We start from the raw sequence: 115,343 nt of genomic DNA, 5'->3' as shown, positions 1-115,343 counted from the left end.
CAGGTTCCAGCCGAACAGGTCGTCGTGGCCAAAGCGCACCTGGGCATAGACGGCGTTGGTCCATTCGGACTGGTCATTGGTGCCCAGGCCCGAAGTGGAGGTCGGGGCGTAGTTGTAGTTGCCGTTGAAGGGCTGCCAGAAGGTGATGTTGCTGCCCACCGGCTGGGTGGTGCTGAGCAGCTTGTTGTTGGCGTCCACCGGCGCACCGGCCCAGATGGGCAGATAACCGGCCAGGCTGCCGTTGGGGAACGGGCTGTACTTGCCACCATTGGCCGCCCAGGACGGAATGGTGCCATGGCCGCAGGTGGCGCAGTAATACCCGTAGGTCCCGTCGGTGTAGGCCGCCAGGTTGCTGCCCAGGTTCGGCGTGTACAGCAGCTTCTGCATGTAGCTGGCCAGCAGGGTCTTGTTCTTGGCCAGATCCACGCTGGGCATCCACAGCGACGGCATGCTGCCGCCCAGGAAGCTGTTGAAGTTGACGATTTCCTGATGCTCGGGGAACTGCCCCACCGTCGCCGTCTGGCCGGTGAAGGCCCAAGGCGCTGAAATCAATGCCCAGTTGTAGCCGCCGTCGCGTTGGATGGAATGGCGGTCGGTGCTGCGGAAGCCGAACTTCAGCGATTTCAGGAAATCGCCGTCGACGTCGTAGACGGTATCAAACTTGCCCGCGGTCTCATCGGCCTTGTCGATCTCATTATGATCCATGGCCGCATAGAGGTTGAACACGTTGGGCGTGGCCGTCAGGTTCTGCATCTTGATGACGGGCAGGTCGCCCCGCAGGTCCAGGCCCACGCCGCCCGTGGCCGTGACCGTGTTGTAGACGGTCATGTCATAGTCGTCGCGGCGGGAGAAGATGCGCTGGAAGTCCGCGTTGACGTGCCAGCGGTCGTGGTTCCACTTCACGCCACCCGAGGCGTCCCACGTCTCGTCATTCTCCTCGCCATACCGGGTACCCAGGTTCAGCAGGAAGCTGTTGGCGACGCCGTTGCCACCGCCACCGCCGTCGACGATGGTGCCGGTCAGGAAGTTGCCGTCACCATCGAAGGTGAAGCCGCTGCCGGCCGCCGGCTGGTTCAGGAAGCTCTGGTTGTTGGTCGCGGAGCAGCAGGCCGACGTCTGGGCGAAATGGTCGGTGCTCACCAGCTTGGAGGTGGAGCGGAAGTAGGTGCCGTAGATCTCCAGCTCGTCCGTCGGCTTCCACTGCAGGGCGCCGTACTGGCCATCACGGGTGCGGTCGCGGTCTTCCAGACGGTATTCGACGCCGCTGGGAACCATGACCACCGACTTCGGCTGGCCACTGATGGAATTGTCGCCGTTGAAGTTGAAGGTCGTGCCGCCGTCGTAGGACGACTGGGTCTTGGTGGAATGGGCGTTGTAGGGGTCGACCTCCAGCGCGTTCAGGCGGCTGCTGAGTTCGGAATGGGCGACGTCCACCAGGATGCCGATCTCACCGATCTTGGTATCCCAGCGGTTGGAGTAGAGCCCTGACGCCGAGGGCGTCCACTTATGCCGCAGGTCGCCATTGGTGGCGTCCGCCGACAGGCCGATCACCTGGCCGTCGCTGTCGAACGGCATACGGGTGCGCAGATTGATGGTGCCGCCCAGGCCGCCCTCGACGATGTCCGCCGAGGGGTTCTTGTAGACATCGACGCCAGCCGCCAATTCAGGCGTGACATCTTCCCACCCCAGCGCGCGGCCGTTCTTGGCGCCGAAGCTGTCGCGCCCGTTGATCTCGGAACGCACCCAGGTCAGGCCGCGAATCTGCACGCCCGACCCTTCGACGTTCAGCCGGTCGATGTCGCGCGGCTCATCCGTGCGGCCGATGCTGATGCCGGGGACGCGCTGCAGCGCTTCGGTCACCGAGCGGTCCGGCAAGGCGCCGATGTCGACGGCGGAGATCGAGTCCACGATCTCTTCAGAGTTGCGTTTGAATTCCTGCGCGTTGTTCAGGGCCTTGCGCATACCCACGACGACGATTTCATCCAGGGAATCGTCCTTCGCGGTATCGGACGCGGTCTGCCCGTGGGCCAAGCCGGCCCAGGTGAATGCCAGTGCCGAGACGGATAGCAATGCGATGGCCTTAGAGGTCGGGCGCATCATCTCTCTCCCAATTTGATTTATTTATTTGTGGACACGCAAAAACGCCTCGCGGCCTTAAAGGCCGGGCGCAGGAGTCGGTCTTGTGATGTTTGGAATGCTCATTTTCCCCCCGCTTTTTTGTTGCCGCGACCGATTGCTGGGTCAACTGGCGGGGGCATCTTTGTGAAGCTGTGGCAACGTTGTCAAGGCCGCGTTCACCATCTTGCAACGGAGACGGACGGCATAGGCCGGATCATTGGCAAAAATATATGACTAATCAGGGTCTTGCCGCTAAGTCACAGTGCCAAATAAAAAATTTCGGGATGTCGTTGGCGCCGGCGCAAACATTGTTACGGTCCGAGAGGCCGCACCCCCTATGCCTTTAGCCCTAGCGCCCCTTGAAAGCGTTTTCACGCTGATGAAAAAAGCCGGCGGGAGCACCGCCGGCTTTTTCGATATCAATCATCGAAACGACGTCGGGCTCAGTCTTGGAATTCCTCGACCAGCACACGGTGGCCACAGAGGAAGGCGTCGGCCACGTGGCTGAGGGGGGCCAGGTCCACATCGACCTGCCGCTCCCGCACCAGGCGGCTGAACAGGGCGTAGAGGTTGGCGTACTCGGCCTCCGGCTCTTCCAGATGCGGCGCGCCATCAATGCTCATGGCGGCCCCCCCCCGGTTCAGGGTCAGGATACCATCGGTTGTTTCCACCACGATGTCCCAGCTTTGCGGGCCCGTCTGGCGCCAATCGAATTCCGCCCGCACCGGCACGCCGGCCAGGTCCTGGAAATCCAGCTGGGCGGCGATGGGGGCCTGGCGGTTGGCCGGGAACTCCAGCGTCGCGGCCTTCAGCACCAGGGCGCGCGGCAGGATGTGGGTGATGATGGACAGGGCGTTGATGCCGGGATCGAACACGCCCAGGCCACCGGGCTGCCAGATCCATTCCTGGCCCGGGTGCCAATGGCGCACGTCTTCCTTCCACGACACCGACACCGATTTCAGGGTGCGGCCCGCCAACCAGGCGCGGGCCGGTTCCACCGCCGGGGCGTAGCGGGAATGCCAGGTCGCCAGCAATGCCAGGCCCTTTTCCTTCGCGAGAGCGATCAGGTCATGCACCTCCGCCAGGGTGGCGCCCGGCGGCTTTTCCAGCAGGACATGGACACCCCGTTCCAGCGCATGGCGGGCCAGGGCGTGGCGACCCTGGGGCGGGGTGCAGAGGGCGACGGCCTGGATCTCCGGCCGGGCGTCCAGCAGGGCGTCCAGGCTGCCATAGCTGTCCACACCCTCCAGCGTCGCGTTGCGGCTGGCCACGGCCACCAGTTCATAGTCCGGATTGGCGGCGATAACGGGCAGGTGCTGGTCGCGGGCGATCTTGCCCACCCCCACCAGGCCGATCTTGATCGGTGACATGCGCTCTGGTGACATCCGCTCTCTGGGCTCCCCTGTTTTTTATGAAAAAGGGGCGGGCCGTATTTCCGGCCCGCCCCGCGGCGACTTACTTGCCGGGCTGCACCACGCCGTCGACACGGCGGTTCAGTCCCAGCGGGTTGGCGTGTTTCACCGCCGCCGGCAGCAACGCGTCCGGCAGGTCCTGGTAGCAGACCGGGCGCAGGAAGCGCTCGATGGCCAGCGTGCCGACCGAGGTGGTGCGCCCGTCGGAGGTGGACGGGTACGGACCGCCATGCACCATGGCGTGGCAAACCTCCACGCCCGTGGGCCAGGCGTTGGCCAGGATGCGGCCCACCCGGCGCTCCAGCGTCGGCACCAGGGCGGCAGCGGCGTCATAGTCCGCCTCGTCCAGGTGCAGGGTGGCGGTCAGCTGGCCTTCCAGGCCTTCCAGCACCGCCTTCACCGCTTCCAAATCCGGGCAGCGGACGATGACGGAGGAGGAGCCGAAGACCTCGTGCGCCAGGGCCGGGTCGGCCAGGAAATCGGCCGCCGTCACGCTGAACAGCACGCCGGAGCAGGTGTTGCCCTCGCCCTCGGCCGCCTGGGCCAGGATGGTGGTGCTGGGGCTGTCGGCCAGGGCCTTCACGCCCTGCTTGTAGGCCTTGGCGATGCCGGGGGTCAGCATGACCAGCGGCGTGGTCCGGCCGATAGCCTCGGTGGCGGCGGCGATGAAGCGCTCCAGATCCGGGCCGTCCTGGGCGATGACCAGGCCCGGGTTGGTGCAGAACTGGCCGGCGCCCATGGTGAGCGAGCCGACGAAGGCCTGGCCCAGGGCCTCGGCCCGCGCCGACAGGGCGGCAGGCATCAGCACCACGGGGTTGATGCTGCTCATCTCGGCATAGACGGGAATCGGTTCCGGACGGCTCTGGGCGATGCGCACCAGGGCCAGGCCGCCGGCACGGGAACCGGTGAAGCCCACCGCCTTGATGCGCGGGTCGGCAACCAGGGCGCCGCCCAGTTCGTTGGTGGTGCCGCTGAGCAGGCTGAACACGCCCTCGGGCAGGCCCAGTTCCTTGACGGCGGCGGCGATGGCCTCACCCACCATCTCGCTGGCGCCGGGGTGGGCGGGATGGCCCTTCACCACCACCGGGCAGCCGGCGGCCAGGGCCGAGGCGGTGTCGCCACCAGCGACGGAGAAGGCCAGTGGGAAGTTGCTGGCGCCGAACACGGCGACAGGGCCCACGGCGATGTGGCGCAGGCGCAGGTCGGCCCGCGGCAGGGGCTTGCGCTCCGGCAGGGCCGGATCGACGCGCACGCCCAGCCAGTCACCCTGGCGGACGACGCTGGCGAACAGGCGCAGCTGGCCCATGGTGCGGCCGCGCTCCCCCTCAAGCCGGGCGCGCGGCAGGCCGCTTTCCTGGCCGACCCGGTCCAGCAGGGCGTCACCCAGGGCCAGGATGTTGTCGGCGATCTTTTCCAGCAGGCTGGCGCGCAGCTCCAGGCTGGTCTCGCGGAAGGTGTCGAAGGCGGCGGCGGCCAGGGCGCAGGCCTGGGCCACATGATCGGCGCCACCCTGGGCGAAGGCGGTGTCCAGAGCCGCGTTGGTGGCGGGATCAATGGCGGTGAAGGTGGCGTCGGTGGCGACGCGGGCGCTGCCGATCAGCAGCTTACCGTGCAAAGACATCTGGTGTTCCTATCCCTTCGGGTGGCCCCTGACCGGGCGGCCTGGTGTCGGGGCGCCGTCCCTTGTTAGCCAAATTTGTACGATAAATCCACACTTCCCCCGGCCGCCGGCCGTGGAAGGGGAGCGGGATCGACGGTCGCGTCCGGAATGTAGGCCTGATACCGGTAACATGCAATGGCGGGGCAGCCATCGCCAGGGCCATTGCCATACCTTTCACGGCAAGGTATGATGCCTAGCATCACAAGGTATGCGAGGGACCATGTTCACCCGTTTACGTGAACGCCTGTTGGCGGCCGGCATAGCGCCGCGCCATGCACGCCGCTATATCGCGGAATTGCGCGAGCACGCCGCCGACCTGGCGGAGGAAGAGATGGCCAGCGGCCAGTCCCGGGTCGAGGCGGAGACGCGCGCCCTGGCCCGCCTGGGCACACAGGAGGATTTGGCCCAGGCGCTGCTGCGGCGCGGCGATTTCCGTTCCTGGGGCGCCAGGGCGCCGTGGGCGGTCTATGGCATCGGCGCCGTTCTGAGTGTGCTGGCCACCACCACCCTGGCGCTGGGCACCCTTTTCGCCATCATCGAGATATACACCCCCGCGCCCGACACGCCCGCGATGCTGCCAAGCTGGTTCGGCAGCGCGGTCACCGTCATCAGTTATGGCCAAAGCCTGGCCCTGCCCCTTCTGATCGGCGCCGGCTTCGCCATCCTGGCCGCGCGCCAGCGGATGCCTGTCCTATGGCCCAGCCTGGCCTTGCTGGCGGTGGCCGTCCTGGGCGCCGGCAGCATGTGGCACATTCAGCCCCCCACCACACCGGATAGCCAATGGTCCATTGGCGTCGGCACCATGCTGCTACCCCCTTACGGGCATCTCGGTACCGCCATGGGGCACATCGCCATGAACCTGTCGCTGACCCTGGTTCCCTATCTATGCTGGCAAAGCTGGCGTGGGACGGGCCGGCAGGGCACTGCCCATGCCTGACATTTTCACTCCCTTGCAGGAACGCCTGCTGGTGGCGGGAATCGCCCCCCGCCACGTCCAGCGTTATGTCGCCGAGCTGCGGGAACACGCGGCGGACCTGACCGCCGATGGCGTGGCGGCCGGCCTGACGCGGCCGGAAGCGGCTGCCTGGGCCGCCAGCCGGCTGGGCACGACGGACGATCTGGCCCAGGCCATGATCCGGCGGGGCGACTTTCGATCCTGGGGTGCCAAGGCCCCGTGGGCGGTTTACGGCTTCGCCCCCTTGGCGGGCGTCGCGGCCTGCTATGGGCTGGCGCTGGCCGCCCTGATCGGCATCCTGGTGTCGCACCGCCCCTACCCCGGCGCGCATCCCATCCTGCCCTCCTGGTTCGGGACGGCGACGGCCACCCTGGGCTATCTGCACAGCCTGGTCCTGCCGCTGCTGATCGGTGGCGGCGTCGCCTGGATGGCGGCCCGGCAACGCATGCCTGTCCTATGGCCCAGCGTGGCCCTGCTGATCATCGGCATCGTGGGCGGTGCCGGCGTGTCGGAGGTGCGGATGCCCACGGAACCGGACGGCTTCATCGAGCTGGTGGTCGGCTGGTCCTTCATCTGCCCGTACGTCAACCTGGACATGGCGCTGCGCCACACCGTGGTGATCCTGCTGTTGACCCTGGTGCCCTACCTTACCCACCACATCTGGACCCACCACATCTGCCGCGCGGCCGTGCCAACCGCCGGGGACGTGACCGCTGGAGACCAGGGCACCGACCTGGACTCCATCCCCCTGATCAAAACCTGAAACAGTCCGCTTGAGGCCTTCCATGGCAGAGAACAATTCCAACTTCATGAGCGGCGTGCCCGAGCTGCTGGTCCTGCGCCTGGTGCGGGAAAAGGAGATGTACGGCTATGAGCTGGTACAGGCCATCCGCGAGCGCAGCAACGACGCCATCGCGCTGGGCGAGGGCGTCATCTATCCGGTGCTGCACGCACTGGAACGGGACGGCGCCCTGTCCTCCAACCGCAAGACGGTCAATGGCCGCAGCCGGGTCTATTATTCCCTCACCGCGACGGGGGTCCGCCGCCTGGACGATCTGGCCGGCAACTGGTCGCGTTTGACCGAGGCCATCCAGTCGGTGCTGGGTGGCCCTGCCATCGGAGGGGTCAGCCATGCCTGATGTTTTCACCCCCTTGCGTGAGCAACTGCTGGCCGCCGGCGTCGCCCCCCGCCACGCCCGCCGCTACGTCGCGGAACTGCGGGACCATGCCGCCGACCTGGCGGAGGAAGAGCAGGCCGCCGGACTGGCGGAAGCGCAGGCCAGGGCGCGCGCCCTGCAGCGCCTGGGCACGCCGGATACCCTGGTGCGCGCCATGGTGGCGCGGGGGGACTTCCGCTCCTGGGGCGCCCGGGCGCCGTGGGCGGTTTACGGCCTGGGGTCGATGCTGGGCCTGGTCATGACCTACGGGCTGGCCATTGCCGCCGTCGCCGCCATTGTGGAGACGCATCGGGCATCCCCCACGGCGCGGCCCATCCTGCCCGACTGGTTCGACAGCGCCTTCGCCACCATCACCTACATTCACGGCCTGGCCCTGCCCCTGGTTTTGGCGGCGGCATTCGCCATCATGGCCACGCGTCAGCGCATGGCGGTGCTATGGCCCAGCATCGCCCTGCTGATCATCGGCATCCTCGGCGGCGCTGGAGTCTTGGACTTCATTCGTCCCGCCGATCCCAACGCCCCGATGGAATTGGAGATCCGGTTGGCCCTCAGTTCCCCCTGGCCGGGGATGCATAACTGTTTGCGGCACATCGCCATCAACCTGCTGCTGACCCTGGCGCCCTACATCGCCTGGCACGTCTGGCGCAAGGCCTTGAACGAGTGTTCCGGCCCAGAGGACGACGTCCCCCTGGGCAGCGGTTCCCAACTGACCTGACAGGGGACGAACAAGATGGGGCGATCGACGACGGGGGCCAGGCTTCTCGTGATTGGCCTGGCGGGCTTGGTCCCAATGACAGCGCTGGCGCAAAGCGGGGCGCCTGCCCCGGCCGCGCCCGTGGCCTCGCCGGCCACCACCTCGTCGCCGGCGGAGGAAGGACCGATACTGGGCCAGGACATCATCATCACCCCCAGCTTCCTGCCCACGCCGGAAGAGGTGAAGGCCTTCCATGATGAAGAGTACGCACGGCTGAAGGGCTTGTTCGCGCCGGAGGTCCGGCCCGTAAGCCGGGGCGATGGCCTGACCCGCAACAACACCCAGAACACGGGCACCATCGCCGGCGCCAGGTCCGTCAACTGCGCCAGTGTGGGCGAATGCCGGTCGGTCTACACCGCCGACAAGTGAGAAGCTGTCAGTCCCACCAGAAGAACCAATAGGGTGTTTGCAGAAGGCCGCCGGCCAGCGCACCGACAGTCCCGACACCCTGGTCGACGATGTCCCGGCAATAGCGATATTGGTTTCGCGCCAGGTCCCAAGCCTCGGCCTTATCCGCCGGTCGGCGGTCAACACGTAATTCCATGGTGTCGTTGCAGAGAACGATCAGTTCCGCCCCGTATTTCTCATGCCAAACGCGGAGTGCGGCGACATGGGACTCCGGCGGCGGGCATTCATTCCAACCACCCCAGCGCAGATAGGCCGGTACCTGCCAGCCTTGGTCCGTTGGGATCAGCAGGATATGCACGCGCGCATAGGGCTTTTGATTGTGGTCATGCACCACACTCAGCCTGGGTGGCCCATCCGGCATCGGCGGGAAATCCTCCCAATCGTCTTCCATCACGCCGGTCTGGTCTTCATCTGGGCCGTCGGGCCACCTATCCATGATCTCGGGAAAGCGCAGTCCCTCCGCCTCTCTCAGAATTTCAGAAGGCGCCAGCGTCGGTACCATGTCGGGAAGCGCGCCGGGAAATACTGCGGGATCGCTCAGGCTATAATGCTCGGCCAGCCTTTCCATCGCATCATCGTCGCCGACAATGATGGGCCAGCCACGCCCGGCCGCGCGCAGGCGCAGCCAATGGTCCCATGCCTGGGCTCCTGGTACGGTGATACGCTCATAAGGCAAGGCCGCCATCATCCGAGCATGCGTGGCGACCACCTCCGCCCTGCGGCTGGCGGGCACCCTGCTCAAGTCAGGTCTAATTACGGCCGCGGTTGGTGAGGTGGCTCTGGAACCCAGCGCCGTGAGAAGGCGGCGCAACCAGTGAACGATCATCGCGGAATCCCTTCTCGCTGGGCACATCCTTGGTTCAATACCGTCACCGCTTAGATGGAATACCACAACCCATCAAAGGACGCCCCAGGCCAGGGCATAGAAAGCGAGGGCGATGGCGGGACCGAAGGGCATTTCGGTCCACTCCTGCCCCTGATGCCGCCGGGCCAGCCACCACAGGGGATAGGCGACCAGCCCCAGGCAGGCGGCGGCCAGCACCAGCCAGGGCATGCCGCCCGGCCCGATCCACCAGCCGGCGGCCGCGAACAGCTTCACATCGCCCAACCCCAGGGCGACACGGCGCAGGCGGCGGCTGAGGGCCCAGCGCACAGCCCAGAGCAAACCACCGACGGCCAGGGCCGCCGCCAAACCCTGGGCCGGCGGCACCGTCCACCCCGCCAGGCTGCTTCCCAAGCCCAGCAGCGCCACCGCCAGGGTCAAGCCATCCGGCAGATAGCGGTGGCGCAGGTCGATGACGGCGCTGGCCAGGAGCAGAATGGCCAGCAGGCATAGCGCCGCCGTCTCCGGCGCCCAGTCCAGCCGCGCCACCGCCGCCATGAACGCCAGCGCGGCCAACGCCTCCCCCACCGGATAGGCCGCCGGTATGGGCGCGCCACAGCAGCGCGCCCGCCCGCCCAGGGCCAGCCAGGAGAAGACCGGCACCAGGGTCATGGGCGCCAGGGGCGTGCCGCAGTTGGGACAACGCGAACGGCCGGCCACCCAGGGCTCGCCACGCGGCAAGCGCCAGGCCAGCGCCATGGCGAAGCTGCCGCCCACCAGGCCCAGCAGGACGGCGAGCATGAGGGAGGCGGCCGTCCACAGGCTGTCGTCCGGTGCGTCCATCATGGAACCCCGCCACGGTCGGTCATGACGCACGCGTCGCGGCCCGCCAGGACCGGCCGCTGCCATTCCAGCGCCAGCCATGGGGATTCGGCACCGGTCCCCGCGCCCGCCGCCTGGCGTCCGACGCCCCGGTACAACAACACGCTACGCCGGACCTGGGACCGCCCCTCCTCCGCCACCATCACCCGCAACATACCACCGGCCACCAGGCCCAGCGGCCCCTCCCCCCTGTCATCCGGCACCGCCCTCCGCCGGGGCGTCAAGGGCGCCAGTCCATGGAAGGGTCCCCGCGCATAAACGGTGCCCCAGCGGCGTAGGCAGGCGGCGACGTCGGCGTCCAGGCCCGGGATGCTGTCCAGATCCTCCAGCGACCAAAGGGCGCGCAGGGGGTCGATGGCCAGCTCCAGGCCACCGGCCCCGGGTGGATCCATGCCCCGCCAGGCGGCGATGGCATCCGCCGCCTGGCGCGCCCGGCCTTCGGCGAAGCCAAGTCCGTGGATGGCTTGTCCTAAGGCTTTGCGTGACAGGCCGTTCAGGTCGATGCGTCCGGTTTCCGGCGCCACGGTGACGATCAGGGACTGGCCGTCGAGCACCAGACGCCGAGGGGGCGGGATATCCGTGCCGCCGCGCGCCAGCACATCATCCAGGGCGATCCAGGTGGCCGCCGCCGCGCGCTGGTCCTGCCCCACCGTGAGGGAGGCGGCGCGTGCCAGCTTGCGCGCCGAAAGGCCGTTGCCCATGACCACCAGGCCCACCGCCGTGGCCATGGCCAGCAGGAACAGGACCAGCAACAGGGCATAGCCCTGCTGGCGCGTCAGTTCCTGGCCGTCCCCCGCCCTCATTTGTCCGTGGGTGTGGCTGGCAGGGGCACGCTCTGGACGGGGGGCGGCACCGTGGCCGAAGGCGGCGTGGGCATACCAGCGGGCATGCCGCCGGCGCCGGCGAAGATTTCCAGGCGGCTCATGCTGGCGCGCAGCGCGTCCGTCACCTCGCGCGCCCGGGTCGCGTCGCGCACGATGACGGGGCGCAGGAACACCAGCAATTCCGTCCGGCCCTTGGTATGCCCATCGGTGCCGAACAGCCTGCCCAGCACCGGGATGTCGCGCAAGTAAGGGATGCCGGCACCGGTGCGGCTGGACGTGTCGCTGATCAGGCCGCCCAGGGCCACCGTCTCCCCATCCTGCACATTCACCACGCTGGTGATCTTGCGCTGCTGGATGGTGGGGCTGTCGATGCCGGACGTGGTGGTGTTGGTCACGGTGCTGACCTCCTGGTTCACGTCCAGCACCACGGCGCCGCTGCGGTTGATGCGGGGCGTCACCTCCAGGATCACGCCGGTGTCGTGATATTCGACGGAATTGACCACGGCGCTGTCGCTGGTCAGGGTGCTGGTGGCCGACTGCACCACCACCGGCACCTCGTCGCCCACCTGCAACCGCGCCGTTTCATTGTTCAGCACCATCAGGCGCGGAGCGGACAGCACCTGGACATCGGTGACGCTGGACAGCGCGTTCAGCACCACGCGGGTGTTGGGCGTCAGGAAGGTGTAGTTGAAGTTGGGATAGCTGGCGCCAACGGTGGACCCGGTGGTGTTGGAAAAGCCCACCGTGCTGCTGCCCCGGTCCAGGAACCATTGGACCCCGAAATTCAATTGGTCGTTCAGCGTGACCTCGGCGATGGTCGCCTCGATCAACACCTGCTCACGCGGGGCGTCCAGGCGGGTCAGCACCTGTTCCAGCAGGGCGTACTGCGCGCCGGAGCCGAAGATCAGCAGGGCGTTGCGCCGCTCATCCGCCACCACACGCACCCCCTTCAGTTCCGAAAGCCCGTCTTCCTCCCCCCCGCCCTCGCCGCCGCCAGCGGCCGGGAGAGTGGCCCCGCTGTCCACCGGGCTGGGCGGGGCGCTGGCGGCGGAGCCGGAGGCGCCGGTCGCGGTACTGCCGCTAGGGGGGCCGCTGGCGGAGCTGCCGCCCATGGCGGTGGACGGGCCGCTGCGGCCCGACGATGAGGTGCTGGCGCCCATGGCGCGGGCGCCAGCGCGGCCCCGCCCCTGCTCCACCGCCGGCTGCTGTTGCGTGCCGGCACGGCCGACCAGGCGATTGAGGGCGTTGGCCAGTTCCACGGCGGACCCGTTCTGCACCTCATAGAAATGCACGACCTTGCCGCCATCGGGACCCGGCCGATCCAGGCGCTCCACCCAGGCGCTGACGGTAGGCAGCAGGTCGGGCCGCTTGGCCACCACCAGCAGGGCGTTTAGGCGGTTGATGGGCACGAAATCGACCATGCCCTGCAGGGGGCCGTTGTCCAGCTGCAGCACGCGGCGCAGCTCCGCCTCCAGCCGGGCGGGTTCCACCGCCTGCAGGGTGTGGAGGGAAAAGGACAGCCCGGCCAGCCAATCGACATCGAAGCTGGCGATCAGCTGGGTGAAGGACTCGATCTCATGCGCCGTGCCGTTGACGATGAAGATGTTGCGCCCGGCATCGGCCAGCAGGATGAAGCCCTGGCGGGTCAGGGGGTGGACGATCCTGTCCAGCTCCGCGACCGAGACATGGCGGATGGGCACGATGGCGGTGCTGAAGCCGGCCGCGCGCTCCGCCGCAGACGGCGCCTGCACCGGGGCCTGGCCAGCCGCGTCCGCTGCCGGCACCACTTGGTAGAAGCCATCGCCGCCCACGATGGCGAAGCCCTGGGTGCGTAAGGCCGCGTCCACCGCCGCCAGCGCCTGCCCCCGCGCCAGCGGCCGGGTGGTGCGGATGGTCACCTGACCCTGCACCTTGGGATCGATGGTGTAGTTCAGGCCCAGCATGCCGCCCAGAACGGCATCGAGGACGGAGCGGACGTCGGCGTTGACGAAGTTCATCTCCACCGGTTCCCCCTCGCCCGCCGCAGCCGGGGCCACGCCCGACATCGGCCGGGTCTGGCGCACCAACTGCCCCGTGCCCGCCACGGTCTGCGGCGGAATGCGAGCGGGGGGCGCGCCGGGGCCGATCACGCTGCCGGCCGGTGCGGTGGAGGCTGGCGGCGACGCGGGCAACGGTGTGCCCGGCCCCCGCGTCACCGCGCTGTCCGCGCAGCCGGCCAGGATCAGGCACACAAGCAGCAGGCGGGGCGAAGGGCGGGGGTGCGTCATGGCTGCCGTCTGTGGGGCTGGTCGGGGGGCGGTCGCGAGGGCGGATGGCTGGGCTGGACCTCCATCTGCGAGGGATCAGGCTGCCCCGGCGGCGGCACGCCCGACGGCGGGATATCCGCCGGCGCCACGCCCCTTGACGACGGAACCGTCGGGGGCGGGGGCGGGGACGGCACCAGGGGGGCGCCCATCGCCGGGGGGGGCGGCACGGCCAGGGGATAATCGCGAACGGCCACCCCCCGGCGCAGGCGCAGGTTGGACCGCCCGATGGCGTCCACCGTCCAGCCTTGCAGATCGTCGCCCAGGCGCACGCTGAACGGCTTTTGCGCCTTGCGGTCCACGCCGGTGGCGGCCCCGCCGCCGGGGCCGGTGACCACGCCGGTCACCTGCAGATCCGGCCCGTCGGAGGCCACCGGCGCGCCCCCCTTCAGCGGTGGCCGGCGGTCGGGCGTGAACAGCGGGCGTCGCGCCGCCTCACCCGGCTCCGCGGACAGGCCCATGGGCGTGGGCCCGGCCAACGGCGGCAGTACCGGAAGCGGAGCCTGCGCCCGCACCGACGGGTCCGACGCGTCGACCGCCACGGCCAACGCCAGTCCGGCGCCGACCACCAGGCCGACACCCGCCAATAGCAGGGCGGTCCGGTCAAGGGGCCCCCTAGGGGCCGGCCAAGTCGGCATAGGCGTCGATCTCAATGTCTAGGGTCACGGAATTGGCCTCCCCAGCGGCGGAGCCGCGTGCGGCCCTGCCGAAACCGGGACCCGGCACCACCGGTTCCGGCGCGTCCGTGCGCAGACGCGCGGAGCGCACCAGCAGGCGGGGGCGTACGCCGTCCAGGGCCGCCAGTGCATTGGCCACCGTCACGGCGTCGCCCTGCGCGGATACCGCCAGGTGGATGCGTCGGTAGGTCCCCTGGCCCGCATCCGGCCGGGCCGTCAGGGTGTTGATGGTGACACCGGCCTGTCGCAAGGCGCCGCGCACGTCGCCCTCCGCATCGGCCTGCACCGCCGCCGCGTCCACCCCAGTGCGTAACAGGGTGTGGACGCCCAGCGCCTGGTCGACCTGGGCGGCGCGGCGGGCAAGGTCGTCCTGCTGGGCCAGCAGCGCGCGCGTAGCGGCCAACTGCGCCAGGCGCGCGGCGCGGCGGGCGGCGGCGGCCTCCACCCCATCCACCAGGGGGGCAAGGTAGAAGTAGGGCGGCAGCGCCAGCAGGCACAGGGCGATGGCCAGCACGAAACCGGGACGCAAACCGCGCGGCGGGGAGGAACGGCGGGGGGAAAGCGGGGCTGTCATCTCAGGGCCGCCCCACCGCAAGCGATGTCGTCAAGGTGAAGTCCCGCGGGGCGCCACCCGCCTGGCCCGCGACGGGGGCGGCCGGCGGAGAGGCCACCGCGTCCGGCGGATCGGTGAAGCGGGGATCGACGAAGGGGCCCGCCGCGCGCACCCGGGCCAGCACATCCGCCAGATCCAAGGCCCGGCCCTGGATGGTCACCGCCTCCGGCGTCAGCGCGACATCCTTCAGCCAGACGCTGTCGGGCAGGGCGAGCGCCAATTCATCCAGCACCTGGCCCCTTCCCGGCTGCGCCAGCAGCAGGGCGGTGCCGGCGGCATCGGGGCTGAGGAACAGAATGCGGTCGCGCATGTCCCGCACCACACGCGCGTCCTTGGCCACCACCGCCAATTTCTGTTCCACCATGGCCGTCTGCCGGTCCAGGATCCAAAGGGCAACGGCGAAGGGGATGGGCAGGGACAGCCAGAACAGGCCGGCGGCGGTGGCCAAACGCAGGAACCGCCGGCGCACCCGGGCGGGATCGAAGCGCAGGAATTCCGGCGCCGGCCCTGCCGCCGCCGCCGTGATCCCAGCCGGCGTCAGGCCCACCGCCGCGGCCCAGGCCAGCGCCGCCGACAGCACGCTTCGCCGCACCATGTGGACCCGGGCGGTACCCGCCCCACCGGCGGGCGGCCCAGCGGGTGACCCAGCGGGTGGCAGGGTCACCACGTCCCAAGCCAGCAGGTCCGGCCGCAGGGGCATGAAACGGTGGGCCTGGATCTCGACGAACCCCCGGGCATCGACAATGCCGCCCAGCAGCCGCCCCTTGGGCAAGGGCACGTCCACCGCATGCACGTCCGTCGGGTGCAGCACCAGGCGGATGGGCATCCGGATCGAGGGCGCCGTCAGGCCGGCGCCGCCCGGCGACAGGAACAGGACGGGCACCTCCAGCCCCAGGATACGGCGTCCCCACGGGGGCAAGGCGGCGGCGGCGCCGTCCGCCAGCGCATCCATGGCCAGCACGGCCAGGCGTCTCAGGCGGTGGGCCAGCGTGGGCATCAGCCACCCTCAGGCCGGCACGCGCCCCGCACCGGGTCATAGGCGCAGAGCACCCCGCCACGCACCACCGGGGCGGCGATCATAGGCGGCCACGCTTCCCCGCCGGCGGGGGCGACATCCAGGCGCACCAGGGCCGGAGACGTCGCGGGGTCCGCCCAATGGTCGGTCCAGGCGTGGGCCTGGCCATCGAAATAGGACCAGGCGATGCGGGCGGCGCCGTCGATCAGCAAGCCATCGCCCGGCGGTGGACCGTCGGGGCGCAGGGGCGCCACCCGCAGACGCAGGGCCTCATGGCCGGGCGCCCCCTCCACCGTCAGGGCCATGCGGTAAAGCCCACCGCGGCCCAGCCCAACGGGCAACGGCGCCAACACATCGAAATGCCGGGCATCGCGGCGCAGCGGCGGCAGGTCCGCACCCGCGCGCGCCAGGTCACCCGGGGTCAAGGCGTTGATCACGAGGAAGCGGGTGAAGTCGTGCACGCGGCCAAGGTCGGCGGCGGCCCGCTGCAGGGCACCGCTGCGGTCGGCCATGCGGTTCATCAGGGGCAGCAGGCCGACGGCCGCGACCGCCAGCATACCCAGCAGCGCCAGGGCCACCAGGGCCTCCACCAGGGTCATGCCGCGACGGCCCCCGGCGGCGGCGGGCGCGGCATCGGGGGTGGCGAGAGCGGGTGTCATCATGGCGGCCCGTCCACCAGCACGCGGCTGGTGACGGTCGCCAGAACAGGGCCATCGGCCCGCCGGCCCGCTCCCGGCATGGCGGCCTCTGTTCCCCCTTCTCGCGTCACGTCTGGTTTCATTTCGCGGACTTCTACCCGATAGTCGCGGTCCCCCGTCGGCGAAAGGCGCCCTGGCACAATTTTGACACGGTAGGGCAAGCCCGCGCCCGCCCCGTCCAGCCCCACATCCCTGGGCTGGTCGTCCAGCGGCAGGGCGACACCGACCTCCGCCGCGACGGATTGGGCCAAGCGCAGGGCCGCCGTCTCCCCCCAGGCCTGGCGGGCGGACCATGTCCCGGACCAGGCCGATTGCATCAGCAGGACCGTGCCGAGGCCGAAGATGGCCAGGGCGATCAACATTTCCAGCAAGGTGAAACCATCCGCCCGGCGCATGCGGCCCTTCCTTATTCCCGGTGCACGGTGCCCAAAGGCCAATCCACGCGCACTGTGGCGGCGCGGTCGCCCTCGCGCAGGCGGATTTGGGCACCGGGAGACCAGCCGCCGGGCAGGAAGACGACAGCACCCGGGCGCGCGCCATCACCGCCTTCTATGGCCAAATCCACCGCCGCGATGCGCCGCAAGCGGCGGCCGGCCGCCCCGCCGGCGGAGCGCTTGACGTCATCCAGGGTGAAGAGGACGGGGTGTCCCGTCTCCATGGCCTCGACCTGCCGGTTGCGCAGCTCATCCTCCAGCGCGGAAACGGCGGCGGTGAAGCGCAGGCCAGGCAGGCGGTCCTGGATGCCGAGGGCCAGCGCCGCCCCCAGGATGCCGATGATGACCAGCACCACCAGCACCTCTACCAGGGTGAAGCCGGCCTGTCGGGAGGGCGTACCCCGCCCTGGGAAGCACCCGGCCATCGCCCGGCCCTACCAACTGGTGACGTCGCGGGCGTCGCCCTCGCCGCCCGGGGCGTTGTCGCTGCCAAGGGAGAAGATGTCATAGGCGCCGTGGTCGCCCGGCGCCTTGTAGCGATAGGCGTTGCCCCAGGGATCGACCAGGGCCTGGCGCTTGCGCAGGTAAGGGCCGCGCCAGTTGGCGTCGCCGGCCGGCGCGGTCACCAGCGCCTCCAGCCCCTCCTGCATGGTCGGATAGCGCCCGACGTCGACGTAGAACAGGTCGACGGCCGCCACCAGGGTGTTGATCTGGGCCTGCGCCGCCTCCCCCTTCGCCTTGCCCAGGCGGGCCACCAGGTTGGGGGCGACCAGCAGGCCCAGCAGGCCGATGATCACCAGGACCACCAGAACCTCGACCAGGGTGAACCCCTGCTGCCCGCCCCATCGATCACGAAGGGGGCGATCACGAAGGGGGCGATCACGAAGGGAGGGATGTTGTTCCAGGATGTCAGAGGGCGATGTCATTCAGGCTGAGGATCCCCGCGATGAGGGCGGCGAAGATGCCGCCGACCATGCTGCCGAGAACGAGGGTTAGGATGGGCGTCACCAAAGACAAGGCCCTATCCAGGGCTACGCCCCTTTCGCGCTCCAACACTTTCGATAGATCCAGCAGCCCCTGTGGCAGGCTGGCGGTCTGTTCCGCCAGGGCCAGCATGCGCGACAGGCGGCGGGGGAACAGCGGTTCGGCCTGCACGGCCCGGCTGAGATCCGACCCACCGCGCACGGCGACCCGCACCCGGTCGGCCGCACTGGCCAGCGCGCGGTTGGCGAGGCAGCCGCCGGCGGTGGCCAGGGCGGCAGCGAGAGGCACCCCACCGCTGAGCAGGCTGGCCAGCGTGCGGGTGTACAGCGCCAGCTGGGCATCGCCGACCAACCGGCCCAGGGGCCCCGTGGCCACCAGCAGCGCGCGATCCAGGCGCAGCCGCAAATCGGGCTGGCGGTAGGCGCGGACCAGGGCCAGTACGGCCAGCGCCCCGCCGGCCAGGATGCCGGGACCGAAGCGCCCCAGGAAATCACCGATGGCCAGCACGGCGGACGTGGCGGCGGGCAGCTTGGCCTTGCTGCCGGCGAACAGGTCCTGGAACTGCGGCAGGACGTAGCCGGCCATCAAGGCCAGGGCGGCCAGGGTCAGCAAAGCGATCAGCGCCGGATAGACCATGGCGCTGACCAGACGCTGGCGGAACTGGGCGCGGTCCTCTTCCAGGGCCGCCAGATGGCCGAGGGCGGCCGCCAGGGCCCCGCCCTGCTCACCCGCCGCGATCAGGCCGACGAATTCCGCCGGAAACGCCGGCCCTTGCGCGGCCACGGCGGTCGCCAGGCTGTCACCGGCGCGCACCCGGGCGCGGATTTGACCTACGAGCGCCGCGGCCGCCGGGCGCTGCATCTGGTCGCCCACTAGGCCCAGGGCGGGCTCCAGCGCGAAACCGGCGGCGACCAGGTTGGCCAGGTCGCGCACGAAGGACAGGCGCTCCGCCCGCTTGAGATCGCCCGCGCGGCCGGCGCCCCCGGCATGCTTGGCGCCCTCCTCCTTCACCGACAGCGGCGTCAGGCCCCGCTGCATCAACTGATCGACGGCGGCGCGGCGGTCCGCGGCCTGGATGGTGCCGCGGCTGGCGCGCCCGCTGGCATCGACGGAGCGGTAGGAAAAGCGGGTCATGGCCATTGTCGTCATCGTCTTAATCCGTCCTAATCCGCCTTGGTCACGCGCAAAATTTCTTCAGGCGTGGTGACGCCGTCCAACACCCGCTGCAGGCCGTCCTGGTACAGGGGCACCATGCCGCCCGTCTGAACCGCCGCCGCTTCGATCTCCGCCGACGACGCCCCCTGGCGGATCAGCGTCCGCACCGCGTCGGTGATGGGCAGCCATTCGGCGATGGCCGACCGCCCGCGATAGCCGGTGCCGTTGCAGGCGGGGCAGCCCACGGCGCGATGGACGATGGTCTCCCGCGCCGGCAGTCCCAAGGCCGCCGCCGCGTCGGCGGACAGGGTGTGGGGCTGGCGGCAGGTGGGGCACAGGGTGCGCACCAGGCGCTGGGCCAGCACCCCGTTCAAGGTGGAGGCCAGCAGGTAGGGATCCACGCCCATGTCCATCAGGCGTGGCACGGCACCGGCGGCGTCGTTGGTGTGCAGGGTGGACAGCACCAGATGCCCGGTCAGGGCCGCCTGCACCGCCACCTTGGTGGTCTCGCCGTCGCGCATCTCACCCACCAGGATCACGTCCGGGTCCTGGCGCAGGAAGCTGCGCAGGGCATGGGCGAAGGTCAGGCCGATGCCGGGCTTCACCTGGGTCTGGTTGATGCCATCCAGCAAATATTCCACCGGGTCCTCGACCGTGAGGATCTTGCGGCGCGCGGCATCCATGCCGCGCAGGCCGGCATAGAGGGTGGTGGTCTTGCCGCTGCCGGTGGGGCCCGTCACCAGCACGATGCCGTGCGGCCGGTCCAACTGGGCGGTCAGCGGCTCCGCCACCCAGGCGGGCAGGCCCAGGCTGTCCAAGCGCCCGCCCGCCGTCTGCTGGTCCAGGATGCGCATCACCACGTCCTCGCCATGCACGGTGGGGGTGGTGGAGACGCGGAAATCGATCTCACGGCCCTGCAGGGTTTGACGGATGCGCCCATCCTGGGGCAGGCGGCGTTCCCCGATGTCCAGGCCGGCCATGACCTTGATACGGGTGATGACGCCTGCGGCCGTGCGGCGGGGCAACACCTCCGCCTCGCGCAGGATGCCGTCGATGCGATGGCGGATGACCAGGCGGTCGGCCATGGGTTCGACATGGATGTCGGTGGCGCCGGCGGCCAGCGCCGCCTGGATGGCGTTGCCCACCAGGCGCACCACCGGCCCCTCGCTGGCGAGATCGCGCAGGCGCTCGGCATCGCCCTCCAGCAGGTCGGGCATCGCGTCCTGGTTGGCGGCTGGCTGTGCCGGCTCATACAACCGGTCCAGGGCGGCGGCGATGGCCGTGCCGGTCATGACCACCGGCCGCACCGGCCGGCCGGCCAGGAAGGCGGCCGCGCCGAGCGCTTGGCCATCCAGCGGATCGGCCATGGCGAACACCACCTCGGCGCCCTCATCGGTCAGCGGCAGCATCAGCTTGGCCTTGAGGAAGGCCAGGTTGGCCACGTCCATCATCGCCGGCGCCTGGGGCAGGTGATCGGCGGGCCACAGCGCCAGGCCCAGGGCCTGGGCATACGCCGCCGCCATATGCTCCTCCGACACCAGGCCCAAATCCAACAGCCGCCGATCCACCCGGCCGCCGGCCGCCTGCGCCCGGCCCAGCGCGCCCGGGGACAGCTGCCCCTGCGCCGCCAGTGCGGACAGGACGCGATCCAGCGCGCCATCATCCGGGCCGCTGATATCGCTAACAGCGTGGGCGGCTGAATGTTGATGGGGTATCACGTAATAAACCCTTTAAATCGGATATTGGATGTACCGGGTGCGTCGCCTGGGAATAGTTTTAGGTCGTAAAGGTTAATATATCGCCAAGGACCTATGGCGCACTATCTAGCTCTTAAGAGGTAGGTGATTATACTTAATTGAAATACACTTCATAATGCACTGATAGAATTACATTATTCCAAAGATAACCGTACGTGAATTGGGCCTGGGTGTTAACATCTCGTTGCTGGTGGCCCACCCTCTCACACCACTGGCCTATATCCAGGAAGGAGAATCACCGAAAATCAGAAAGAATATTCGTAAAATTTTATACTCCAGGACGATGGCATAAATACCTTCGATTCTGGACAAATACCTGAATCGACTAATATTTTAATGGCGAAAATGTCGGGCGAGGAACAGCGCCAGCCGCGCTTTACGCAGCCTCTATTACACGAGACCGATGCCGCCATCCCCTCGAGGAAGCCCCCCCTTGAAATCGGCGCATGGCTGGACGTATTTGGTAAAATCGTACCCTAAATGCGATCCAGGCTATCCAGCAGCTTGCGCGACCGGGCCAGCAAATCGATGAAGGCCGCATCCTGGATCTTGGCCAGCCGCACGGCGAAGGCCACGGCCTCCGGGTCGCGTTGGCCGGACAGTTCATGCAGGGCGCGCGCCCGCTCCAGCCCCGCCGCCAGGCTGGTGTACCAGTAGACCAGGTCGCGCGGCAGCGGCGTGGGCAGGTAGCCCACCGTGCTGCCCAGGGCACGGAACACGGGCATGTAGTCACGGTCGCCCCGGAAGGCGTGATGCACGACCGAGGGCGCCTCGCCGCAGGCCTGCAGGTCGGCGCGCAGCATGGACAGGTAATTCTCCTCGATATGCTGCGACAGGGCGCCGATCTCGCCGATCAAGGCGCAGGCGATGTTCCGCTTGGCCCGCAGGCGCACACGGCGCTCATGGAAGGTATTGGCGATGAAGCCCGAGAAACCGCCGACGACACCGCCGGCGACGGCGCCCGATATCTGCAACCATGGCAATTCCATCCCACCCCCCATTTGCCCGTCCCCCACTTGGCGCCTGCCCCAACCGACAATACCGGTTCACAGGGGCCACGCAGCGTTAGCCCGCGCACGCTAACCGTTATGCCAACCTGTGAATCGGCCACCCACCTTGACCAGGGCCGGTTGGCACCCGCATAAATTGCGCTAAATCCGAGTTCGCATCTGAATTTTTTAAAAGGACAGGGCCCCCGTGGATTCCAGCAAGACGCCATCGCCCTGGGCCGTGCGCGAACAGGTCGACCGACTGCGGTCCAGCCCCCCGTTCGCGGGGTCGGACCGGCTGCTGGCCTTCCTGCATTTCATCGTCGAGGAAACACTGGAAGGACGCGGCGCCACCTTGAAGGAGGCGGTGATCGGCAATGCCGTCTATGGCCGCGAACCGCCCTATGATCCCCGCATCGACAGCACCGTGCGGGTGGAGGCGCGGCGCCTGCGCCGCAAACTGCAGGATCATTACGCCGGCCCGGGCCAGGGCGATCCGGTGGTCATCACCCTGCCCACGGGCGGCTATGTCCCGCTGTTCGCCCTGAACCAAGCGCCAGCGGTCGCCTTGAACGCAGCCGCCCCCTTGGCGGAGGGGCCGACATACACCCCCGGGTTTGGCGCCGCCGTGGCGGTCATGCCGTTGCGCGCGCTGAGCCGCACGGCGGAGGATGACCGTTTCGCCGACGGCCTGACGGATGAACTGATCTACGCCCTGGGGCGTGCGCAGGGCCTGCGCGTCGCCTCGCGCGCGGTCGTCTTCCAGGCGCACGATCAGGGCTGGACCGTGCCGGCACTGGCGCGGGAGCTGGGCGTGGACGCCGTGTTGCAGGGCACAGTCCGCCGGCAGGACGGCATGCTGCGGGTGACGGTGGAGGTGTCGAACCCCAAGGGCTTCGTCATCTGGTCCGACCGTTTTGACGCCCCCGACCATGAGCATATGCAGCTGCAGGAACGCATCGCCGCCACGGTGCTGAGCCGGGTGCGCCTGGACAACAGCGCCATGCGCGCCTCCCGCATCAGCCCGGGCCCGGTGGCGCTGGAGGGGCACGCCCGCATCTATCGCGCCCGGCAGCTGCTGGACCAACAGACGCCCGCTGCCCTCTATGAGGCGCTGGAGATATTCCAGCGGGTGGCGGAGGGGGCGGCCGACTTCGCCCGGGGCCATTCCGGCATCGCCGACTGCCAGTGCGACCTGTTCCGCCTGGGCCTCATCGACCATGCCGAGGCCAAGGCGGAGGCGGAGGCCGCCGTGCGGCGGGCGCTGGAGATCGACCCCCAGTCCGTGGAGGCGCTGACCGCACGGGCCACCGTCGCCGCCTGGCTGGACCGCGACGCCCCGGCGGCGGAGGCGGACTTCATCCGCGCCTTGCGCCTGGGCGACCATGCCCGCGCCGCCCGCCTCTACGGCGTCCTCCTCACCATCCTCGACCGGCAGGAGGAGGCCGAGCACCTGTTCCGTGATGCCCGCGCCATCGAGCCCTTTTCCGTGCAGCAGGACATCGCCGAGGCCACCAGCCACTATCAGGCCCGGCGCCATGCCCAACTGATTGCCCGGTCCCAAGCGGACGCACAGGCGGCGGGCGGACAGGCGGGGGGATCGGCGGAGGTCCTGGTCTACCGCGCCTTGGCCCATATCTTCGGCGGCGAGCCCGATGGCGCCCGCGCCCTGGTCGGCGCTGTCGAACGGGTGGCGACGAGGCATCCCGATCTGGCCTATGCCCGGGCGGAGATCGAGGCCTGGCTGGGCGAGCCGGAGCGCGGCTGGCGCCTGCTGGCCACCGCCGACACGGTGCCAGCCACCGCCTTCGCCCGCGCCACCCTGGCCGCCGCCCTGAACGACGAGGCGCGGGGGCTGGCGGCCCTGAACCGCGCCATCGACCGGCGGGAGCTGTCGACCGTGTGGTTGCGCACAGACACCCGCTTCGACGCCTGGCGCGACCGGCCCGCCTTCCAGGCGGTGATGGACCGGCTGCGGCCGCCCAAGGCGACGGCCCAGACGGGCTAACCGTAAGTGCTGGCGCGCTCACTCCATCCCCGCCCGCCCCCGCGCCTAGGATCGGCCATCGAGAGGACAAGCCGACGGACGGGGGACTGGAAATGGGGCCGGACAGTGGGACATCACAGTGGCAGTCGCGGCCCTGACATGGCGTTACGCCGCACGCTGGACCGGATGCGCGCCCTGGACCGCGCCTGGAATGACCGGCGCTGGGGCGACTATGCGGAATTCCTGGAGGAGAACGTCGTGGTCCATGGCGACGGTGCCGCGCCCGCGCTGGACAAGCAGGCCCACATCGACCAGGCCATCCGCTTCTGCGCCGCCTTCCCCGACGCCCATATCCACGTCAACCCCTACATGGCGCTGTTCAGCAGCCATGACGGCCGCCACAGCTGCGCCGTCACCCGCCTGACCGGCACCGCGACGGGCGGCCTGACCCTGCCGGCCGATCTGCCCGGCGGCCCCGATGCCGCCCCGCTCAAGCGCGCTTTCGATGTGCCCCGGCTGGCCATCTGCCGCTGGTCGCATGGTTGGGTCGTCGATTATCGCGTTCATCTCGACACGGCGCTGATGCTGCTTCAACTCCGGGATCCGGGGGCGGTGCCATGACCGGCGACGCCTACACCTTCAAGGCGGAGGAGCGGCCGACCTTCGTCGGCTCTCCCGCCGTGCCCGCGCATCCCCTGGGCCGCCGCCTGGGCTATGCCGCCGTGGCGGTCCTGGTGGGGGTGGCGTCCACCCTGGGCAATGCGTTGGTGAACGTGAACTTGGCCAGCCTGTCGGGCGCCTTGGGCGTCTATATCGACCAGGCGAGCTGGCTGCCCGCCCTCTATGTCGCCTTCAACGCCGGCGCCAACCTGATGCTGGTGAAGGCGCGGGCACAGTTCGGCATTCCGGCGGTGACCGGCACCCTGCTGATAGCCTACGCGCTGGCGGGGTTGCTGCAATTCGCCGCCCCCGGCTTCACCGCCGCCGTCATCATCCGGGCTGTCAGCGGCATGACGGCGGCGGGCCTGGTCACCATGACCGTCTACAACCTGCTGCAGGTCTTTCCCGGCCGACTGCGCCCCTTGGCCCTGGTCATCGGCATCGGCCTGACCCAGCTGGGCACCCCACTGGCCCGCCTGGTGCCGGTGGAGATGCTGGCCTTGCACCAGTGGCAGGGCCTGCACCTGATGGAAATCGGCATCGCGTTGGCCGTGCTGGCCGCCATCACCGCCCTGCCGCTGCCGCCCAGTGACCGCGCCCCGGTCTTCCAGCCATTGGATTTCGCCGTCATCGGCCTGATGCTGCCCTGCCTGGTGCTGGTGTGCGGCGTGCTGGGCCAGGGGCGGCTGTTGTGGTGGGTGGACACACCCTGGCTGGGCTGGGCGCTGGCGGCCGCCGTGCCCCTGTTCACCCTCGCCTGGCTGATCGAGCGGCGGCGGCAACAGCCGCTGATCCAGGTCCGCTGGCTGACCACGCTGGACATGGCGCGCTTCGCCGCCGCCGCCCTGATGGTGCGGGTATCGCTGGCGGAACAGACCTATGGCGCCGTCGGCCTGCTGACGGCGGGCGGTCTGATCAACGACCAACTGCGACACCTGTTCATCATCGTGGTCCTGGCCATGCTGGGGGGAACCCTGACCGCCGCCTTGACACTGTCGGAACGGCGCCTGCCGTACCAGGTGATCGCGGCGTCGCTGCTCATCGCCGCCGGCGCCTGGCTCGACAGCGACGCCACCAGCCTGGTGCGCCCGCCGCAGCTGTACCTCAGCCAGGCGCTGATCGCCTTCGGCACCACGCTGTTCATCGGGCCGGCGCTGGTGCTGGGCTTCCTGCGCATGGTGTCCAAGGGGCCGGACCACCTGGTCACCTTCATGGTGCTGTTCAGCATCACCCAGAACGTGGGTGGGCTGGCCGGGTCCGCCCTGCTGGGCAGCCTGCAGGTCGCCTCGACCCACTGGCATTCCCAGACCCTGTCGGAACACCTGGTGGCATCCGACCCGCAGGTGGTGGCCCGCCTGGCGGCGGGCGGCGCCGGCCAACTGGGCCAGGCCATGGGGCGTGAGGCCGCCGTGCTGGCCTTCAACGATGTCTTCCTGTTCGTGGCCGGCCTGGCGCTGCTGAACGCGCTCTATGTCGGCTACCTCATCCTGTTCAACACCCTGCGCCGGAGACGCGGATCATGAGCGCCCCCGATACCCCCTCTCACTGGCACCCGCCCCGGCGCGGCTGGCCGGCCGCCCTGGCCATCCTGGTGGTGGCCACGGGCGCCATCCTGGCCTTGCTGGCCGCCTGGCGCCTGCCCCCCTTCGCCGGCACGGTGGAGGCGACGGAAAACGCCTACATCCGCGGCCGCACCACGGTCATCGCCCCCCAGGTCAGCGGCTATGTCGTGGATGTCGCCGTGGGCGACTACGCCCACGTCAAGGCCGGCCAGGTACTGGCCCGCATCGACGACCGCATCTACCGCGCCCGGGTGGACCAGGCCCGGGCGACGCTGGCCGCCCAGCGCGCCGCCCTGGCCAACAGCGAACAGGCCCACGCCGCCCGCACCGCCGCCCTGGCGGGGCAGGTGGCCAACCTGGCCAACGCCCGCGCCCAGCTGGCCCGCGCGCACGCCGACATGGCCCGCGTGACCGACCTGGTGCGCGACGGCTCCGTCTCCATCCGGGAGCGGGACCAGACCCAGGCCGCCCTGGCCCAGGCCGAGGCCCAGGTGCGCCAAGCCGAGGCGGGCGGGGAGATCGCCCGCCAGGACGTGCGGACGGTGGACGTGGGCCGCGACGGGCTGCAGGCCCAGGTGGAGGCGGCCCTGGCCCAGCTGACCCTGGCCGAGATCGACTTGGAGCATACGGTCATCTACGCCCCCGAAGACGGCCAGGTGGGCGAGGTGGGCGTGCGCCTGGGCCAATACGTCACCAATGGCACCCAGTTCCTGTCCCTGGTGCCGGATGACCGCTGGATCATCGCCAATTACAAGGAGGCGCAGACCGCCCATATGGCCGTGGGCCAGCCCGCGCGCTTCACCGTCGACGCCCTGGACGGGGCGGAACTGACGGGCACGGTGGAAACGCTGTCGCCGGCCGCCGGCTCCGAATTCGCGGTGCTGAAGCCCGACAACGCCACCGGCAACTTCATCAAGGTGCCGCAACGCATCGGCGTGCGCATCGCCATCACCCCCGGCCAGCCCCTGGCCGACCGCCTGCGCCCCGGCATGTCGGTGGAAACGCGGGTGGATACGGCCACCACGGGGACGCCCAGGGGGGCCAAGCCATGAGGCACCTGGCCTATCCACTCGCCCTGCTGCTGACCGCCTGCGCCGGCCCTCGGCCGGAAGCGCCCCTGACCGCCGCCGTGGAACCGCCGCCGGCATGGCGGGGCGCCCCCGTCGGCGACGACGCGGTCGAGGCCGCCTGGTGGCGGGCCTTTGGCGATCCGGTGCTGACCCGTACCGTCGACCGGGCCCTGGCCAGCAACACCGACGTCATGGTGGCGGCGGCCCGCGTCGCCGAGGCCCGCGCCCAGTACCGCCTGGCGGAAGACCAGCGCCTGCCCAATGTCATCCTTGCCGCCGGCGGGGGCCGACAGCGCGACGTCAGCCCCTTCGGCCAGCCGCGCCAGCAGACGGCCGGGCAGTGGCAGGCCAGCGCGTCCTATGACCTGGACCTGTTCGGCCGGTTGGCGGACGCCAGCGAGGCCGCCCGCGCCACCCTGCTGGCGACCGAGGCGGCCCGCGACGCCGTGCGCCTGGCGGTCGCGGCCTCGGCCGCCGCCGGCTACGTCGGCCTGCGGGCGCTGGACGCCCGGCGGGATGTCGTGCAACGCACCCTGGCGGCGCGCGCGGCCTCGCTGCACCTGGCCCGCCGTCGGGCTGAGGCGGGATACGCCGCCCAGCTGGACCTGGCCCAGGCCGAGGCCGAATACGAGGCCACGGCGCAACTGATCCCGGCCCTCGACCTGGCCATCACCCGGCAGGAGGATGGCCTGAGCCTGCTGCTGGGCGAAAGCCCCAGTGCCATCGACCGGGGGGCCGGCCTGGACGACCTGACCACGCCGGCGGTGCCGGCGGGCCTGCCGTCGGACCTGCTGCGCCGCCGGCCGGACATCGCGCAGGCGGAACAGCAGTTGGTCGCCGCCGACCATGGCCTGGACGCCGCGCGCGCGGCGTTCCTGCCCGACGTGCAGTTGAGCGCCGCGGGCGGCACCGTGGTCAGCAGCCTGATCGACCCGGTCAACATCTTCGCCCTGGGCGGCAGCGTCCTGACACCCCTGTTCGACAGCGGCCGGCTGAAGGCCCAGGCCGACAGCGCGGCCGCCCGGCGGGACGCGGCGGCCTTCGGCTACCGCAAGGCCGCCCTGACCGCCTTCCGCGAGGTCGAGGACGGGCTGGCCATGGTGCAGCGCAGTGCCGAGCAGGAGACGGCGCTGCTGCGCCAGCGCGACGCCCTGGCCCGCACCCTGGCCATCGCCACCAGCCGCTACCGCGCCGGCTATTCCCCCTATCTGGAGCAGCTGGATGCCGAGCGCGGCCTTTTGTCGGCAGAGCTGGCCCTGGTGCAGTCGCGCGCCGACCGGCTGTCGGCGGCCATCACCCTGGCCCAGGCCCTGGGCGGCGGCTGGCGGCCAGCGGCAACCGCGCCCTGACGATACCGGCGGGGCGGATGGTGCGGCGCTATGCCCACCCATCCCGTCCATTTTCCCGACAGAGCGTTGACATGGATCATAAATATAAACCAACCGAAAGCTTTATCCTGGAGCATGACGGCATGCGAGAGGGCTTTGAGTATTATTGGTGAATAATCCAGCTAACACTCATTACTAAATGAAACAGAATCAATAGAATCATGGAGCTAACAGGGCCCTATTAGTTCAGATTCCGAACTAACATAAATCTCCGGGATAGTTTCTCCCATCCTTCATATTTCTCGCTTACAATTGCCGCGATGCAGCATTCCCCCCGAACGAGGAACTTCATGGACACGGCACGGATGGCGAGCACGACGACCCCCATGCGAACGGAACCGTCCCCTTTTGCGGCGCCCTGGGCCAGCCTTGCCCAGCAGGCCGTGGATTATTGGGTGGACGCGGGCCAACGCTCCCTGCTGTTCCTGGATGTGCTGCGCCAGCGCGGCAACGACCATTTCCAGCATATGGACGATGCCTGGCCCAACGTCCTGAGCTTCCCCTACGAACTGGTCCTGGATGGGCGGACACTGGACCGGCCCGTAAACTATTGCCTGATGCGCATCCTGCCGCCGGCTGACCGACCCACCAACCCCCGCCTGCGGCCCTTCGTCGTCTTCGACCCCCGGGCCGGTCACGGCCCCGGCATCGGCGGCATGAAGCATGACAGCGAGATCGGCGTGGCCCTCGCCGAGCGCCACCCCTGCTACTTCGTCGGCTTCCTGCCCAAGCCGGTCCCGGGCCAGACGGTGGAGGATGTCTGTCGGGCGGAGGCCGCTTTCGTGGAAAAGGTGGCCGCCCTGCATCCGGAGGCGGAGGGCAAGCCCTGCCTGATCGGCAATTGCCAGGCTGGCTGGCAGGTCATGATGATGGCCGCGACCCGGCCGGATCTGACGGGGCCCATCGTGCTGGCGGGCTCCCCCCTCTCCTACTGGGCGGGGGTGCATGAGAAGAACCCCCTGCGCTATCTGGGCGGCCTGCTGGGCGGCACCTGGCTGACGACGCTGAGCGGCGACCTGGGGCGCGGCATCTTCGACGGTGCCGCGCTGATCGCGAACTTCGAAAATATGAACCCGGCCAACACCCTGTGGAAAAAGAACTACGCCGTCTATTCCAAGGTCGACACCGAAGGGCCGCGCTTCCTGGAGTTTGAGCGCTGGTGGGGCAGCCCCATCCTGCTGAGTGCCGGGGAAATGCAGTACATCACCGATGAGCTGTTCCTGGGCAACCACCTCACCCGCGGCGGGATCACCCTGTCGGACGGCAGCAAAGTCGACCTGCGGGCCATCAAGTCGCCCATCATCGTCTTCTGTTCCTGGGGCGATGACATCACCCCGCCGCAGCAGGCGCTGGACTGGATCCTGGACCTGTACGCCAGCGACGCGGAGCTGGAGGCCGGCGGCCAGACCATCGTCTACTCCCTGCACCCCAGCATCGGCCACCTGGGCATTTTCGTCTCCGCCACCGTGGCGACCAAGGAACATGACGAGTTCGCCCGGACCATGGACCTGATCGACATGCTGCCGCCCGGCCTATACCAGGCCGTGTTCACGGAAAAGACCGGCGTGGCGCACGCCGAACTGGTGTCGGGGCGGTATCTGACACGGTTCGAGCGGCGGGGCCTGGACGATATCCGGGCGCTGGGCGGCAACGACGCGCGCGATGACCGCCGGTTCGCCACCGTGGCCCGGATCTCCGCCCTCAACGGCGACCTGTACGCCCATACCTTGCGCCCGGTGGTGCGGCAACTGGCGACGGATGAAAGCGCGGAGCTGATGCGCCGCCTGCATCCCAATCGCCTGCGGTTCGAGGTGTTTTCCGACAAGAACCCGCTGATGCGCCCCGTCGCCGCCCTGGCGGAAACCGCGCGCGCCCACCGCCGGCCCGTGGCCCCCGACAACCCCTTCCTGAAGGTGCAGGAGGCCGTGTCGGACAGCGTCGTCCAGGCGCTGGACACCTGGCGTGAGTTGCGCGACCGGGCCACGGAAACCTTTTTCCTGACGGTCTACGGTTCCGCCCTGCTGCAGGCGGCCATCGGCGTGGAGACACCCGCGCGGCTGCCGGCGGACACCCCGCCGCCGGCCAATGAGGACAAGGCGGTGGATGCCGGCCACGACGGGCTGACGACCGCCGTCACCCGCGCCCTGCTGTATGTCATGCAGGCGGATGCCCACCCCGGCGCCGATGAGCGGCGCTTCACCGTGCTGCGGGCCCTGCGGCGTCAAACCCCGGCAGACCAGCGGCTGAGCCTGACCCAGTTCAAGGCCCTGGTGCGGGAGCAATCGGCCCTGTTGCATCGGGACGAGGCGGCGGCCCTGGCCGCCCTGCCCGCCCTGCTGCCGCCGGATGCGGAAGTCCGGGCCACCGCCGCCACGGCCCTGCGCCGCCTGGTGGAGGCCGGCGATCCGCCTGGCCCCGCCGTAGCGGCGCGGCTGGACCAGATGATGGCCCTGTTCCAATCCGCCGACACACCTGCGCCCAGCGCAGCTCCCGCCAAACCGAGGCGCGGGAACGCCAGCACCGCCGCCTGACCGCTTTCGACCCGCCCGTATTGGAGACCGCCATGGACAGCCCCACCGCCGCGACCACCCCCCGGGTGCAGGCCGACATCGCCCGCCACAAGAAGTACCAGCGCCTGATCGCCGCCGCGCACCAGGCCGGCCCGCCGCCCACGGCGGTGGCGCATCCCTGCGACCAGAGCGCGTTGGAGGGCGCGGTGGATGGTGCCCGCCTGGGCCTGATCGCCCCCATCCTGGTGGGGCCGGAGGCGCGCATCCGGGCCGTGGCGGAGCAGGCGGGCCTGGACATCGCGTCCCTGCCCATCATCGACACGCCGCACAGCGTGGCCTCCGCCCAGCGGGCCGTGGAGCTGGTGCGCGAGGGCAAGGCCGAGGCGCTGATGAAGGGCAGCCTGCACACCGATGAGCTGATGGGCGCCGTGGTCAGGACGGAGACCGGCCTGCGCACCGCCCGGCGGCTCAGCCACTGCTTCGTCATGGACATCCCCGGCCATGACGATCCGCTGATCATCACCGACGCCGCCGTCAACATCGCCCCCACCCTGGCGGAGAAGGTGGACATCGTGCAGAACGCCATCGACCTGGCCCTGATCCTGGGCTTCGGCGAGGTGCGCGTGGCCATCCTGTCGGCGGTGGAGACGGTGAACCCCAAGATCCCCTCCACCATCGAAGCGGCCGCCCTGTGCAAGATGGCGGAGCGTGGGCAGATCACCGGCGCCATCCTGGACGGCCCCCTGGCCCTGGACAACGCCATCAGCCCCGAAGCCGCCACCATCAAGCACCTGACCTCCCCCGTCGCCGGGCACGCCAACGTCATCCTGGTGCCGGACCTGGAGGCCGGCAACATGCTGGCCAAGAGCCTGACCTTCCTGGCGGGGGCGGACGCCGCCGGCATCGTGCTGGGCGCCCGCGTGCCCATCATCCTGACCAGCCGGGCCGACAGCGTGCCGGCCCGCCTCGCCTCCTGCGCCGTGGCGGCCCTGATCGCCCGGCACCGCCGCACCGTCTCGGCCATGGCGGTGGGGTGAGCCCATGCGCCGCAGGAAGATCAGCAACGCCATCATCGTCATCAACGCCGGCTCCTCCAGCATCAAGTTCTCGCTGTTCGCGGATGAGACGCGGCACCTGGAACTGTTCCTGAAGGGACAGATCGAGGGGCTGCACACCGACAACGCCCACTTCATCGCCCGGCATCCCGCCGGCGACGTGGTGGGGGAGCAGCGCTGGACCGGCGCCGAAGCCGGCGCCTTCGACCATGACGCCGCCACCCGCTTTCTGATGGGGTTCATCGACACCCATCTGGAAGGCCACAAGGTGGAGGCGGTGGGCCATCGCATCGTCCACGGCGGCGGCGACTTCACCGCTCCGGCGGCGCTGAACGCCGCCGTGCTGGACCGGCTGGCGACCCTGGTGCCCCTGGCCCCCCTGCACCAGCGGCACAACCTGGCGCCGGCGCGCAGCATCCTGGCCAGCACGCCCGGCCTGTTCCAGGTGGGCTGCTTCGACACCGCCTTCCACGCCACCCAGCCGCCCCTGGCCCAAGCCTTCGCCCTGCCGGCGGAGATCACCGACCGGGGCGTGCGCCGCTATGGCTTCCACGGTCTGTCCTACGAATACATCGCCTCCCAGCTGGGCGAATTGGGCCTGGACGGCGCCAAGGTCATCGTGGCCCATCTGGGCAACGGCGCCAGCCTGTGCGCCATGGACGGCGGCCGCAGTGTCGCCAGCACCATGGGCTTCACGGCGGTGGAGGGTCTGCCCATGGGCACCCGCTGCGGCACGCTGGACCCCGGTGTCCTGCTGTACCTGATGGACGAGATGCATATGGGGCCGCGCGACCTAGAAAAGCTGCTGTACCAGCGGTCCGGCCTGCTGGGGGTGTCCGGCCTCTCCAGCGACATGCGGACGCTGGAGATGTCGGCCGAGCCCCGGGCCAAGCTGGCGGTGGACCTGTTCACCTACCGCATCGGGCGGGAGATCGGGTCGCTGGCGGCGGCGCTGGGTGGCCTGGACGCCCTGGTGTTCACCGCCGGCATCGGGGAGCACAGCGCCGGGGTGCGGGCCGCCGTCTGCCAACACGCCGCCTGGCTGGGCGTGACGCTGGATGCTGAGGCCAACGCCCGGCCCCAGGTCGGCACCCCCCAGGCCGGCACCACCCGTATCAGCGCGCCCGGCAGCCGCGTGGCCGCCTGGATCGTGCCGACGGATGAGGAACAGATGATCGCCCGCCACACGCGGCGCCTGCTGACGGACGGGACCCCATGACCACGGACATCCACCTGCCCACGCCCCACCGCATCCTGGCCGGCAAGCGCGCCCTGGTGGTGGGCATCGCCAACGACCAGTCCATCGCCTATGGCTGCGCCAAGGCCTTCCACGAGGTGGGGGCGGAACTGGCGCTGACCTACCTGAACGACAAGGCCAAGCCGCATGTGGAGCCGCTGGCGCAGGAGCTGGGCGCCCGCCTGTTCCTGCCGCTGGACGTGACGGCGCCGGGACAGCTGGAGGCGGTGTTTGACGCGGTGCGCGACACCTGGGGCGGGCTGGACATCCTGGTCCATTCCATCGCCTACGCCCCCAAGGAGGATCTGAAGGGCGGCCTGCTGGAGTGCTCGGCCGAAGGCTTCGCCCGCGCCATGGACATCTCCTGCCACTCCTTCATCCGCATGGCCAAACTGGCGGCGCCGTTGATGACGCACGGCGGCGCCATGTTCGCCATGAGCTATCTGGGTGCCGATCGCGTGGTGCCTAATTACAACGTCATGGGCCCGGTCAAGGCCGCGCTGGAGGCGTCGTGCCGCTATCTGGCGCATGAGCTGGGGCCGCAGCACATCCGGGTCCACGCCCTGTCGCCCGGCCCACTGATGACCCGGGCGGCCTCCGGCCTGAAGGACTTCGATCGCCTGCTGAACGACGCCATAAGCCGCGCGCCTGTTGGGGAATTGGTCGACATCATGGATGTGGGCTACACCTGCGCCTACCTGGCCAGTCCCTTCGCGCGGCGGCTGACGGGCAGCACCCTTTATATCGACGGCGGCGCGAACATCGTGATCTGATACGCGCCCGCCGGGGCGCATCATGTAGTAAAATTACCGCCTTTAACCGGAATTTCGCATATCCCCATGTTGTTGTCGGCGGGCGAAGCGGGTACCATCGCCGCCGACCGGACCGGGCAACCGTTGGCCATGCCGATGGTGCGCCCGGAAACCGTTTCCAACCGGCATTCACTTCTGGGGCGGCCCGCCAGGGCCGAAAACAACAATGCGTCGCCACCGCCGTGCCAAGATCGTCGCCACCGTCGGACCCGCCAGCAACTCGCCCGAGATGCTGAAGGCACTGTTCATGGCGGGCGTCGACACCTTCCGCCTGAACTTCAGCCACGGCACCCATGAGGACCACGCCAAGGTCCACGCCCACATCCGAGCGCTGGAGAAGGAAGTGGGCCGGCCCATCGGCATCCTGCAGGACCTGCAGGGCCCCAAGATCCGCGTCGGCACCATCAAGGACGGCAAGATCACGGTGGCCAAGGGCGACACCATCCGCTTCGTGCTGAAGGGCCAGGACGGCGACCGTGACGCCATACCCCTGCCGCACCCCGAGATTTTTGCCGCCGTCCTGCCGGGCCATCACCTGCTGATCGACGACGGCCGCGTGCGGGTTAAGGTGACCAGCCTGGGCGACGACACCATGACCGCCGAGGTCGTGGTGGGCGGCGTCATCTCCAACCGCAAGGGCGTCAACCTGCCCGGCACCCTGCTGAACCTGTCACCCCTGACCGCCAAGGACCGCGCCGACCTGGAATTCGGCCTGAACCTGGGCGTGGACTGGGTGGCCCTGTCCTTCGTGCAGAAGCCCAGCGACATGATCGAGGCGCGCGGCCTGATCGGCGACCGCGCCGGCCTGATGGCCAAGATCGAGAAGCCGCAGGCCCTGGAGCAGATCGACGACATCATCCGCCTGTCGGACGCCATCATGGTGGCCCGCGGCGACCTGGGCGTGGAAATCCCGCAAGAAGAGGTGCCCGGCCGCCAGAAGGAACTGGTGCGCGCCTGCCGTCTGGCGGTGAAGCCGGTGATCGTCGCCACCCAGATGCTGGACAGCATGGTGGCCGCCCCCACCCCCACCCGCGCCGAGGCGTCGGATGTGGCCACCGCCATCTATGACGGCGCCGACGCCGTCATGCTGTCGGCGGAGTCGGCCAGCGGCTCCTATCCGCTGGAAGCCGTGTCCATGATGGACCGCATCATCGCCACGACCGAGCGGCACAAGCTGTACCATTCCCTCATCCGCGCGTCGGACCCGGCGGAGGAACAGACCCCGCCGCACGCCGTGGCCGCCGCCGCCGCCGACCTGGCGGAGGCCGTGCGCGCGCCAGTGATCGTCGCCTTCACCTCCAGCGGCACCACCGCCGCCCGTATCGCCCGCAAGCGTCCGGAAGTGGCGATCCTGGCCATCACCGCCGACCAGGCCGTGTCGCGCCGCCTGTGCCTGCTGTGGGGCACGCACAGCGCCCTGTCGGAGGACATCCACTCCTACGAGCAGATGGTGGATGTCGCCACCGCGGTGTCGCAGAGCGCGGAGTTCGCCAAGCTGCACGACCAGATCATCGTCGTGGCCGGCATCCCCTTCGCCCAGGCCGGCACCACCAACAACCTGCGCATGCTGCAGATCGGGGGGTAAGCTTGTCCCTCGCAGGGCGGGCGCATGTCGCATATCGCGGATTATGCGCCCGCTCGTGGACGGGCTTATCGAACGGCAAGTGAGAGATCGCGATCAAATGCCGTTCGTTTCATAACCGCCCAGCCTTGAAACCGGCCGACCGTCACTCTGCCTGCCCGGAGGAGGGGATCAGCGCCCCCTTGGCGAAAGCGGGGCTGTGGATCGGCGAGGAATGAGGGTGGGGGCGGAAACCCTGATTTTATCAATCACCGCCGCCGGCTCTTCCGTCAGCAAATCAAGAGCCACCGACGCGATCTGATCGAACGGGACCCTCAATGTGGTCAACGGCGTCGGCAGGTGGCCGACAATGGGAATGTCATTGTACCCGACAAGGGAAACGTCTCCGGGGACAGTGCACCCTAGCCTAGTAAGCGCGGACAGCGCACCGATGGCCGTGTTGTCGTTAACCGCGAAAATGGCGGTGGGCCTGGGGTTCAAGCGCATCAAAGCCAAGGCCGCCTCCGCGCCGGACTCAATGCCGAAAGTTGACTCGACGACGTAGGCGGGATCCTGCGCCACTCCGGCCTCGACCAGCGCCTGCCGATATCCCTGAACACGCCCCCGGGCACTGGACGCATAAGAGGGCCCCGCAATCAGGCCGATATGGCGATGCCCCAGGTCCAGGAGATGCCGGGTCGCCAGATATCCGCCCAACATATCATCGCCTACCGAGGACAGGCTGCGGCCGTCCGTACGCAAAGCCAGGACATGAGGCACACCGCGTTGTGTCAGGTCATTGGGAAAGTCATCATCCTGCCGGGCCGTGGACAGGACCAGGCCGTCAACACCCCGCCGCAACAAGGTTTCCGCCGCCATCCGGTCAGCCTTGGGTCTATCGTCCGTCGTCGCGACAATGGCGAACCGTCCAGAACGGGCACATGCCTTGGTGAGCGCCTCATAGAGCATCGCCATGGCGGTGTCCGTCAGGCGCGGCACGATCACGCCAATGGTCATCGTCTTCCCGCGCCGCAGGCTGGCGGCTGAGACATCGCGGATATAGCCGAGGTCGGCCGCCACCCGGCGGACCCTCCGGGCCGTTTCGCTATCCGATTGCGGCAACCGCTCATCCAAGATACGCGACACGGTGGACTTGGACACCCCTGCCGCCGCCGCCACGTCGTGCAACGTCACCCGCCCCGGGGTGACCCGCCCTGGATGGCCAGCCATGTCTTCCTCTTCCGCCAAAAGAATCTCCCCGCCATCGACCTGACGCCACGGCGCGCAGGCCCCACCCTCCCTTCTGTATGCCCCAAGATCGGGCTTGACTCCAGTAGGCTTTGGATCGATCGTGGGAACGTTCCCGCGAACGATCCCTCTCTGAATGATGGAACGTCGCCTGAAACCGATAACTGTGAGGAAACCCATGAACGCGCCCATCTCCCGACAGGAGAAGTCTGCCTTCCGTACCCCCGTCATGGATTTGCGCGGCCTGAGCCCGGCTCCGGTGACGGCCTTCACCAAGGACGGCAAGGTGGACTACGAAGCCAACGCCGCGCTGGCGAAATGGCTGGTCTCCATCAATGGGGTGAAGAGTCTGGTTTGCCTGGGCCACGCCGGCGAAGGGACCTTCCTGACCCAGGATGAGCAGGTGAAACTCATCGAAACGCTGGTGGAGGCGGTGGGCGGACAGGTTCCCATCATCGCCGGCATTACCGGCGAGGGCACGGAAGTGGCGGCCAAGGAAGCGCGCCGCGCCGCTGACGCCGGCGCCATCGGCGCCCTGGTCTATCCGTCCCACGGCTGGCTGCGTTTCGGCTTCCAGGACGGGGCGCCGCAGGATCGCTACAAGGCCATTCATGAAGCATCTGGCCTGCAGTGCATTCTGTTCCAGTACCCGGACGTCACCAAGGCCAGCTACAACCTGAAAACCCAGTTGGAGATCGCCGCCCAGCCGGGCGTGGTGGCCACCAAGAACGGCGTGCGCAACATGCGTCGTTGGGACACGGAAATCCCGGTGCTGCGCAACGAGTTCCCGGATCTGCAGATCCTGACCTGCCACGATGAGTACCTGCTGCACACCATGTTCGACGTGGACGGCGCGCTGGTCGGATACGGCAACGTGGCGCCCGAGCTGCTGGTGGAATTCATCGCCGCGGGGAAAGCCAAGGACTATCCGAAAGCCCGGAAGATTCATGATCAGTTGCTGCCGGTGACCAAGGCCATTTACCATCGTGGATCACATATGGAGGGCACGGTGGCCCTGAAGATCGCGCTGGTCGCGCGTGGCATCCTGGAAAACGCGACGATCCGTTCCCCTCTTCGGGACCTGTCGCCGGAAGCGGAGGCTGAGATCAAGGCGGCGCTGAAGGCCGCCGCCATCATCTAATTCCGACCGCAAGGCACCCCGGGGGGGCATTTGGCCAGTGGATTTGGCCAGCACACCTGGGGTGCCTTGACCACCCGTATAAGACAATAAGACATGCCGCGCACCGGTCCGCCGGGCGGGAAGGTGTGCGTCCAGTGGGAGGGTCAAATGGATATGATCGTGATGGACGACGCGAAGCGACGGAACGCCGCGTCCACGACCGAAGGCGCGCGCCTCATCGCCCGGCTGGAACGCCTGCCGGTGACCAAGCCCGTCATATGGGCGCGCGGGTGTGTCGGCATGGCGACTTTCTTCGATGGCTACACGACGATCGCCATCGCCTACGCCATGCCCATCCTGTCGAAGGAATGGGCGCTGACGCCGGCGGCCACCGCCGCCATCATCTCATCCGGATATTTCGGCCAGTTGATCGGCGCGGTCATCTTTGGCTGGTTGGCCGAGCGCCTGGGGCGGTTGCCTGTTCTGGCCATCGCGATCGCCATCTTCGCCGCCATGAGCTGTGCCTGCATCTTCGCCTGGGACGCGCACTCCCTCATGCTGTTCCGCTTCCTGCAAGGGATAGGAACAGGCGGCGAGGTCCCCGTGGCCAGCGCGTATGTCAACGAGTTGTCGGGTGCCAAGAAGCGGGGGCGTTTCTTCCTGCTGTACGAACTCCTGTTCCTGGTTGGCCTTACATCCGCCGGCGCCGTCGGGCTGGTGCTGGTTCCCGAAGCCGGCTGGAAGGCCATGTTCATCGTCGGGATGGTGCCCGTGGCCCTGGTCATACCCTTGCGCTTTTTCCTCTCGGAAAGCCCACGCTGGTTGATCGGCAAGGGGCGGCTGGCGCAAGCGGAAGCCGTCGTGGCCCGCCTTGAGGCGAGCGCGATCCGCAGCGGCAAGGTTCTGCCGGAACCGGCCGTTCCCACGACGGTGATCGCTCCCAAAGCCCAGGGCTCGGTGAAGGAGCTGTTCGGTCCGCTTTATGGCCCGCGGACGCTGCTGCTGTGGGTCATGTGGTTCGGCGCCTACATGATCAACAACGGCTTGGTCACCTGGTTGCCGACCCTGTACAAGACGGTCTTCAACATGCCGGTTAGTCAGGCCATCGGCTATGGCTTCATCACCACCGGCGCCGCCTTGGTGGCCTCTTTCATCTGCGCCCTGGTCATCGATCGGGTCGGCCGCCGCCGCTGGTATGTCGGCGCCTTGGTCTTCGCCGTCTTCCCGCTGGCGGCCCTTTATCTGGAGGGGGCAAGCAGTGCGCTGACCGTGCTGTTGCTCGCCACGCCCGCCTTTGCCGCCATCCAGACCGTCACCTATTCCCTCTATCTCTACTCGGGCGAACTGTACCCGACGCGCCTGCGCTCTTTGGGGGCTGGTCTGGGCAGCGCCTGGCTGCGCGCCGGATCCATGGCGGGGCCCTGGATGATCGGCATGGTCGTCGCGCAAGGCTCCGTGGCGCCCGTCTTCCTGGTTTTCGCGGGGGTATCGGCCCTCACCGGCTTGGCCGTCTGGCTGCGCGCGCCGGAGACGACGGGCAAGGCACTGGAGACCCTCTCGCCCTAAACCTGGGGCAAAGGCGTCCTGACACAGTCCGAAATTTCAACGGAACTTCGCGCGAGACGAAGTCCGAAAGGGGAGGCTTTATCCATGAGAACGCTGGCGGCGCTGGCGGGGTGCATCGTCTTGAGCACGACCCCCGGCCTGGCTGAAACCGTGCCCGAGACCATACCGGGAAAACCGGCTGCCACCGCGGAGAGGCAGGCGGCGCCAACCACTGAAGCCGATCGCGCCCGGGTCATTCCCCAACTCCACATCCTCCCCCCGCCCGGGAGCGGGTTCACGCCCCCACCCCCTGACGGACCCTTCAGCGACATCGGTCAAGCCTTGGCTGACCGGGGCATTTACCTGCGCGCCCTGGCCGTGGACGAGTTCGCCGCCAACACCACGGGCGGCCAGGGACAGGGCAAGGCCAACTCACTGGCCACCCCCTTCGGCACCGACCTGGACCTCGATAAAATGGTCGGCTGGTCGGGTGCGACATTCCATATGTCGATCAATGACTCCATCGGCACATCCTTGGCCGCTGAGCACACCCTGAATGCCGTCAGCTTTCAGACGCGCTTCAAGACCTACCACAATATGCGCCTTTCCGCCCTGTCGCTGGATCAGGACTTGTTTGACGGCAAGATCAACGTCACCGGCGGACGCGTCTCGGCGCTGACCTTCTTTAACGCCTCAACCATTTACTGCAACTTCCAGAATAATTCGGTTTGCTTTAACCCTGCCGTTCTACCGATCCAAAACAAGACCCTGTCTTTCTTTCCCTATGGCACCTGGGGCGGGCGGGTGAAGGCCAACCTGTCCAAGACCTTCTACGTTCAGGCGGGAGCGTTCGAAGCCAACACCTCCCTTATCCCCACCAACGGATTTGACTGGTCCACCAAGGGTGGGACGGGCGTGCAAACCGCAGGGGAGATGGGCTTCCAATCCGCATCCCCCCTGGAAGACCACGCCTATCATGTGCGTCTGGGTGGTTTCCGTAACACGTCCCCTGTCTCCGACCCGTTTCTCAACAGCCGGGGCTTGTCACGCATCGCTTACAAGGGCACGGCGTTGGTCCATGACGAAGGCCAAACGGGCTGGTATGCCATGGGGGACGTGGTCGTGGTCCGCTTCAGCGGCGACCGGCAGCGCAATTTGACGCTGTTCGGCGGCATGATCGGGTCGACCGCGGACTATACCCAATTCAAGAAGCAGACGTTGTTGGGGTTCGTGTTGACGGGGCCATTCGAAAGCCGGCCGGAGGACACCTTCGGCATCGTCGGCAGCTATATCCAATTGGGCCCGCGCGAGGTGGATTTCCTGCGCGCCTCGCGCGCCGCGGCCGGCGGCACGGACCCTGTGCATAACGCCGAAGGGATCTTTGAAATCAACTACGGCTACAAGGTCGCCCGCGGCATCAAGGTCAGCCCCAACATCCAGTACGTCCTGGACCCGGACAACATCCTGCGCCCCGGCGCCGTCCACCAGTCCAAGGATATCCTAGCGTTCGGCGTGCGCCTTTCGGTCGAGCTGGGCGCCGTCTTGGGCTTCCCCGTCTGGAGATAAAAGAAATCCCGACAGCGAACCAAATCTCTCGGACAGGCTAAAAAGGGGCTTCTGGCGGTCACGCTCAAATGCCGCGCATAGGATGCCACAGACAAACGGCGCCGCATCGCTGCGGCGCCGTTTTCATGTGCGCAGGAAGACGGTTATTCGGGCTTGAAGCAATAGGCGGCCAGCTTGTTGCCGTCCAGGTCGCGGGCATAGGACGCGTAGGCGTTGGGGGCCCAGCCGCGCGGGCCCGGCTTGCCTTCGCACACGCCGCCCTGGGCCAGGGCTTCGGCATGGAAGGCGTCGACGGCGGCGCGGTTCGGCGCCTCAAAGCTCACGGTCACGCCGTTGCCGACGGTGGCGGGCTGACCGTTGGCCGGCTTCAGAACGAAGAAGGACGGCTTGTCCTCACCCCAGATGGAGCCGTTGTCGCCGAGGTCGGCAACGCGCTTCAGGCCCAGCTTGGCCAGGACGGAGTCATAAAAGCCGCGGGCCTTGGCCAAGTCATTGGTCCCGACGGAAACGTGGGTGTAGATCGCCATAGTCTTCCTCCCCTTAATTCTTTGCGGAATGGGTACGACGACTATAGACAGGCGGCCAGCCCCAACAATGATGCCATATGAGGATTGACTTTTCTCCTTGTAAATCAATTCAATGGCTTACGGCGTATTGTCCTTAAGGACGAGATGCACGCGGTTGCGGCCCGTTGGACCACCCCCCCACCCTCCGCGCGCCGGGCCTGGGGGCGAGTGACGATATTGCAAGACCGTCATTTGTCACTTACATAGAAACGGCGTGTGCCCGCGCACCATGGCTTCCCACCGGACGCCCCATGAGGTGCCGGTCGACATCTCTCCATAAAGGCAGCCTCTCATGACCTCCCCGTCCGCTCGCGCCACCCCCGCCGCCGCAGGACAACGCGGTCCCGCCGATCATGAACGGCGCGCCCAGATCGTCGAGGCCGCCGATCAGCATTTCCGCCATTACGGCTATCACAAGACCACGGTGGCGGACCTGGCGAAGGCCATCGGCCTGTCGACGGCTTACATCTACAAATTCTTCAACAGCAAGCAGGCCATCGGCGAGGCCATTTGCGCCCGCTGCCTCAGCGAAATCACCGCGCAGCTGCGCGCCATCGTGACGGAGCCGGTGTCCGCCGCCGACCGGCTGCGCCGTTTCCACCCCACCCTGGCGCGCGCCGGCGCCGCCCTGTTCTTTGAGGAGCGCCGGCTGCACGACATCGTCGTCACCGCCGTGACCGAGAACTGGCACGCGGGCACGACGTATGAGGAGGAACTGCGCGAGATGGTGCGCACCCTGGTGGTCGAGGGGCGCGAGGCCGGGGAGTTTGAGCGTGAAACCCCGCTGGACGAGGTGTGCCTGGCGATTGGGGAGACGTTGTGGCCCTTCGCCCATCCGCTGATGCTGGAAGACAAATTGGACAGGATGGAGGCCGCCACGGCGGCGTTGGCCGGACTGGTGCTGCGCGCGCTGCGCCCCTGACATGTGACAGGAAACGGATGATGCGATACGAGTGACGGATTGACTAAATCGTCACTCGTAAGTATGGTCGAGGCTCTCTCAGGGTTGGAGCTTCGCCATGCGCTTGTCCTTGTCTGCCCGTCTGCTGCCCCTCGCCGCCTTGGCCCTGGCCGGCACCTCGCTTTCCGCCTGTGACAAGCCTGCCCCCGACCCGCGCACGGCCGACCGCCTGGTGCGCGTGGCCACAGCCCAGCCGGCCGCCCGTGACGAGCGGGCCTTCGTCGGCGTCATCACCGCCAAGGTGCAGAGCGGCCTGGGCTTCCGCGTGGCCGGCAAGGTCACGCAGCGCCTGGTGGACCCCGGTCAGACGGTGAAGGCCGGCCAGCCGCTGATGCGGATGGACAACACCGATTACCTGCACGCCATCACCACCCAGCAGGGCCAGGTGGCCATGGCCAAAGCCACGCTGACCCAGGCCCGGGCGGATGAGGTGCGCTATCGCGCCCTGGTGGGCAACGGCGCCGTCTCCCCCTCCGCCTACGACCAGAAGAAGGCCGCCGCCGACAGCGCCCAGGCCCAGCTGGATGCCGCCCAGGCGCAGTTGCGGGTGGCGCAGGACGACAGCGCCTACACCACGCTGGTGGCAGATGCCGATGGCACCGTCATGGACACGGCGGCCGAGCCGGGCCAGGTGGTCACCGCCGGCCAGATCGTGGTGCGGCTGGCCCATGCCGGCCCGCGTGAGGCGTCGGTGAACCTGCCGGAAACCATGCGCCCGGCCGTGGGCTCCACCGCCAGCGCCACGCTGTACGGCGGCACCACCCGGGTCACGGCGACCCTGCGCCAGCTGTCGGACGCGGCCGACGTCCAGACCCGGACCTATGAGGCCCGCTACGTCCTGGACGGTTCCGCCGCGCAGGCCCCGCTGGGGGCCACGGTCACGGTGCGCCTGGCGCAGGGGCGCGATGACACGCCGCCCGTTTCCATTCCGCTGGGCGCCCTGGTTGACGAGGGCAAGGGCCCCGGTGTCTGGGTACTGACGCCGGCGGCCGGCGGCGACCCCGTCAGCGGTGCCCCCCTCAGCGGTGGCCCCATCAGCGATAACCGGGCCACCATCGCCTTCCGCCCGGTCACGGTGGGCCAACTGGGGGCCGAGGACGCCATCCTGCTGGGCGGGGTGGCGGCGGGTGAGCGAGTTGTGGCCCTGGGCGGACATTTCCTGCATGAGGGCGAGCGGGTGCGCATCGCCCAGGCGGTCGCCGTGGCGAAGGAGAGCGGCAAATGAGCGGCTTCAACCTGTCCGCCCTGGCGGTGCGGGAACGGGCCATCACCCTGTTCCTGCTGGTGGCCATCACCCTGTCCGGCGTCTACGCCTTCCTGAAACTGGGCCGTGCCGAGGACCCGCCCTTCACCATCAAGGTCCTGACGGTCAGCGCCGTCTGGCCCGGCGCCACGGCGCAGGAGATGCAGGACCTGGTGGCCGAACCCTTGGAGAAGCGCCTGCAGGAGCTGCGCTGGTACGACAGGGTGGAGACCTTCACCCGGCCGGGCATGGTGCTGATGACCCTGTCCCTGCAGGACAAGACCCCGCCGTCGGCCGTGGCCGAGCAGTTCTACCAGGCGCGCAAGAAGCTGGGGGACCAGGCCCGCACCCTGCCCTCCGGCGCCCTGGGGCCCTTCGTGAACGATGAGTATGCCGACACCGACTTCGCCGTGTACGCGGTGAAGGCGCCGGGCATGCCGGCCCGTCAACTGACCCGCGAGGCGGAGGCCCTGCGCCAGCGCCTGCTGCATGTGCCGGGCGTGAAGAAGGTGGACATCCTGGGCGAACGGCCGGAGCGCATCTTCGTCGACTTCACCTACGCCCGCTTGGCCACCCTGGGCATCAGCGCCCGCGACATCTTCGACGCGCTGGCGCGGCAGAACACGGTGACACCCGCCGGGTCCATCGACACCGATGGCCCCCAGGTTTTCATCCGCCTGGACGGCGCCTATGATGACCTGGAGAAGATTCGCGACACCCCCATCGTCGCCGGCGGGCGCACCTTCCGCCTGGCCGACGTGGCCGAGGTGAAGCGCGGGTATGAGGCCCCGCCCACCTATCTCATCCGCCATGACGGCGAGCCGGCCCTGGCCCTGGGTGTGGTCATGCAGGATGGCTGGAACGGCCTGGAACTGGGCAAGGCGCTGGACGCGGAGGAGGCGCGGATCGCCGCCGAACTGCCGGTGGGCCTGACCCTCTCCAAGGTCAGCGACCAGGCGGTGAACATCCACGAGGCGGTGGGTGAGTTCATGCTGAAGTTCTTCGTGGCCCTGGCCGTGGTGATGTTCGTCAGCCTGGCCAGCCTGGGCTGGCGCGTCGGCATCGTGGTCGCGGCCGCCGTGCCCCTGACCCTGGCGGCCGTCTTCGTCATCATGCAGCTCACGGGCCGCGCCTTCGACCGCATCACCCTGGGCGCCCTGATCATCTCCCTGGGCCTGCTGGTGGATGACGCCATCATCGCCATCGAGATCATGGTGGTGAAGCTGGAGGAGGGGTACGACCGCATCAAGGCCGCCGCCTACGCCTGGAGCCACACGGCCGCCCCCATGCTGTCCGGCACCCTGGTCACCATAATCGGCTTCACGCCCGTGGGCTTCGCCCAATCGACCGCGGGGGAATACGCCGGCAACATCTTCTGGATCGTGGGCTTCGCCCTGATCACCTCCTGGGTGGTCGCGGTGGTGTTCACCCCCTATCTGGGCGTGAAGCTGCTGCCCAACATCCGGCCCATCCCGGGCGGGCATGCCGCCATCTACGCCACCCCGCGCTATCAGCAACTGCGCCGCCTGATCACCTGGGCGGTGGACCATCGCGGCCGGGTGGCCCTGGCCGTGGTCGGCGCCTTCCTGTTGGCCGGCGCGGGCATGGGCTTCGTCAAGCAGCAGTTCTTCCCCACCTCCGACCGGCCGGAGATCATGGCGGAGGTGCAGATGCCCGAGGGCACCAGCATCGAGGCCACGGCGGCGGCGATGAAGAAGGTGGAGGACTGGGTGCGGCGGCAGCCGGAGGCCAAAATCGTCTCCACCTATGTCGGCCAGGGCGCGCCGCGCTTCTTCCTGTCCTACAATCCCGAGCTGCCCGACCCGTCGTTCGCCAAGATGATCGTCCTGACCCCGGACGATAAGGCGCGCGACCGGCTGAAGGACAAGCTGCGCCAGGCGATCGCCGATGGCCTGGCGCCGGAGGCCCGGGTGCGGGTGACACAGCTGGTGTTCGGTCCGCCTTCGCGCTTCCCCGTCATGTTCCGGGTTTCCGGTCCGGATTTGGGCGTGCTGCGCGGCATCGCGGACCAGGTGCAGGCCGTCATGCGGGCCAACCCCGACACCCGCCTGGTGAACCAGGACTGGGGCGAGCGCACGCCCACCCTGCACTTCGTGCTGGACCAGGACCGCCTGCGCCTGATCGGGCTGAACCCCAGCGACGCCGCACAGCAATTGCAGTTCCTGCTGACCGGCGCCCCGGTGACCGAGGTGCGCGAGGACATCCGCGTGGTGCAGGTGACGGCGCGCAGCGCCGGCCCGGACCGCCTGGATCCCGCCCGCCTGGGCGACATGACCCTGACCAGCGCCGACGGCCGCCTGGTGCCCCTGAGCCAGATCGGCCATGTCGAGGTGCGGGCGGAGGAGCCCATCCTGCGCCGCCGCGACCGGGTATCCACCATCACCGTGCAGGCCGACATCGACGACGCTCTGCAACCGCCCCAGGTGTCGATGGCCGTCGAGAAAGCCCTGACCCCCATCATCGCCGCGCTGCCCGCCGGCTATCGTATCGAGATGGGCGGCAATATCGAGGAGGCGGGCAAGGCCAACGCGGCGCTGGCCCCCATCTTCCCCGTCATGGCGGCCCTGATCCTGCTGGTGCTGGTGCTGCAGACGCGGTCCCTGTCGGCCATGGCCATGGTGTTCCTGACCGGCCCCCTGGGCCTGGTGGGCGCCGTGCCGATGCTGCTGATCTTCCACCAGCCCTTCGGCTTCAACGCCATCCTGGGGCTGATCGGCCTGTCGGGCATCCTGATGCGCAACACCCTGATCCTGATCGGCCAGATCCATACCAACCAGCAGGAAGGGCTGTCGCCCTACCACGCGGTGATCGAGGCCACGGTGCAGCGCGCCCGTCCCGTCATCCTGACGGCCCTGGCCGCCGTGCTGGCCTTCATTCCCCTGACCCAGTCGGTGTTCTGGGGATCCATGGCCTATGTGCTGATCGGTGGCACCGCCGTGGGCACGGTGCTGATCCTGGTGTTCCTGCCTGCCCTCTACGCCCTGTGGTTCCGGGTTAAGGCGGACGGGGCGGCAGCGCCCCAGGAAGTCCCGCATTACCCCAGGGCGGTGCCGGCGGAGTGATCTCAACGGCGTGAGAAGGACTCGGGTCGTTGTAGGAGGCGACCTTGTCCGCCGCAGGTTTCCAGGAAGCCCAAGCCAGCGGATGCTGGCAACCGGCGATTGGGAACGGCATATGAGCGGCCCTGATCAAATGCCACGGGTGAATTGACTTCCCGCCGGCATGTGATAGGACTTTCCCCAGTTTCGAACGCCCTTCCGGTCCGCCGGGAGGGCGTTTCCTTTTTGGCCTTCCCGCAGCCTTGAAAAGGAACACGAAATGACCGCAGACATCCTGGGCGTCACGCTGCACGGCACGGGGCCGGAACCCGTGCTGGTCCTGCATGACTGGCTGGGCGACGCCAGCACATACGCGCCCCTGTGGCCCTATCTGGACGGAAAGCGTTACACTTACGCCTTCGCCGATTTGCGCGGCTACGGCCGGTCCCTGCGCCTGATGGGCGCCTGCACCATCGATGAGGTCGCCGCCGACTGCCTGGCCCTGGCCGACCATCTCGGCTGGCGACACTTCCACATCATGGGGCATTCCATGACCGGGATGGCGACCCAACGGCTGGCGGCCGACGCCCCATCCCGTGTCAAGAGCGCCATGGCGGTCTGCCCGCTCTCCGCCGCCGGCAACCCCTTGCCGGACGAGGCCGCAGCCTTCTTCGCCCGCACCTGCGAGGACAACGACGCCTTCCGCCGCCTGGTCAAATACGTGACCGGCCTGTCGGACCAGTGGGCGGAGGTGAAGCTGCGCCAGAACCGGGACCGCGTGGCGCCCCAGTGTCGTCCACACTATCTGCGCATGATGCAGACGACCCATTTCGTGGATGAGGTGCGCGGGCTGGCCACACCTTTTCTGGTCGTCGTCGGGGACAGGGACCCCGGCCTGGACGCCGCGGCGATGGAACGCACCTTCCTCGCCTGGCATCCCAACGCGACCCTGATGGTGATGCCCAACTGCGGTCATTACCCCATGCAGGAGTGCCCGCCCCGGTTCGCCCAGATGATCGAGGACTTCCTGGACAGCCAGGCCGGCTGACAAAAGGCCCCGGCCAGGGCGACCCTGCCGGGGCTTTCCTTGCGCGAATGCCGCTTACTTGACCTCGCCGTCCGTCCGGTACTTCTTGAACCAGGCCAGGATGGCGTTGGTCTCGCCCACCAGCTGCGACGGCCGTTCGGCCAGGCCGCCGTGGCTGGCGCCGGGCACGCGGATCAGGGCGGTGGGGATGCTGCGCAGCTGCAGGGCGGCATAGTACTGCTCCGCCTCGCTGGGGGGCGTGCGGTGGTCTTCCTCGCCCACCATGACGGCGGTCGGCGTCTTGACGTTGCCCACCAGGCTCAGCGGCGAGCGGCGCCAGTACTGCTCCGGATCCTCCCACGGCATCTTGCCGAACCAGTATTTGGCCATGAAGGTGAAGCCGTCGACGGTCAGCACCTCGCTGGCCCAGTTGATCACCGGCTTCTGCGTCACCGCCGCCTTGAAGCGGTCCGTCTTGCCCACGATCCACGCTGTCAGCACGCCGCCGCCGGAGCCGCCGGTGACGAACAGGTTGTTGGGATCGACCGAGCCCTTGGCGATGGCCGCGTCCACCACGCTCATCAGGTCGTCATAATCCTGGGATGGGTAGTTGTGGTGGATCTGGTTGGCGAAGCTTTCGCCGTAAGAGGTCGAGCCGCGCGGGTTGGCGTAGACGACGATGTAGCCGGCGGCGGCGTAGAGCTGATCCTGCGTCGACCAGACGGGGCCGTAGCTGGCGAAGGGCCCGCCGTGGATTTCCAGGATCAGCGGATACTTCTTGGCCGGGTCGAAGTCCGGTGGCGTCACCATCCAGGCGCCGATGGGCAGGCCGCCGGCGCTGGACGTCACGGGCAGCGGCCGCACCTGGGCCAGGGTCTTGCCGGCGAACAGGCTGGCGTTCAGGGTGGTCAGGCGCTTTTGCTCCCCCGGGCCGGTGCTGAGGCCGACATCCGCCGGATGGGTGGGATCGCCCCAGGGGAAGGCGACCACGCCATCCTTGGAAACGGTGAAGCCGCCGCCGGAATAGGGCCGGTCCAGCTCACTGCCCGCCAAGCCTTCGGCCACCGTCGTGATCTTGCCGTCCAGGGTGACGCGGGCGACCTTGGTGACGCCCTGGTCGGTATAGGTCGCGTAGATGGACCGGCCGTCCGCCGCCCAGCGCGGGCTGCCCAGGTCGCGGTCGAACCCGGCGGTCAGCGCGCGCACCTCCGTGCCGTCGGCGTTCATGACCGACAGCACGCTGTTCTGATAGCCCAGTTCCTTGTCGTCGAAGCCGACGAAGGCGATGCGCTTGCCGTCCGGCGACACCACCGGTTCCTGGTCCGGCCCATGGCGGGTGGTCAGCTGGGTCAGGCCGCCGGTGGTGGTGTCGACGGAAAAGATATCGGAGTTCAGGGGATCGCGTTCCCAATCCTTGCCGTGGTTGGTGCTGAACACGATATGGCGGCCATCCGGCATCCACGACAGGGCGCCGCCATCGTCATACGCGCCGCTGGTCAGTTGGCGCGGCGCCCCGCCATCCGCCGGCACCACGAAGATGTGGTTGAAGCCGGGGCGGACATAGCCCTCGCCATCCTCACGGTAGTTGATCCGGGTGATGACCTTGATGGGGTCGGCCCACTTCGCCCCCTCCGGCGCCGCGAGGGGGGAACCCAGGCTGGTCCCCTCCTCCGGCACGAACATGGTGAAGCCGATCTGCTTGCCGTCCGGCGACCAGGCGATGTCGGACGGGCCCTCCGGCAAGGCGGTGAGGGCGGCGCCGGTGCCGCCCCCCGACAGCCAGCGCACCCAGATCTGCGGCTTGTCGCCCGGCCCCTTGGCGACGTAGGCCAGGCGGGTGCCGTCCGGCGACCAGCGCGCCCGGTTGCTGCCCGGCACGCCCAGTGGCACCTGCTGGCCGCTGGCCACATCCACCAGCCAGACCTCGCTGCGGGCGTTGTCGGTCAGGATGTCCTCGGACGAGCGGGTGTAGGCGATGCGCTTGCCATCCGGGCTGATCTGCACATCCTTGGCCTGCGACAGGGCGAAGGCGTCGCGCGGCGTCAGGGTGTGGGCGGGGGCCACGGCCTCCGGCGTGGGCGGGACGGGGGATGCGGCGCGCGCCAGGGCGCAAGGTGCGACGCCGAGCGTCAGGGCCAGCGCGAGCGCCGCCCGGTGCAAACGTGAGGTCATGTGGGTCCCATGTGCCTGGTTCTTCTGACGTCCGGGCCCCGCTCCCGAACCAGGCGCAGCCTGTCACGTTTGCCGGTCCGCCGCCAGCAAGGACCTTAGGCAGCGCCGAGACTCAGCCGTTGGCGCGCAGGACGGCCAGGAAGCTGTCGACCTGCCGGTCCAGCCCCCGGGCGTCACGGGACAGATCCTGGGCGGCGCGCAACACTTGTCCGGCACCGTCACCCGCCTCGGCCATGGCGCCGCTGACGGTGGTGATGCGCTGGCTGACCGCCGCCGTGCCCATGGAAACCTGCTGGATGTTGCGGCTGATCTCCAGCGTGGCGGCGCCCTGCTGCTGCACCGCCCCGGCGATGCGGCCGGCGATCTCGGCGATGGTGCGGACGGTGGCGATGACGGCGTCGATGGCGGCCACCGCCTCCACCGTCGCCGTCTGCACTCCGCCCACCTGGTCCGCGATGTCGCCCGTGGCCTTGGCCGTCTGGATCGCCAGCGCCTTGACCTCACCCGCCACGACGGCGAAGCCCTTGCCCGCCTCGCCGGCACGGGCGGCCTCGATGGTGGCATTCAGGGCCAGCAGGTTGGTTTGGCCGGCCACGGCGCTGATCAGGTCCACGATTTCGCCGATGCGCTGGGCCGCCTGGTCCAACTGGCGCATGCGGTCGCCGTTCCGCTCCGCCTGGCCCACCGCCTGCGCCGCGATCTCCGCCGCCCGCACGGCCTGGGCGGCGATCTCGTCGCTGGCGGCGGACAACTGCTCCGTCGCCGCGGCGATGGTCTGCACGTTGGCCGAGGCCTGCCGCGCCTCCCCCTGCATCTCGTCGGCCTCGCGCACCACGCGGGCCGCCGTGTGGTTCAGGCCGTCGGCGACACCGGTCATGGTGTCCACCGCCTGGCCCAGGGCCCTGACCAGGGTGGCGACCTCGCTTTCGAAATCGATGGCCACGCCCATCAGGGCTTGGTGCCGTTCCGCCGCCGCCTGCGCCTCCAGCGCCTGCTGGCGCGCCCTCAGGTCCGCCACGTGCAGGGCCTGCTCCTTGAACACCTGCACCGCCCGCGACATGGCGCCGATCTCGTCCCCCCGCGCGCGCGCGGGCACGGCCACGTCGGTATCACCGCCGGCCAGCCGCCCCATGACGGCCGTCATGACCTTCAAGGGCCGCGACAGGCTGGTGCCGATCACGGCCGCCAAACCGCAGACGATGGCCAGAACCAACCCGCCCACGCCCATCAGACGGTCCCGCGTGGCCCAGACGCCGGCCAGCAGGGTGTCGCGCGGGGCGGCGACGGCGAAGCCCCACACCTCCCCGGCCCGGCCGAAACGCACCGGCACCATGACCACCACCATCTCCGCCTTGGTCGCCGGGTCGCGGAAGGCGCCCTCGTGCGGCTTGCCGTCCGCCACGGCGGCCAACAGGTCGCGCGCCCACGCCTCCTGGACCGGCTGGCCCAGCCGGGCGGCATCCGGGTTGGCGATCCATTGGCCGCTATCCCGCGTCCCATCCTTCCGGGCGGGCGGGCTGGACACCAGCAGGGCGTATCCGTTCCCCCAGGGGCGCAGGGCCCCGACGTCGGCCTGGATGCGCTTCAGGCTGAGATCGGCGGTGGCCACGCCCAGCGCCTTACCATCCACCAGGATGGGCGCCACGACCGTGGTCATCAGCACCCGGGTCTGGCCCACCTCATAGAAATAGGGCGGTGTCACCGCCTCCCGCCGCTCCCGCAGGGGGCGGTGATACCAGTTTTCCTCCGCCGCATCGCCCGTCATGGGTGTGGTTTCCACGCCTGTGCCGCCGTCGGCGTGGCGGTAGGCGTACAGCATCAGCCGCCCGTCGGCGTCCCCCTGGGCCGTGCCCTTGTAGCGGGCGTCACCACCATCGGCGTTGGGTTCAAGCCCGGCATAGATGCCGGTGATGTCGGGGTTGGCGTCCAGCACCCGGTTCAGCGCCCGGCCATAGGCGGCGCGGTCCAGTCCCCCGTCCTGGATGAGGGAGGCGGTCCAGGCGGCATCGGTACGGGCGGCGGCCAGGGCATCGTCGATCACGCCCACGATCTGGCGGGACTGGCTGGCGGCCATCTCGGTCATCAGGCGGCGGGCCGCCTCTTCGCTGGCGCTGACCTGCACATGCACGGCGTAGGCGATCAGGCTGGCGATCCCCAGCGCGGTGACGGCCAGCAGCGGCAGCATGATGCGCAGCCGCAGGGAAAGGTTCTGGAAAACCGGCACGGCTGGCGCCCCCTTACATCCTGACCCGATGGTGGGGGGAAAGTGTGCCCTATCGCCAGCCGTACCCAAGTTAACTTTTTAAAAACAAGCGCTTGTCATATCCCTGTCACATCGAACGGGCGTGCATCACGCCGCCCGCACCGCGGTGACGAAGCGGCTGACCTGTTCGTCCAGGGCCTTCAGTTGCTGCGCCAGTTCGCCGGCGGTGCCCAGCACGTGGCTGGCGCGGTCGGCGCTGTCCACCACCACATCGCTGACGGCATGGATGTTGGTGGTGACGGCCCGGGTGCCGCGGGCGACGATGCTGGCGTTCTGCGAGATTTCCCGCGTCGCCGCCCCCTGCTGTTCCACGGCGGAGGCGATGTTGGCCGCCACCTCCTGCGCGCGGGCCGACACCTCGGCGATGGAGCGGACCTCGGCCACCGCCCGGCTGCTGGCCTGCTGCGTCGCCTCGATCTGCGCCGTGATGTCCTCCGTCGCCTTGGCCGTCTGGTTGGCCAGGCTCTTGACCTCCGACGCCACGACGGCGAAACCCTTGCCCGCCTCCCCGGCCCGCGCCGCCTCGATGGTGGCGTTGAGGGCCAGCAGGTTAGTTTGGCTGGCGATCTGGGTGATCAGGTTCACGATCTCCGTGATCTTTTCCATCTGGCCGGCCAGATGCTCGATGGTCTGGCGGGCGGTTTCGGCGCGGGTGGCCGTGTCGGTGGCGATCTCGGCGCTTTGGGTCACACGCGTGGCGATTTCCCCGATGGAGGCCGACAATTGCTCCGCCGCCACCGCCACCGTCTCCACGCTGCTGGACGTCTCATCCGTGGCTGCGCGCACGGCGTCGCTGCTGCGCCGCGCGTCGGCCAGTCCCGCCGCCAGGTGATTGCTCTGCGCATCGACCTGGCCGCTGGCCTGGGACACCAGCTTCAGGACGGAGGAGACGTTGGCCTCGAAATCGCTGGCCAGCCGTTCCGCCAGGGCGCGGCGCTTGCGCTCCGCCTCCTCCTGCATCTGGGTGCGTTCCTGGTGCAGCTTCGCCACCTCGGTCGCGTTGCGCTTGAACACCTCCAGCGCGCGGGCCATGGCGCCGATCTCGTCCCGCCGTTCCACCGCCGGCGTGGGCACGTCGATGGCGCCCTCGCTGAGCGCGATCATGGTGCCGGTGATCTCATCGATGGGCCGCGCCACCAGGCGATAGGTCACGAAGCCCAGCAACAGCACCAGCACCGCCACCGTGCCGCCGGTGGCCACCAGGATCAGCATGCCCAGGGAGCGCAGGGGCCCGAAGGCCTTGGCCGCGTCCATGGTCACGCCCACGTACCACCGGGCGGACGGCAAATCCTTGATGGGATGGAAGGAGATCAGGGTGTCGCCCTCCTGCTCCGGCGTGCGGCCCAGGTGCTTCTGGATGTCGAAGCCATCGGCAAGCTTCTTCATCACCCGGTCCTTGTCGGGGTGGACCAGCACCGTGCCGTCGCCGTCGATCAGGAACACCTGGCCGTTGCCGCCCAGGTCGAAGGACTTGAGGAAGGTCTTGACCATATCCAGGTCCAGATCGCCGGCGGCCACGCCCGCCAAGGCGCCATTCTTCATGACGGGGCTGGCGATGGTCAGGACCAGGTTGCCACCCGACGCGCTGACATAGGGCTGCGTCATGATGGTCTGCCGCGCGGCATCGGCGGCCTTGTACCAGCCGCGCTGGCGCGGGTCATAACCGGGCGGCAAATCCAGCGCCGGGACCATGGTGAAGACGCCGGCGGCGTCGCCGTAATAGACGGGGCTGAAGGTACCGCTCAGCGTCGGCCCCTGCAGCAGGTTCATGACATGGGCGCCGTCGCCGGCCGCCACGTCATCGGCCAGGTTCCGCACCAGCGAAACGCGGCCCATCAGCCACTTCTGGATGCCATCGGCCGCTGACTCGCCGGTTGATTTGATCTGTGTATTGATTTGCGTGGTTAGAGTATCGCTGGATACAGAATAAATGACGTATCCCAGTACACTGAACGCCAAGGCCACAAATATTGCGGTGAAAGCAACAATCCGATAGACAAACTTCGTTCGTTTGCCCGACTGCTCAATTGCGCGCATGCCAGCATACTGTGTGGAGTTCATTGCCCCCTCGCACTGTCATGTCTGTTATAGGGGCGGCCAAAGCCAACCCCATTAAGGAACAGACTAGATCAGATTTCGGGGCCGTCAAACGCCAAATTTTTGCATATGCGAGAAGTTTTCCGCGTCTGCGCCTTTAAAGGGCAACCGCCTTCGTCCAGGGCAGGAGATGATCCTGCTCCGGAGCGAACCTAGGCCGACCTGCGGATGGCTTGCGGTGGCGCGCCAAAGGTGCGGATGAAGGCCCGGCGCATGCGTTCGGTATCCCCAAAGCCCGTTTCGAGAGCGATACGGTCCAGGGACGCGGGGCTTTCTTCCACCAAATCCCGTGCCACCTCCAGCCGCAACTGCTCCACCGCCTTGGCCGGGGTGACGCCCTGTTCAGCGGCGAAGGCGCGGGCGAAGTTGCGCGGGCTCATGGCCGCCTGGGCCGCCAGGTCCTCCACCGTCAAGGGCCGGGACAAATTGTCCCGCACCCAGGCCAGCAAGTCGCCAAAGCGGCTGCTGGCGCCCTGCATTTCCAGCAAGGTGGAGAATTGCGACTGCCCGCCCTGGCGGCGGTAGGGCACGACAAGTTGCCGGGCCGTGCGCCGGGCGATGGCCTCACCCTGGTCCTCCGCCACCAAGGCCAGCGCCAGGTCGATGCCAGCGGTGATGCCGGCCGATGTCCAATAGGCGCCGTCGCGGATGAAGATGCGGTCGGCCTCCAGCCGCACCTGGGGAAAGCGCCGGGCAAAAGAGCTGGTGCGGTACCAGTGGGTGGTGACCCGCCGCCCGTCCAGCAGGCCGGCAGCCGCCAGCAGAAAGGTGCCGGAACAGACGCTGGTCACCCGCCGTGCCCGTTCCGCCACAGCGCGGGCATAGTCCAGCAGGACCGGCTCCGCACTGGCGACGTTCACGCCGTCGCCGCCGGCGACCACCAGCGTATCCACCTGCGCCGGGTCCACCAGCGGCCCCGCCATCAGCAGGACGCCGGACGAACTGGCGACCGGCCCCGCCTCCAGCGCCATGACGCGGATGTCATAGGGCTGGCGGGCGCAGCGGCCCGCGATCTCAAACGCCGCCAGGGGCCCGGTGACGTCCAGGATCTGAAAGCCGGGATAAGCCAGGAAAGCGATGGTGCGGGCCATGGGCGCGGTCCTGTTATTGGCAGGAAAGGTGGGATTTATGGCATTGCTGCCAGCGTCTGTCGAGGGCACCGTTGGCACCGCCCTCCCCCGGAGCCCGGAGCCTTCCCATGAGCCAGGCCGCCTTCACCATCGTTGAAGTCGTCTTTCCCCTGATGACCCAATTGGACTTCACCGCCCCGCACCAGGTGTTCAGCCGCCTGCCCGGCATCACCCCCCGAGTGGCATCCGCCACCGGCGGCACCATCGCCTCGCACGAAGGACTGCGGTTCGAGGGGACGGAGCGGCTGGCCGACATTCCGGCCTGCGACCTGCTGTTCATCCCCGGCGGCATGGGCATCGCCGCCGTGCTGAACGACACCGAAACCATGGCCCAGGTGCGCCGCCTGGCCGACGGCGCCCGCTACCTGACCTCGGTCTGCACCGGGTCTCTGGTCCTGGCGGGGGCCGGTTTGCTGAAGGGCAAACGGGCCGCCTGCCATTGGGCCTGGCGCGGCCAGCTGGCGCGGTTCGGCGCCATTCCCGACGCCGGCCGCGTGGTGCGCGACGGCGACATCATCACCGGCGGGGGCGTCACGGCCGGCCTGGACTTCGCCTTCACCGTGGCCGCCGAAATCGTGGGGCGCGACGTGGCGGAGGCCCTGCTGCTGATGCTGGAATACGCGCCCGAGCCCCCTTTCCCCGGCGGCCGCCCGGAACTGGCCCGGCCGGAGGTGAAGCGGCGGGTGGATGAAATCTACGGCCAAATCTTGCCCAAGCGCATGGCGGAGGTGGAGGAGTACGCCCGCCGGATGTTCCCTTAAGCCAACCGCATCCGGGCCCGGAGCCCCGGGTGGTTATCCGCCAGGTCGAAGGCGCCGCCGTGCAGCTTGGCGACGGCGCTGACCAGGCTGAGGCCCAGGCCCACGCCGGGGGTGCCCCGGCCGGCGTCGCCGCGATAGAAGCGCTCCGTCACCCGCGGCTTCTCCTCATCGGGGATGCCGGGGCCGTTGTCGGTGACCGACATCTCGACCTTGCCATCAGCGCCGCTGGCGACCCGCACCACGATGGCGCCGCCCTCGGGCGTGAACTTCAGGGCGTTGTCGATCAGGTTGCCAACCGCCTGGGCCAGCAGCACGGGGTCGCCCAGGATGGTCGCCATGCCCGTGTCCCCCTGGAAGGCCAGGGAGACACCCTTCACCTCCGCCGCCGGCAGGTAGAACTCCACGGCCCCGGCCGCCACCTCCGCCACGTTGACCTCGGCGAAGCCGGAGCGGCGGGCGCCGGTATCGATCTCCGCCAGGCGCAGCAGGGCGTTGAAGATGCCGATGACGCGGTCTACGTCGGCCACCGCCCCATCCACCTCGGCATAGGTCTCGGTCATGGTGGGGCGGGTGACGCTCACCTCCTCCAGCCGCGACCGCAGCTCCGCCAAGGGGGTGCGCAAATCGTGGGCGATGGCGTTGGAGACGTTGCGCACGCCGTGCACCAGATGCTCGATCTGGTCCAGCATGCCGTTGATGGTGCGCGACAGGGTGTTGAACTCATCCTGCCCCCGGGCGGTGGGCAGGCGCCGCGAGAGGTCGCCCTGGACGATGCCGGTGACGGTGCGGCTCAGCTCATCGATGCGGCGCAGCACGGCGCGGCGGATGAGGAAGCCGCCCAGCATGCCCAGCAGCAGCAGCACACCCATGGCCGCCAGCAGGCTGTACCAGAACCGCTGCTCCAGGGGGCGGAAGTGGGCCATGTCGCGGGCCACCAGCAGGTGATAGCCGCCGGGCAGCACCATATGGACCAGCCGCGCCTGTATCGTCTTGCCATTGAACGTGAGCGGCGCGGTATAGGCTCCTTGCCGCTCGGGCACGTCCACGGGCCAGGCCGGCATGTTGCCGGCCAACACGGTGTGGGCCGGATCGGTCAGCAGCAGGATGCGCTCCGCCGCGATCTGCATGCTCATGCGTTCATTGAGGAAGGCCGCCAGCCCGTCGGGCCCGCGCTGGCGGAACACCTCGGCGAAGCGCTGCGCGTCCTCCTGCAATATCTCGGTGCGGCCATCGTCGATGGTCACCCGCCAGGCATAGCCCAGGGGGGCGGCGAACAGCACCAGGGTCACCAGCCCCAGCAACACATAGCTAAACGCCAGGGTGAAGGCGGAGGAGCGCAGGGGCAGGACGGGGGCGGGCGCCATGTCAGCCCCCGGCCGTCATCATGTAGCCGGCGTTGCGCACCGTGCGCAGCAGCGGCGGCTCCCCCTCCCCTTCGATCTTCTGGCGCAGCTTGCTGATGTGCACGTCGACCACGTTGGTCTGGGGATCGAAGTGATAGCCCCAGACGCCTTCCAGCAGCATGGTGCGGGTGACCACCTGGTCGACATGCCGCATCAGGTATTCCAGCAGCTTGAACTCCTGGTTCTGCAGGGCGATGGCGCGCTCCCCCCGTGTGACCTTGCGCGACAGCAGGTTCATGCGCAAATCCCCCACCGCCAGGCTGGTTTCCGGCGCGGCGCCGGTGGGCGACCGGCGCATCAGCGCGTCCAGCCGCGCCAGCAGCTCGCCGAAGGCGAAGGGCTTGGTCAGATAGTCGTCGCCGCCGCTGCGCAGGCCCTTGATGCGCTCATCCACACTGCTGAGCGCGCTCAGGATCAGGACAGGGGTCTGCGTGCCCATCTTGCGCAGGGTCTCGATGATGGTCAGGCCATCGATGTCACCCGGCAGCATGCGATCCATGACGATCACGTCGAACGGTTCGCCGGTCGCCTGGAACATGCCGTCGCGCCCGTTGTCGACATGCTCCACGGTGTGGCCCGCCTCGCGCAGTCCCTTCACGACAAAGCGCGCCACCCGTTCGTTATCCTCAACCAACAGCACCTTCATGGGATGCCCCCCGCGCCTCAATCACCCACGCCCATGGCCGCATGCGGCCGGGCCTGGTCATGGTCCACCCGGTTGCGGCCCCGGCGGTTCAGCCAGTCGTTCACCCGGTCCAGGTAGAGATAAACCACGGGCGTGGTGAACAGGGTCAGGATCTGGCTCAAAATCAGCCCACCGACCATGGTGACGCCCAGCGGCTTGCGCAGTTCGGAGCCGGTGCCGTTCTCCAGCATCAGCGGCAGGGCGCCCAGCAGGGCCGCCATGGTGGTCATCATGATGGGCCGGAAGCGCAGCAGGCAGGCCTGGCGAATGGACTCGATGGGCGCCATGTGGTGTTCCCGTTCCGCCTGGATGGCGAAGTCCACCATCATGATGCCGTTCTTCTTCACGATGCCGATCAGCAGGATGATACCGATGAGCGCGATGACCGACAGGTCATAGTGGAAGACCATGAGCATCAGCAGGGCCCCCACGCCCGCCGACGGCAGGGTGGACAAGATGGTCAGCGGGTGGATGTAACTTTCATACAGCATGCCCAGGATGATGTAGACGGCCACCAGCGCCGCCGCGATCAGGTAGGGCTGGGTCGCCAGCGAGGCCTGGAAGGCCTGGGCCGTGCCCTGGAAGGTGCCGTTGACCGAGGACGGCATGCCCATCTCCGCCTGGGCCTGCTGGATGACCTGCACCGCCTCGCCCAGGGATACGCCGGGCGCCAGGTTGAACGACAGGGTCACCGCCGGGAACTGGCCCAGATGATTGATGGACAGGAAGTTCACATGGTTGGTGTCGTACTTCACGAAGGTGGACAGCGGCACCTCCTGACCGGTCACGGGTGACTTGATGTACAGCTTGTTCAGGGTGTCGGGGCTGGATTGCAGCTCCGGCGTGATTTCCAGCACCACGTGATAGCTGTTCAGCTGGGTGAAATACTGGGTCACCTGCCGCTGGCCGAAGGCGTCGTACAGGGTGCTGTCGATCAGCGAAGGCTGGATGCCGAAGCGGGCGGCCTGGTCGCGGTCGATCACCAGGTTCAGGGTGGTGCCGTTGGTCTGCTGGTCGGTGGCGACGTCGCGCAGTTGGGGCAGGCCCTTGAGCTTGTCCAGCAGCTTGGGCGCCCAGTCGTTCAACTCGCCCAGGTCGGCGTCCTGCAGGGTGTACTGGTATTGCGTGCGGGCCAGGCGGCCGCCCACGTTCAGGTCCTGACTGGCCTGCAGGAACAGGGTCGCCCCCTTGACCTTGGCCAGCTTGGGCCGCAGCCGCGCGATGATCTGGTCGGCGCTGGCGGTGCGCTGGTCGCGCGGCTTCAGGCCGATGACGATGAACCCGTTGTTGATGGGCCGCCCACCGCCACCGACGGATGTCGCCCAGGCGGCCACGTCCGGGTCCTGCGCCACGACATCGGTCAACTGGTGCTGCAGCCGCACCATCTCGTTGAAGGACACATCCTGCGAGGCGTCGGCCAGGCCGGCGATGATGCCGGTGTCCTGCTGCGGGAAGAAGCCCTTGGGGATGGCGATGTAGAGCGCCACCGTGGCCGCCACCGTGGCGAAGAACACCATCAGGGTCAGGCGCTGGTGCCTGAGCACGAAGTCCAGGCCCCGGGCATACCGGTTCACCAGCCAGTCGAAGCCGCTTTCGATGACCATATAGGCCCGGCCATGCCGGGCGTGCTTCTCATCCTTCAGGAACAGGGCGCTCATCATCGGCGACAGGGTCAGCGAGACGAAGGCGGAGACGGCGATGGTCATGGTCACGGTGATGGCGAATTCACGCATCAGCCGGCCGACGATGCCGCCCATCAGCAGCAGGGGGATGAACACCGCCACCAGCGACACGCTGATGGACATGATGGTGAAGCCGATCTCCCCCGCGCCCTTCAGCGCCGCGTCCTTGGGCGACATGCCCTCCTCGATATGGCGGTAGATGTTCTCCACCATCACGATGGCGTCGTCGACGACGAAGCCCACGGCGATGGTCAGGCCCATGAGCGACAGGTTGTCCAGGCTGAAGCCCAGCAGGTACATCAGCGCCGCGGTGCCGAACAAGGCCAGGGGCACGGTCACGCCGGGGATCAGCGTGGCCCACAGGTTGCGCAGGAACAGGAAGATGACCATGACCACCAGGAAGATGGTCAGCAGCAGGGTGAACTGAACATCCTCCACCGACGCCTTGATGGTGGTGGTGCGGTCGATGACCTTGTCCATCTTCACGCCGGGGGGCACCGCCGCCATGACCTGCGGCAGCATGGCCTCCACCCGCGACACGATGTCGATGATGTTGGCGCCCGGCTGCTTGAACACCTGCAGGATGATGCCCGGGCCATTGTTCTGCCAGGCCAGCAGCTGGGTGTTCTCCGGCCCGTCCACCGCCACGCCGATGTCGCGGATGCGCACCGGCGCCCCGTTACGATAGGCGACGATGACATCGTTCCACGGCTCCGCCTTCAGCAACTGGTCATTGTTGTAGATGACGAAGTTGTGCTGGACGCCGTTGATCGACCCCTTGGGCGCGTTGACCGTGGCGGTGGGGATGACGGTGGCGATGTCCTCAAGCTGGATGCCCAGGGCGGCGATCTTGGCCGGGTCCACCTGCACCCGCACCGCCGGCTTCTGCTGGCCGCCGATGGACACCTGGCCCACGCCCGGAATCTGCGACAGGCGCTGGGCGATAACGTTCTCGGCGTAGTCGTCCACCGTGGTCAGGGGCAGGTTGGCGGAGTGGACCGAGTACACCAGGATGGAGCTGTCGGCCGGGTTGATCTTGCGGTAGGTGGGCGGCGATGGCAGGTTCTTGGGCAACTGGCCACCGGCGGCGTCGATGGCCGTCTGCACATCCTGCGCCGCCGCGTCGATGTTGCGGTTCAGGTCGAACTGAAGCGTCACCTGGGTGCTGCCCAGCGTGCTGGTCGACGTCATCTGGGCAACACCAGGGATGGCGGCGAACTGGGTTTCCAGCGGCTGGGCCACACTGGACGCCATGGTTTCCGGACTGGCGCCCGGCAGGTTGGCCGACACCTGGATGGTGGGGAAGTCCACCTGCGGCAGCGGCGCCACCGGCAGCAGCGGATAGGCCACCATGCCCACCAGCAGCACGCCCAGCATCAGGAGCGAGGTGGCGATGGGCCGGGTGATGAAGGGGCTGGAGAGGCTCATGGCTGGGTGCCTCCGGCATTGGCGGGTGTCGCGTCGGCCGTTTTGGCCTCGCCGGCCACCGCCACCTTGGCGCCCGGTTGCAGGCGATAGGCGTTGCTGGTGGTGACGCGCTCACCGGCCTGCAGGCCCTTGGTCACCACGACGGTGTCGCCCATCGTCTCCGCCGTCTCGATGGGGCGCATCTCCACCGTGGAGTCCGGCTTCACGACATAGGCGTAGAGGCCGTTGGGCCCGCGCTGCAGGGCGGCGCTGGGTATGGTCAGCGCCCCCCGGCGGGTCTGCCTCAACACCTTCACATTCACGAACTGGCCCGGCCACAGATGCTCATCGGTGTTGGGGAACTGCGCCTTCAGCCGCACAGTGCCGGTGGTCTGGTCGATCTGGTTGTCGACCAGCATGACGGTGCCGGTGGCCAGATCCGTCTTGCCGTCGCGCGCCACGGCGGTGACGGTCAGCGGCCCCTGGGCCATGGCCTGGCTGACGGCCAGGCGGTCCTCTTCCGGCAGGGTGAAGATGACGGAGATGGGCTGCATCTGCGTCACCACCACGATGCCGGTGCCGCTGGCCGCGTGCAGGTTGTTGCCGGGATCGACCATGCGGATGCCGGTCCGCCCCTGGATGGGGCTGGTGATGTGGGTGTAGTCCAGCTGGGTCTTGGCGTTGTCGATGGCGGCCTGGTCGCTTTTGATCTGGGCCAGCAACTGGTCGACCTGGGCCTTGGCCGTGTCCACCGTCTGCTTGCTGGCCAGGTTCTGCGGCGCCAGGCGGGTGTAGCGCTCCAGGTCGGCGCGGGCGTTGGCCAGCTGCGCCTCGTCCTTGGCCTTGGTGGCCAGCGCCTGGTCGTAGGCCGCCTGGTAGAGGCGCGGGTCGATCTGCGCCAGCAGGTCGCCCGGCTTCACCGTCTGGCCTTCGGTGAAGGCGACCTTGTCCAAGGCGCCATCCACGCGCGTCGTGACCGTCACCGTGTTCAGCGACTGCACGGAGCCCAGCCCCGCCAGGTAGACGGGGGCGTCGGCCGGCGTGGCCACGGCCGTGTCCACGGCGACGGCACCGCCGCCCTTCGCGGCCGGAGGGGCGGCCTTGGTGGCGGCGGGCAGCAGCTCGGCCCCCGCGGCGGCCAGGATGAAAATGCCACCAAGGCCGGCCATGACGGCCCGGGTGCGGCTGATGCGAAGGGGCTTCAGGATCGGGGTCTTGCTCATGATGTCAGCTCTGCTTCCAGCCGCCGCCCAGGGCGTTGTACAAACCGACCAAGGCCTGCAGGCGGGCGTAGCGGGCCTGGACCAAGGCATCGTTGGCGGTGAACAAGGCGGTTTCCGTATTCAGCACCGTCAGGACGGTGATGGTGCCGGCGGCCAGTTGCGCCTGCGCCAGCTCATAGGCGTGACGGGCCGTGGCCGTCGCCTGCTCCTGCCGCGCCAACTGCTCCGTCGTCTCGCGCACGGCGGTCAGCGAGTCCTCCACGTTCGAGAAGGCGGAGCGGACGGACTTGCGGTATGTGGCCACCAGCTCGTCATAGCGGGCCTGGGTGTTGGCGTACTGCCCCTCCAGCGCCCCGCCCTGGAAGATGGGCTGGGTCAGACCGGCGGCCAGGGAGAAGAGGGTGCTGCCCGGATCGAACAGGTGCGACAGGGCATTGCTGGCGTAGCCGCCCGACGCCGTCAGGTCGATGGCGGGAAAGAAGGCGGCGCGGGCCACGGTGATGTTGGCGTTCGCGGCGCGCAATTGCGCCTCCGCCTGGGCCACGTCGGGCCGGCGGGCCAGCAGCTCCGAGGGCAGGCCCGGCGTCACGGCGGGCAGCGACAGCTTGGCCAGGGTGTCGCCCTCCGCCAGGTCCACCGCCTCCGGCATCTGGCCCAGCAGGATGGCCAGGGCATGCACCGACTGGCGGTACTGCTGACGTAGCGGCGGCGCCTTGGCGCTGAGGGTGGAGACGGTGGTTTCCTGTTGCGCGACGTCCAGCGCCGTGGCGATGCCGGCGTCGGCCTGGCGACGCAGGCCGTCCAGGGTGGCCTGGGCGTTGGCCAGGTTGTCCTCCGCCACCCGCACCTGCTCCCGCAGCTCCAGCCCCTGGAAATAGCTGGTGGCGACACTGCTCAACACCGTCAGGCGTACCGTTTCGAGATCGTAACGGCTGGCATCGGCGGTGGCGAGCGCGGCGGTGGCGGTCGCCCGGTTCTTGCCCCAGAAGTCCAGTTCGTAACTGGCGCTCAGACCCAGGCTGTGCGCCGTGGAGGTCTGGGCCGCGCCGGAGCTTTTGGCCCGCTGGTGGTCGATGTCGGCGCTTGCCCCCACGCTGGGCAGCAGCGCGGCCCCGGCCACCTGGGCCTGGGCGTCGGCCTCGCGCACCCGGGCCATGGCGGCGGCCAGGTCGTCGTTGGCCGTCTGCGCCTGGGCGATGTAGGCGTCCAGTTGAGCGGAACCGAAGCCCTTCCACCAATCGGCGGCCGGCCAGACGGACGCGCCCGCCTTGGGCGCGGCCTCCTGCCATGCCGCCGGTGGCGGGGTGGCGGGGCGCTGGTAATCCGGCCCCACGGAACAGCCGGCCAGCGCCAGCGCGGCGGCACCCGCCAGCCAGCACCGCTTGAGGGCGCGGAACCGGGGGGCGGGAGGGGAGAGGAGGGAGGATATCGGCAGCATCATCCAGGTCAGGGGCAGGTCAGGGGCAGGTCGCGGGAGGCCAAGGGTTTGTGCACCTTGGGCGGGACGCTAACGCCGGCGGGATTTAGCCAGCGTGGGCGATTCATTAACTTTGCTTAATCTGAGCCGCCGGGACACCGCGCCGGAACCTGCCCCCTCACTCCGGCAGCGGCACTTTCTCCGGCAGGGACATGCCCGGCGCCCAGCCGCTGTCGGCCAGAAAAGCCTTCGCGGTGTCGGCGTTGATGGTCAGGATACGGGCGATGGCCTGGCGCTTGTCCTTGGCGTGGACGTAATAGGCCTTGGCGATGCGGTAGCCCACCCAGTAGGCGAGATCACCCGGGCGTTCGTCCGTGCCGACACCGTTGTAAAGCCAGGCTTTCAGGTCGGTCTTGTCCTGGTCGGCAGCGAATTGGATCTCAATCTCCTTTTCGCGCCCCTTGGCCCAGTTCTTCAGCCGGACATAGCCGACATCGCCGGAGATCAGTTCGGCCAGGAACTCCGCCCCACCCTCGATCAGGGTGGGGAACAGCAGCGTGGGGTGCTCCGGCTCCGTCCGCGCCGCCGGCTGCTGCACATGCACATATTCATGCGCCACCAGATGGACGAAGCGGTCCTCGGGGTTGGGGTCCATCCAACTGGCGCCGCACAGTGCCTCCAGCCCCACCAGCACGCCGGACGCGCTGGTGGTGCCACCGGTGTTGCCCTGCCCCACCAGGATGGTGATGGGCGGGAATTGGGCCGGGGGATACAGCTGGCCCAGGCGGGGCAGGGCCTGGGCCAGGCGCCGCTTCACCGCCGGCAGCACGTCCAGGCAGGTCTTGGCGTCCGCGAACATCCGGGGATGCTTTTCCATGGCCGCCGCCAGGGACTCGCCCGACAGGTGACGCAGGCCCACGAATTGGCGCAACCCGTCGCTGCCGTGATCCAGGTATCCCTGCAAGGCGGCCGCGGAGGGTGCGCCCCCGCCGGCATCATAGACACGATAGAAGTCGATGACGTCCTGGATGCGGATCTCGGGTGCCGCCGCCCGCGCCGGGCCTGCCAGGACCAACAATCCCGCCACTGCCCAGGTCCAGAAGCGCATGTCCATCCCCACCCCTCTTGGCCCACCCCTGCTGGCCAGCCGCTTTTGGCCCGCCGCTTCTGGCCTCTGCCTTTGTTGGCGGCGATGATGGGTGGCGCCGGCATGGCGCGCAAGCCTTACGGCACGCCAGGACCCACATGGGCGGTGAAGCCCGGCCGCACCGCCAGCCGGTCCAGCCAGGCGTCCACCGCGGGGCAATGGACATGGTCCATGGGGGTCAGGCGCCAGCGGTTGGCGGACAGCGCCAGAACGATGTCAGCCAAGGTGAAGGTGGGGCCGGTGACATGGGCGCCGGTTCGCGCCAGGTGCCGGTCCAGCAAGACCATGGCCTTGTTCCAGGCGGTCACGCTGGCCGCGATTTCATCGGCGTGGGTGAAGCCCGGCATCCGGCGCACCAGGGCCAGGTAGGCATAGCGCCAGGCGGGATTGAGGTCGCCGACCTGCCAATCCATCCACTGCTCCACCACCGCCCGGGCGCGCGGCGCCGTGGGCAGCAGGTCGTCGCGGCCCGCCACCGTGGCCAGGTAGCGGCAGATGGTGTTGGACTGCCACAGCACCTGCCGCCGTGCCCCCTCGCCTTCAATCAGCACCGGGAATTGGCCGTTGGGGTTGAGGGCCAGCAGCTCATCCCGCCGGCGGATGGCCGCCTCCCCCACCCAGTCGCTGTCGAAGTGGTGATCCAGGCCGATTTCGGCACAGGTCCACAGCACCTTGCGCACGTTGATGGACGTGGCGCGGCCGATGACCGTGGGTTTGCCAGACAGGGGGGTGTGGGACATGGGGGCCGTCTCCGGGTAAGGGGCACGCCGGCCAATCTTCCCCAGAAACCCGCCAAACGCATAGCCTATGTTGTCCCCCGGACAATAAAAAGCCTCATCACGCGATGATCAGCGTCTTGGCGTCCCTGGTGGTCGGCTCGAACGGCAGGTAAGAAATGCGCAGACGCTCCGCCAGTTCCACCGTATGGGCGCCCGAGGCCAGGCCGCCGGGTGTCAGCACGCGGATCTCCGCCACCTCACCGAAGTTCCAGCGGTCCTCGTATTCCGCCTCCATCTCATCCAGGGTCCAGCTGCGGCCGCGCACGCTGAAACGGATGGCCTCGCGCGGGTAGGCTTGACCGTCCACGGCCACCGCGATCTCCTCCACCATGGACAGGCCCAGGCCCCGGTAATAGGGCAGCCGGGCGCCGAAGGCGAAGCCCACCACCTGGCCGCCTTCCTCCACGTTGCGGAAGCCGTCCTCGCAGATCATGTATTTGTCGAACATCGAGTATTCCTTTTTCCCTCAATCGCCGGGCGCTGCCGCCCGGCATGCCGGCAAGGTCAGGCGGCGTGCGCGGTGGGCTTCGGCGACAGCAGGCGTTCGAACATGGCCTGCTGGCGGCGCACCTGTTCCACGCTGTCGACGGGGAAGGCGTCCTCGACCCAGCGGTTCCCCTCGTACTCGCTGCACAAGTAGCCCTGGTAGCCACCCTCGACCAGCACGGGGATGATCTCCTCATACGGAATGCTGGGTTCCACCAGGTCCGCCGTCATTTCATAGAACTTGGCGTGGATGTTGTGGATGCGGTGCATGAACTCCAGCATGCGGCGCGGATTGGCGTAAAGGTTGTGGCGTAGGGTGGTGACCATGGCCATGGCGGCGGGGCCGGCCTTCATCTTCTCCACGTCGTTGATGACGTATTCCGCCAGCGTGCGGGCCTCATAGGCCTGCTCGATATGGTCCGCGACCTTTTCCGGACAGCCCTGGCGGATGAAGCGTTCCTTCCAGACACGGGGAAAACGCTTCACGAAGATGCCCATGTCGGGCAGGAAGCCCAGATGGTCCGACCCCAGCTTTTCCATCACCTCATAATGGCGCTGGATCCAGGGGTGGTCGAAGTGCAGGGGCGCGTGCACCTCGATCAGCACCTTCACGCCCTTCTCCTCGGCATAGGGCGCCACCGCCGCCAGGACTTCCGGGCTGATGCTGACCAGCGCGCGGGTGAAGGGGCAGCCCAGGCGGGCGGCATGGGCGATGTCCACCTTCATGGACGCCACCTGCTCCTCGAACGGCATCAGGCGGCCCTTGTACTTTTTATAGTCAAGCATCAGGTCGTGGCAGACCGGGGTGGTGCCGTACTTGTCCATCAGGGCGTGCCAATGGTCGTACGTCGCGTCCGGCAGCGGCGCGGGATAGCCCCAGAACGATTGCTCGCTGACGACCTCGATGCCCAAGGCGCCCATGCGGGCTGACGCGGCGATCACGTCCTCCAGCGTCATTTTCTGAAGGTAGGTTTCTTCCTGGTAACTATAGAGGCTGACGCCCCGTTTGATGGCATTGGCCATGATGGCGGATCTTTCCCGTACGTGTGGATCAGGCGGAGGATTTGGCCCGGAAGGCCAGGATGGCGGCGATGGCAGCCCCGGCCAGCGCGATACCCCCCATGACGACGAAGGCCGACTGCACCGTGCCGGTGCCGGCGATGCCCTTGGCCAGCGCGACGAAGAAGGGGCTGGTGAACTGGCCCAGGAAGAAGCAGGACGACCACACGCCCATGCCCCGGCCGCGATGTTCGAACGGCAGCTCGCTCTGCGCCCACGCCACCAGGGTGGGTATGGTCATGCCGGCGCCCATCTGCTGGATGACCAGCAGGGCCACCATGGTGGTGGGGTCATGGGCCAGGCCGATGCCGGTGAGGCCGATGCCCAGCATGCCCAGGAACATCAGGATCTGAAGCGCCGTGCCCCGCGCGCCGACGGCACCGAAGATCAGGGCCCCCACCGGCACCGCCAGGCTGGCCAGCGAGATGTAGCGCCCCGCCGCCGCCGGATCGGCCACGCCCACCTCACGGAAGGCCAGGCCGCCCTGGACGATGAAGACATAGTAGAGGGAGGAGGCGAACAAGGTGGCGGCGCCGAAGATCACCACCGCCTTCAAGGGGAAGGGCGCCCGGCCTGACGGCGCGGTCGTCCCGGGCGCCACAGCCCCCACAGCCGGGCTCCCCGCCCCCGGGGCATCGCCCACCGGCTCGAAAATGTAGGCGTACATGCCCAGGAAGATCGGGATGGCGCTGAGGTAGATGAGGAAGGAGGTGTTCCAGCCGATGACCGTGAGGGCGCCCGAACCCGCGATGACCAGACTGGCGAGCGCCGGCCCGGCCATGCCCTGCAGCATCAGCAGCCGGCGCCGGCCCACCGGCGTGAAGTAGTCGGCGATGAGGGTGTTGACGATGGTGAGGATCGCGGCCTCCGCCACGCCCAGGGCCAGACGGCTGGCGATGATGGCCTTGAGGCTGTCCAGGAAGTAGGGCGCCACCCCCACCGCCCCGTAGAGCAGGGCGGCACCCACCAACAACGGCCGGCGGCCATAGCGGTCGACCAACATGCCGGCGAAGGGCGACAACAGCGCGATGGACAGGCCAGGCGCCGTGACCAGCAGCGTGACCAAGAGCGAGGCGTCGGCCCCGATCTGACCCACCGCCCGGAAATGATCCAGGATGGTGGGCACCGCCGGGGTCAGCGACACGATGGCCAGGATGGGTAGGAAGCCCGCCAGCACCAGGACGACCCCCTGAGCCCATCCGGCTTGGTGCGCTGCCATGGGTCGCGCCGCTGCGGGGTGTGCCGCCGGGGGGGACTGCCCGGAGGAGACCGCCGCCAGCGCGGCCGGCGGTGTCAGGTCAGTTGCCATTCTTGCCCTCCCTTGATGCCGCGCGGGCGACATCCATTGTTGGTTTTTCGCGATGTGTTGAACGGTCAGACATGGAAGGCCCCGGCGCCGGTACCGAGGTGGCGGGGAAGCCGGAGGCTGAAAAGACCGGCCACCAGCAGCGCCGCCGCCGTCAGGGCGGTGGCCCCGCCGAAGGCATTGAGATAGGCGGCGGCCGTGCGCGGGTCCGCCAAACGGAAGAACACCAGGCCGACGAGGGCCACGCCCAAGGCCGAACCCAGTTGCTGCGTGGCGTTGACCACGCCGGCGGCGGCCCCCGCGTGGCGGGGATCGGTTTGCACCAGGGTCAGGGGGGTCAGGGCGGCGGCCACCAGCCCCATGCCAATGCCCGCCGCAAGGAACGCCGCCAGCAGGGGCGGCAGGCCGCCGTTGACGACACCGCCCCCCGCGACACCGCCCCCTACCCCACCCAAGGCGCCCCACAGGGCCGGCAGTGACGCCGCCATGACCAGGCACCCGGCGGTCACCGTGTAGCGGCCGGCGCGCAGGATCAGGCGGCGGCCCAACACGCTGATGCCGATGCTGGCGCCCACGGCGAAGGGCACGTGGATCAGCGCGGCCCCCGTCGGCGTGAAGCCCAGCCCTTCCTGTAGACTCAAGGTCGTCACCAGGAAAAAGCCGCCCATGGCGACCTGGAAGGCGACCAGCACGACCAGGCCGACGCTGAAGGCCCGGTCGCGGAACAGGGCCGGCACCAGCAGGGCGGAGCCGACGCGGCGGATACGCCGCCGCACATGCCAGACGAACAGGGCCAGCAACGGCAGGGTGGCGGCCAGCGACGCCAGGCACCACGCAGGCCAGCCGGAGCCGCGGCCCTGGATCAGCGGCAGGAGCAGGGCGGACAGGGCCACGGCCAACAGCACCGTGCCCATCCAGTCGGCCCGACCCGGGTGGGGGGAGCGCCCGGCGGGCAGCACCGACAGCCCCAGCGCCATCCCCAGCAGACCCACCGGCAGGTTCAGCAGGAAGACCGGTCGCCAGCCCAGGCCGAAAAGGTCGGCGTCAATGAGGAAGCCGCCCAGAATGGGGCCCAGCACCGCCGACAGGCCGCCAAGCACGCCGAACAGGGCCATGACCGCCACCCGCTGGTCAGCCGGGTAGAGGATCTGCGTGAGCGCCAATACCTGCGGCACCATCAGCGCCGCCGACAGGCCCTGCAGCAGCCGCGCGGCCACCAGCGTTTCCGGCCCCGTGGCCAGGCCGCACAGGGCCGAGGCGATGGTGAAGCCAGCGACGCCACCCAGGAAGATTCGGCGATAGCCATAGAGATCGCCCAGGCGGCCGCCCGTGATCAGCAGCACGGCGAACGCCATGGAATAGCCTGCCACCAACCATTGGACCGCCGCTGGTCCGGCACCCAGGCTCTGCCGAATGGCCGGCACCGCCACGTTCACAATCGTGGTGTCCACCAGGTCCATGACGAAGGCGATGGCCACCACCGCCACGGCCAGCAGGCGCCGGCGCGGCGACAAGGCCATCACGGCGGTCAGGGCCGAGGCGGCAGGCGGCGGGGAGACGGGTTCGCTCATCCCGCCCCCATCCGCGCCAGGGGGCCGCCGCTTTTCGGCAAGGAACGGATCCTGAGGCATAGGGTTCAAGCATCCACGGCCAGAATGAATATTCTTATTCTATTTTTTGGTTAAGCTGCCCGCCGCCGGACAGCCATGGTTACAAGGCCCCTGATTTCAGCTTGGACACCGCCGCCTCGCAGGCCCGCGCCGTCAAGGCCATGTAAGTCAGCGACGGGTTCTGGCAGGCGCTGGAGGCCATGGCGGCGCCATCGGTGACGAACAGGTTGGCGACGTCGTGCGCCTGGTTATGGGCGTTCAGGACGGAAGTCCTGGGATCGGCCCCCATGCGGGCGCCCCCCATCTCATGGATGGCGGAACCGCCGGGACCCGGCTGGTCCAAGGCAACCAGCATTCTGCCGCCCGCCGCCGTCAGCATGGCCGTGGCCTCCCGCGCGGCGTCGGCCAACGCGGCGCGCTCATTGTCGCCGTGGCGGAACTCGATGCGTTGCAAGGGCGCGCCGTGCGGGTCGGTCCGCGCCGTGTCCAGGGTGATACGGTTTTCCGCGCGTGGCAGGCTTTCGGCGAAGGCGACGAAGATCATGCGCCACGGGCCGGGGCCACGCAGGCCGTTTTTGAACTCCGCCCCGATACCCGCCTGGTGCCGGCCGCGCACCCAGGCGCTTTGCAGCGCCCCGCCCTGGAAGGAATAGCCCCGGGTGAAGCCCTGGCCGTCCCGGGTTTCCAGGTTGCGGAAGCGCGGCACGATGATGCCGTTGGGCCGGTTGCCGAAGGTGGTGTGAGCCTCGAACCCCGGCATCAGCGCCACGCCGGACAAGGAGGTGGCATGATCCATGATGTAGCGGCCCAGCACGCCACTGCTGTTGGCCAAGCCGTTGGGCTGGTCGGCGGACGCCGAGCGCAACAGCAGGGTGACGCTGTTGAAGGCGCCGGCGCACAGGAAGACCAGGCGTGCGGTGTGGGTGGTCCGCTGCCCCGTCTTCACGTTCTGCACCCGCACGCCGGTGGCGCGGCGGGTGCGGGTGTCGTAATCCACCGCCTCCACCAGGCTGTCGGTCATCAGCGTCAGGTTGCCCGTGGCCTGGGCCGCCGGCAGGGTGCTGCTTTGCGTGCTGAAATAAGCGCCGTAAGAGCAGCCGCGGGCACAGATGGACCGGTATTGGCACAACGCCCGCCCCTCGCGCTCCGCCGTCAGGTTGGCGACACGGCCGATGGTGACGCAGCGGCCGGGGTGGCTGGCGGCCACGGACTGGCGCACATGCGCCTCCACCACGTTCAGCGCCATGGGCGGGGTGAAACGGCCGTCGGGAAGCTGGGGCAAGCCTTCCTTGGCCCCCGACACGCCGATGAAGTCCTCGACATGGTCGTACCAGGGCGCCAGGTCCTTGTAGCGGATGGGCCAATCGGTGCCGTGGCCATCGGCCTTGTTGGCACCGAAATCATAGTCGGACCAGCGATAGCACTGCCGCCCCCAGGTCAGCGAGCGGCCGCCCAGCTGATAGCTGCGGTACCAGGTGAAGGGCTGGTCCTCGGGATGGATGTAGGGGTTCTCGCTGTCATTGACGAAATGGTCTTCCGTCCATTCGTCGAACTCGCGGTTGCCCTTCTGGATGGCGTAATCCTTAGCCCAGCGGGCGGCGTCGCCCAGGCCGCGAAACGGCATTTCCCAGGGCGCCTTGGTCTCGTTGGTGTAGCCGGCGCCATGCTCGATCATGCGCCCGCGTTCCACCATCAGGACCTTCAACCCCTTCTGCGTCAGTTCCTTGGCGGCCCAGCCGCCGGTGATGCCGGAACCGACGACGATGGCGTCGAACTCCGCGGCCTTGGCATCCGTCTTCATGGGCGTGCTCATCCGAAGGCGATCCCCGTCCAGTCGTTGGACCACGCCCGGTCGCCGGCACGGGCGGGCAGGTCCGGGTCCCAGCGGCCGGGCACCAGCTCATATCGCAGTTCCTGCGTGCCGCCGATTTCCGAGGTGTAGTAGCCGGTGACGATCAGGCCCTTGATGGCCTGCCAGGCGGCGCCGGCGGCATCCGGCGCGCGGGTGGCATAGGCCGCGGCGTCCAGCGCCGCCAGCACCCCCACCTGACGGTCGGCCGAAAGCTTCAGGAAGGAAGCGCCAGCGCGGGCATCCAAGTCGGCTGCCACCCGCGCCAGGGTGCCGGCATCGGCGCCGACCAAGCCGTGGTCCAGGGCCACGCCCAAGAAAGCGGCGACGCCGGCCCGGAGGGCGCCGGGCGTGTCGGTATCGGGAATGACCAGATCGCACAGCCGTTCCCGCAAGGCCGGCAGACCGGCGCCGGGCACGGCGGCGGAAGACGCCACCGTTCCGGCCTTGACCTGCGACCAGATCAGGGGGGCCGCGGCGGCAAGGGTCAGGCCGCCCAACAGCACGGCACGGCGGCCGGGCGCCGGCTGGGAATTTTCACGGCATGGGGGCGCTGCGGGGCGCACGTCCTCTTTCACGTTCTGAACCCTCCCGGGAGGGCGCCGGTGGAACGTGATCCCCGGCGCCGCCATCGCCTCTCCCCTTTTTTTCCGGGGCGGCCTTATTCCCGAGAATTAGAACATTAATTCTGAACGGTCAACAGTTGTTCACGCGAACGATATCAAAAAAAATCACCCCAGCCCCCTGGGCCCGTCGCCGGCGCCGACGCTGGCGCCATCCCCGGTTCGGCCCCGGTTCGGCCCCGGGGGGCCATCCCCGTCAGGTGGGTTTATATTTTAGGAAGCACAGCGCCATGAGGCTGATGTCCATCTTCAGTTCGGTCCAGTCCCCCTCCCCCGCCACGTTCATGGCGGAGCCCAGGCCCAGATATCGGGCGTAGGAGGCGTAGGCCATGGCGAAGCAGGCGTGCACCGCCCGTTCCGGTTCCGGATGGTTGATCTCGTTCCGGCGGGACAGCAACAGGGTTTCAAACCGCACCGCCATGCCCTCATGCGAGCGCTTGCCTATTTGCGCGATGACAGGGTCCACCGGCGCGCGCGCCATGAAAGCCCGCAACAAAGGGCTGTTTTCCTTAAGAAACTCACCAAACTCAGCCAGGACGGCGGGCACCAGCCGGTCCAGGCCATAGCCCTGCCAGCGAACGGGATCGGTCACCCGCCGCTCCTTCTCCTCGATCGTCGTGAGCGAGCGGGTCTGCACCGTGCGGATCAGCGCGTCCTTGCTGTCCACCCGGCCGTAGATCGAGCCGATGGAGACACCCGACCGGCGGCTGACTTCGTTCAGGGTGAAATCCTCATACCCCCGCTCCTGCAACAGCGCCGTGGCCGCATCCAGCACCCGTTCAAACGATGCGTGGCTGCGATTCTGCTTGGGCGCGCGCGCCGACGTTTCCATCACCTATTCCCCAACATACGCACAGGATCAAAAAGCATTCCCATCCATCGCCCCATTCTTATTCGCAAGCGCAATCTTTCAGCCCCTTGACGGCGGGCTGTCATCTGACCTACAGAATAATAGAACGATGGTTCTGGTTCTGGATGTCCATGTTAGCACAGGCGTCCGGTTCCCGCGCACGCCAAATCCGGCCCCCTGCCGGCATGGCCTCCCCTTGCCCCATCCATGAAACAACAGCCCGGACACCACCGGGATCGACAGGAGGTTCACCCCCATGCGCTTTTCCGTCTTCCTCGCCGGCCGGTCCCTGGGCCCGCAAGACGACAAGTTCGTCATCGACACGCTGGTGTCCCACGCCAAGGAGGCGGAGGCGTTGGGCTATGACGCCGTGTTCACGCCCGACCATCACTTCACCGGCTATGCCCCCATGGCCAGCGACCCCTTCGTCTTCACCGCCTTCCTGGCTGGGCAACTGAAGCGGGTGCATTTCGGCTTTTCCGTCACCACCGTACCCCTGCACCACCCCGTGCGTTTCGCGGAACGGGTGAATTTGCTGGACCAACTGACCGAGGGACGGCTGCTGGTGGGCATCGGCAGCGGCACCACGCCGGAGGAGATGATCGGCTTCGGCGTGAACTACAAGGAAACCAGCCGCATCGCCCAGGAAAACCTGGATATCGCCGAGGCGCTGTGGGCCAAGACCACCGACGATCCAGCCGTGGAATTCGACACCGGCCACTACAAGGGCCAGGTGGTGCAGCGCATCGTGCCCGCCCCCTACGGCGACAAGCCGCACGCCCCGTTGATGAGCGTGGCGCTGCGCCCCAGCAGCGCCGACCGCGCGGCGAAGGCCGGCTTCCCCGCCTTCATCCCGGCCTTCACCCCACCCCAGATCGGCGGGCGGGAGCCGCTGGCCCATGTCACCAAATACTTCACCTACTACCGCGACGCCTTGTTGGCCGCCGGCCATGCCCCCGACGTGGTGGCCAAGGCCCTGGCCTGGACCACCCACACCTATCAGTGCGTCCATGTCGCCCCGACCGATGCCCAAGCGCGGGAGGAACTGGAGCTGATCCTGAAGTCCTACCAGGCCGCCGTGGATCGCGAGCTGGTCTACAACAAGCGGGCCGAGGCCATCAGTGACGTGAAAATCCATGAGGCGCCCAACGCCCTGTCGGAAGACTGGATCAGCACCTGGTGCCTGTACGGCAGCCCGGACACGGTGGCCGCCCACCTGCGGGACTATGCCGACCTCGGCATCGGCAACGTGCTGATGAGCTTCACCAACGGCCCGTTGACGGCAGAACGGGACCGGCTGGGCCGCGCCTCCATGCGGCTGTTCGCCGAGCAGGTCATGCCGCGTTTCCGGGAGGGCGAGTGATGCCCGCGCCACTCATCGTCGGCATCGGCGGTACCACGCGGCCAGGCTCCAGCGGAGAGAAGGCGGTGCGCGCCGCGCTGGCCCGCGCCGAGCGGACCGGCGCCCGCACGCGGATGTTCGGCGGGGCGGAGCTGGCGGCCCTGCCCCACTTCGCGCCGGAGGACAGCAGCCGCACCCCGGCCCAGCGAGCCCTGGTGGAGGCGGTTCGGACGTGCGACGGCCTAGTCATCGGCACCCCCGGCTATCACGGTGGCGTGTCGGGCCTGGTCAAGAACGCGCTGGACCTGCTGGAAGACCTCAGGGACGACAGCCGCCCCTATTTCGAGGGGCGGGCTGTGGGCTGCGTCGTCACCGCCGCCGGCTGGCAGGCCTGCGGCGTGACCCTGACCGCCCTGCGCGGCATCGTGCATGCCATGCGCGGCTGGCCCACCCCCCTGGGAGTGACCTTCAACACCAGCGGCGGCGGCCTTTTCGGCCCCGACGGCGCCTGCACCGACATGGCGGCGCAGGCCAACCTGGACATGCTGGCGGACCAGGTCACGGGCTTCGCCCGCCGCCAGGCCGCGTGACCCAAGGAACCGGGGAGGATGCCTGTGACATCGGATGCTATCGACGTGTCGGCCCTGACCTTGGACGACAAGGCCCGCCTGACCACGGGCGCGGCCATGTGGTCGACGGCCGCCCTGCCGCAAGCGGGCATCCCCCCGGTCAAGATGGCCGACGGCCCCATGGGCATCGCCAGCGGCCGGGTGGATGAGCGCGACGTCTCAACCCTCACCCCTTGCGGTACCGCGCTCGCGGCCAGCTGGGACCCCGCCCTGGTGCGACGCATCGGCGCCCTGGTGGGTGAGGAGGCGCGGCGCCTGGGGGTGCAGGCCGTGCTGGCGCCCAACCTGAACCTGCCGCGCAGCCCCCTGGCCGGCCGCGCGTTCGAGATGTTCTCCGAGGATCCCTGGTTGACGGGCGAGATGGGCGCCGCCTGGATCGACGGCATCCAGAGCCGTGGGGTGGCCGCCGTCGCCAAGCATCTGGTGTGCAACGACAGCGAAACCGAACGCAACGCCATGGACGCGGTGGTGGACGAGCGCACGCTGCGCGAGGTCTATCTGCTACCGTTCGAGCGGGCGGTGTCCACCGGCGTCTGGGGCATCCTGGCCGCCTATAACCGCGTCAATGGCACCCATTGCGTGGAGCATCCCCTGTTGCTGCGCGACATTGTGAAAGGGGAATGGGGTTTCGACGGCTTCATCGTCTCCGACTGGTTCGGCACCTTGGACACGGACGCCAGCGCCACGGCCGGCCTGGACCTGGAGATGCCGCCCATGACCGGCCGCTTCGGCCCCGCGCTGGCCGCGGCGGTGCGCGAGGGCCGGGTGGCGCCGGCCCGTGTCGATGACGCGGCAGCCCGGGTGGCGCGGCTGGCGGCACGTACCCACACGGGCGCCGTTTCCCCCTATGAGGACGACGCGCCCGCCCTGCTGACCGAGGCCGCCGCCGCCGGCTTCGTGCTGCTGAAGAATGAAGGCGCCCTGCTGCCCCAGGCGCCACGGCCGGGCCTGACCATCGCCGTCATCGGGCCCAACGCGCTGGCCCCCTGCTACCAGGGCGGTACCTTCGCCAAGATCGCCGTGCGGCCCGACGCCCTGGCACCGCTGGACGCGATCCGCGCCCGTTATGGCCAGGACTGCACCGTGCTGTTCGAGCCGGGCGTGGACCCGCAGCCGCGCCTGCCGTCCATGCCCGTCACCGCCCTGGATGGGACAGGGCGCGGCATGACGGTGGAGTATTTCACCGGCCACGACCCGGACCAGCCCCCCAGCCGGACGGAGACGCGCGACACCAACAGCCTGACCTGGTTCCACGGCATGGACGGCGCCCCGCCGCTGGACCGGCCGGGAACGGTGCGGGCCAGCGGCCTGCTGACACCCACCCAAGATGGTCCGCATACCTTCCACGTCGGCGGCACCGGGCCGGTGCGCCTGCTGCTGGACGGGGTGGAGGTCTTCCGCCGCGACGACTCCGTGCGGCCGTCCGATATCATGGGCGTGCTGAAGGCGGGGGAGGCGGACACCGTCACCCAGGCGCTGGTCGCCGGCCAGGCGGTGCGGGTGGTGGTGGAGTTGCGCTACGCCCCCGCCCGCGCCCACGGCCTGTGGTACGGTGTGCGGGGGCCGGACAACCCGGCGGAACTGCTGGAACGCGCGGTGGCCGTGGCATCCCAGGCCGACACCGTCTTCCTGATCGTGGGAGAGACGCAGGACGCCGGCGTGGAAAGCAAGGACCGGCCGGATACGCGGCTGCCCGCCGGGCAGGCCGAGCTTATCCGCCGCGTGGTCGCCGCCAATCCCAACACCGCCGTCCTGGTCAACGTCGCCCACGCCGTGGACCTGTCCTGGGCCGAGGGGGTGCCGGCCCTGATGATCACCTGGTATCCCGGCGAGATGTTCGGACCGGCCATCGCGGCGGTGCTGGCCGGTGACCGGGAGCCAGGGGGCCGCCTGCCCCTGACCTTCGCCGCCCAGGACGGCGACTACCCCGCCTATGACCTGACGCCGGATGAGGACGGCCGGGTGCGCTATGCCGAGGGCTGGCACATCGGCTACCGCCACTTCGCGGCCCAGGACCTGGTCCCCCGCCACTGCCTGGGCGAAGGCCTGGGCTACACCACCTTCGCCTATGGCCATCCGGTGGTGGCCCCCACCGCTGATGGCGGCGTGACGATCATGGTACCAGTCCGCAACACCGGCGCCCGCGCGGGCAAGACCGTGGTGCAGGCCTATGTCACCAGCCCGGAGGAGGACGGCTCATCCCCCATCCCGCGCCTGCGCGCCATCGCCCCCCTGGTTCTGGCACCGGGGGCGGAGGCGACCGCCGTGCTGACCCTGGACGCCCGCGCCTTCAGCCATTGGGATGTCGGGCGCCACGGCTGGCGCACCGCCCTAGGCGGCCACGCCATCAGCGTGGGGCCATCACTGGCAGCGGCCCGCCCGGCGCACCTCTGGCAGGCGCCCTAGGCCTGATACCCACGGCATTTGATCGTGGACCCTCAAATGCGCTCTCAATCGCCAGCGCCGCTGGCACGAGATCGGGGCCCCAGACAGGATGCGTCATACCGCCAGCTTGGCCAGATAGTCGGCGCTGAGCCGCGCCGCCTCCAGCCGGGGCCGGGCGAAAGGGGGTTCCTGCTCGACATAGAAGTGGCTAACGCCGCCAGCATGGGCGGCGGGCAGGATGCGACGCCAATCCAGGGTACCGGCGCCCACCTCCGTCGGGTCCATCTTCAGCCGCGTGTTGGTGGCGGTGCCCGCCTTCACATCCTTCACATGCATCAGGCGGAAGCGGCCGGGATGGGCCTGCAATAGCGCCACCGGATCAAGGCCCGCCGCGGCCACCCAGCCGGCGTCCATTTCCATCTTCACCAGATCCGGATCGGTTTCGGCCAGCAGGATGTCGTAGCCGGTGGCCGTGCCGCCAGCCATAGGGGCGAATTCGGGATTATGGTTGTGGTAGGCCAGTTGCAGCCCGGCTTTCTTCAGGGCCGCCCCTTTCTCGTTGAGGAAGGCGGCCTGGGCCTTCCAGTCATCGACGGTGAACTGCGACGCGACCCGGGCCAGGAAATCACCGAAGCCTTCGCCCGCCTGCAGCCCACCCAGGCGCGCCGGGATGGTGAACATGGGCATGACGATGAACTTCAGCCCGATGGTGTGGGCATCGCGCACCAGCGCGTCCAGGTCGCCGGACAGGCTGGGCGCCGGGCCCCTGCCCTGTGCATTGACATGGGCACTTTCGCACACCAGGCCGGCGGCCTTCAGCGCCACCGCCAAGTCGCCCGCGGTATGGCCGTAAAATCCCGGCAGCTCCACCGCGCGGTAGCCCATGTCCGCCACCGCCGTCAGCGTGCCGGGCAGGTCCTTCTGCGCCAGGTCGCCCAGGGTGTAGAGCTGCAGGCCGATGGGCAGGCCGTTGCCCTTGAAGAAAGGTGTGGGGGCGGCGCTGGATAGCCGCGCCAAGCCCAGGCCGGCCAGGGCGGCGACACCGCCAATGAAGGCGCGGCGGCTGGTTCGTGTCGTGATCATTGGGGTGATCATGGGTATTCCCTTGGCTTGCTTTATAGGCCCAGCAGGGCGCGGTTGCGGGCCGTGTCCACGCCGCTGGCGGCGAAATCGTCGAAGGCGCGTTCCGTCACCCGGATGATGTGGTCGCGGATGAAGGGCGCCCCTTCCTGCGCGCCATCCTCGGGATGCTTCAGCGCGCATTCCCATTCCAGCACAGCCCAGCCGGGATAGTCGTATTGGGCCAACTTGGCGAAGATGGCCCCGAAATCCACCTGCCCGTCCCCCAGGGAGCGGAAGCGGCCCGGCCGCTCCACCCAGGGCAGATAACCGCCGTAGACGCCGGCGCGGCCATCGGGCCGGAACTCCGCGTCCTTCACATGGAAGGCGCGGATGCGGGAATGGTAGCGGTCGATGAAGGCCAGGTAGTCCAGTTGCTGCAGGACGAAATGGCTGGGGTCGTAGAGGATGGTGGCGCGCGGATGGTGGTCCACCCCGTCCAGGAAGCGTTCGAAAGTGGCGCCGTCGAACAGATCCTCCCCGGGATGCAATTCAAAGCAAAGGTCGACGCCGGCGGCATCGAAGGCGTCCAGGATGGGACGCCAGCGCCGGCCCAGCTCGGCGAACGCCTCCTCAACCAATCCGGCGGGGCGCTGCGGCCAGGGGTACATATAGGGCCAGGCCAGGGCGCCGGAGAACGTGGCGTGCGCCGTCAAGCCCAAATTGCGGCTGACGCGGGCCGCCAGCATCAGTTGATTCACCGCCCATTCCCGGCGCGCTGTGCCATTGCCGCGCACCTCCGGCGGGGCGAAGCCATCGAACAGCGCGTCATAGGCGGGATGGACCGCCACCAGTTGGCCCTGCAAGTGGGTCGACAGCTCGGTCACCACCACACCCTTCTCCGCCAGGATGCCGGCGAATTCCTGGGCGTAGTCGACGCTTTCCGCGGCCTTTTCCAGATCCAGCAGGCCGCTTGGCCCCGTGGGCACCTGCACGCCCTGATACCCCAGGGACGACGCCCAGCCGGCCAAGCCACCCACGGTGTCGAAGGGCGGCGTGTCGCCCGCGAACTGGGCCAGGAAAATGCCGGGGCCCTTGATGGTCTTCATGGTTGTTTTCCTTCCCCGAAAAGCGTTGGCCCCGTCACAGATCAACCCAGCCGGCGCCGTTGGCGGCCACGGCGCGGGCGATGAAGGCCATGCCGCGCACCCCGTCCTGGATGGTGGGGACCGCCGTGCCGTCAAGATCGCCCCCGCTGGCGATGATGGCGGCGAAGTCGCGGTAAAGCGTGGCGAAGGCCTCGATGAAGCCCTCGGGATGGCCGGTGGGCAGGCGCGCCGGCCCCCGTCCCGCCGGGCCGAGATAGGGCGATGCCGCATGCAGCGTCTGGGTGGGGCGGTCCAGCCAGTTGAGGGTCAGCACGTCCGGCCGCTCATGGCACCAATCCAACCCGCCCCGTTCACCATAAACCCGCAGGCGCGGGCCGTTGCGATCCCCCGCCGCCACCTGACTGGCCACCAGCACGCCCGGCACGCCATCGCCGAAGCGCAGCAGGATGTTGCAGTCGTCATCCAGCCGGCGGCCGGGCACCACGCTGTTGAGGTCGGCGTTCAGCCGGGTGACCTTCAGGCCGCTGACAAATTCCGCCATGTTGAAGGCGTGGACGCCGATGTCGCCGATGCAGCCGCCCAGGCCGGACCGCGCCGGGTCCGCCCGCCAGGCGGCCTGGGCGTTGTCCGTTTTCTCCACCGCCTCGGACAGCCAGCCTTGGGAATATTCCACCACCACCTTGCGGATGGCGCCCAGGTCGCCACGCCGCACGATCGCCCTCGCCTCCCGCACCAGGGCATAGCCGGTGTAGGTGTAGGTCAGGCCATAGGGACGGCCGGTATCGGCCACCACGCGGGCCAGCTCCTGCGCCTCCTCCAGGGTGGCTGTCGCCGGCTTGTCGCTCAGCACGGGGAAGCCCGCCTCCAGCGCCGCCTTGGCCACCGGGAAGTGCAGATGGTTGGGGGTGACGATGGCCACGAACTGGGCGCCGTCGGGCCGCGCCGCCTCCGCCGCCAGCATTTGGCGATAGTCGCCATAGGCCCGCGCCGGGTCGATGCCATAGCCCCGGGCCGCGGCCGCGGACTTGGCCGCGTCCCGGCTAAAGGCCCCGGCCACAAGGCGGATTCGGCCGTCCAGCTCCGCCGCCATGCGATGCACCGGCCCGATGAAGGAGCCGGGGCCCCCACCCACCATGGCCATACGGATCACGCTGTCGGACATCGCCCCCCCTTTGCGCTCTTTGATGTGCGGCGCGTTTATGAAATCGATTACATCACTCTAACAGCCGGGCCCCGCCCTCGCAACCCTTGCAGGCGGCGCGGATCAAACGCACCCTCCCATCCCATGCCGACCATTCAAGACGTGGCCCGCCGGGCCCATGTTTCCACCGCCACCGTCTCCCGCGTCCTGAGCACCCCCGAGGTGGTCAGTGAGGCGACGCGTGAACGGGTGATGGCCGCCGTCGAAGCCCTGGGCTATGAGCCCAACTACGCCGCCAAGAGCCTGCGCACCCTGCGCACGGCCAAGATCGTCGTGACGGTGCCCGACATCTCCAACCCCTTTTTCTCCAGCGTCATCCGCGGGGCGGAGGAGGCGGCGCAGGGCGCGGGATATTCGGTACTGCTGGGGGATACCCGCCACAGCACTGAGCGGGAGGAGCAGTACGCCGGCATGCTGCGCCGGAAGGAGGCAGACGGCCTGATCTTCCTGGGCCATCGCCTGCCCGACACATTGGCGGAGTTGATCGGCCGCCAGGGCGCCAAGGCGCCGGTGGTCAACGGCTGCGAGTTCAGCCCCGACCTGGGTGTGTCCAGCGCCCACATCGACAACGCCGCCGCCGCGACGGAGGCCATGGATCTGCTGTACGGCCTGGGCCACCGCACCATAGGCGTCATCACCGGCCCGCTGGCCAGCCCCCTCAGCCGCGACCGCCTGGCCGGCGTGTGGACCGCCGCCGCCCGCCACGGCGCGGAAGCGGGACTGCGCATCGCCACCGGCGACTTCTCCGTGGAATCGGGGGAGCGGGAGGCCGAAAGCCTGCTGGCCGCCGCCAAGGAGCCCACGGCCCTGTTCTGCTTCAGCGATGAGATGGCCATGGGCGCCCTGGCCGCCGCGCGCCAGCGGGGCCGCCGCTGCCCGGACGACCTGTCCCTGGTGGGCTTCGATGACATCCGCTTCGCCCGCTATCTGGAACCGGCGCTGACCACGGTCAGCCAGCCCATGGAGGATTTGGGGCGGACGGCGGTGGCCCTGCTGCTGGACATCCTGCGCGGCGGACAGGACGCCCCCCGATCCGTCACCCTGCCGCACCGTCTGGTCGTGCGCGGCAGCACGGGGCTGGCCCGGCGTTAACGGGCGCGGCTAAGCGCCCGCGCCATCCGGGCGGGCATGGCGCAGTGTCACGGACCGCGTCCCTGCCTTGGGTGGAGTGCGGCCGTGAATAAACCCCACTGAGAGACAAAGGAACGGCAAAAGCGCCAAGACGGGCGGGTCTGGCGTGGCGATGCTGGGCGCGGATCCGACTGCCTGGTGAAACCGACGATGACCGCTTTCCCCCGCTGCCTGGCGACAGCCGCCGCCCTGGCGTTCACCGCCGCCCTATCCGTGGCCACGATAACAGTACCCCCGGCGCAGGCCGCGGCACCGCAGGCCCGGACGCAGGCGCCCGGCTTCTATCGCATGATGCTGGGGGATATCGAGGTCACGGCCCTGCTGGACGGCACCCACCCCTTCCCCGTGCATGAGGTGCTGACCGGCATCCCGATGGCGGACGCCGACACGCTGCTGGCCGCCTCGGACCTCGCGGCACCGGTGGAGGGGTCGATCAACGCCTTCCTGATCAATACCGGGACCAAGCTGATCCTGATCGACAGCGGCGCCGGGGTGCTGTACGGCGCGGATGGCGGACACCTGATGGCCAACCTGCGGGCCTCCGGCTATACGCCGGAGCAGGTGGACGAGATCTATCTGACCCACCTGCACCGCGACCATGTGGGCGGTGTGGACCAGGGGGGCCGGATGGCCTTCCCCAACGCCATCATCCGCGTCAACCGCCGCGATGCCGATTTCTGGCTGAATCCGGCCAACAAGGCCAAGGCGCCGGCCTTCCTGGGCCCCATGTTCGATGGCGCCATCGACAGCCTACGCGCCTATGTCGACGCCGGGCGCGTGCAGCCGTTCGACGGCGAGGCGCAGTTGAACCCCGCCATCCAGGCGCTGCCCAGTCCCGGCCACACGCCCGGCCACACCGCCTATCGCGTGCGCAGCCGGGATGGCCAGACGCTGCTGGCCTGGGGTGACATCGTGCATGTCGCGGCCGTGCAGTTCCCGGACCCGGCCGCCACGGTGAAATACGACAGCGACAGCGCGGCGGCGGCGCAGGCCCGCGACCGGCTGATGGCGGAGGCTGTGGCGGAGGGCAGCTGGGTGGCCGCCGCCCACATCACCTTCCCCGGCCTGGGCCACGTCGTCCGCCGCGACGGCCGTTATGTCTGGCTGCCGGCCAATTACACGACCGTGGGATTGACGCAGGCGCGCTGACCCCGACCCGGTCCGTCCGCTCAGCCCATCTGCCTGAGGCGTGTTCAAAACCGGAAAGGGGCATCCAATCCGCGCGGGGGCGTTTCAGGCATCCTGCACGGGTATCCGCCCCCGCCCAAAGAGCATCGCGATGACACCTGCCCCCCACCCCCCGGACACGACGGCCGTACCGCCGGCGCCCGCCTTGACCGGGGCGCTGACCCTGGCCATGGCCGCCGCCTGCGGCATCGCCGTGGCCAACATCTATTACAACCAACCCATGCTGGGCATCCTGGAGCATGAGTTCGCGGGAAGTCCCCTCACCGGCTTTGTGCCGACGGCGACCCAGCTGGGCTACGCCGCCGGCCTGTTGCTGCTGGTGCCCCTGGGCGACCTGGTGGACCGGCGTCGCCTGATCGTGGCGCAACTGCTGACCATTGGCGTGATGCTGGCGCTGGCCGCCGCCGCCCCGTCCGCCGCCTGGCTGGTCGCGGCGTCACTGTTCATCGGCGTGCTGTCCACCGTGGCCCAGCAGATCGTGCCCCTGGCCGCAACGCTGGCGGCACCCCACAAGCGGGGCCACGTCATCGGCATGGTGATGAGCGGCCTGCTGTGCGGCGTGCTGTTCAGCCGCACGCTGGGCGGCTTCGTCGCGACCCACCACGGCTGGCGGTCGATGTTCTGGCTGGCGGTGCCGCTGGCCTGGGCCACCGCCGCGCTGATGGCCGCGACCCTGCCCCGCCACGCGCCGGCCAGCACGCTGCGCTATCGGGAGGCGCTGGCCTCGCTGGTCCATCTGTGGCGACACCGGCCGGCCCTGCGCGCCGCCGCCCTGACCCAGGGTGCCCTGTTCGCCTCCTTCTCCGCCTTCTGGACCGTCCTGGCGCTGCGGCTGGAGCAGCCGGCCTTCAACCTGGGTGCCGACGTGGCCGGCCTGTTCGGCGTCATCGGCGCCGCGGGCGTGGTGGCGGCCCCTATCGCCGGCCGCCTGGCGGACCGGCGGGGCCCGCACGTGGTGGTGGGGCTGGGCACCGTCGTCACCCTGCTGTCGTGGCTGCTATTCGGGTCCTGGGCCAATGTCTGGGCCATGGTGGCCGGGGTGATCATCCTGGATTTCGGCATGCAGGGCGCCCTCGTCTCCAACCAGGCCATCGTCTTCGCCCTGGATCCGCAGGCGCGCAGCCGACTGAACACCGTGTTCATGGGCAGCATGTTCCTGGGGGGCGCCATGGGATCGGCCGCCGCCACCGCCGCGTGGAAGCTGGGACAATGGCCGGCCGTCTGCACCCTGGGCGGCGGCTTGGCCGTCCTGGCCTTCGCCATCCAGGCCATGCTGACCCTGCGCCGCCGCAGGGTGGCCCGGGCGGGGGGCTGAGCGATGGAACCCTTGCGCATCCGCATCGTCGGCGGCTCCGTCGGCGGCTTGTTCGCCGCGGCACTGCTGCGGCAGGACGGGCATGACGTCCGCCTTTATGAACGCTCCACCACCGGTCTGGCCGGCCGGGGCGCCGGGTTGGTCAGCCAGCGGGAACTGTTCACCCTGCTGCGCGCCGTTGGGTGCGACCATGTCGCCCGCATCGGCGTGGTGGCGTTCGAACGCATCTATTTCGATCGCGACGGGGGTATCGCGGAGCGGCACGCCATGCCGCAAACCCAGATCTCCTGGGATCATCTGTTCCGCGTCATGCGATCGAAGGTGGCTGACGACCAATACGTGACCGGCCGCGCCGTGGCGACCGTGACCCAGGGGCCCGACCGCGCCCGCCTGCTGTTCCTGGACGGCGGGGAGGAGGAGGCGGATCTGGTGATCGGCGCCGACGGCCTGGGCTCGGTGGTGCGGCCGGTGGTGACCGGGGCGCCCGCGCCCAACAGCTATGCCGGCTATGTCGCCTGGCGCGGCCTGTTCGCCGAAGAGCAACTGCCGGCGGATGCCGCCATCCTGCGCGACCGCTTCGCCTTCTACATGATGCCGCGGTCCCATGCCCTGGGCTATCTGGTACCGGGGCCGGGCGGCGAAACGACCGTGGGCCAGCGGCGCTATAACTGGGTGTGGTACAGGCCGGTGCCGGCGGCCGCCCTGCCGGCCACGCTGACCGACACGGAAGGGCGGTGCCATCCCCATTCCCTGTCCCCCGGCCAGGTGCGGGCGCCGGCGGTGGCGGCCTTGCGGTCCGATGCCGCCCGCCTCCTGCCCCCGCCCTTCGCCAGCGTGGTGGCGGCGGAGCCCGAGCCCTTCATCCAGGCGATCTTCGATTATGAGGCGCCGGTGATGGCGTCCGGCCGCATCGCCTTGCTGGGCGACGCGGCCTTCGTGGCCCGGCCCCACACCGCCATGGGCGTGGCCAAGGCCGCCGGTGACGCCCTGGCCCTGCGCCGCCATTTGGCGGAGGCGCCGACGGTGGCCGACGCGCTGGCGCTGTACAGCACTGAGCGATGCGCCGCCGGCACGGCCATCACCGCCTATGGTCGCCGCCTGGGAGCGGCGTTGGAGTGAGCGCCATGGACACCGTGACCACACCCGCAATCGACACCAGTGTCAGCGCCAGGCGCTGGCTGCCTCCCCTGCTGCGCACCCTGGCCCTGGGCGGAGCCATCGTCCTGGTCTGGCTGGTGGCCGGGCACTGGGATCGCTGGGTCGGCGACGCACGCCACCAATCGTCCAGCGACGCCTATGTCACCGGCGACCTGACGCCGCTGTCCGCCAAGATTTCGGGTTACGTCCAGACGGTGGCGGTGGACGACTTCCAGACGGTGCATAAGGGCGATCTGATCGCCCAGATCGAACCGTCGGACTACCGCGCCCAGGCCGATCTGGCGGAAGCCGGGCTGACGGCGGCCCAGGCGGCGCTGGCCAACCTGGCCAACCAGCGGGAGGTGCAGCGCGCCCTGATCCAGCAGGCGCAGGCCAGCATCGCCGCCGCCGACGCCGATGTCACCCGCACCCGGCTGGAGGCGGCACGTCAGCGCGACCTGCTGCGCACGGGGATCGCCGGAACGGGGCAGAAGGTGGAGCAGGCCGACGCCGATGCCGCGAAAGCCCTGGCCCAGTCGCAGTTGGCCACCGCCCAGCTGGCGCAGCAGAAGGCCCAGCTGGCGAGCCTGGACGTGCAGGAACGGCAACTGACGGCCCAGGTGCGGGAAGGTCAGGCCCAGCTGGACCTGGCCCGCAACAACCTGGCCTATACCCGCATCGTCGCCCCCGCCGACGGCATGGTGGGCCAGCGCCAGGTGCGTCCGGGACAGTTCGTCAACGTCGGCACCCAAATCATCGGCGTCATGGCCCTGCCCCGGGTGTGGGTCGTGGCCAACTACAAGGAAACCCAGATGACCCATGTGCGGGTGGGTGATCGGGCCACGGTGACGGTGGACGCCTTCCCCGACCTGGTGTTGCACGGCCATGTGGAAAGCTGGTCGCCGGGCACCGGCAGCGTCTTCACCCTGCTGCCACCCGACAACGCCACCGGCAATTTCACCAAGGTGGTGCAGCGCGTGCCGGTGAAGATCGTGCTGGACCCGGTACCCGCCCTGGGGACGCTGGTGCGCCCCGGCATGTCGGTCGTGTCCACCATCGACGTGGACGACAGCAAATGACCGCCGCGGCCGTCCCGCCGGTGCCGCAGCCCCGCCCGATGCTGGTCCCGTGGCCGAGGCTGGACGGCATGCGGGCCTATATCGGCATCCTGGGCGTGCTGTTGGGGGCGTTGGTGTCCACCCTGGGCGCCCGCGCCACCACCTTCGGCCTGGCCGACCTGCGGGGTGGCCTGCATGCCGGCTTCGACGAGGGGGCGTGGATCACCACCGCCTATGGCGTGGGCCAGATGGTGGTGGGCGTGGCCTGCCCCTATCTGGGCATCGTCTTCGGGGCCCGCCGGGTGCTGTTCGCCGGCATCGGCCTGTTCTTCGTGTCCAGCCTGCTGGCGCCGTTGTCGCCCAACCTGACCGCCTATCTGGCCATGCAATTCCTGTCGGGCGTGGGGGGCGGCACCTTCATCCCCCTGACCATCCGCTTCATCGTCCTGAACCTGCCGGTGCGACTGACCCTCTATGGCCTGGCCGCCTATGCCATGAATTCGGAGTTCTCGCAGAACATCGGCGCGGCGCTGGAAGGGTGGTATGCCGAGAACTGGTCCATCGCCTGGCTGAACTGGCAATACTGCCTGGTCCTGCCCGTCATGTTCCTGTGCGTCTGGACCGGCGTCCCGCGGGAGCCGGTGAACACCGACCTGCTGAAACAGCACGACTGGCCCGGGGTGGCCTATGCCGCCGTGGGCTTCGGCCTGCTGTATGCCGGCCTGGACCAGGGCAACCGCCTGGACTGGACACGCAGCGGCCTGGTGGTGGGCCTGCTGGTGGCGGGCGGCCTCGTCACCGCCCTGTTCGCGGTGCGGGAGCTGGTGGTCAGCCGGCGGCCCTTCCTGAACCTGCGCCTGATGCTGCGGGGCAACCTGCTGCTGCTCATGCTGCTGCTGGCCGGCTTCCGCTTCATCATCCTGTCCACCGCCTACATCATCCCCCTCTACCTGCAGGTGGTGCAGAATTTCCGCGAATTGCAGGTGGGCCCGGTGCTGCTGTTCATCGCCGTGCCCCAGTTCGCCCTGATCCTGCCGCTGGCCTGGGTGCTGGCCCGGGTGGACGGGCGCTGGGTGCTGTCCGCCGGCGCCCTGCTGATCGCCATCGCCTGCTGGCAGGCCACGGCCCTGACCAGCCTATGGGCCACCTGGGATTTCCTGCCCTCGCAAGCCTTGCAGGCGGTGGGGCAGTGCCTGGCGCTGACAGCCCTGGTGGTACTGGTGGTGCGCAACATCACCCCGGCCGACGCCATTTCCATCGGCGCGCTGATGCAGACCGCCCGCCTGTTCGGCGGGGAGATCGGCGTCGCATTCATGCAGACCTTCGTCCGTACGCGCGAACAGCTGCATTCCAACCTTCTGGGCCTGCATGTCGACCCGCTGTCCGGGGCCACCGCCGACCGGCTGGCCCGCTATCAGGCGGCCCTGGCCCCGCATATGGACGACCCTGTCGGCGGTGCCGCCCGGCTGCTGGCGAGCCGGGTGGGGCAGCAGGCCTCCGTCCTCGCCTATATCGACGGCTTCGCGGCGGCGGCCGTGGGCGCGCTGGTCTGCATTCTGCTGGCCGCCTGGCTGTGTCCGCCGCCGGCCAAGGCTTGAAGCGATGGCGGGCATGGCCATAGAACTCAGGGAATTACGGGATGATCAAGGCATGCGGGTCGAACGATGAGTGACCAGGGCGTCCGTTACACCTTCGGCAGCTTCACCTTCGACGTGCCGCAGATGACGCTGGCCAAGGCGGGGCAGCCGGTGAAGCTGGGCGGCCGTGCCGCCAACCTGCTGGCCGTGCTGGCCGCCGCCGGGGGCGAGCTGGTGACCCGCGACCGCTTGCTGGCCGAGGTCTGGCCCGGCCAGGCCATCGATGAAAGCGCCGTGCGCGTCCATCTGTCCGGCCTCCGCAAGGCGCTGGGCGACGACGGGCTGGTGGTGAACGAGGCTGGGCGCGGCTATCGCCTGACCCTGCCCGTGGTCCGCACCGCGCCGGCCCAGGTCGCCAGCCAAGCCACCGCGGCGGCCCAGCCCGCGCGCATGGCGCCGGAATCGGCGGCCCCCCGCCCCTTGGTGCGCCTGCTGGGCCGGACGGAGATCGTGGCCAGCCTGGCGGCGGAACTGCCGGAGCGCCGCTTCCTGACCCTGGCGGGCCCCGGGGGCATCGGCAAGACGTCCGTGGCGCTGGCCACGGCGGCGGCGCTGGCGCAGGACATCGCCGTGCGCTTCGTCGACCTCGCCCCCGTGTCCGACGCGGCGTGGGTGGAGGGCACACTGGCCACCGCCCTGGGCCTGCCCGCCTCCGGCGTCGACAGCTTCGCGGCCGTGGCCGCCACCCTGGGCGCCAACCCCAGCCTGCTGCTGCTGGATAATTGCGAGCATCTGGTGGATGCGGTGGCGGAACTGGCGGAGCGATTGCTGCTGGCGGTGCCCAGCCTGCTGATCCTGGCCACCAGCCGGGAACCCCTGCGCGCCGCTGGCGAATGGGTGCACCGCCTGCCGGCCCTGCCCATCCCCGACGACCAGGCCCAGGGCGCGGCGTCCGTCCTGACCTACCCCGCCGCCGCCCTGTTCTTCGAACGGGCGCGGGCCGTGCGGTCGGACTTCACCGTCGACGACGGCAACGCCCAGGACCTGGCCGAGATCTGCCGCCGCCTGGACGGCATTCCCCTGGCCATCGAGCTGGCCGCCGCCCGCGTCGACCTGATGGAACTGCCGGAGCTGGCCAGCCGCCTGCACGACCGGCTGAACCTGCTGACGCGCGGCCGGCGCACCGCCCTGCCCCGCCACCGCACCCTGCGCGCGGCGCTGGACTGGAGCTATGAGCTGCTGGCGCCGGAGGAAAAGGACCTGCTGATCAGCCTGTCGGTCTTCCGCGCCGGGTTCGACCCCGCGGACGCGTGTGGCGTGACCGGCGGACGCGAGATGGCCGTGCTGGATGGCCTGGCCGACCTGGTGGCCAAGTCCCTGGTGGTCAGCAGCCGGGAGGGAGGCGCCACCCGCTACCGCCTGCTGGACACCACCCGTTACTATGGCCATGAGCGCCTGGCCGACACGGGGGCGGAGGGCCGCATCCGCGCCGCCCACGCCCGCCACATGATCTCTCTCTTCACCGACGCGCAGGCGGCATGGGAGGGCAAGGCCCCGCGCGACTGGCTGGCCATCCACAGCCGGCGTATCGACGATATCCGCGGCGCCCTGGACTGGGCGACGGGGGAGGATGGCGACATCGGCCTGGGCTTGGGCCTGATCGTCGCCAGCGCGTCGCTCTGGTTCCACCTGTCGCTGGCCGATGAGTTCCTGGGGCGGGCGGAACGCATCCTGGCGGTGCTGGACCAGGGGGCCCCGGCCGGTGCGGTCGACCAGGCCCAGCGGGTGGAATTGCTGGCCGCCTACGGGCATGCCCTGTGGCACACGCGGGGACCGGTGCCGGAGATGGGCCGGGCGTTCCAACAGGCGTTGAGCATAGCCGAGGATATGGGGGACGAGGGGCTGGCCCGCCGCGCGCTGTGGGGTGTGTGGGCCCACCGCATCCTGGAGGGCGGCTACGCCGAAAGCCTGGCGCTGGCGGAGGCGTTCACCGACCGCATCGGCCCCGACGCCGGCCTGGCCGACCGCCAGACCGCCATGCACATGCGCGCCCTGTCCCACCACTTCATGGGGGACCACCCGCCGGCCCTGGAGCTGCTGCAGGCGGTCATCGCCGCCGACGCCGACCCCGTGCGGGTGAACCACGCCAACCACGCCCAGGTGGACGGCAAGGTGGCGGCGCTGAGCCTGCTGATGCGCCTGCAATGGCTGATGGGCGACATCAACGGCGCCCTGGATCTGGCCCGCCTGTGCGCCGAGGACGCGGTGGGCACGGACCACGCCCTGTCCATCTGCTATGGCCTGGCCATCGGCTGCATCCCCGTGGCCATCGCGGCGGGCGAAGGAGCGCTGGCCGGCGCCTGGATCGACCTGCTGGCCCAGCGCACCACCCGCCACGCCCTGGACCATTGGCACGTCTTTGTCCAGGGTTATGGCGCCGCACTCGGCCGGCCCGGCGCCATAGCCGCCAGCGCCAGCGCCATGCAGGTGGAGATGTTCGCCGTGGCGGGGGCGGCGGAGGCCCGTGCCCGGGTGAAGTCCCGCCCCGCCCCCCTGGCCGGGTGGCATGGCGCCGTGCTGACCGTTTAGCGCTTAACGGTGTGGGGCGTTAAACAACGCTTCACATCGCTTAACTCCCGGTGTGGCGGTCATCTGGCCGAAACTTCCTTCATCGACGGTTCCCCACCGCGGCGCGACGCCCCCCGGGGGAACCTCACCGGATGGAGGATGAGATGACCGCCACTGCCACCTTGGACGCCTTCAACACTCTGGCCGGCCTGCCCCGCGCGGGTGCCGTGCCCGCCGGCCACCTGGCCGCCGCCGCCCGCCTGCTGGAGGAGGCCATGCATGCCGTGGAGCATGACGTGGCCCAGGCCCGCGACCGCATCATCCAGGTGCGGGACCTGTTGCTGCACCGGTCCCCGGAAAAGGCGGCGCCGGAAGCGGTGCGCGGCGGCCTGGCGCCCTGGCAGGCCCGCCGCGTGACCGCCCTGATCGAGCGCCGGCTGGACGGCACACTGTGCAATGAGGACCTGGCGGTCGAGGCCAAGCTCAGCACCAGCCATTTCTGCACCGCCTTCCGCCAGACCTTCGGCATGTCGCCCCACGCCTTCATCATCAGCCGCCGGGTGGAACGTGCCAAGGCGCTGATGCTGGACACCGACGACGCGCTGGCGGAGATCGCCGACGCCTGCGGCTTCGCCGACCAGGCGCATTTCAGCCGCCTCTTCCGCCAGATCACGGGCAGCAGCCCCGCCAGCTGGCGCCGCGCCAACGCCATCGACGTCTCCCTGATCGCCTGACCCCATCGGAACCGTTGCCATGATCCCCGAAGCGTTTTCCCCCTTCCCCATCACCCCGGACCACGGGGCGCGGCTGGACCCGGCCGCGTATTGCCTGACCCTGGATCCCGGCGTGCAGAGCTTCCTGGACCGGGTGGTGGAGGCCGGGCTGCTGCCCTACCGTCCCGGCCTGGAACCGGTGGCGCGGCAGGAGATCGCGGCGCGGCTGCAGGAAAGCGCCGCCCCGGTGGCCGACGCCGTAATCCGGGTGCCGGTGACAGACGGGGACGTGGCGCTTCGCGTCGTTTGGCCACTGGGCGCGGAAGGGAAACGGGTGCCGGTGGTCTTCTACCTGCACGGTGGACTTTGGGCTTTGGGCAGTTGGGCGACACATGGCGGGGCCGCGGCGGCGCTGGCCCTGGCCTGCGACGCCGCCCTGGTGTTCGTGGAGCCCGGATTGGTGCCCGCCCCCCTGGCCTTGAAACATGCCCGCGCCGCCCTGGACTGGGTGCGCGCCAACGGACGGGACCTGGGGCTGGACGTCGCCCGCGTCGCCGTGGCGGGCGACGGCAGCGGCTGCGCCATGGCAGTGTTGCTGGCCGCCGGCCTGCCCCCCAGCAACGGTTTCCGCGCCCAGGTGCTGTTCCATCCCCTGGTGGGCCCCGCCGCGCCGGACGTCCCCGCCACCCCCTGGCTGGACCGCGACGACCTGGCGGCGCTGATCACCCCAGCCTTTCCCGGCCAGCCGGCGTGGGCGGGCCTGTCCCCCCTGGATCTGCCGCCGGACCGCCTGCACCGCCTGCCCCCTACCCTGATCCTGACGGCGGAAGCCGACCTGGCCCGCGACGGTGGGGAGGCGCTGGCCCGCCGCATGATGGCGGCGGACGTGGAAACCAGTGCCGTGCGCCTGATGGGCTGCATCCACGATTTCTTCTGGCTGGACGGGCTGGCGGACACCGCCCCGTCCCGTGCCGCCTTCGCCATGGCCCGCGCCGCCCTGGCCGACGCCTTCCATCGCTGATCCCCCCTCTACCCCCCTCTGGCCCACCCCTAGCAAAGAGTGCCCCGCCATGCCCTCGACCACCCCCGCCCTGCGCGTTCTGCTGGCCTTGGCCGGCACCTGCTGCACCGGTCCCGGCGGCGGCGCCCTGGTGCTGGCCCAGGTCGACTGGCTGGCGCCCCGCCTGCGGGCCTGGGCCGGGAAAAAATGGGGGGCCGAAAAGCGGGGCCTGGTGGGGAAGTGGTTGATCAAGACCGCAAAATTCAGCCAGCCGCCGACCTTTCCTTCAATCCCGGCCGGTTGAGGCTGGCTAGTGTCCCAAAACCATCCCAGACCATGAGGAAATACCATGACCACGCTGACCCTGCGCGACGGCACGGAACTCTATTACAAGGACTGGGGCCAGGGGCAGCCGGTCCTGTTCAGCCACGGCTGGCCGCTGAGCGCCGACATGTGGGAATACCAGATGCTGCACCTGGCCCGGAACGGCTACCGCGCCGTGGCCTTCGACCGCCGCGGTTTCGGCCGCTCCAGCCAGCCCTGGGACGGCTATGATTATGACACCCTGGCCGACGACATCGCCCAGTTGATCGAGCATCTGGACCTGCGGGACCTGGTGCTGGTGGGCTTTTCCATGGGCGGCGGCGACGTCGTGCGCTATCTCACCCGCCACGGCGCGGACCGGGTGGCCAAGCTGGCGCTGGTCAGCGCCGTGACGCCCTTCTTCCTGAAGACCGATGACAATCCCGAGGGCATGCCGGCCGAGGGCTTCGTGGGCGTGCGCGACGCCATCGCCAACGACCGACCCCAGTTCGTGGCCGATTTCAGCACCCTGTATTTCGGCACCAACCGGCCGGGGTCCGCCGTATCGCAAGGCATTCTGGACCAGACGCTGCAAATCGCGGCGCAAGCGTCCATCAAAGCCACCATCGACTGCGTCACCGCCTTTTCCGAAACCGACTTCCGGCGCGAGATGGCGGACATCCGCCTGCCCACGCTGATCATCCACGGCGATGACGACCAGACGGCGCCCATCGGCATCACCGCGGAGGCCAGCGCGCGCCTGATTCCCGGGGCCCAATTGAAGGTCTATCCCGGCGCGCCGCATGCCACCTGCACCACCCACCGGCATCAGGTCAGCGCCGACCTGCTGGCTTTCATCCGCGGCTGAGGCTGCCGTTCCGTTTCGCGGGCGCCGTCGCAGCGTCCAGGGCAACGGCGCCCCCTTGCCCCTCAAATCTTCAAAGCGGCGGCGCCACCAACAAGACCGGGCGCCGCCGGGCGGGAAAGATCGGGGGGCCACACGAAACGGCCCGCACGAACCGGTGAGGAGCAAGCCCCGGCCATGACCCAGAAACGCTACACCATCCAGGCGAACGGTATCCGCCAATACGTGGTGGAGGCGGGCGAGGGCCCGCCCGTCATCCTGCTGCACGGCTTTCCCGAGACCAACTACGCCTGGCGCTTCCAGATTCCCGCCCTGGCCGATCGGTACCGCGTCATCGCCCCCGACCTGCGGGGCTATGGCGAAACCGACAAGCCGGCGGCGGGCTATGACAAGCGCACCATGGCCCGCGACATCGTGGAACTGATGCGGGCGCTGGACATCCCCAAGATCGCCCTGGTGGGCCATGACCGGGGCGCGCGCGTCGCCACCCGCTTCGCCAAGGATCACCCGCACCTGGTGGACCGGCTGGTGGTGATGGACAACGTGCCCACCCGCATCGTGGCCCGCGACCTGAACGCCGCCATCGCCAAGTCCTACTGGTTCTTCCTGTTCCATCTGGTGCCGGATTTGCCGGAGGCCCTGATCGCGGGGCGGGAGCACATCTGGCTGCGCCACTTCTTCTCCGACTGGACCTTCGACCCCGGCACCATCACGGGCGAGGCGTTCGACACCTATGTCCGGGCCTACCAGGCGCCCGGCGCGGTGCGCGGCGCCATGGCCGACTATCGCGCCAACGCGGCGGATTTGGCCCAGGACAAGGCCGACGCCGACACCAAGATCGCCTGCCCCGTCCTGTCCCTGTGGGGCAATGACTTCCACGCCGTGGGCAAGCTGTTCGACATGGCCAAGGTGTGGGCCGAGATGGCCGACGACCTGGTCGCCGTTCCCATCCCCGATTGCGGCCACCTGCCCCAGGAGGAGCGGCCGGAAATAGTGAACACGCTGCTGCTGGATTTCCTGGCCCCCTGGAAGGGCTGACGCCCCGTCCCTTGAACCGACAGGATTAGCCGATGAAACTGGCACGTATTGGCGCGCCGGGCCGAGAGCGGCCTGCCCTGATGGATCCCGCCGGCCGCCTGCGCGACCTTGGCGCCCATATCCCCGACATAACTCCCGCCACCCTTGCCCCGGGTGAACTGGCCCGGTTGAAGGCGCTGGACATCGACAGCCTGCCCCTGGCCGCCGATCAGGCCGCACGCCTGGGCCCGCCCGTGGCCGGCGTGGGCAAGATTATCTGCATCGGCCTGAACTATACCGACCATGCGGCGGAGGTTGGCTTGCCCCTCCCGGTGGAGCCGACGATTTTTCTGAAGGGGTGCCACCCCACCGGCGCCAACGACCCCGTGACACTGCCCAAAGGATCGGAAAAGGGCGATTGGGAGGTCGAGCTGGGCATCGTCATCGGCCAGGGCGGACTGTACATCGAGGAGGCCCGGGCCCTGGAGCACATCGCCGGCTTCTGCCTGGTCAACGACTTGTCGGAACGGTCCTACCAGATGGAAAGGGGCGGCCAGTGGACCAAGGGCAAGAGCTTTCCCGGCTTCGCGCCCATGGGGCCCTGGCTGGTAACCCCGGACGACCTGCCGGGTTACGCCGAGGCGCCGTTGTGGCTGGAGGTTAATGGCCACCGCTGCCAGAACGGCAATACCCGCAACCTGGTTTTCGGCGTGGCCGCCATCGTCAGCTACGTCTCCCGCTTCTTCCAGTTGGAGCCAGGCGACCTCATCGCTACCGGCACGCCTGCCGGCGTGGGCCTGGGGCAGAAGCCGCCCGTGTTCCTGAAAGCCGGCGACGTGGTGACCCTGGGCCTGGATGGCCTGGGCACCCAGCGCCAGGAGATCCGCGCCTGGCCCGCCGGCTGACCCGACCCGGTCAAAGAGCCCGATCAAAGAGGACGACATCATGAGCCGACTGAAAGTCGTGATTTCCGACTATGTCTGGGACAGCGTGGACATGGAGCGCCGCATCCTGGGCCCGGATATCGAGGTGGTGGCCCTGCACACCAAGACGGAAGATGAGTTCCTGGAAGCGGCGGCCGACTGCGACGCCCTGCTGAACACGTATGCCGGGCCCATCACCGCCAAGGCCATGGCCCGCATGGGCCGCTGCAAGATCATCGCCCGCTACGGCATCGGCGTGGACACCATAGACCTGGACGCCGCCACCGACGCCGGCATCATCGTCACCAACAACCCGACCTATTGCGTGGAGGAGGTGGCGGACCACACCGTGGCCTTGCTGCTGAGCGCCGCGCGCAAGACGGCGCTGTTGGATCGCACGGTGCGTGACGGACGCTGGGACGTCATGGCGGCGGCCCCCATGCGGCGGCTGTCCACCCAGACCCTGGGCCTGGTGGGCTTCGGCAACATCGCCCGGCGGGTGGCCACCCGCATGGCCGCGTTCGGCGTTGCCGTGCTGTGGTATGACCCCTTCGTCAAGGCCGGGCAGTTCCAGGCCCCGGGTGAAAAGGTGGATTTCGACACCCTGCTGGCGCGGGCCGACTTTGTTTCCATCCACAGCCCCCTGCTGCCGGAGACGCGCGGACTGTTCAATGACGCGGTGTTCGCCAAGATGCGGCCCGGCGCCATCCTGGTGAACTGCGCCCGGGGCGCGGTGGTGGATCAGGACTCCCTTGTCCGTGCGCTGGACTCGGGCCGCCTGGCCGGCGCCGCCCTGGATACCACGGTGCCGGAGCCGCTGCCGGCGGACCACCCCTTGCGGAACCGCGACACCGTCATCCTGAACCCCCACGCCGCCTGGTATTCGGTCGAAGCCTTCGCCGAACTGCAAAGCGGCGCGCCGGGTGAGGTGGCACGCGCGCTGCGAGGCGAGATGCCGCTGCACGTCGTCAACCGCAAGGTCCTGGGCCGGTCGCGCGCGGGCCTGTAACCAACCGACGCCCCGGTGGAACCCATGCCACCGGGGTCCCGTTTGCCCCCTGATCCAGATCCCTGCCCTCATGAGGAGACCGCCGTCCATGTCCATGACCGTAGCCGATCAATTCGCCGCCACGCTGGCCGCCGCCGGCGTCAAACGCATCTATGGGGTCGTGGGCGACAGCCTGAACGGCCTGACGGACGCGCTGCGCCGGCGCGGCGATATCGAGTGGATCGCCGTCCGGCATGAGGAGGTGGCGGCCTTCGCCGCCAGCGCCGACGCGCACCTGACGGGCACCATCGCCGTCTGCGCCGGCAGCTGCGGCCCCGGCAACCTGCACCTGATCAACGGGCTGTTCGACTGTCATCGCTCGCGCGTGCCGGTGCTGGCCATCGCGGCCCACATCCCCTCGCCCGAGATCGGGTCCGGCTATTTCCAGGAAACCCATCCCCAGGACCTGTTCCGGGAATGCAGCCATTATTGCGAGCTGGTGTCCGACCCGTCGCAGATGCCGCGCAGCCTGGAGATCGCGCTGCGGACCGCCATCGGGGAGCACGGCGTGTCCGTCATCGTCATCCCCGGCGACGTCGCCTTGAAAGAGGCCGCGACCGACGCGCCGCTGAAGCCCGCCGGCCTGGTGCCGAAGCCGCCCGTGGTGGTGCCGGGGGACGAGCAGTTGGCCGCGCTGGCCGACCTGCTGAACGCCAGCCCCCGCGTCACGCTGCTGTGCGGGTCCGGCTGCGCCGGGGCGCACGAGGCGGTGGTGGCCCTGGCGGAAACGCTGAAGGCGCCCATCGTCCATGCCCTGAAGGGCAAGGAGCATGTGGAGTACGACAACCCCCATGACGTGGGCATGACCGGCCTGATCGGCTTTTCCTCCGGCTATTACGCCATGCTGGATACCGACATGCTGCTGATGCTGGGCACGGATTTCCCGTACCGCCAGTTCTACCCGAAGGGGGCGGACGTGACGGTGGCCCAGGTCGATATCCGGCCGGGCCAGCTGGGCCGCCGGGCGCCGCTGGACCTGGGCGTGGTGGGCGACGTCGGCGCCACCCTGCGCGCCCTGCTGCCCCGCCTGACGCCCCGGACGGACGGCGCGCACCTGGACAAGGCGCTGCGCCATTACCGCCGCACGCGCGCCGAGCTGGACGCCCTGGCGGCACCGGACCGCAGCGAAGGCATGATCCATCCGCAGCAGGTGGCCAAGGCGGTCAGCGACCTGGCGGCGGAGGACGCGATCTTCACCTTCGACGTGGGCCTGCCCACGGTTTGGGCGGCGCGCTATCTGGCCATGAACGGCCGGCGGCGGCTGATCGGCTCGCTCTGGCACGGGTCCATGGCCAACGCCATGCCCATGGCGCTGGGTGCGCAGGCGGCCTTCCCCGGGCGGCAGGTGGTATCGCTGTCGGGCGACGGCGGCTTCACCATGCTGATGGGCGATTTGCTGACCTTCAAGCAGCGGGGCTTGCCGGCCAAGATCATCGTCTTCAACAACGGCGCCCTGGGCTTCATCGAGGTGGAGCAGAAGTCCACCGGCTTCCTGCCCTTCGGCACCGGCCTGGACAATCCCAACTTCGCCGCCCTGGCGGAGGCCGTGGGCATCAAGGGCATCCGCCTGGAACGGCCCTATGAGGTGGAGCCGGGGCTGCGCGAGGCCTTCGCCCATGACGGCCCCGTGCTGGTGGACGCGGTGGTCGCCCGCACGGAGCTGCCCATCCCGCCCGCCATCAACGCCCAGATGGCCAAGGGCTTCACCCTGTACATGCTGAAGGCGGTGATGAGCGGCCGGGGCGACGAGCTGGTGGACCTGGCCAAGACCAACCTCTGGCACTGACCCATCGGGGAACACCGGGACCGCCGGGCGGGCGTCCGGGCCACCATCGTAGAATGCCCCCGGGCGCCCGCCTGTGGCACCTTGCCTCCTGACCGGGTCCCCCACCCCGGCGCGAGGAGGCAAGGATGCACGACCGTCATGATCCCGAAGACGCCGCCGAAACGGACACGGCCAAAGCCGGTTTCGTCCGCGTACGCGGCGCGCGGGAGCACAATCTGAAGACTGTCGACGTGGACATCCCGCGCGACGCTTTGGTGGTGTTCACCGGTGTCTCCGGCTCGGGCAAATCCTCCCTGGCGTTCAGCACCCTGTATGCCGAGGCGCAGCGCCGTTACCTGGAATCGGTGTCGCCCTACGCCCGCCGGCTGTTCCACCAGATGAGCGTGCCGGACGTCGACGCCATCGAAGGGCTGCCGCCGGCCGTGGCGTTGCAGCAGCAGCGCGGGTCGCCCACTGCCCGCTCCTCCGTCGGCAGTGTCACCACCCTGTCCAACCTTCTGCGCATGCTGTATTCGCGCGCCGGCGACTATCCGCCGGGCCAAGCGCTGTTGGAGGCGGAGGCATTCTCCGCCAACACGCCTGAGGGGGCCTGCCCCACCTGCCATGGCTTGGGCCGGGTGCATGAGGTGACGGAGGCATCCATGGTGCCCGATCCGTCGCTGACCATCCGGGAGCGGGCGGTGGCGGCCTGGCCCACCGCCTGGGGCGGGCAGAACCTGCGCGACATCCTGATCACCCTGGGCATCGACGTCGACACGCCCTGGCGCGACCTGCCGCAAGAAACGCGCGACTGGATCCTGTTCACCGAGGAACAGCCGGAGGTGCCGGTCTATCCCGGCTTCACCGCCGCCGAGGTGCGGGAAGCGATCCGCCGAAAGCTGCCGCCCAACTACATGGGCACCTTCTCCAGCGCCCGCCGCCACGTCCTGCACAGCTTCGCCACCACGCACAGCGCGATGATGAAAAAGCGGGCGGCCAGCTTCATGGTCAGCAGCCCTTGCCCCACCTGCGCCGGCAAGCGGCTGCGCCCGGAATCGCTGTCCGTGACCTTCCAGGGGCTGGACATCGCGGCCATGGGCCAACTGCCGCTGAAGCGCATCGCGTCCCTGTTCGCCGCCTATGCCGACGACGGGTCGGAACGGCTGCGGGACCTGCGCCGGGCGCGGCCGGAAACAGCCATCGTCATCACCCGTATCGCCGCCGACCTGTGCCGGCGCCTGGCCGTGCTGCTGGATTTGGGCCTGGGCTATCTGACGCTGGAGCGCAGCACGCCCACCTTGTCACCGGGGGAATTGCAGCGTCTGCGGCTGGCGACGCAGGTCGTCTCCAACCTGTTCGGCGTGGTCTATGTGATGGATGAGCCGTCGGCGGGCCTGCACCCGGCCGACACCCAGGCGCTGCTGCGCGCGCTGGATGGGTTGAAGGCGGTGGGCAATTCCCTGTTCGTGGTCGAGCATGACCTGGACGTGGTGCGCCACGCCGACTGGATCGTCGATGTCGGCCCCGCGGCGGGGGAGGGCGGCGGCCAAATCCTTTACAGCGGTCCGCCGGAGGGCTTGCGCGCCGTCGCGGCCTCAGAAACCGCCCGCCATCTGTTCGCGGCGGACCACCGCCCCCGGCCGGCGCGGCGCGAACCGGCGGGTTGGCTGCGCCTGGCAGGCGTGACGCGCAACAACCTGAAGGCCCTGGATTGCGCCTTTCCCCTGGGCTGCCTGACCACCGTCACCGGCATTTCCGGCTCCGGCAAGTCCAGCCTGGTCAGCCAGGCGCTGGTGGAACTGGTGACCAAGGCCTTGGGGGCGCCCGTGGCGGTGGAGGAGGAGCCCGCCGACGCCGAAGCCCTGCTGGAGCAGGAGCCGGCGGCGGAGACCGAGGGCCGGATCGAGGGGGGGCTTTCCGGAATCAAGCGGCTGATCCGCGTGGACCAGAAGCCCATCGGCCGCACCCCCCGGTCCAACCTGGCGACCTATACCGGCCTGCTGGACCACGTGCGGGCGTTGTTCGCCGACACGCCGGAGGCCAAGCGGCGGCGCTATGACGCCGGCCGCTTCTCCTTCAACGTGGCCAAGGGGCGCTGCCCCCGCTGCGAGGGCGAGGGCTTCGTCATGGTGGAACTGCTGTTCCTGCCCAGCGTCTACGCCCCCTGTCCCGTCTGTCACGGCAGCCGCTACAACGCCCAGACGCTGGAGATCACCTATCGCGGCAAGACCATCGCCGATGTCCTGGGCCTGACGGTGGCGGCGGCCAGCGACTTCTTCCATGACGTACCCGCCGTGCGCCGGTCCCTGACCGTGCTGCGGGAGGTGGGACTGGATTACCTGCGCCTGGGCCAGCCGGCCACGGAGTTTTCCGGCGGGGAAGCGCAACGCATCAAGCTGGCGACGGAGTTGCAGCGGGCGCAGCGAGGCGGAGCGCTCTACGTGCTGGATGAGCCGACCACCGGCCTGCACCCCAGCGACGTGGACCGGCTGCTGGCCCAGTTGGACGCCCTGGTGACCGCCGGCAACACGGTGGTGGTGGTCGATCACGACATGGGGGTGGCGGCAGCCAGCGACTGGGTGATCGACATCGGCCCCGGTGCCGGGGACGAGGGTGGGCGCGTGGTGGCGGCTGGGCCGCCGGACCTGGTGGCCGCCTGCCCCGACAGCCGCACGGCGCGCCACTTGCGGCCCTTCCTGCCGCTGGGTTAGGGAAAGCGGCCCCATCCCCTGCGCAGACTGGATGCCGATGCCCGCCCTGCCCTGGATTTTACTGGCGATGGCCACCGCCGCCGCCTGGACGGACCGCTTCCGCCCCTGGGTGCCAACATTGCTGGGCGGGACCATCGCGGTGGCGGCCGCGAACGGCCTGCTGGGCTGGCCCGCGGGCCTGGCCCTGGGTCTGCTGGCCGTTATGGCCTGGGCGGTGCGCGAAAACCGGCCCACTGTTGTGCGACGGGTGGGCCACGGACTGTTCCTGGTGCTGGCCGTGGCCCTGTCCGCCCATCTGTGGCCCGGCTTTCACAACCCGCGCGTCATGGGGCCGGCCCCCATTACCCCGGATGCGGTGCCCTTCACCCTGTACCTGAACCTGGACAAGCCCTTGGTGGGGCTCTGGCTGCTGGCCTTCGTGCCGGCGGTGCGGGCCTTGCGCCCGCCAGGCCGGACATTGGCCGTAGCGGCGGTCGCCTGGTTGGCCACGTCGGCCGCCTGCCTGGCCGCCGCCCTGATCCTGGGCATCGTGGCCTGGGCGCCGAAATGGCCGGCCGGTACCGGCCTGTGGCTGCTGGACAACCTGACCTTCGTGGCGGTGGCGGAGGAGGCCCTGTTCCGGGGCTACATCCAAGCAGGCCTGGCGCGGTGTCTGCGCCACCGGCGCTGGGGTGAGCCCCTGGCCCTGGTGGCGGCGTCCGCCCTGTTCGGCCTGGCCCATGCGGGCGGGGGGCTGCCCTGGGTCATCCTGGGGGGCGTTGCCGGCATCGGTTATGGCCTGGCCTATCGCCACGGCGGGTTGCCGGCGGCCATCCTGGCCCATGTCGGCCTGAACGCGACGCACTTTTTCCTGTTCACCTATCCCATGCTGCGCCCCGCCGCATAACCCTTGAAGCAGGGTGCTGGACAATGTCGAGATTGATATATAGATATACTTTTTAAATTGCGAGAAATCAGGGGGATGGGCGATGGCTTTGGTACGGCGCGCATATGTGGACGGGCCCTGTGGGCAGATGCATGTGCGGCAGGCCAAGCCACAGGATGACCAGGGCAAGCACGCGCCGCTGCTGTGCATCCATATGAGTCCCATGTCCAGCCGAACCTTCCAGGCCCTGTTGGGCGACCTGGGGGACGACCGGCACGCCATCGCCTTCGACACGCCCGGCTTCGGCCAATCGGACCCGCCGGACGCGCCCCCCAGCATCGCCGACTATGCCCGTTTCCTGGACGCGGGCCTGACGGCCCTGGGCGTCACCACGCCGGTGGATGTCTTCGGTTATCACACCGGCGCCATGATCGGCGTGGAGATGGCGCTGCTGTCGCCCACGCGGGTGCGGCGCCTGGTGACGGTGTCGGCACCGGTTTTCACCGATGAGGACAGGCGGCAGTTCGAGACTTATTACCACGGGCTGAGCGTCACGGCGGACGGCAGCCACGTGCTAGCCCGGTGGAAGAGCTTCCTTTACCACCACCTGCGGCCGGGCGTGACACTGGAGCATGTGGCGGAAGCATTCCCCGAGGCGCTGATCGCCGGACGCAAGGGGGAATGGGGACACAGCGCCGCCTTCGCCTATGACCTGGGCGGCCGCATGCCCTTGGTTCAGCAACCCTTCCTGATCCTGAACACGGGCGACGACCTGGATCTCTACACCCGACGGGCAGAGGGCCTGGCCCCCAGCAGCCGCATTTTGGAGGTGCCAGGCTGGGGGCACGGGTTCCTGGATCAGCACACGGCCGACGCCGCCGGACTGTTGCGCGCCTTTCTCAACGCCGGCGACGGCATGCCCGCTCCCAACGATGGCGTAAAGCCCCCGGCATCCGCGCTGGGCCCGCGCTATCCCGAGAGGCCGGGGGCCTTCGCCCCACGGTAATGGTTCGTGGAAAATTTACGAACCGGAATCCTTTCACGGCCACAGACATGAATAACCGACAAAAACCCCCTGCCAAAGGGCCATAAACTCACTTTATTCAAAATAAAACTTGGAAATACACAGTAAAACTGTAGAGCGGAAGGCCTTTGGCCCTCCCCCGAATCAGCTTGCGCGACCGCGATCGGACCCAGGTCTGCCCACCTAATGGACAGCCGGAGAGCTTCGCTTGAGACGTTCCGCGCCAAACCCAATCATTCAAAAAACAAAGTCAATCAGCCCTTCGATGTGGCCCCGTGATCTTGGACGGGACTGGGGGGCTGTCCGCACCTTCTTGCAAGGGGCGGCAATCACACTGGGGAAGCCGGCACTCGCAATGACGAGGCCAAATCTGGGAGAAGAAGATGTCTGTCTTGAGGATTGAGGGTATTTGGGGGGTCTCTCGGATTCCGCTGCTGGCCGCGATCGGGGTGATCATGGCGGCCACGTCGGCCGTCGCCGTCGAAGCGCCAAGCGACAAGAAGAATAAAGATGACGCGATGGAGCTGGATGAGATTGTCGTCACCGCGCGGAAGCGCGAGGAAGACATCCTGAAGACCCCCGTCTCGGTGGCCGCCGTCACCGGCGCCGAAATCGACCAGAAGGGCATCGTCTCCCTGAACAACCTGGCGGACCAGACGCCCGGCCTGAACATCAACAACAACTTCTCCGGCCGGTCCGACCGGTCGTTCCAGCAGATCATCCTGCGCGGCTTCACCCCGGCCACCACCGACACCACGCCGGTCGCCACCTTCATCGATGGCGTGCCCGTGTCGTCGGCCACCGCGGTGATGAGCGTGTCGAACCCCGAGCGCGTCGAACTGCTGCGGGGTCCGCAGTCCGCCTATTTCGGCCGCAATGCCTTCGCCGGCGCCCTGAACGTGGTGAACAAGCTGCCGGGCAACGACTATGGCGGCAGCGTCACCGCCATGGTGGGCACGCGCAACAACCGCCGCCTTCAGGCGGAAGTGGACGGCCCCATCGTCGATGACAAAGTGGGATTCCGCATCGGCGCCGACCATTATTCCAAGGACGGTTCCTACAAGAACGCCGCCAACCCGAGCCAGACCCTGGGTGACCAGTCATCCACCAGCGGCAACGCGCTGCTGACCGTGAAGCCGACGGAAAACCTGTCGATCAAGGCCTTCGGCCTGATCTCGCACGACGATGACGGCCCGGCCGCCATGGGTCTGCTGAGTGCGCGCCAGGTGAAGGACTCCAGCGGTAACATCGTGGTCCCCAACCTCAGCAACTGCACGGTCAACGGCAGCCCCTTCATCTGCGGCACCACCCCGTCGCTGCCCTCGGGCTCGCCCGCCGCCAACACCATCACCGACGCCTATGTGCGCAAGGCCCTGGCGGTGTCCACCAACCGCATCATCAGCCCCGGCGACGCCGCGCAGAAATACGGCCTGGTCCGCGATTACAAGCATGGCCACCTGACGGTCGATTACGAAATTCCGGACACCGGTTTCACCGTCAGCTCGCTGACCGGCTACAATCATGAGCAGTGGAGTTCGGTTTCCGACATCATCAACTATGACGGCTCCGGCATCGCCAACCCCACCTACACCACCACCAACGGCCAGCGCAGCACCTACAGCTCCGCCTACCTGGTTGAGAGCGTGACCGAGGACTGGTCGCAGGAAGTGCGTCTCAGCTATGACAACGGCGGGGCTTTCCGCGGCGTCGCCGGCTTCAGCTACCTGGACAGCACGTCCCTGCGCACCACCGACTCCCTGGACACCATCATCGCCAACAACCGCGTCACGCCGTCCGGCAAGTCCGAGACGGAGACGTTGAGCGGTTTCTTCGGCCTGACCTACGACATCACCAGCAAGCTGACGGTCAGCGCCGAAGGCCGCTATCAGGTGGACAAGCTGTATTCTTACATCGCCTCCACCGGGAACCAGACCATCACCGACAGCACGTTCCTGCCGGCCGGCACCTACAAGGCCGGCTCCCTGCTGGGCAGCCGCGACTTCAATAACTTCCTGCCGCGCTTCATCGTCCAGTACCAATGGACCGACGACCTGATGACCTATGCCTCGGTGGCCAAGGGTGTGAACACCGCGGCGCTGAACACCGTGGTCGCCAGCTATTCCGGTCAGACGGCGGCCGTCGCCAAGAGCCTGGGCATCGACCTGTTCGTGAAGCCGGAAAAGGTCACGACCTATGAACTGGGCATCAAGGGCAAGGCGCTGGAAGGTGCCATGAACTTCACCGCCGCCGGCTATTATTCCCAGTGGCGCGACCAGTTGAACCAGGTCATCCAGACCTTCGTTCTCAACGGCGGCGGCTTCGGCAGCGTGTTCGGCACCATCAACGCCGGCAGCACCGACATGAAGGGCTTGGAGTTGCAGGCCAATTACCGCCTGAACCACATGATCACCTTCAACGCCGGCGGCGCCTACACCGATACGGACGTGCAAGAGTACAAGGCACCCCTGGTCACCAACTACAGCGGCATCACCAACTTCAAGGGCAAGCAATTGCCCCTGACCTCCAAATACTCCGCCACCACGGGCGTCATGTTCAACGGCAGCCTGAAAAGCTGGGGCGACGCCACCTGGTTCAGCCGCGTGGACTATATCTACAAGTCCGGCTTCTGGACCGACGTCGCCAACATCCTGAAGACCGAGGACGCGCACGTCGTCAACTTCCGCACGGGCATCACCAAGGGCCCGGTGTCGGTCGACTTCTTCGTGAACAACCTGTTCGACAACACCAGCTATGTGTCGGCCTCCGACAACATCCTGTTCAGCCCCGGCTCGACCAACTACAACTACTCCACGATCCAGGTCGGCCTGCGTGAGCGCCGGACCCTGGGCCTGCAGATGAAATACAAGTTCTGATCAAGCTGTAAGGGGCGCATGCGGACCACCCGCGTGCGCCTTTTTTCTTGGCGACTTTTTCACCTATGGCTCTTATCGAATGACGGAGCGATGATGCGTCGAGTTATTCCGTTTATCACTTATTCCCTATTGCTTTCCATTTCCGCTGGCGCGGCCGCAGCCGCGCTGCCAGCGTGCGAGGAACGGTCCTTCATGCAGCCGCCGCTGTTCTACCCGTCGGTGGAACCGCAGGCCGACGGGCGTGTCACCTTCCGCCTGTGCGCCACGGGAGTGCGCGAGGCGCGCGTCTTCGCCGGCGAGGTGAACGGCGTGCCCACCGGCCTGGACGGCACGCCGCCCGGCCTGACCATGGCCCAGGATGAGCAAGGCTACTGGTCGGCGACGACGTCGGCACCGGTGGCGCCGGGCGTCTACACCTACGCGTTCAAGGTCGATGGCCTGCGGGTCGCCGATCCGCAAGGCGTGCGCTTCGCCGAAGGCTTCGGCGGTCCGCAGTCCGTCTTCGAGATCGCCGGGCCCGACGTGGCCAACCAGCTGTACAAGGCCGACGTGGCCCACGGCCTGGTGTCGGTCCTGGACTATCAATCGTCCAGCCTGGGCCTGCGCCGCCGCGCCCATGTCTACACCCCGCCGGGCTATGAGGCGGGTGGCAAGGAGCGTTACCCCGTCCTGTACCTGGTCCATGGCTACAGCGACAGCGACGACGCCTGGACGGCCAAGGGCAACGCCAACCTGATCCTCGACAACCTGATCGCGGCCGGCAAGGTGAAGCCGATGATCGTGGTGATGCCGCAGGGCCATACGCCCATGCGGGAGGGCGTCCAGGGAATGGAGAACACCGACTTCGGCGCGGACCTGCTCAAGGATCTGGTGCCCTATGTCGACGCGCATTTCCGCACGGTGGCCAAGCCGGAGGCGCGGGCCATGGCCGGCCTGTCCATGGGCGGCGCCCACACCATCCAGTTCGGGCTGCCCCATCCGGAGATTTTCGGATCCATCGGCGTGTTCAGCATCGGCCTGTTCGGGGACGACCAGGTGGCGCGCTACCTGGCGGCCAACGATACCAAGCTGAAGGCGCGGGCCAAGACGTCTGGCCTGGTCTACTACGCCGTGGGCAAGAGCGACCCCGTCTTCAGCGGCGTGGCGCCCACGCGCAAGGTGCTGGATCAGTACGGGATCAAGTACGTCTACAATGAAAGCGCCGGGGGCCACACCTGGATCAACTGGCGGGCCTACCTGGAAGATTTCACCCCGCGCCTGTTCCGCTGAGGCGGGCTGGTGTAACGGGGCCAACGCCGCCCGGGGGTCGCCCCCCAGGCGGCGTTTTTTCGTCAGCGCATCAGCGTGCCGAGGAAGGCGAGGGCGTCGCCCTCCCCCACAACGTCGGCGTACTTGGCGTTCATGTCGAACAGGTTGGCGTCGTGCGGGGCCTGGTGGCGGTCACCGCAGGCCTCGGCGATCACCGCCGTGCGGAAGCCGTGGGACATGGCATCGACACAGGTGGCGCGCACGCAGCCGCTGGTCGTCAGTCCGGTCAGCAGGACGCTGTCCACGCCCAAAGCCGTCAGGGTCGAGGCCAGGGAGGTGCCGAAGAAGGCGCTGGGATACTGCTTGCTGACCACCAGCTCGTCTTCCTCCGGCACCAGCCCGGCCGGCCAGCCCCCCATGGGATTGCCCTTCAGGAAGTAGCGCAGCGGGGCGGCCTTCTCATAGAAGCGGCCACCGTCAATGGCGGTTGGGTGATACACGACGTTGGTCAGGATGACCGGCACCCCCACCGCCCGCGCCGCGGCCCGCACCCGCAGGGCAGAGGCCAGCGCATCCTCCACGCCCGCGTAAAGATCGCAGGCGGGGTCGAAATAGCCCTGGCAGAAGTCGATCATGATCAGCGCGGGGCGTGCCCCGAACCCGACCCGCGTGCCGTAGGCGCGGGCGTAATTTGCGGCCAAATCGTCAGTCATGCGTCGGTCTCCGCGTCAAACAGCCAGGGCTGCAGCCGCCGGTGGCGGCCCTCGAATGTCTCAATGTCGGCGCCGTGGGCGTTCAGCAGGGTCGCCGTCTCGTCCCAGCCGTTCAGCAGGGCGCGCCGGCGTTCCGGGTCGATGGTGAACGGCAACGGGGCCTTCCCCGCGACCGTCACCGCCTGCGCCTCCAGATCCACCTCGAACGCCCTGGCCTCAACGGCGTCAGCGCTCAAGGCCGCCACCTGCTCGGGCGGCAGGGTGATGGGCAGGACGCCGTTGCGGTGGCAGTTCGCCTGGAAAATCTCTCCGAAGCTGGGGGCGATGACGCAGCGGATGCCGCGCCCCAGCAGGGCCCACACCGCCTGTTCGCGGCTGGACCCCGACCCGAAGTTCGCGCCCGCCACCAGGATGGGCGCCTCCCGCCAGGCGGGCTGGTTGAAGACGAAGTCCGCCACCTCGCTGCCATCGGCATGGAAGCGCCGGTCATGGAAGGCGTAGGGGCCCAGGCCCAGGCGGGCCGTGATCAGCAGGAAGCGCGCGGGATAGATGATGTCGGTGTCGACATTCTCTTCCGGCAGCGCGGCGGCCGCCCCGGCCACACGGACAAAGGGCTGGATCATCGCATTTCCTCCACGGGGCCCGTCGCCGGCATCGCCGTCAACGCGCGCACGTCCGTCAGCTTGCCGGTCACGGCGGCGGCGGCGGCCATGGCCGGGCTCATCAGATGGGTGCGGCCGCCGGGACCCTGCCGCCCCTCGAAATTGCGGTTGGACGTGCTGGCGCAGCGCTCACCGGCGGCCAGGCGATCGTCGTTCATGGCGACGCACATGGAACACCCCGCGTGGCGCCATTCGAAGCCCGCCGCCCGGAACACGGCGTCCAGACCCTCCGCCTCCGCCTGGTGCTTGGTGGCGGTGGAACCGGGCACGACGATGGCACGCACCCCGGACGCCACCCGGCGTCCGCGCGCCACAGCGGCGGCGGCGCGCAAATCCTCGATACGGCCATTGGTGCAGGACCCGATGAATACCCGCTGGATGGGAATGTCGGTCAGGGGCGTGCCCGGTCGCAGGTCCATATAGGCCAGCGCCTTTTCCGCGTGGCGGCGGGCGCTGTCCTCGCCCAGCGTCGCCGGCTCGGGAATGGACGCGGTGATGGGGGCGGCCTCATCCGGGCTGGTGCCCCAGCTGACGTGCGGCGCCAGGTGGGACACGTCCATCGTCACCACCCGGTCGAACACCGCGTCCGGGTCGGAGCGCAGGCCCCGCCAGTAGGCGACCGCCTGGTCCCAGCGGGGCCCCTTGGGCGCCAGGGGACGCCCTTTCAAATAGGCGAAGGTCACCTCGTCAGGCGCCACCAGGCCGACGCGGCCGCCAGCCTCGATGGTCATGTTGCACAGGGTCATGCGGGCGGCCATGGACATGGCCTCGACCGCCGGGCCGGCATATTCCACCGCATGGCCGCTGGCGCCCAGGGCCCCGATGCGGGCGATGACGGCCAGGGCGATGTCCTTGGCCGTGACCAGCGGATGCGCCTGGCCGACCAGGTCCACCCGCAGGGTCCGCGCCCGCCGCTGCTTCAGGCATTGGGCCGCCATCACCGTGCCGCACTCGCTGGCGCCGATGCCGAAGGCCAGGGCGCCAAAGGCACCGTGGGTGGTGGTGTGGCTGTCGCCGCACACCAGCGTCATTCCCGGCAAGGTATAGCCTTGCTCCGGCCCGATGACATGGACGATGCCCTGCAGATCCCCGTCCAGCGGCCGGTAGGGCACGTCGAAGCGGCGGGCGTTGTCCTCCAGCTCCGCGACCTGGGCCCGCGCCAGCGGATCCTCGATCTCCCCGCCCCGCACGCGGGTGGGCACGGCGTGGTCGGCCACGGCCAGATGGGTGTCCGGCCGGCGCAGGCGGCGGCCGGCATCCCGCAGGGACGCGAACGCCTGCGGGCTGCTGACCTCATGGACCAGGTGCCGGTCGATATACAGCAGCGTTTCTCCGCCGGGCAGCTCGGCCACGGCGTGGCTGGTCCACAGTTTCTCATACAGCGTCTGGGGCATCGAACCTTTGGTCCTGCTAAAGAGGGTCCCGCTATCGGGGCTTGTCAGGCCGGATCGGCCAAAAGGCGCGTCTCCACCGTTCCCGCCCCCTGCCGCAAGGCCGCCGCCGCGCGATAGGTGTCGGAGTGGACGTAGGCGCGCGCGGCCTCGACCGTGGGGAACCGGATGACCACCACCCGCTCCTCCGGGTCCACCGCACCCTCCACCACCTCATCCACCTTGGCCCGCACCAGGTATTCGCCGCCATGCGCCTCCGCCAGGCCGGCGATGCCCTTCAGGTACGGCGCGAAGCGGGCGGGATCGGTGATACGGATGGTGGCAACGATGTGCGCGGGCATGGGGCGGAACCGGTGTCAGGGTTTCAGGGGGTCAGGGCTTCAGGGACAGGGCGGGTAGCGACAGCCTGGCGGTCGGCCCGTCGGCGGTGGCGTGCGACGCCAGCACCAGAGGCACCAGGCCGGCCGTCACCTTCCAGACGGCGCCGTCGGCGTCGAAGCGGGCGATGAGCCGGGGGTCGATGGGCAGGGTCACGGTGGCGCTGTGGCCCGGCGCCAGTTCCAGGCGCTTGAAGGCCACCAGCCGGCGCACCGGCTTGCCATCGGCGGCAGGAACCAGCGCATAAACCTGGGGCACGTCCACCCCCGGCCGCGAGCCGGTATTGGTGACGGTGAAGCGCACCGAGGGCGCGGCACCGCCCTGGGCGGCGAAACCGCCATGGCGGAAGCGGCTGTAGGACAGGCCGTAGCCGAAGGGGAACAGGGGTTCCCGCGCCGTCCGGGCATACCAGCGGTAACCCACGTCGGCGCCCTCGACATAAGCGACGTCGAAGGCCTGGACGCCGCCGGTGATGTCCACGGTGGTGGCGCCCGGGGTGCGCGGCTTGGACGCCTGCGCGGCCGCGGCGGCCTTCACATTCTCCAGCCCGGGAATGCGCGGGCGGGGCGCCTGGGCCTCGGCCGCGGGGAAGGTGAGCGGCAGGCGGCCGCCGGCATCGACCTCGCCGAACAGCACGCGGGCGATGGCCTCGCCCCCCTGGTCGCCGGGATACCAGGCCTCCAGCACGGCACCCACCTTGCCCAGCCAGGGCATCAGCACGGCGCCCCCCGTTTCCAGCACCACGGCGGTGCGCGGGTTGGCCGCCGCCACGGCGGCGATCAGGGCGTCCTGGCCATCCGGCAGGGCCAGGGTCTCCAGGTCGATGGCCTCGGTCCGCCACTGCTCGGCGAAGACCAGCACCGCGTCGGCGCCCCTGGCGGCGGCAGCGGCACGCGCCGGATCGGACCCGTCCAGATAGGTGACCTCCGCCCCCGGCAGCCGGGCCTTAAGGGCGGCCAGGGGGGAGGACCCGTGGTAGGTGATCTTGATGAAGCCCAGGTTGGCCGGCCCGTTGGGGATGGGCAGGCGCAGCGGCGTGCCGCTGACGGCCTGGACCTGCGAGGACCCGCCGCCGGACAGCACGCCGATATCGGCATGACCGCCGATCACCACCACCCGCTTCAGCGCGGTCGACAGCGGCAGCAGGTCCCCTTCATTGCGCAGCAGGACGGCGCCCGCCTCTGCCGCGCGCCGGGCCACCAGGCCGTGGGCGGCATAGTCGATGGCCTGCGGCATGTCGGGCGCCGGCCGGTCGACCAGCCCCCGGTCGAACAGGCGCCCCAGGATGCGGCGGACCATGTCGTCCAGCCGCGCCGCCGGGACGGCGCCCTGGTCCACCGCCGCCCGCAGCGGGTCGCCAAAATACACCTCGCGATCCAGCTCCTGCCCGGATTCCTGGTCCAGCCCGGCCAGGGCCGCCTTGACGGTGGAATGCACCCCACCCCAGTCGGACATGACCCAGCCGGGGAAACCCCAGTCGCGCTTCAGCACCTGGTTCAGCAGCCAGTCATTCTCGCACGACCAGTCCCCGTTCACCTTGTTGTAGGCGCACATGACGGAGTCCGGGCGCCCCCGCTCCATGGCGACCTGGAAGGCCAGCAGGTCGCTTTCCCGCAGGGCCGCTTGGTCGATGCGGGCGTCCAGGACATAGCGCCCGCTCTCCTGCGCGTTCAGGGCGACATGCTTGAGGGTGGAGATGATGCCGTTGTCCTGCACCCCCCGGATGGCGGCCCCGGCCATCACGCCGGTCAGCCACGGATCTTCGCCCAGATACTCGAAGTTGCGGCCGTTCCAGGGGTCGCGGGTCAGGTTGGCGCCGCCGGCCAGCAGGACGTTGAACCCCTTGGCCCGCGCCTCGGCCCCGATCATGGCACCGCCCTCATACGCGATGTCGGGGTCGAAGGTGGCGGCGGTGGCCAAGCTGGACGGCAGGGCCGTGGCCACATCCCCCGGACGCATGGTGCCGCCATTGGCCACGCCCAGGCTGGCGTCGCTTTCATAAAGGTCGGGGATGCCCAGGCGGGGCACGCCCGGCACATGGCCGGCGCCGATGCGCTTGTCGTCGGGACGGGTCTTCTTGAGGATGGAGCCGAAGTTGCCATGAACCATGGCGATCTTCTCATCCAGCGTCATCTGGCCCAACGCCAGGTCGACGCGCCGGGGCGTGGGTAGGGTCGGGTCCAGCCAGGGCCGCGCCTCCTGGGCCTGGGCGGTGCCCGCTGCCAGCAACGCCCCCAGGCCGACACCGGCCCGCGCCAGCCACGACCACCAGCCCCTCGCCCGCATATCCGTCCCCCGCGTCCGCATCGCCGTTCCGTCCCCGCTCACAGGCCCAGGCAGAGGTATTTGACCTCCAGGTAGTCATCCAGGCCGTGGCGTGAGCCTTCGCGCCCCAGTCCGGACTGCTTGACGCCGCCGAACGGGGCCACCTCGGTCGAGATCAGGCCGGTGTTGACGCCGACCATGCCGGCCTCCAGCGCCTCCGCCACCCGCCACACCCGACCGATGTCGCGGGTGTAGACATAGCTGGCCAGGCCGTAGGCGCTGTCATTGGCCTGGGCCACGGCGTCGGCCTCGTCCTGGAAGCGGACGATGCCGGCCAGGGGGCCGAAGGTTTCCTCCTCCGTCAGGCGCATCCCGGGGGTGACACCGGACAGGACGGTGGGGGTGAAGTAGCTGCCGCCCAGGGCATGGCGGCCGCCGCCCACCACCACGCGGGCCCCCTTGGCCACGGCGTCGCCGACATGCTCCGCCACCTTGTCCACGGCGGCGGCGTCGATCAGGGGGCCGACCTCCACGCCCGGTTCCAGGCCGTTGCCCACGCGCAGCTCGGCCACGCGGCGGGCCAGCTTGTCCACGAAGCGGTCATGGATGCCGGCCTGGACATAAAAGCGGTTGGTGCAGACGCAGGTCTGGCCGCCGTTGCGGAACTTGGACGCGATGGCCCCATCCACCGCCGCGTCGACATCGGCGTCGTCGAACACCAGGAAGGGCGCGTTGCCGCCCAGTTCCAGGGACAGGCGCTTGATGGTATCGGCCGACTGGCGCATCAGGGTGCGCCCAACCTCGGTCGAGCCGGTGAAGCTGATCTTGCGCACCACCGGGTCGGCGGTCAGGGCGCCGCCAATGGCGCGGGCGCCGCCGGTGACGACGTTGAACACCCCCGGCGGCACGCCGGCCTCTTCCGCCAGCGCGGCCAGCGCCAGGGCGGAGAACGGCGTCTGCGACGCGGGCTTCAGCACCATGGCGCAACCGGCGGCCAGGGCCGGGCCCAGCTTGCGCGTGATCATGGCCGCCGGGAAGTTCCACGGCGTGATGGCCCCCACCACCCCGACCGGCTGCTTCAGGCAGACGATGCGGCGGTTGGCGGCGTGGGGCGGGATGACCTCGCCATAGGCGCGCTTCCCCTCCTCCGCGAACCATTCGATGAAGGCGGCGGCGTAGGCGATCTCCCCCCTGGCCTCGGCCAGCGGCTTGCCCTGTTCCCGCGTCAGCAGTTCCGCCAGGGCGTCCTGGTGGGCCAGCATCAGGTCATACAGGCGGCGCAGCACGCGGGCGCGGTCACCGGCGGTGCGCGCGGCCCAAGCATGGCGCGCGGCGTCCGCCGCCGCCACCGCCCGCGCCGTCTCCGCAGCCCCCATATCCGGCACGGTGCCCAGCATCTGGCCGGTGGCGGGATCGGTCACGGACAGGGTGCGCCCGCTGTCGGCATCGCACCACTGGCCCGCGATGTAGGCCTGCTGGCGGAGGAAATGGGTGTAGGGGAAGGAAGGCGTGGTCATGGCAATGCGGCGTCCGGTGTCGGGGGCGTGCAAGGATCGGGGGGCGTGCAGGCGGCAAGTCTTCCCCGGCGTCCGGCGTCGGGTCGACGCCGGAAGGGGGCCTTGGCCGCCACGCGGTCAAGGGCACGAGGCCAGGGGAAGCCGTGACGACGGCGCGCGCCCGCTGGGGTTTGGGTTAGAACGGCGTGATGATCTGGCGGACGGCCTTGCCTTCGGCCAGGACGTCCATCAGCTCATTCACCTGGGCCAGGGGGCTGACCGAGGTCAGCAGCCGGTCAACCGGCAGCCGCCCCGCCCGCCACAGGGCGATGTAGCGCGGGATATCGCGGGCCGGGATGGACGAGCCCATGTAGCTGCCCATCAGCGTCTTGCCGTCCGCCACCAGCGACACCGCCGGAATGGTCAGCATCTCCGATGGGTTGGGCAGGCCCACGGTGACGACGCGCCCGCCCCGCCGCGCCGCGGCGTAGGCCTGGGCCAGCACGGCCGCCTTGCCCACCGTCTCGATCACCACGTCGGCGGCGGGCAGCGTCCCCGCCGCCTCCGGCGGCACCGCCTGGGCGGCCCCCAGTTCCAGGGCCAGGGCGCGCTTTTCCGG

93 protein-coding genes (2 of these 93 cut by a window edge) are annotated in these 115,343 nt (G+C 69.0%); 46 read left to right on the top strand and 47 right to left on the bottom strand.

All coding sequences use genetic code 11. The annotated features are described in order from the left end of the window. The 3 genes from FBZ90_RS01645 to FBZ90_RS01635 form a co-directional block, all read right to left on the bottom strand. Positions 1-2,100: the 5' portion of a TonB-dependent receptor gene (locus FBZ90_RS01645; RefSeq protein ID WP_145729285.1), read on the bottom strand. Its footprint begins 1,203 nt before the window's first position; only the first 2,100 of its 3,303 coding nucleotides appear in the window; its start codon is at positions 2,098-2,100; the stop codon falls past the left edge of the window. A 461-nt stretch (positions 2,101-2,561) separates the two neighbouring features. Then, entirely contained in the window at positions 2,562-3,488 is a 927-nt protein-coding gene (locus FBZ90_RS01640; protein WP_145729284.1) for a Gfo/Idh/MocA family protein, read from the bottom strand. 85 nt (positions 3,489-3,573) lie between these two features. Beyond that, complete coding sequence (locus FBZ90_RS01635) at positions 3,574-5,151, bottom strand: aldehyde dehydrogenase (NADP(+)) (protein WP_145729283.1); 1,578 nt, start codon at positions 5,149-5,151, stop codon at positions 3,574-3,576. Positions 5,152-5,410: 259 nt separating this feature from the next. Between FBZ90_RS01635 and FBZ90_RS01630 the strand changes: the two genes are divergently transcribed. The 5 genes from FBZ90_RS01630 (at position 5,411) to FBZ90_RS01610 (ending at position 8,446) form a co-directional block, all read left to right on the top strand. After that, positions 5,411-6,127 carry a hypothetical protein gene (locus FBZ90_RS01630; protein WP_145729282.1) on the top strand — a complete coding sequence of 239 codons (717 nt, stop codon included), beginning with the start codon at positions 5,411-5,413 and terminating at the stop codon, positions 6,125-6,127. Then, positions 6,120-6,908 (top strand): hypothetical protein, encoded by a 789-nt coding sequence (locus FBZ90_RS01625; RefSeq protein WP_145729281.1) that lies wholly within the window; start codon positions 6,120-6,122, stop codon positions 6,906-6,908. The genes FBZ90_RS01630 and FBZ90_RS01625 overlap by 8 nt, the downstream gene beginning before the upstream one ends. A 22-nt stretch (positions 6,909-6,930) precedes the next feature. After that, positions 6,931-7,284 carry a PadR family transcriptional regulator gene (locus FBZ90_RS01620; protein ID WP_145729280.1) on the top strand — a complete coding sequence of 118 codons (354 nt, stop codon included), beginning with the start codon at positions 6,931-6,933 and terminating at the stop codon, positions 7,282-7,284. Next, a complete protein-coding gene (locus FBZ90_RS01615) occupies positions 7,277-8,038 on the top strand; it encodes a permease prefix domain 1-containing protein (protein WP_145729279.1) in 762 nt (253 codons plus the stop codon). Before FBZ90_RS01620 ends, FBZ90_RS01615 begins: the two co-directional genes overlap by 8 nt. Positions 8,039-8,113: 75 nt before the next feature. Further along, the gene (locus FBZ90_RS01610; RefSeq protein WP_145729278.1) at positions 8,114-8,446 is read left to right on the top strand and encodes a hypothetical protein; all 333 of its coding nucleotides are present in this window, start codon (positions 8,114-8,116) and stop codon (positions 8,444-8,446) included. A 7-nt stretch (positions 8,447-8,453) separates the two neighbouring features. Here the strand turns inward: FBZ90_RS01610 and FBZ90_RS01605 are convergent, their stop codons facing one another. The 14 genes from FBZ90_RS01605 to FBZ90_RS01545 form a co-directional block, all read right to left on the bottom strand. Further along, positions 8,454-9,311: a DUF4253 domain-containing protein gene (locus tag FBZ90_RS01605; protein ID WP_186455549.1), complete on the bottom strand. Its 858-nt coding sequence runs from the start codon at positions 9,309-9,311 to the stop codon at positions 8,454-8,456. A 72-nt stretch (positions 9,312-9,383) separates the two neighbouring features. Beyond that, complete coding sequence (locus FBZ90_RS01600; RefSeq protein ID WP_186455548.1) at positions 9,384-10,154, bottom strand: prepilin peptidase; 771 nt, start codon at positions 10,152-10,154, stop codon at positions 9,384-9,386. After that, positions 10,151-10,993: a hypothetical protein gene (locus FBZ90_RS28590; RefSeq protein WP_145729275.1), complete on the bottom strand. Its 843-nt coding sequence runs from the start codon at positions 10,991-10,993 to the stop codon at positions 10,151-10,153. Before FBZ90_RS28590 ends, FBZ90_RS01600 begins: the two co-directional genes overlap by 4 nt. Continuing rightward, positions 10,990-13,281, bottom strand: a complete 2,292-nt coding sequence (gene gspD / locus FBZ90_RS01590; protein WP_145729274.1) for a type II secretion system secretin GspD — start codon at positions 13,279-13,281, stop codon at positions 10,990-10,992. Before gspD ends, FBZ90_RS28590 begins: the two co-directional genes overlap by 4 nt. Further along, positions 13,278-13,904, bottom strand: coding sequence for a hypothetical protein (locus FBZ90_RS01585; protein WP_145729273.1), 627 nt, complete (start codon positions 13,902-13,904; stop codon positions 13,278-13,280). The genes gspD and FBZ90_RS01585 overlap by 4 nt, the downstream gene beginning before the upstream one ends. Before the next feature lie 28 nt (positions 13,905-13,932). Further along, complete coding sequence (gene gspM / locus FBZ90_RS01580; protein WP_145729272.1) at positions 13,933-14,568, bottom strand: type II secretion system protein GspM; 636 nt, start codon at positions 14,566-14,568, stop codon at positions 13,933-13,935. Between the two features lies 1 nt (position 14,569). Continuing rightward, the gene (locus FBZ90_RS01575) at positions 14,570-15,604 is read right to left on the bottom strand and encodes a PilN domain-containing protein (RefSeq protein ID WP_145729271.1); all 1,035 of its coding nucleotides are present in this window, start codon (positions 15,602-15,604) and stop codon (positions 14,570-14,572) included. Next, positions 15,604-16,284, bottom strand: a complete 681-nt coding sequence (locus FBZ90_RS01570; RefSeq protein WP_186455547.1) for a prepilin-type N-terminal cleavage/methylation domain-containing protein — start codon at positions 16,282-16,284, stop codon at positions 15,604-15,606. Before FBZ90_RS01570 ends, FBZ90_RS01575 begins: the two co-directional genes overlap by 1 nt. After that, on the bottom strand, positions 16,281-16,715 hold the full coding sequence (locus FBZ90_RS27685) for a type II secretion system protein (protein ID WP_186455546.1): 435 nt from the start codon (positions 16,713-16,715) through the stop codon (positions 16,281-16,283). The genes FBZ90_RS01570 and FBZ90_RS27685 overlap by 4 nt, the downstream gene beginning before the upstream one ends. Before the next feature lie 11 nt (positions 16,716-16,726). Further along, entirely contained in the window at positions 16,727-17,179 is a 453-nt protein-coding gene (locus FBZ90_RS28225) for a prepilin-type N-terminal cleavage/methylation domain-containing protein (protein ID WP_145729269.1), read from the bottom strand. A gap of 9 nt (positions 17,180-17,188) precedes the next feature. Beyond that, positions 17,189-17,680, bottom strand: coding sequence for a type II secretion system major pseudopilin GspG (gspG, locus tag FBZ90_RS01560; RefSeq protein WP_145729268.1), 492 nt, complete (start codon positions 17,678-17,680; stop codon positions 17,189-17,191). Next, positions 17,664-18,887: a type II secretion system F family protein gene (locus tag FBZ90_RS01555; protein WP_145729267.1), complete on the bottom strand. Its 1,224-nt coding sequence runs from the start codon at positions 18,885-18,887 to the stop codon at positions 17,664-17,666. Before FBZ90_RS01555 ends, gspG begins: the two co-directional genes overlap by 17 nt. Positions 18,888-18,901: 14 nt before the next feature. Continuing rightward, complete coding sequence (locus FBZ90_RS01550) at positions 18,902-20,611, bottom strand: GspE/PulE family protein (protein ID WP_145729266.1); 1,710 nt, start codon at positions 20,609-20,611, stop codon at positions 18,902-18,904. A gap of 515 nt (positions 20,612-21,126) precedes the next feature. Further along, positions 21,127-21,639 (bottom strand): hypothetical protein, encoded by a 513-nt coding sequence (locus FBZ90_RS01545; RefSeq protein ID WP_145729265.1) that lies wholly within the window; start codon positions 21,637-21,639, stop codon positions 21,127-21,129. 208 nt (positions 21,640-21,847) lie between these two features. On the opposite strand from FBZ90_RS01545, the gene FBZ90_RS27680 reads away from it, so the two are divergent. From FBZ90_RS27680 to pyk, 10 genes are all read left to right on the top strand, one after another. Next, positions 21,848-23,647, top strand: a complete 1,800-nt coding sequence (locus FBZ90_RS27680; protein WP_186455545.1) for a hypothetical protein — start codon at positions 21,848-21,850, stop codon at positions 23,645-23,647. A gap of 138 nt (positions 23,648-23,785) precedes the next feature. Next, entirely contained in the window at positions 23,786-24,247 is a 462-nt protein-coding gene (locus FBZ90_RS01535; protein WP_145729264.1) for an ester cyclase, read from the top strand. Further along, a complete protein-coding gene (locus tag FBZ90_RS01530) occupies positions 24,244-25,809 on the top strand; it encodes an MFS transporter (RefSeq protein ID WP_145729263.1) in 1,566 nt (521 codons plus the stop codon). Before FBZ90_RS01535 ends, FBZ90_RS01530 begins: the two co-directional genes overlap by 4 nt. Continuing rightward, on the top strand, positions 25,806-26,900 hold the full coding sequence (locus FBZ90_RS01525) for an HlyD family secretion protein (RefSeq protein ID WP_145729262.1): 1,095 nt from the start codon (positions 25,806-25,808) through the stop codon (positions 26,898-26,900). The genes FBZ90_RS01530 and FBZ90_RS01525 overlap by 4 nt, the downstream gene beginning before the upstream one ends. Continuing rightward, positions 26,897-28,267 carry an efflux transporter outer membrane subunit gene (locus FBZ90_RS01520; RefSeq protein WP_145729261.1) on the top strand — a complete coding sequence of 457 codons (1,371 nt, stop codon included), beginning with the start codon at positions 26,897-26,899 and terminating at the stop codon, positions 28,265-28,267. Before FBZ90_RS01525 ends, FBZ90_RS01520 begins: the two co-directional genes overlap by 4 nt. A gap of 344 nt (positions 28,268-28,611) precedes the next feature. Continuing rightward, the gene (locus FBZ90_RS01515) at positions 28,612-30,837 is read left to right on the top strand and encodes a DUF3141 domain-containing protein (protein ID WP_246130091.1); all 2,226 of its coding nucleotides are present in this window, start codon (positions 28,612-28,614) and stop codon (positions 30,835-30,837) included. A gap of 32 nt (positions 30,838-30,869) precedes the next feature. After that, the gene (locus FBZ90_RS01510) at positions 30,870-31,853 is read left to right on the top strand and encodes a phosphate acetyltransferase (protein ID WP_145729260.1); all 984 of its coding nucleotides are present in this window, start codon (positions 30,870-30,872) and stop codon (positions 31,851-31,853) included. A gap of 4 nt (positions 31,854-31,857) precedes the next feature. After that, positions 31,858-33,090, top strand: coding sequence for an acetate/propionate family kinase (locus FBZ90_RS01505; RefSeq protein ID WP_186455544.1), 1,233 nt, complete (start codon positions 31,858-31,860; stop codon positions 33,088-33,090). Continuing rightward, positions 33,087-33,881 carry an enoyl-ACP reductase FabI gene (gene fabI, locus FBZ90_RS01500; protein WP_145729259.1) on the top strand — a complete coding sequence of 265 codons (795 nt, stop codon included), beginning with the start codon at positions 33,087-33,089 and terminating at the stop codon, positions 33,879-33,881. Before FBZ90_RS01505 ends, fabI begins: the two co-directional genes overlap by 4 nt. A gap of 205 nt (positions 33,882-34,086) precedes the next feature. Continuing rightward, positions 34,087-35,505 carry a pyruvate kinase gene (gene pyk, locus FBZ90_RS01495; RefSeq protein WP_145729258.1) on the top strand — a complete coding sequence of 473 codons (1,419 nt, stop codon included), beginning with the start codon at positions 34,087-34,089 and terminating at the stop codon, positions 35,503-35,505. Between the two features lie 168 nt (positions 35,506-35,673). Here pyk and FBZ90_RS01490 read toward each other — a convergent pair whose 3' ends face one another. Further along, the gene (locus FBZ90_RS01490; RefSeq protein WP_246130090.1) at positions 35,674-36,729 is read right to left on the bottom strand and encodes a LacI family DNA-binding transcriptional regulator; all 1,056 of its coding nucleotides are present in this window, start codon (positions 36,727-36,729) and stop codon (positions 35,674-35,676) included. A 178-nt stretch (positions 36,730-36,907) separates the two neighbouring features. On the opposite strand from FBZ90_RS01490, the gene FBZ90_RS01485 reads away from it, so the two are divergent. From FBZ90_RS01485 to FBZ90_RS01475, 3 genes are all read left to right on the top strand, one after another. Next, on the top strand, positions 36,908-37,870 hold the full coding sequence (locus FBZ90_RS01485; RefSeq protein WP_211101876.1) for a dihydrodipicolinate synthase family protein: 963 nt from the start codon (positions 36,908-36,910) through the stop codon (positions 37,868-37,870). Positions 37,871-38,017: 147 nt separating this feature from the next. Beyond that, on the top strand, positions 38,018-39,415 hold the full coding sequence (locus FBZ90_RS01480; RefSeq protein ID WP_145729257.1) for an MFS transporter: 1,398 nt from the start codon (positions 38,018-38,020) through the stop codon (positions 39,413-39,415). A 321-nt stretch (positions 39,416-39,736) separates the two neighbouring features. After that, positions 39,737-40,960 (top strand): carbohydrate porin, encoded by a 1,224-nt coding sequence (locus FBZ90_RS01475; protein ID WP_186455543.1) that lies wholly within the window; start codon positions 39,737-39,739, stop codon positions 40,958-40,960. A 143-nt stretch (positions 40,961-41,103) separates the two neighbouring features. On the opposite strand, the gene FBZ90_RS01470 is transcribed toward FBZ90_RS01475, so the two are convergent. Further along, positions 41,104-41,487 (bottom strand): VOC family protein, encoded by a 384-nt coding sequence (locus FBZ90_RS01470; protein ID WP_145729255.1) that lies wholly within the window; start codon positions 41,485-41,487, stop codon positions 41,104-41,106. 331 nt (positions 41,488-41,818) lie between these two features. Here FBZ90_RS01470 and FBZ90_RS01465 point away from each other — a divergent pair, with 331 nt between their 5' ends. The 4 genes from FBZ90_RS01465 (at position 41,819) to FBZ90_RS01450 (ending at position 47,837) form a co-directional block, all read left to right on the top strand. After that, complete coding sequence (locus FBZ90_RS01465) at positions 41,819-42,448, top strand: TetR/AcrR family transcriptional regulator (protein WP_145729254.1); 630 nt, start codon at positions 41,819-41,821, stop codon at positions 42,446-42,448. Positions 42,449-42,545: 97 nt separating this feature from the next. Next, the gene (locus FBZ90_RS01460; protein ID WP_145729253.1) at positions 42,546-43,712 is read left to right on the top strand and encodes an efflux RND transporter periplasmic adaptor subunit; all 1,167 of its coding nucleotides are present in this window, start codon (positions 42,546-42,548) and stop codon (positions 43,710-43,712) included. Further along, a complete protein-coding gene (locus tag FBZ90_RS01455) occupies positions 43,709-46,813 on the top strand; it encodes an efflux RND transporter permease subunit (RefSeq protein ID WP_145729252.1) in 3,105 nt (1,034 codons plus the stop codon). Before FBZ90_RS01460 ends, FBZ90_RS01455 begins: the two co-directional genes overlap by 4 nt. 256 nt (positions 46,814-47,069) lie before the next feature. Further along, positions 47,070-47,837, top strand: coding sequence for an alpha/beta fold hydrolase (locus tag FBZ90_RS01450; RefSeq protein ID WP_145729251.1), 768 nt, complete (start codon positions 47,070-47,072; stop codon positions 47,835-47,837). Positions 47,838-47,891: 54 nt separating this feature from the next. Here the strand turns inward: FBZ90_RS01450 and FBZ90_RS01445 are convergent, their stop codons facing one another. The 4 genes from FBZ90_RS01445 to FBZ90_RS01430 form a co-directional block, all read right to left on the bottom strand. Further along, entirely contained in the window at positions 47,892-49,988 is a 2,097-nt protein-coding gene (locus FBZ90_RS01445; RefSeq protein ID WP_186455542.1) for a S9 family peptidase, read from the bottom strand. 112 nt (positions 49,989-50,100) lie between these two features. Continuing rightward, entirely contained in the window at positions 50,101-52,212 is a 2,112-nt protein-coding gene (locus FBZ90_RS28585; protein ID WP_145729250.1) for a methyl-accepting chemotaxis protein, read from the bottom strand. 126 nt (positions 52,213-52,338) lie between these two features. After that, complete coding sequence (locus tag FBZ90_RS01435) at positions 52,339-54,288, bottom strand: methyl-accepting chemotaxis protein (RefSeq protein WP_246130089.1); 1,950 nt, start codon at positions 54,286-54,288, stop codon at positions 52,339-52,341. 212 nt (positions 54,289-54,500) lie between these two features. Further along, entirely contained in the window at positions 54,501-55,439 is a 939-nt protein-coding gene (locus FBZ90_RS01430; protein ID WP_145729248.1) for a GlxA family transcriptional regulator, read from the bottom strand. A gap of 107 nt (positions 55,440-55,546) precedes the next feature. Here FBZ90_RS01430 and FBZ90_RS01425 point away from each other — a divergent pair, with 107 nt between their 5' ends. Beyond that, positions 55,547-56,239, top strand: coding sequence for a DJ-1/PfpI family protein (locus FBZ90_RS01425; RefSeq protein ID WP_145729247.1), 693 nt, complete (start codon positions 55,547-55,549; stop codon positions 56,237-56,239). On the opposite strand, the gene FBZ90_RS01420 is transcribed toward FBZ90_RS01425, so the two are convergent. The 14 genes from FBZ90_RS01420 to FBZ90_RS01355 form a co-directional block, all read right to left on the bottom strand. Further along, on the bottom strand, positions 56,236-57,603 hold the full coding sequence (locus FBZ90_RS01420) for a sensor histidine kinase (RefSeq protein WP_145729246.1): 1,368 nt from the start codon (positions 57,601-57,603) through the stop codon (positions 56,236-56,238). The two genes, FBZ90_RS01425 and FBZ90_RS01420, sit on opposite strands and share 4 nt — an antisense overlap. Position 57,604: 1 nt before the next feature. After that, positions 57,605-58,288 carry a response regulator transcription factor gene (locus FBZ90_RS01415; protein WP_145729245.1) on the bottom strand — a complete coding sequence of 228 codons (684 nt, stop codon included), beginning with the start codon at positions 58,286-58,288 and terminating at the stop codon, positions 57,605-57,607. A 17-nt stretch (positions 58,289-58,305) separates the two neighbouring features. Further along, positions 58,306-61,437 (bottom strand): multidrug efflux RND transporter permease subunit, encoded by a 3,132-nt coding sequence (locus FBZ90_RS01410; protein ID WP_145729244.1) that lies wholly within the window; start codon positions 61,435-61,437, stop codon positions 58,306-58,308. After that, positions 61,434-62,639: an efflux RND transporter periplasmic adaptor subunit gene (locus FBZ90_RS01405; RefSeq protein ID WP_246130088.1), complete on the bottom strand. Its 1,206-nt coding sequence runs from the start codon at positions 62,637-62,639 to the stop codon at positions 61,434-61,436. Before FBZ90_RS01405 ends, FBZ90_RS01410 begins: the two co-directional genes overlap by 4 nt. Before the next feature lie 4 nt (positions 62,640-62,643). Continuing rightward, entirely contained in the window at positions 62,644-64,080 is a 1,437-nt protein-coding gene (locus FBZ90_RS01400) for an efflux transporter outer membrane subunit (RefSeq protein ID WP_246130087.1), read from the bottom strand. Between the two features lie 154 nt (positions 64,081-64,234). Continuing rightward, the gene (locus FBZ90_RS01395) at positions 64,235-65,170 is read right to left on the bottom strand and encodes a DUF2268 domain-containing putative Zn-dependent protease (protein WP_145729242.1); all 936 of its coding nucleotides are present in this window, start codon (positions 65,168-65,170) and stop codon (positions 64,235-64,237) included. A 110-nt stretch (positions 65,171-65,280) separates the two neighbouring features. Then, entirely contained in the window at positions 65,281-65,943 is a 663-nt protein-coding gene (locus FBZ90_RS01390) for a glutathione S-transferase family protein (protein WP_145729241.1), read from the bottom strand. Positions 65,944-66,040: 97 nt separating this feature from the next. Beyond that, positions 66,041-66,430 carry a C-glycoside deglycosidase beta subunit domain-containing protein gene (locus FBZ90_RS01385; protein WP_145729239.1) on the bottom strand — a complete coding sequence of 130 codons (390 nt, stop codon included), beginning with the start codon at positions 66,428-66,430 and terminating at the stop codon, positions 66,041-66,043. Positions 66,431-66,486: 56 nt separating this feature from the next. After that, positions 66,487-67,491, bottom strand: a complete 1,005-nt coding sequence (locus FBZ90_RS01380; RefSeq protein WP_145729237.1) for a sugar phosphate isomerase/epimerase family protein — start codon at positions 67,489-67,491, stop codon at positions 66,487-66,489. Positions 67,492-67,519: 28 nt separating this feature from the next. After that, positions 67,520-68,836, bottom strand: coding sequence for an MFS transporter (locus FBZ90_RS01375; RefSeq protein ID WP_246130086.1), 1,317 nt, complete (start codon positions 68,834-68,836; stop codon positions 67,520-67,522). Positions 68,837-68,901: 65 nt separating this feature from the next. After that, complete coding sequence (locus FBZ90_RS01370) at positions 68,902-70,404, bottom strand: MFS transporter (protein ID WP_145729235.1); 1,503 nt, start codon at positions 70,402-70,404, stop codon at positions 68,902-68,904. A 139-nt stretch (positions 70,405-70,543) separates the two neighbouring features. Further along, positions 70,544-72,256, bottom strand: coding sequence for a GMC oxidoreductase (locus FBZ90_RS01365; RefSeq protein WP_246130085.1), 1,713 nt, complete (start codon positions 72,254-72,256; stop codon positions 70,544-70,546). Continuing rightward, positions 72,253-72,870 (bottom strand): gluconate 2-dehydrogenase subunit 3 family protein, encoded by a 618-nt coding sequence (locus FBZ90_RS01360; protein WP_186455540.1) that lies wholly within the window; start codon positions 72,868-72,870, stop codon positions 72,253-72,255. Before FBZ90_RS01360 ends, FBZ90_RS01365 begins: the two co-directional genes overlap by 4 nt. 241 nt (positions 72,871-73,111) lie before the next feature. Beyond that, a complete protein-coding gene (locus tag FBZ90_RS01355) occupies positions 73,112-73,747 on the bottom strand; it encodes a TetR/AcrR family transcriptional regulator (protein WP_145729231.1) in 636 nt (211 codons plus the stop codon). Between the two features lie 274 nt (positions 73,748-74,021). On the opposite strand from FBZ90_RS01355, the gene FBZ90_RS01350 reads away from it, so the two are divergent. The 3 genes from FBZ90_RS01350 to FBZ90_RS01340 are packed head-to-tail and all read left to right on the top strand — an operon-like array spanning position 74,022 to position 78,142. Beyond that, positions 74,022-75,128 carry an LLM class flavin-dependent oxidoreductase gene (locus FBZ90_RS01350; protein WP_145729229.1) on the top strand — a complete coding sequence of 369 codons (1,107 nt, stop codon included), beginning with the start codon at positions 74,022-74,024 and terminating at the stop codon, positions 75,126-75,128. Further along, on the top strand, positions 75,128-75,697 hold the full coding sequence (locus tag FBZ90_RS01345; RefSeq protein ID WP_145729227.1) for an NADPH-dependent FMN reductase: 570 nt from the start codon (positions 75,128-75,130) through the stop codon (positions 75,695-75,697). The genes FBZ90_RS01350 and FBZ90_RS01345 overlap by 1 nt, the downstream gene beginning before the upstream one ends. A gap of 18 nt (positions 75,698-75,715) precedes the next feature. Continuing rightward, the gene (locus FBZ90_RS01340; protein WP_145729225.1) at positions 75,716-78,142 is read left to right on the top strand and encodes a glycoside hydrolase family 3 protein; all 2,427 of its coding nucleotides are present in this window, start codon (positions 75,716-75,718) and stop codon (positions 78,140-78,142) included. A gap of 93 nt (positions 78,143-78,235) precedes the next feature. On the opposite strand, the gene FBZ90_RS01335 is transcribed toward FBZ90_RS01340, so the two are convergent. Genes FBZ90_RS01335 through FBZ90_RS01325 form a run of 3 tightly spaced genes read right to left on the bottom strand, consistent with a single transcriptional unit; the run spans position 78,236 to position 81,451 of the window. Beyond that, positions 78,236-79,216: a sugar phosphate isomerase/epimerase family protein gene (locus FBZ90_RS01335; protein ID WP_211101875.1), complete on the bottom strand. Its 981-nt coding sequence runs from the start codon at positions 79,214-79,216 to the stop codon at positions 78,236-78,238. Positions 79,217-79,236: 20 nt separating this feature from the next. Then, positions 79,237-80,289, bottom strand: coding sequence for a sugar phosphate isomerase/epimerase family protein (locus tag FBZ90_RS01330; protein WP_145729223.1), 1,053 nt, complete (start codon positions 80,287-80,289; stop codon positions 79,237-79,239). A gap of 34 nt (positions 80,290-80,323) precedes the next feature. Then, entirely contained in the window at positions 80,324-81,451 is a 1,128-nt protein-coding gene (locus FBZ90_RS01325) for a Gfo/Idh/MocA family protein (protein ID WP_145729222.1), read from the bottom strand. A 123-nt stretch (positions 81,452-81,574) separates the two neighbouring features. Between FBZ90_RS01325 and FBZ90_RS01320 the strand changes: the two genes are divergently transcribed. The 20 genes from FBZ90_RS01320 (at position 81,575) to FBZ90_RS01225 (ending at position 107,840) form a co-directional block, all read left to right on the top strand. After that, complete coding sequence (locus FBZ90_RS01320; protein WP_145729220.1) at positions 81,575-82,582, top strand: LacI family DNA-binding transcriptional regulator; 1,008 nt, start codon at positions 81,575-81,577, stop codon at positions 82,580-82,582. A 189-nt stretch (positions 82,583-82,771) separates the two neighbouring features. Beyond that, complete coding sequence (locus tag FBZ90_RS01315; protein ID WP_145729218.1) at positions 82,772-83,770, top strand: MBL fold metallo-hydrolase; 999 nt, start codon at positions 82,772-82,774, stop codon at positions 83,768-83,770. Between the two features lie 130 nt (positions 83,771-83,900). Continuing rightward, positions 83,901-85,124: an MFS transporter gene (locus FBZ90_RS01310; RefSeq protein WP_145729217.1), complete on the top strand. Its 1,224-nt coding sequence runs from the start codon at positions 83,901-83,903 to the stop codon at positions 85,122-85,124. A 3-nt stretch (positions 85,125-85,127) separates the two neighbouring features. Continuing rightward, on the top strand, positions 85,128-86,243 hold the full coding sequence (locus FBZ90_RS01305) for an FAD binding domain-containing protein (protein ID WP_145729215.1): 1,116 nt from the start codon (positions 85,128-85,130) through the stop codon (positions 86,241-86,243). A gap of 5 nt (positions 86,244-86,248) precedes the next feature. After that, positions 86,249-87,340, top strand: coding sequence for an HlyD family secretion protein (locus tag FBZ90_RS01300; RefSeq protein WP_246130084.1), 1,092 nt, complete (start codon positions 86,249-86,251; stop codon positions 87,338-87,340). Beyond that, a complete protein-coding gene (locus FBZ90_RS01295; RefSeq protein ID WP_211101874.1) occupies positions 87,337-88,917 on the top strand; it encodes an MFS transporter in 1,581 nt (526 codons plus the stop codon). Before FBZ90_RS01300 ends, FBZ90_RS01295 begins: the two co-directional genes overlap by 4 nt. Before the next feature lie 66 nt (positions 88,918-88,983). Next, entirely contained in the window at positions 88,984-91,485 is a 2,502-nt protein-coding gene (locus FBZ90_RS28580; protein ID WP_145729213.1) for an ATP-binding protein, read from the top strand. Positions 91,486-91,628: 143 nt separating this feature from the next. Next, complete coding sequence (locus FBZ90_RS01285; RefSeq protein ID WP_145729211.1) at positions 91,629-92,198, top strand: helix-turn-helix transcriptional regulator; 570 nt, start codon at positions 91,629-91,631, stop codon at positions 92,196-92,198. A 19-nt stretch (positions 92,199-92,217) separates the two neighbouring features. After that, positions 92,218-93,198, top strand: coding sequence for an alpha/beta hydrolase (locus tag FBZ90_RS01280; protein ID WP_145729209.1), 981 nt, complete (start codon positions 92,218-92,220; stop codon positions 93,196-93,198). 49 nt (positions 93,199-93,247) lie between these two features. Then, complete coding sequence (locus FBZ90_RS01275; RefSeq protein WP_145729207.1) at positions 93,248-93,481, top strand: hypothetical protein; 234 nt, start codon at positions 93,248-93,250, stop codon at positions 93,479-93,481. A 45-nt stretch (positions 93,482-93,526) separates the two neighbouring features. Continuing rightward, positions 93,527-94,348, top strand: coding sequence for an alpha/beta fold hydrolase (locus tag FBZ90_RS01270; RefSeq protein WP_145729205.1), 822 nt, complete (start codon positions 93,527-93,529; stop codon positions 94,346-94,348). Between the two features lie 174 nt (positions 94,349-94,522). Continuing rightward, on the top strand, positions 94,523-95,383 hold the full coding sequence (locus FBZ90_RS01265) for an alpha/beta fold hydrolase (RefSeq protein WP_145729203.1): 861 nt from the start codon (positions 94,523-94,525) through the stop codon (positions 95,381-95,383). A 32-nt stretch (positions 95,384-95,415) separates the two neighbouring features. Beyond that, positions 95,416-96,267: a fumarylacetoacetate hydrolase family protein gene (locus FBZ90_RS01260; protein ID WP_145729201.1), complete on the top strand. Its 852-nt coding sequence runs from the start codon at positions 95,416-95,418 to the stop codon at positions 96,265-96,267. 40 nt (positions 96,268-96,307) lie between these two features. Beyond that, entirely contained in the window at positions 96,308-97,294 is a 987-nt protein-coding gene (locus FBZ90_RS01255) for a C-terminal binding protein (protein ID WP_186455539.1), read from the top strand. An 88-nt stretch (positions 97,295-97,382) separates the two neighbouring features. Further along, the gene (gene poxB / locus FBZ90_RS01250; protein WP_145729197.1) at positions 97,383-99,119 is read left to right on the top strand and encodes a ubiquinone-dependent pyruvate dehydrogenase; all 1,737 of its coding nucleotides are present in this window, start codon (positions 97,383-97,385) and stop codon (positions 99,117-99,119) included. Between the two features lie 125 nt (positions 99,120-99,244). Then, positions 99,245-101,809 carry an excinuclease ABC subunit UvrA gene (locus tag FBZ90_RS01245; RefSeq protein WP_145729194.1) on the top strand — a complete coding sequence of 855 codons (2,565 nt, stop codon included), beginning with the start codon at positions 99,245-99,247 and terminating at the stop codon, positions 101,807-101,809. A gap of 37 nt (positions 101,810-101,846) precedes the next feature. Then, complete coding sequence (locus FBZ90_RS01240; RefSeq protein ID WP_145729192.1) at positions 101,847-102,695, top strand: CPBP family intramembrane glutamic endopeptidase; 849 nt, start codon at positions 101,847-101,849, stop codon at positions 102,693-102,695. Positions 102,696-102,777: 82 nt separating this feature from the next. After that, positions 102,778-103,680 carry an alpha/beta fold hydrolase gene (locus FBZ90_RS01235; RefSeq protein ID WP_145729191.1) on the top strand — a complete coding sequence of 301 codons (903 nt, stop codon included), beginning with the start codon at positions 102,778-102,780 and terminating at the stop codon, positions 103,678-103,680. Between the two features lie 473 nt (positions 103,681-104,153). Further along, positions 104,154-106,571, top strand: a complete 2,418-nt coding sequence (locus FBZ90_RS01230) for a TonB-dependent receptor (protein ID WP_186455538.1) — start codon at positions 104,154-104,156, stop codon at positions 106,569-106,571. Between the two features lie 192 nt (positions 106,572-106,763). Beyond that, positions 106,764-107,840, top strand: coding sequence for an alpha/beta hydrolase (locus tag FBZ90_RS01225; protein ID WP_211101873.1), 1,077 nt, complete (start codon positions 106,764-106,766; stop codon positions 107,838-107,840). A 62-nt stretch (positions 107,841-107,902) separates the two neighbouring features. Here FBZ90_RS01225 and FBZ90_RS01220 read toward each other — a convergent pair whose 3' ends face one another. The 7 genes from FBZ90_RS01220 to FBZ90_RS01190 all read right to left on the bottom strand — a co-directional run. After that, a complete protein-coding gene (locus tag FBZ90_RS01220; RefSeq protein ID WP_145729185.1) occupies positions 107,903-108,532 on the bottom strand; it encodes an isochorismatase family protein in 630 nt (209 codons plus the stop codon). After that, the gene (gene leuD, locus FBZ90_RS01215) at positions 108,529-109,155 is read right to left on the bottom strand and encodes a 3-isopropylmalate dehydratase small subunit (RefSeq protein ID WP_211101872.1); all 627 of its coding nucleotides are present in this window, start codon (positions 109,153-109,155) and stop codon (positions 108,529-108,531) included. Before leuD ends, FBZ90_RS01220 begins: the two co-directional genes overlap by 4 nt. Next, positions 109,152-110,588: a 3-isopropylmalate dehydratase large subunit gene (gene leuC, locus FBZ90_RS01210; protein WP_145729183.1), complete on the bottom strand. Its 1,437-nt coding sequence runs from the start codon at positions 110,586-110,588 to the stop codon at positions 109,152-109,154. The genes leuD and leuC overlap by 4 nt, the downstream gene beginning before the upstream one ends. 44 nt (positions 110,589-110,632) lie before the next feature. After that, a complete protein-coding gene (locus tag FBZ90_RS01205) occupies positions 110,633-110,926 on the bottom strand; it encodes a DUF1330 domain-containing protein (protein WP_145729181.1) in 294 nt (97 codons plus the stop codon). Positions 110,927-110,957: 31 nt separating this feature from the next. Beyond that, the gene (locus FBZ90_RS01200) at positions 110,958-113,249 is read right to left on the bottom strand and encodes a beta-glucosidase family protein (RefSeq protein ID WP_145729179.1); all 2,292 of its coding nucleotides are present in this window, start codon (positions 113,247-113,249) and stop codon (positions 110,958-110,960) included. A gap of 38 nt (positions 113,250-113,287) precedes the next feature. Continuing rightward, on the bottom strand, positions 113,288-114,745 hold the full coding sequence (locus tag FBZ90_RS01195) for an NAD-dependent succinate-semialdehyde dehydrogenase (RefSeq protein ID WP_145729177.1): 1,458 nt from the start codon (positions 114,743-114,745) through the stop codon (positions 113,288-113,290). Between the two features lie 175 nt (positions 114,746-114,920). Further along, on the bottom strand, positions 114,921-115,343 hold the end of the coding sequence (locus FBZ90_RS01190; protein ID WP_145729175.1) for an alcohol dehydrogenase catalytic domain-containing protein. The gene runs 687 nt beyond the window's last position; only the last 423 of its 1,110 coding nucleotides appear in the window; the start codon falls outside the window, past its right edge — the gene reads right to left on this strand; the stop codon is at positions 114,921-114,923.

Origin of the sequence: Nitrospirillum pindoramense (assembly GCF_007827955.1) — a bacterium.
GTDB lineage: Bacteria > Pseudomonadota > Alphaproteobacteria > Azospirillales > Azospirillaceae > Nitrospirillum > Nitrospirillum amazonense_B.
This window is presented reverse-complemented; position numbering and strand designations above follow the sequence as displayed.

Bases quoted from the DNA above. Each gene is read 5' to 3' on its own strand.
- FBZ90_RS01545 (WP_145729265.1), bottom strand. From the start codon at position 21,639: ATGGAATTGCCATGGTTGCAGATATCGGGCGCCGTCGCCGGCGGTGTC.
- FBZ90_RS01455 (WP_145729252.1), top strand. From the start codon at position 43,709: ATGAGCGGCTTCAACCTGTCCGCCCTGGCGGTGCGGGAACGGGCCATC.
- FBZ90_RS01535 (WP_145729264.1), top strand. From the start codon at position 23,786: ATGGCGTTACGCCGCACGCTGGACCGGATGCGCGCCCTGGACCGCGCC.
- FBZ90_RS01305 (WP_145729215.1), top strand. From the start codon at position 85,128: ATGGAACCCTTGCGCATCCGCATCGTCGGCGGCTCCGTCGGCGGCTTG.
- FBZ90_RS01420 (WP_145729246.1), bottom strand. From the start codon at position 57,603: ATGGCGCCCGCCCCCGTCCTGCCCCTGCGCTCCTCCGCCTTCACCCTG.
- FBZ90_RS01605 (WP_186455549.1), bottom strand. From the start codon at position 9,311: ATGATCGTTCACTGGTTGCGCCGCCTTCTCACGGCGCTGGGTTCCAGA.
- FBZ90_RS01220 (WP_145729185.1), bottom strand. From the start codon at position 108,532: ATGACTGACGATTTGGCCGCAAATTACGCCCGCGCCTACGGCACGCGG.
- FBZ90_RS28580 (WP_145729213.1), top strand. From the start codon at position 88,984: ATGAGTGACCAGGGCGTCCGTTACACCTTCGGCAGCTTCACCTTCGAC.
- FBZ90_RS01610 (WP_145729278.1), top strand. From the start codon at position 8,114: ATGACAGCGCTGGCGCAAAGCGGGGCGCCTGCCCCGGCCGCGCCCGTG.
- leuD (WP_211101872.1), bottom strand. From the start codon at position 109,155: ATGATCCAGCCCTTTGTCCGTGTGGCCGGGGCGGCCGCCGCGCTGCCG.
- FBZ90_RS01260 (WP_145729201.1), top strand. From the start codon at position 95,416: ATGAAACTGGCACGTATTGGCGCGCCGGGCCGAGAGCGGCCTGCCCTG.
- FBZ90_RS01255 (WP_186455539.1), top strand. From the start codon at position 96,308: ATGAGCCGACTGAAAGTCGTGATTTCCGACTATGTCTGGGACAGCGTG.
- pyk (WP_145729258.1), top strand. From the start codon at position 34,087: ATGCGTCGCCACCGCCGTGCCAAGATCGTCGCCACCGTCGGACCCGCC.
- FBZ90_RS01575 (WP_145729271.1), bottom strand. From the start codon at position 15,604: ATGCCCACGCTGGCCCACCGCCTGAGACGCCTGGCCGTGCTGGCCATG.
- FBZ90_RS01465 (WP_145729254.1), top strand. From the start codon at position 41,819: ATGACCTCCCCGTCCGCTCGCGCCACCCCCGCCGCCGCAGGACAACGC.
- FBZ90_RS01520 (WP_145729261.1), top strand. From the start codon at position 26,897: ATGAGGCACCTGGCCTATCCACTCGCCCTGCTGCTGACCGCCTGCGCC.
- FBZ90_RS01425 (WP_145729247.1), top strand. From the start codon at position 55,547: ATGAGCCAGGCCGCCTTCACCATCGTTGAAGTCGTCTTTCCCCTGATG.
- FBZ90_RS01320 (WP_145729220.1), top strand. From the start codon at position 81,575: ATGCCGACCATTCAAGACGTGGCCCGCCGGGCCCATGTTTCCACCGCC.
- FBZ90_RS01245 (WP_145729194.1), top strand. From the start codon at position 99,245: ATGCACGACCGTCATGATCCCGAAGACGCCGCCGAAACGGACACGGCC.
- FBZ90_RS01515 (WP_246130091.1), top strand. From the start codon at position 28,612: ATGGCGAGCACGACGACCCCCATGCGAACGGAACCGTCCCCTTTTGCG.
- FBZ90_RS01450 (WP_145729251.1), top strand. From the start codon at position 47,070: ATGACCGCAGACATCCTGGGCGTCACGCTGCACGGCACGGGGCCGGAA.
- FBZ90_RS01380 (WP_145729237.1), bottom strand. From the start codon at position 67,491: ATGGCCAATGCCATCAAACGGGGCGTCAGCCTCTATAGTTACCAGGAA.
- FBZ90_RS01330 (WP_145729223.1), bottom strand. From the start codon at position 80,289: ATGAAGACCATCAAGGGCCCCGGCATTTTCCTGGCCCAGTTCGCGGGC.
- gspM (WP_145729272.1), bottom strand. From the start codon at position 14,568: ATGACAGCCCCGCTTTCCCCCCGCCGTTCCTCCCCGCCGCGCGGTTTG.
- leuC (WP_145729183.1), bottom strand. From the start codon at position 110,588: ATGCCCCAGACGCTGTATGAGAAACTGTGGACCAGCCACGCCGTGGCC.
- FBZ90_RS01620 (WP_145729280.1), top strand. From the start codon at position 6,931: ATGGCAGAGAACAATTCCAACTTCATGAGCGGCGTGCCCGAGCTGCTG.
- FBZ90_RS01315 (WP_145729218.1), top strand. From the start codon at position 82,772: ATGACCGCTTTCCCCCGCTGCCTGGCGACAGCCGCCGCCCTGGCGTTC.
- FBZ90_RS01265 (WP_145729203.1), top strand. From the start codon at position 94,523: ATGACCCAGAAACGCTACACCATCCAGGCGAACGGTATCCGCCAATAC.
- poxB (WP_145729197.1), top strand. From the start codon at position 97,383: ATGTCCATGACCGTAGCCGATCAATTCGCCGCCACGCTGGCCGCCGCC.
- fabI (WP_145729259.1), top strand. From the start codon at position 33,087: ATGACCACGGACATCCACCTGCCCACGCCCCACCGCATCCTGGCCGGC.
- FBZ90_RS01205 (WP_145729181.1), bottom strand. From the start codon at position 110,926: ATGCCCGCGCACATCGTTGCCACCATCCGTATCACCGATCCCGCCCGC.
- FBZ90_RS01525 (WP_145729262.1), top strand. From the start codon at position 25,806: ATGAGCGCCCCCGATACCCCCTCTCACTGGCACCCGCCCCGGCGCGGC.
- FBZ90_RS01405 (WP_246130088.1), bottom strand. From the start codon at position 62,639: ATGAGCAAGACCCCGATCCTGAAGCCCCTTCGCATCAGCCGCACCCGG.
- FBZ90_RS01395 (WP_145729242.1), bottom strand. From the start codon at position 65,170: ATGGACATGCGCTTCTGGACCTGGGCAGTGGCGGGATTGTTGGTCCTG.
- FBZ90_RS01295 (WP_211101874.1), top strand. From the start codon at position 87,337: ATGACCGCCGCGGCCGTCCCGCCGGTGCCGCAGCCCCGCCCGATGCTG.
- FBZ90_RS01390 (WP_145729241.1), bottom strand. From the start codon at position 65,943: ATGTCCCACACCCCCCTGTCTGGCAAACCCACGGTCATCGGCCGCGCC.
- FBZ90_RS01555 (WP_145729267.1), bottom strand. From the start codon at position 18,887: ATGACGACAATGGCCATGACCCGCTTTTCCTACCGCTCCGTCGATGCC.
- FBZ90_RS01225 (WP_211101873.1), top strand. From the start codon at position 106,764: ATGCAGCCGCCGCTGTTCTACCCGTCGGTGGAACCGCAGGCCGACGGG.
- FBZ90_RS28225 (WP_145729269.1), bottom strand. From the start codon at position 17,179: ATGGCCGGGTGCTTCCCAGGGCGGGGTACGCCCTCCCGACAGGCCGGC.
- FBZ90_RS28590 (WP_145729275.1), bottom strand. From the start codon at position 10,993: ATGAGGGCGGGGGACGGCCAGGAACTGACGCGCCAGCAGGGCTATGCC.
- FBZ90_RS01640 (WP_145729284.1), bottom strand. From the start codon at position 3,488: ATGTCACCGATCAAGATCGGCCTGGTGGGGGTGGGCAAGATCGCCCGC.
- FBZ90_RS01635 (WP_145729283.1), bottom strand. From the start codon at position 5,151: ATGTCTTTGCACGGTAAGCTGCTGATCGGCAGCGCCCGCGTCGCCACC.
- FBZ90_RS01350 (WP_145729229.1), top strand. From the start codon at position 74,022: ATGCGCTTTTCCGTCTTCCTCGCCGGCCGGTCCCTGGGCCCGCAAGAC.
- FBZ90_RS01480 (WP_145729257.1), top strand. From the start codon at position 38,018: ATGGATATGATCGTGATGGACGACGCGAAGCGACGGAACGCCGCGTCC.
- FBZ90_RS01505 (WP_186455544.1), top strand. From the start codon at position 31,858: ATGCGCCGCAGGAAGATCAGCAACGCCATCATCGTCATCAACGCCGGC.
- FBZ90_RS01410 (WP_145729244.1), bottom strand. From the start codon at position 61,437: ATGAGCCTCTCCAGCCCCTTCATCACCCGGCCCATCGCCACCTCGCTC.
- FBZ90_RS01340 (WP_145729225.1), top strand. From the start codon at position 75,716: ATGCCTGTGACATCGGATGCTATCGACGTGTCGGCCCTGACCTTGGAC.
- FBZ90_RS01240 (WP_145729192.1), top strand. From the start codon at position 101,847: ATGCCCGCCCTGCCCTGGATTTTACTGGCGATGGCCACCGCCGCCGCC.
- FBZ90_RS01230 (WP_186455538.1), top strand. From the start codon at position 104,154: ATGGCGGCCACGTCGGCCGTCGCCGTCGAAGCGCCAAGCGACAAGAAG.
- FBZ90_RS01345 (WP_145729227.1), top strand. From the start codon at position 75,128: ATGCCCGCGCCACTCATCGTCGGCATCGGCGGTACCACGCGGCCAGGC.
- FBZ90_RS01200 (WP_145729179.1), bottom strand. From the start codon at position 113,249: ATGCGGGCGAGGGGCTGGTGGTCGTGGCTGGCGCGGGCCGGTGTCGGC.
- FBZ90_RS01625 (WP_145729281.1), top strand. From the start codon at position 6,120: ATGCCTGACATTTTCACTCCCTTGCAGGAACGCCTGCTGGTGGCGGGA.
- FBZ90_RS01325 (WP_145729222.1), bottom strand. From the start codon at position 81,451: ATGTCCGACAGCGTGATCCGTATGGCCATGGTGGGTGGGGGCCCCGGC.
- FBZ90_RS01355 (WP_145729231.1), bottom strand. From the start codon at position 73,747: ATGGAAACGTCGGCGCGCGCGCCCAAGCAGAATCGCAGCCACGCATCG.
- gspD (WP_145729274.1), bottom strand. From the start codon at position 13,281: ATGACGCACCCCCGCCCTTCGCCCCGCCTGCTGCTTGTGTGCCTGATC.
- FBZ90_RS01445 (WP_186455542.1), bottom strand. From the start codon at position 49,988: ATGACCTCACGTTTGCACCGGGCGGCGCTCGCGCTGGCCCTGACGCTC.
- FBZ90_RS01300 (WP_246130084.1), top strand. From the start codon at position 86,249: ATGGACACCGTGACCACACCCGCAATCGACACCAGTGTCAGCGCCAGG.
- FBZ90_RS01370 (WP_145729235.1), bottom strand. From the start codon at position 70,404: ATGAGCGAACCCGTCTCCCCGCCGCCTGCCGCCTCGGCCCTGACCGCC.
- FBZ90_RS01435 (WP_246130089.1), bottom strand. From the start codon at position 54,288: ATGCGCGCAATTGAGCAGTCGGGCAAACGAACGAAGTTTGTCTATCGG.
- FBZ90_RS01280 (WP_145729209.1), top strand. From the start codon at position 92,218: ATGATCCCCGAAGCGTTTTCCCCCTTCCCCATCACCCCGGACCACGGG.
- FBZ90_RS01285 (WP_145729211.1), top strand. From the start codon at position 91,629: ATGACCGCCACTGCCACCTTGGACGCCTTCAACACTCTGGCCGGCCTG.
- FBZ90_RS01485 (WP_211101876.1), top strand. From the start codon at position 36,908: ATGAACGCGCCCATCTCCCGACAGGAGAAGTCTGCCTTCCGTACCCCC.
- FBZ90_RS01310 (WP_145729217.1), top strand. From the start codon at position 83,901: ATGACACCTGCCCCCCACCCCCCGGACACGACGGCCGTACCGCCGGCG.
- FBZ90_RS01570 (WP_186455547.1), bottom strand. From the start codon at position 16,284: ATGATGACACCCGCTCTCGCCACCCCCGATGCCGCGCCCGCCGCCGCC.
- FBZ90_RS01615 (WP_145729279.1), top strand. From the start codon at position 7,277: ATGCCTGATGTTTTCACCCCCTTGCGTGAGCAACTGCTGGCCGCCGGC.
- FBZ90_RS01530 (WP_145729263.1), top strand. From the start codon at position 24,244: ATGACCGGCGACGCCTACACCTTCAAGGCGGAGGAGCGGCCGACCTTC.
- FBZ90_RS01415 (WP_145729245.1), bottom strand. From the start codon at position 58,288: ATGAAGGTGCTGTTGGTTGAGGATAACGAACGGGTGGCGCGCTTTGTC.
- FBZ90_RS01510 (WP_145729260.1), top strand. From the start codon at position 30,870: ATGGACAGCCCCACCGCCGCGACCACCCCCCGGGTGCAGGCCGACATC.
- FBZ90_RS01365 (WP_246130085.1), bottom strand. From the start codon at position 72,256: ATGAGCACGCCCATGAAGACGGATGCCAAGGCCGCGGAGTTCGACGCC.
- FBZ90_RS01400 (WP_246130087.1), bottom strand. From the start codon at position 64,080: ATGATGCTGCCGATATCCTCCCTCCTCTCCCCTCCCGCCCCCCGGTTC.
- FBZ90_RS01630 (WP_145729282.1), top strand. From the start codon at position 5,411: ATGTTCACCCGTTTACGTGAACGCCTGTTGGCGGCCGGCATAGCGCCG.
- FBZ90_RS01375 (WP_246130086.1), bottom strand. From the start codon at position 68,836: ATGGCAACTGACCTGACACCGCCGGCCGCGCTGGCGGCGGTCTCCTCC.
- FBZ90_RS01235 (WP_145729191.1), top strand. From the start codon at position 102,778: ATGGCTTTGGTACGGCGCGCATATGTGGACGGGCCCTGTGGGCAGATG.
- gspG (WP_145729268.1), bottom strand. From the start codon at position 17,680: ATGACATCGCCCTCTGACATCCTGGAACAACATCCCTCCCTTCGTGAT.
- FBZ90_RS01385 (WP_145729239.1), bottom strand. From the start codon at position 66,430: ATGTTCGACAAATACATGATCTGCGAGGACGGCTTCCGCAACGTGGAG.
- FBZ90_RS01335 (WP_211101875.1), bottom strand. From the start codon at position 79,216: ATGATCACCCCAATGATCACGACACGAACCAGCCGCCGCGCCTTCATT.
- FBZ90_RS01275 (WP_145729207.1), top strand. From the start codon at position 93,248: ATGCCCTCGACCACCCCCGCCCTGCGCGTTCTGCTGGCCTTGGCCGGC.
- FBZ90_RS01430 (WP_145729248.1), bottom strand. From the start codon at position 55,439: ATGGCCCGCACCATCGCTTTCCTGGCTTATCCCGGCTTTCAGATCCTG.
- FBZ90_RS01600 (WP_186455548.1), bottom strand. From the start codon at position 10,154: ATGATGGACGCACCGGACGACAGCCTGTGGACGGCCGCCTCCCTCATG.
- FBZ90_RS01460 (WP_145729253.1), top strand. From the start codon at position 42,546: ATGCGCTTGTCCTTGTCTGCCCGTCTGCTGCCCCTCGCCGCCTTGGCC.
- FBZ90_RS01195 (WP_145729177.1), bottom strand. From the start codon at position 114,745: ATGACCACGCCTTCCTTCCCCTACACCCATTTCCTCCGCCAGCAGGCC.
- FBZ90_RS01270 (WP_145729205.1), top strand. From the start codon at position 93,527: ATGACCACGCTGACCCTGCGCGACGGCACGGAACTCTATTACAAGGAC.
- FBZ90_RS27685 (WP_186455546.1), bottom strand. From the start codon at position 16,715: ATGCGCCGGGCGGATGGTTTCACCTTGCTGGAAATGTTGATCGCCCTG.
- FBZ90_RS01470 (WP_145729255.1), bottom strand. From the start codon at position 41,487: ATGGCGATCTACACCCACGTTTCCGTCGGGACCAATGACTTGGCCAAG.